Annotated in this window: 105 protein-coding genes and 2 pseudogenes (1 of these 107 only partly in view); 56 read left to right on the top strand and 51 right to left on the bottom strand. The window is 71.4% G+C overall.

Translation table 11 applies throughout. The annotated features are described in order from the left end of the window. Positions 1-123 precede the first annotated feature (123 nt). Positions 124-555, top strand: coding sequence for a nuclear transport factor 2 family protein (locus tag ACZ6PY_RS20165; RefSeq protein WP_466074278.1), 432 nt, complete (start codon positions 124-126; stop codon positions 553-555). A 294-nt stretch (positions 556-849) separates the two neighbouring features. Further along, positions 850-1,788, top strand: coding sequence for an inositol-3-phosphate synthase (locus ACZ6PY_RS20160; protein WP_466074277.1), 939 nt, complete (start codon positions 850-852; stop codon positions 1,786-1,788). A gap of 19 nt (positions 1,789-1,807) precedes the next feature. Here ACZ6PY_RS20160 and ACZ6PY_RS20155 read toward each other — a convergent pair whose 3' ends face one another. Genes ACZ6PY_RS20155 through ACZ6PY_RS20145 form a run of 3 tightly spaced genes read right to left on the bottom strand, consistent with a single transcriptional unit; the run spans position 1,808 to position 3,992 of the window. Further along, the gene (locus ACZ6PY_RS20155; RefSeq protein WP_466074275.1) at positions 1,808-2,365 is read right to left on the bottom strand and encodes a dihydrofolate reductase family protein; all 558 of its coding nucleotides are present in this window, start codon (positions 2,363-2,365) and stop codon (positions 1,808-1,810) included. Between the two features lie 56 nt (positions 2,366-2,421). Beyond that, complete coding sequence (locus ACZ6PY_RS20150) at positions 2,422-3,360, bottom strand: sigma-70 family RNA polymerase sigma factor (RefSeq protein WP_466074273.1); 939 nt, start codon at positions 3,358-3,360, stop codon at positions 2,422-2,424. 41 nt (positions 3,361-3,401) lie between these two features. After that, the gene (locus ACZ6PY_RS20145; protein WP_466074271.1) at positions 3,402-3,992 is read right to left on the bottom strand and encodes an NADPH-dependent FMN reductase; all 591 of its coding nucleotides are present in this window, start codon (positions 3,990-3,992) and stop codon (positions 3,402-3,404) included. Positions 3,993-4,077: 85 nt separating this feature from the next. Between ACZ6PY_RS20145 and ACZ6PY_RS20140 the strand changes: the two genes are divergently transcribed. Then, on the top strand, positions 4,078-4,572 hold the full coding sequence (locus tag ACZ6PY_RS20140) for a MarR family winged helix-turn-helix transcriptional regulator (protein ID WP_466074269.1): 495 nt from the start codon (positions 4,078-4,080) through the stop codon (positions 4,570-4,572). A gap of 185 nt (positions 4,573-4,757) precedes the next feature. Here the strand turns inward: ACZ6PY_RS20140 and ACZ6PY_RS20135 are convergent, their stop codons facing one another. Together ACZ6PY_RS20135 and ACZ6PY_RS20130 are read right to left on the bottom strand one after the other, a co-directional pair. Then, entirely contained in the window at positions 4,758-5,021 is a 264-nt protein-coding gene (locus ACZ6PY_RS20135) for a hypothetical protein (RefSeq protein ID WP_466074267.1), read from the bottom strand. Between the two features lie 111 nt (positions 5,022-5,132). Further along, positions 5,133-5,444 carry a hypothetical protein gene (locus tag ACZ6PY_RS20130; protein ID WP_466074265.1) on the bottom strand — a complete coding sequence of 104 codons (312 nt, stop codon included), beginning with the start codon at positions 5,442-5,444 and terminating at the stop codon, positions 5,133-5,135. 427 nt (positions 5,445-5,871) lie between these two features. Between ACZ6PY_RS20130 and ACZ6PY_RS20125 the strand changes: the two genes are divergently transcribed. Continuing rightward, entirely contained in the window at positions 5,872-6,180 is a 309-nt protein-coding gene (locus tag ACZ6PY_RS20125) for a TraR/DksA family transcriptional regulator (protein ID WP_262285748.1), read from the top strand. A 99-nt stretch (positions 6,181-6,279) separates the two neighbouring features. Beyond that, entirely contained in the window at positions 6,280-6,810 is a 531-nt protein-coding gene (locus ACZ6PY_RS20120; RefSeq protein ID WP_466074263.1) for a GNAT family N-acetyltransferase, read from the top strand. Positions 6,811-6,837: 27 nt separating this feature from the next. Here ACZ6PY_RS20120 and ACZ6PY_RS20115 read toward each other — a convergent pair whose 3' ends face one another. The 4 genes from ACZ6PY_RS20115 to ACZ6PY_RS20100 all read right to left on the bottom strand — a co-directional run bounded on the left by ACZ6PY_RS20115 (position 6,838) and on the right by ACZ6PY_RS20100 (position 8,983). Next, complete coding sequence (locus tag ACZ6PY_RS20115; protein ID WP_466074261.1) at positions 6,838-7,134, bottom strand: YciI family protein; 297 nt, start codon at positions 7,132-7,134, stop codon at positions 6,838-6,840. A 45-nt stretch (positions 7,135-7,179) separates the two neighbouring features. Next, complete coding sequence (locus ACZ6PY_RS20110; RefSeq protein ID WP_466074259.1) at positions 7,180-7,515, bottom strand: mycothiol transferase; 336 nt, start codon at positions 7,513-7,515, stop codon at positions 7,180-7,182. Between the two features lie 36 nt (positions 7,516-7,551). Beyond that, entirely contained in the window at positions 7,552-7,881 is a 330-nt protein-coding gene (locus ACZ6PY_RS20105) for a DUF4326 domain-containing protein (protein ID WP_466074257.1), read from the bottom strand. 61 nt (positions 7,882-7,942) lie between these two features. Beyond that, positions 7,943-8,983 (bottom strand): LacI family DNA-binding transcriptional regulator, encoded by a 1,041-nt coding sequence (locus tag ACZ6PY_RS20100; protein WP_466074255.1) that lies wholly within the window; start codon positions 8,981-8,983, stop codon positions 7,943-7,945. A 245-nt stretch (positions 8,984-9,228) separates the two neighbouring features. Between ACZ6PY_RS20100 and ACZ6PY_RS20095 the strand changes: the two genes are divergently transcribed. Together ACZ6PY_RS20095 and ACZ6PY_RS20090 are read left to right on the top strand one after the other, a co-directional pair. Continuing rightward, complete coding sequence (locus ACZ6PY_RS20095; protein WP_466074253.1) at positions 9,229-10,179, top strand: LamG-like jellyroll fold domain-containing protein; 951 nt, start codon at positions 9,229-9,231, stop codon at positions 10,177-10,179. A 37-nt stretch (positions 10,180-10,216) separates the two neighbouring features. After that, a complete protein-coding gene (locus ACZ6PY_RS20090) occupies positions 10,217-12,319 on the top strand; it encodes a PQQ-dependent sugar dehydrogenase (protein ID WP_466074251.1) in 2,103 nt (700 codons plus the stop codon). A 114-nt stretch (positions 12,320-12,433) separates the two neighbouring features. On the opposite strand, the gene ACZ6PY_RS20085 is transcribed toward ACZ6PY_RS20090, so the two are convergent. The 3 genes from ACZ6PY_RS20085 to ACZ6PY_RS20075 all read right to left on the bottom strand — a co-directional run bounded on the left by ACZ6PY_RS20085 (position 12,434) and on the right by ACZ6PY_RS20075 (position 14,626). Beyond that, positions 12,434-13,372, bottom strand: a complete 939-nt coding sequence (locus ACZ6PY_RS20085) for a cyclase family protein (RefSeq protein ID WP_466074249.1) — start codon at positions 13,370-13,372, stop codon at positions 12,434-12,436. A gap of 612 nt (positions 13,373-13,984) precedes the next feature. Continuing rightward, positions 13,985-14,188: a cold-shock protein gene (locus ACZ6PY_RS20080; protein ID WP_212836447.1), complete on the bottom strand. Its 204-nt coding sequence runs from the start codon at positions 14,186-14,188 to the stop codon at positions 13,985-13,987. Positions 14,189-14,401: 213 nt separating this feature from the next. Next, positions 14,402-14,626 (bottom strand): hypothetical protein, encoded by a 225-nt coding sequence (locus ACZ6PY_RS20075; protein WP_466074247.1) that lies wholly within the window; start codon positions 14,624-14,626, stop codon positions 14,402-14,404. A gap of 301 nt (positions 14,627-14,927) precedes the next feature. Between ACZ6PY_RS20075 and ACZ6PY_RS20070 the strand changes: the two genes are divergently transcribed. The 4 genes from ACZ6PY_RS20070 to ACZ6PY_RS20055 all read left to right on the top strand — a co-directional run bounded on the left by ACZ6PY_RS20070 (position 14,928) and on the right by ACZ6PY_RS20055 (position 17,920). Next, a complete protein-coding gene (locus ACZ6PY_RS20070) occupies positions 14,928-15,422 on the top strand; it encodes a hypothetical protein (RefSeq protein WP_466074245.1) in 495 nt (164 codons plus the stop codon). 18 nt (positions 15,423-15,440) lie between these two features. Beyond that, positions 15,441-15,992 carry a YciI family protein gene (locus ACZ6PY_RS20065; RefSeq protein WP_466074244.1) on the top strand — a complete coding sequence of 184 codons (552 nt, stop codon included), beginning with the start codon at positions 15,441-15,443 and terminating at the stop codon, positions 15,990-15,992. A gap of 165 nt (positions 15,993-16,157) precedes the next feature. Beyond that, the gene (locus ACZ6PY_RS20060; RefSeq protein ID WP_466074242.1) at positions 16,158-17,117 is read left to right on the top strand and encodes a WD40 repeat domain-containing protein; all 960 of its coding nucleotides are present in this window, start codon (positions 16,158-16,160) and stop codon (positions 17,115-17,117) included. 14 nt (positions 17,118-17,131) lie between these two features. Beyond that, positions 17,132-17,920 (top strand): hypothetical protein, encoded by a 789-nt coding sequence (locus tag ACZ6PY_RS20055; RefSeq protein WP_466074241.1) that lies wholly within the window; start codon positions 17,132-17,134, stop codon positions 17,918-17,920. Positions 17,921-17,978: 58 nt separating this feature from the next. Here ACZ6PY_RS20055 and ACZ6PY_RS20050 read toward each other — a convergent pair whose 3' ends face one another. From ACZ6PY_RS20050 to ACZ6PY_RS20020, 7 genes are read right to left on the bottom strand one after another with little or no spacing between them, the layout of a single operon-like run. Further along, complete coding sequence (locus ACZ6PY_RS20050; protein WP_466074240.1) at positions 17,979-19,073, bottom strand: glycerate kinase; 1,095 nt, start codon at positions 19,071-19,073, stop codon at positions 17,979-17,981. After that, positions 19,073-19,915 carry a sugar phosphate isomerase/epimerase family protein gene (locus ACZ6PY_RS20045; RefSeq protein WP_466074238.1) on the bottom strand — a complete coding sequence of 281 codons (843 nt, stop codon included), beginning with the start codon at positions 19,913-19,915 and terminating at the stop codon, positions 19,073-19,075. The genes ACZ6PY_RS20050 and ACZ6PY_RS20045 overlap by 1 nt, the downstream gene beginning before the upstream one ends. Beyond that, the gene (locus tag ACZ6PY_RS20040) at positions 19,912-21,075 is read right to left on the bottom strand and encodes a dihydrodipicolinate synthase family protein (RefSeq protein ID WP_466074237.1); all 1,164 of its coding nucleotides are present in this window, start codon (positions 21,073-21,075) and stop codon (positions 19,912-19,914) included. The genes ACZ6PY_RS20045 and ACZ6PY_RS20040 overlap by 4 nt, the downstream gene beginning before the upstream one ends. Beyond that, positions 21,072-22,223, bottom strand: coding sequence for a Gfo/Idh/MocA family protein (locus ACZ6PY_RS20035; RefSeq protein WP_466074235.1), 1,152 nt, complete (start codon positions 22,221-22,223; stop codon positions 21,072-21,074). Before ACZ6PY_RS20035 ends, ACZ6PY_RS20040 begins: the two co-directional genes overlap by 4 nt. Positions 22,224-22,242: 19 nt before the next feature. Next, on the bottom strand, positions 22,243-23,064 hold the full coding sequence (locus tag ACZ6PY_RS20030; protein ID WP_466074233.1) for an ABC transporter ATP-binding protein: 822 nt from the start codon (positions 23,062-23,064) through the stop codon (positions 22,243-22,245). A gap of 5 nt (positions 23,065-23,069) precedes the next feature. Then, a complete protein-coding gene (locus tag ACZ6PY_RS20025; protein ID WP_466074231.1) occupies positions 23,070-24,086 on the bottom strand; it encodes an ABC transporter substrate-binding protein in 1,017 nt (338 codons plus the stop codon). A 16-nt stretch (positions 24,087-24,102) separates the two neighbouring features. Further along, complete coding sequence (locus ACZ6PY_RS20020; RefSeq protein ID WP_466074229.1) at positions 24,103-24,981, bottom strand: ABC transporter permease; 879 nt, start codon at positions 24,979-24,981, stop codon at positions 24,103-24,105. A 228-nt stretch (positions 24,982-25,209) separates the two neighbouring features. Between ACZ6PY_RS20020 and ACZ6PY_RS20015 the strand changes: the two genes are divergently transcribed. The 3 genes from ACZ6PY_RS20015 (at position 25,210) to ACZ6PY_RS20005 (ending at position 27,984) form a co-directional block, all read left to right on the top strand. Then, a complete protein-coding gene (locus ACZ6PY_RS20015) occupies positions 25,210-26,208 on the top strand; it encodes a LacI family DNA-binding transcriptional regulator (protein WP_466074228.1) in 999 nt (332 codons plus the stop codon). Further along, positions 26,205-27,359, top strand: coding sequence for a mandelate racemase/muconate lactonizing enzyme family protein (locus ACZ6PY_RS20010; RefSeq protein ID WP_466074226.1), 1,155 nt, complete (start codon positions 26,205-26,207; stop codon positions 27,357-27,359). The genes ACZ6PY_RS20015 and ACZ6PY_RS20010 overlap by 4 nt, the downstream gene beginning before the upstream one ends. 400 nt (positions 27,360-27,759) lie before the next feature. Continuing rightward, complete coding sequence (locus ACZ6PY_RS20005; RefSeq protein ID WP_466074224.1) at positions 27,760-27,984, top strand: hypothetical protein; 225 nt, start codon at positions 27,760-27,762, stop codon at positions 27,982-27,984. A gap of 111 nt (positions 27,985-28,095) precedes the next feature. On the opposite strand, the gene ACZ6PY_RS20000 is transcribed toward ACZ6PY_RS20005, so the two are convergent. The 3 genes from ACZ6PY_RS20000 to ACZ6PY_RS19990 are packed head-to-tail and all read right to left on the bottom strand — an operon-like array spanning position 28,096 to position 29,465. Next, positions 28,096-28,668, bottom strand: a complete 573-nt coding sequence (locus ACZ6PY_RS20000) for a TIGR03086 family metal-binding protein (protein WP_466074222.1) — start codon at positions 28,666-28,668, stop codon at positions 28,096-28,098. Next, entirely contained in the window at positions 28,655-29,137 is a 483-nt protein-coding gene (locus ACZ6PY_RS19995; protein ID WP_466074220.1) for an SRPBCC domain-containing protein, read from the bottom strand. The genes ACZ6PY_RS20000 and ACZ6PY_RS19995 overlap by 14 nt, the downstream gene beginning before the upstream one ends. Next, positions 29,070-29,465 carry an ArsR/SmtB family transcription factor gene (locus tag ACZ6PY_RS19990; protein WP_466074218.1) on the bottom strand — a complete coding sequence of 132 codons (396 nt, stop codon included), beginning with the start codon at positions 29,463-29,465 and terminating at the stop codon, positions 29,070-29,072. Before ACZ6PY_RS19990 ends, ACZ6PY_RS19995 begins: the two co-directional genes overlap by 68 nt. 176 nt (positions 29,466-29,641) lie before the next feature. On the opposite strand from ACZ6PY_RS19990, the gene ggt reads away from it, so the two are divergent. After that, positions 29,642-31,444, top strand: coding sequence for a gamma-glutamyltransferase (ggt, locus tag ACZ6PY_RS19985; protein WP_466074216.1), 1,803 nt, complete (start codon positions 29,642-29,644; stop codon positions 31,442-31,444). A gap of 87 nt (positions 31,445-31,531) precedes the next feature. On the opposite strand, the gene ACZ6PY_RS19980 is transcribed toward ggt, so the two are convergent. Then, a complete protein-coding gene (locus ACZ6PY_RS19980; RefSeq protein WP_466074214.1) occupies positions 31,532-32,071 on the bottom strand; it encodes a GNAT family N-acetyltransferase in 540 nt (179 codons plus the stop codon). A gap of 173 nt (positions 32,072-32,244) precedes the next feature. Here ACZ6PY_RS19980 and ACZ6PY_RS19975 point away from each other — a divergent pair, with 173 nt between their 5' ends. Next, positions 32,245-32,925, top strand: a complete 681-nt coding sequence (locus tag ACZ6PY_RS19975; RefSeq protein ID WP_466074212.1) for an FMN-dependent NADH-azoreductase — start codon at positions 32,245-32,247, stop codon at positions 32,923-32,925. After that, a complete protein-coding gene (locus ACZ6PY_RS19970) occupies positions 32,922-33,242 on the top strand; it encodes a DMT family transporter (protein ID WP_466074211.1) in 321 nt (106 codons plus the stop codon). Before ACZ6PY_RS19975 ends, ACZ6PY_RS19970 begins: the two co-directional genes overlap by 4 nt. A 123-nt stretch (positions 33,243-33,365) precedes the next feature. Here the strand turns inward: ACZ6PY_RS19970 and ACZ6PY_RS19965 are convergent, their stop codons facing one another. After that, complete coding sequence (locus ACZ6PY_RS19965) at positions 33,366-33,977, bottom strand: helix-turn-helix domain-containing protein (RefSeq protein WP_466074209.1); 612 nt, start codon at positions 33,975-33,977, stop codon at positions 33,366-33,368. Between the two features lie 295 nt (positions 33,978-34,272). Between ACZ6PY_RS19965 and ACZ6PY_RS19960 the strand changes: the two genes are divergently transcribed. Beyond that, positions 34,273-35,163, top strand: a complete 891-nt coding sequence (locus ACZ6PY_RS19960) for a hypothetical protein (protein ID WP_466074207.1) — start codon at positions 34,273-34,275, stop codon at positions 35,161-35,163. 36 nt (positions 35,164-35,199) lie between these two features. Here the strand turns inward: ACZ6PY_RS19960 and ACZ6PY_RS19955 are convergent, their stop codons facing one another. Further along, complete coding sequence (locus ACZ6PY_RS19955) at positions 35,200-36,606, bottom strand: aminotransferase-like domain-containing protein (RefSeq protein WP_466074205.1); 1,407 nt, start codon at positions 36,604-36,606, stop codon at positions 35,200-35,202. Between ACZ6PY_RS19955 and ACZ6PY_RS19950 the strand changes: the two genes are divergently transcribed. Then, on the top strand, positions 36,605-37,630 hold the full coding sequence (locus tag ACZ6PY_RS19950; protein WP_466074203.1) for a DMT family transporter: 1,026 nt from the start codon (positions 36,605-36,607) through the stop codon (positions 37,628-37,630). The two genes, ACZ6PY_RS19955 and ACZ6PY_RS19950, sit on opposite strands and share 2 nt — an antisense overlap. Before the next feature lie 221 nt (positions 37,631-37,851). Beyond that, positions 37,852-38,994 (top strand): zinc metalloprotease, encoded by a 1,143-nt coding sequence (locus ACZ6PY_RS19945; protein WP_466074201.1) that lies wholly within the window; start codon positions 37,852-37,854, stop codon positions 38,992-38,994. Between the two features lie 44 nt (positions 38,995-39,038). Here the strand turns inward: ACZ6PY_RS19945 and ACZ6PY_RS19940 are convergent, their stop codons facing one another. Beyond that, positions 39,039-41,018 carry an acyl-CoA dehydrogenase family protein gene (locus ACZ6PY_RS19940; protein WP_466074199.1) on the bottom strand — a complete coding sequence of 660 codons (1,980 nt, stop codon included), beginning with the start codon at positions 41,016-41,018 and terminating at the stop codon, positions 39,039-39,041. Between the two features lie 303 nt (positions 41,019-41,321). Here ACZ6PY_RS19940 and ACZ6PY_RS19935 point away from each other — a divergent pair, with 303 nt between their 5' ends. Continuing rightward, entirely contained in the window at positions 41,322-43,349 is a 2,028-nt protein-coding gene (locus ACZ6PY_RS19935; protein ID WP_466074197.1) for a hypothetical protein, read from the top strand. 14 nt (positions 43,350-43,363) lie between these two features. Here the strand turns inward: ACZ6PY_RS19935 and ACZ6PY_RS19930 are convergent, their stop codons facing one another. Both ACZ6PY_RS19930 and ACZ6PY_RS19925 read right to left on the bottom strand, forming a co-directional pair. Then, entirely contained in the window at positions 43,364-44,140 is a 777-nt protein-coding gene (locus tag ACZ6PY_RS19930; RefSeq protein ID WP_466074196.1) for an SDR family oxidoreductase, read from the bottom strand. A 289-nt stretch (positions 44,141-44,429) separates the two neighbouring features. Continuing rightward, the gene (locus ACZ6PY_RS19925; RefSeq protein ID WP_466074194.1) at positions 44,430-45,044 is read right to left on the bottom strand and encodes a GNAT family N-acetyltransferase; all 615 of its coding nucleotides are present in this window, start codon (positions 45,042-45,044) and stop codon (positions 44,430-44,432) included. Positions 45,045-45,183: 139 nt separating this feature from the next. Here ACZ6PY_RS19925 and ACZ6PY_RS19920 point away from each other — a divergent pair, with 139 nt between their 5' ends. Together ACZ6PY_RS19920 and ACZ6PY_RS19915 are read left to right on the top strand one after the other, a co-directional pair. Then, on the top strand, positions 45,184-46,272 hold the full coding sequence (locus ACZ6PY_RS19920; protein WP_466074686.1) for a CapA family protein: 1,089 nt from the start codon (positions 45,184-45,186) through the stop codon (positions 46,270-46,272). A 426-nt stretch (positions 46,273-46,698) separates the two neighbouring features. After that, positions 46,699-48,078 carry an FAD-dependent oxidoreductase gene (locus ACZ6PY_RS19915; protein WP_466074192.1) on the top strand — a complete coding sequence of 460 codons (1,380 nt, stop codon included), beginning with the start codon at positions 46,699-46,701 and terminating at the stop codon, positions 48,076-48,078. A gap of 73 nt (positions 48,079-48,151) precedes the next feature. Here ACZ6PY_RS19915 and ACZ6PY_RS19910 read toward each other — a convergent pair whose 3' ends face one another. Next, complete coding sequence (locus ACZ6PY_RS19910) at positions 48,152-49,093, bottom strand: DMT family transporter (RefSeq protein WP_466074190.1); 942 nt, start codon at positions 49,091-49,093, stop codon at positions 48,152-48,154. Positions 49,094-49,184: 91 nt separating this feature from the next. Between ACZ6PY_RS19910 and ACZ6PY_RS19905 the strand changes: the two genes are divergently transcribed. After that, positions 49,185-50,078: a LysR family transcriptional regulator gene (locus ACZ6PY_RS19905; protein WP_466074188.1), complete on the top strand. Its 894-nt coding sequence runs from the start codon at positions 49,185-49,187 to the stop codon at positions 50,076-50,078. Between the two features lie 148 nt (positions 50,079-50,226). Here the strand turns inward: ACZ6PY_RS19905 and ACZ6PY_RS19900 are convergent, their stop codons facing one another. Next, positions 50,227-50,841, bottom strand: a complete 615-nt coding sequence (locus tag ACZ6PY_RS19900) for a dihydrofolate reductase family protein (RefSeq protein WP_466074186.1) — start codon at positions 50,839-50,841, stop codon at positions 50,227-50,229. 225 nt (positions 50,842-51,066) lie between these two features. On the opposite strand from ACZ6PY_RS19900, the gene ACZ6PY_RS19895 reads away from it, so the two are divergent. Genes ACZ6PY_RS19895 through ACZ6PY_RS19875 form a run of 5 tightly spaced genes read left to right on the top strand, consistent with a single transcriptional unit; the run spans position 51,067 to position 56,063 of the window. Next, the gene (locus ACZ6PY_RS19895; RefSeq protein ID WP_466074184.1) at positions 51,067-51,954 is read left to right on the top strand and encodes an ABC transporter substrate-binding protein; all 888 of its coding nucleotides are present in this window, start codon (positions 51,067-51,069) and stop codon (positions 51,952-51,954) included. Next, a complete protein-coding gene (locus ACZ6PY_RS19890) occupies positions 51,951-52,901 on the top strand; it encodes an amino acid ABC transporter permease (protein ID WP_466074182.1) in 951 nt (316 codons plus the stop codon). The genes ACZ6PY_RS19895 and ACZ6PY_RS19890 overlap by 4 nt, the downstream gene beginning before the upstream one ends. 8 nt (positions 52,902-52,909) lie before the next feature. Beyond that, positions 52,910-53,662: an amino acid ABC transporter ATP-binding protein gene (locus ACZ6PY_RS19885; protein WP_466074685.1), complete on the top strand. Its 753-nt coding sequence runs from the start codon at positions 52,910-52,912 to the stop codon at positions 53,660-53,662. Beyond that, positions 53,662-55,284, top strand: coding sequence for an N-acyl-D-amino-acid deacylase family protein (locus ACZ6PY_RS19880; protein ID WP_466074180.1), 1,623 nt, complete (start codon positions 53,662-53,664; stop codon positions 55,282-55,284). The genes ACZ6PY_RS19885 and ACZ6PY_RS19880 overlap by 1 nt, the downstream gene beginning before the upstream one ends. Further along, positions 55,281-56,063, top strand: coding sequence for a serine hydrolase (locus tag ACZ6PY_RS19875; RefSeq protein ID WP_466074178.1), 783 nt, complete (start codon positions 55,281-55,283; stop codon positions 56,061-56,063). The genes ACZ6PY_RS19880 and ACZ6PY_RS19875 overlap by 4 nt, the downstream gene beginning before the upstream one ends. Here the strand turns inward: ACZ6PY_RS19875 and ACZ6PY_RS19870 are convergent. Together ACZ6PY_RS19870 and ACZ6PY_RS19865 are read right to left on the bottom strand one after the other, a co-directional pair. Next, positions 55,946-56,959 carry a LysR family transcriptional regulator gene (locus ACZ6PY_RS19870; RefSeq protein WP_466074176.1) on the bottom strand — a complete coding sequence of 338 codons (1,014 nt, stop codon included), beginning with the start codon at positions 56,957-56,959 and terminating at the stop codon, positions 55,946-55,948. The genes ACZ6PY_RS19875 and ACZ6PY_RS19870 overlap by 118 nt on opposite strands. A gap of 21 nt (positions 56,960-56,980) precedes the next feature. Next, entirely contained in the window at positions 56,981-57,685 is a 705-nt protein-coding gene (locus ACZ6PY_RS19865; protein ID WP_466074174.1) for a TetR/AcrR family transcriptional regulator, read from the bottom strand. 150 nt (positions 57,686-57,835) lie between these two features. Between ACZ6PY_RS19865 and ACZ6PY_RS19860 the strand changes: the two genes are divergently transcribed. Then, positions 57,836-58,522 (top strand): DUF2306 domain-containing protein, encoded by a 687-nt coding sequence (locus tag ACZ6PY_RS19860; protein WP_466074172.1) that lies wholly within the window; start codon positions 57,836-57,838, stop codon positions 58,520-58,522. A 49-nt stretch (positions 58,523-58,571) separates the two neighbouring features. On the opposite strand, the gene ACZ6PY_RS19855 is transcribed toward ACZ6PY_RS19860, so the two are convergent. After that, complete coding sequence (locus tag ACZ6PY_RS19855) at positions 58,572-59,069, bottom strand: GNAT family N-acetyltransferase (protein ID WP_466074170.1); 498 nt, start codon at positions 59,067-59,069, stop codon at positions 58,572-58,574. Positions 59,070-59,162: 93 nt separating this feature from the next. Then, positions 59,163-60,998: an AMP-dependent synthetase/ligase gene (locus ACZ6PY_RS19850; protein ID WP_466074168.1), complete on the bottom strand. Its 1,836-nt coding sequence runs from the start codon at positions 60,996-60,998 to the stop codon at positions 59,163-59,165. Positions 60,999-61,551: 553 nt separating this feature from the next. Here ACZ6PY_RS19850 and ACZ6PY_RS19845 point away from each other — a divergent pair. Continuing rightward, positions 61,552-61,653: pseudogene (locus ACZ6PY_RS19845) on the top strand (YcxB family protein); the annotation flags it as partial. A gap of 202 nt (positions 61,654-61,855) precedes the next feature. Next, positions 61,856-62,935 (top strand): endonuclease/exonuclease/phosphatase family protein, encoded by a 1,080-nt coding sequence (locus tag ACZ6PY_RS19840; protein ID WP_466074166.1) that lies wholly within the window; start codon positions 61,856-61,858, stop codon positions 62,933-62,935. A 125-nt stretch (positions 62,936-63,060) separates the two neighbouring features. On the opposite strand, the gene ACZ6PY_RS19835 is transcribed toward ACZ6PY_RS19840, so the two are convergent. From ACZ6PY_RS19835 to ACZ6PY_RS19825, 3 genes are all read right to left on the bottom strand, one after another. Then, positions 63,061-63,969, bottom strand: coding sequence for a hypothetical protein (locus ACZ6PY_RS19835; protein ID WP_466074164.1), 909 nt, complete (start codon positions 63,967-63,969; stop codon positions 63,061-63,063). Positions 63,970-64,084: 115 nt separating this feature from the next. Further along, entirely contained in the window at positions 64,085-65,770 is a 1,686-nt protein-coding gene (locus ACZ6PY_RS19830; RefSeq protein ID WP_466074684.1) for an ABC transporter ATP-binding protein, read from the bottom strand. Between the two features lie 41 nt (positions 65,771-65,811). Beyond that, entirely contained in the window at positions 65,812-67,635 is a 1,824-nt protein-coding gene (locus ACZ6PY_RS19825; RefSeq protein ID WP_466074162.1) for an ABC transporter ATP-binding protein, read from the bottom strand. A 249-nt stretch (positions 67,636-67,884) separates the two neighbouring features. Between ACZ6PY_RS19825 and ACZ6PY_RS19820 the strand changes: the two genes are divergently transcribed. Beyond that, positions 67,885-68,295, top strand: coding sequence for a hypothetical protein (locus ACZ6PY_RS19820; protein WP_466074160.1), 411 nt, complete (start codon positions 67,885-67,887; stop codon positions 68,293-68,295). Positions 68,296-68,683: 388 nt separating this feature from the next. Here the strand turns inward: ACZ6PY_RS19820 and ACZ6PY_RS19815 are convergent, their stop codons facing one another. From ACZ6PY_RS19815 to sigJ, 3 genes are all read right to left on the bottom strand, one after another. Then, positions 68,684-68,827: a hypothetical protein gene (locus ACZ6PY_RS19815; protein ID WP_466074158.1), complete on the bottom strand. Its 144-nt coding sequence runs from the start codon at positions 68,825-68,827 to the stop codon at positions 68,684-68,686. A gap of 81 nt (positions 68,828-68,908) precedes the next feature. Continuing rightward, positions 68,909-69,934, bottom strand: coding sequence for an NAD-dependent epimerase/dehydratase family protein (locus tag ACZ6PY_RS19810; RefSeq protein ID WP_466074156.1), 1,026 nt, complete (start codon positions 69,932-69,934; stop codon positions 68,909-68,911). Beyond that, positions 69,931-70,872 carry an RNA polymerase sigma factor SigJ gene (gene sigJ / locus ACZ6PY_RS19805; protein WP_466074155.1) on the bottom strand — a complete coding sequence of 314 codons (942 nt, stop codon included), beginning with the start codon at positions 70,870-70,872 and terminating at the stop codon, positions 69,931-69,933. Before sigJ ends, ACZ6PY_RS19810 begins: the two co-directional genes overlap by 4 nt. Positions 70,873-70,949: 77 nt before the next feature. Here sigJ and ACZ6PY_RS19800 point away from each other — a divergent pair, with 77 nt between their 5' ends. Both ACZ6PY_RS19800 and ACZ6PY_RS19795 read left to right on the top strand, forming a co-directional pair. Continuing rightward, the gene (locus tag ACZ6PY_RS19800) at positions 70,950-71,555 is read left to right on the top strand and encodes a YdeI/OmpD-associated family protein (protein ID WP_466074153.1); all 606 of its coding nucleotides are present in this window, start codon (positions 70,950-70,952) and stop codon (positions 71,553-71,555) included. Positions 71,556-71,665: 110 nt separating this feature from the next. Then, positions 71,666-72,049, top strand: coding sequence for a VOC family protein (locus ACZ6PY_RS19795; RefSeq protein ID WP_466074151.1), 384 nt, complete (start codon positions 71,666-71,668; stop codon positions 72,047-72,049). A 37-nt stretch (positions 72,050-72,086) separates the two neighbouring features. Here ACZ6PY_RS19795 and ACZ6PY_RS19790 read toward each other — a convergent pair whose 3' ends face one another. Further along, the gene (locus ACZ6PY_RS19790) at positions 72,087-72,506 is read right to left on the bottom strand and encodes a hypothetical protein (protein ID WP_466074149.1); all 420 of its coding nucleotides are present in this window, start codon (positions 72,504-72,506) and stop codon (positions 72,087-72,089) included. Positions 72,507-73,007: 501 nt separating this feature from the next. Here ACZ6PY_RS19790 and ACZ6PY_RS19785 point away from each other — a divergent pair. The 6 genes from ACZ6PY_RS19785 (at position 73,008) to ACZ6PY_RS19760 (ending at position 78,750) form a co-directional block, all read left to right on the top strand. Then, entirely contained in the window at positions 73,008-73,682 is a 675-nt protein-coding gene (locus ACZ6PY_RS19785) for an NBR1-Ig-like domain-containing protein (RefSeq protein ID WP_466074147.1), read from the top strand. Between the two features lie 264 nt (positions 73,683-73,946). Beyond that, positions 73,947-74,810, top strand: coding sequence for a peptidoglycan-binding domain-containing protein (locus tag ACZ6PY_RS19780; RefSeq protein ID WP_466074145.1), 864 nt, complete (start codon positions 73,947-73,949; stop codon positions 74,808-74,810). 52 nt (positions 74,811-74,862) lie between these two features. Further along, positions 74,863-75,642, top strand: a complete 780-nt coding sequence (locus ACZ6PY_RS19775) for a peptidase inhibitor family I36 protein (protein ID WP_466074143.1) — start codon at positions 74,863-74,865, stop codon at positions 75,640-75,642. Between the two features lie 104 nt (positions 75,643-75,746). Continuing rightward, complete coding sequence (locus ACZ6PY_RS19770) at positions 75,747-76,646, top strand: peptidase inhibitor family I36 protein (protein ID WP_466074141.1); 900 nt, start codon at positions 75,747-75,749, stop codon at positions 76,644-76,646. A 408-nt stretch (positions 76,647-77,054) separates the two neighbouring features. Continuing rightward, positions 77,055-78,182, top strand: coding sequence for a phospholipase D-like domain-containing protein (locus tag ACZ6PY_RS19765; protein ID WP_466074139.1), 1,128 nt, complete (start codon positions 77,055-77,057; stop codon positions 78,180-78,182). 184 nt (positions 78,183-78,366) lie between these two features. Beyond that, positions 78,367-78,750 carry a hypothetical protein gene (locus tag ACZ6PY_RS19760; protein ID WP_466074137.1) on the top strand — a complete coding sequence of 128 codons (384 nt, stop codon included), beginning with the start codon at positions 78,367-78,369 and terminating at the stop codon, positions 78,748-78,750. Positions 78,751-79,288: 538 nt separating this feature from the next. On the opposite strand, the gene ACZ6PY_RS19755 is transcribed toward ACZ6PY_RS19760, so the two are convergent. Beyond that, positions 79,289-79,624 carry a VOC family protein gene (locus ACZ6PY_RS19755; RefSeq protein ID WP_466074135.1) on the bottom strand — a complete coding sequence of 112 codons (336 nt, stop codon included), beginning with the start codon at positions 79,622-79,624 and terminating at the stop codon, positions 79,289-79,291. Continuing rightward, a complete protein-coding gene (locus ACZ6PY_RS19750) occupies positions 79,621-80,205 on the bottom strand; it encodes a TetR/AcrR family transcriptional regulator (RefSeq protein ID WP_466074133.1) in 585 nt (194 codons plus the stop codon). Before ACZ6PY_RS19750 ends, ACZ6PY_RS19755 begins: the two co-directional genes overlap by 4 nt. 98 nt (positions 80,206-80,303) lie before the next feature. Here ACZ6PY_RS19750 and ACZ6PY_RS19745 point away from each other — a divergent pair, with 98 nt between their 5' ends. From ACZ6PY_RS19745 to ACZ6PY_RS19730, 4 genes are all read left to right on the top strand, one after another. Continuing rightward, positions 80,304-81,845, top strand: a complete 1,542-nt coding sequence (locus ACZ6PY_RS19745; protein ID WP_466074131.1) for an FAD-dependent monooxygenase — start codon at positions 80,304-80,306, stop codon at positions 81,843-81,845. 33 nt (positions 81,846-81,878) lie between these two features. Further along, a complete protein-coding gene (locus ACZ6PY_RS19740) occupies positions 81,879-82,532 on the top strand; it encodes a CatB-related O-acetyltransferase (protein ID WP_466074129.1) in 654 nt (217 codons plus the stop codon). Positions 82,533-82,885: 353 nt separating this feature from the next. After that, entirely contained in the window at positions 82,886-84,424 is a 1,539-nt protein-coding gene (locus ACZ6PY_RS19735) for an FGGY-family carbohydrate kinase (protein ID WP_466074127.1), read from the top strand. Next, positions 84,421-86,055, top strand: a complete 1,635-nt coding sequence (locus tag ACZ6PY_RS19730; RefSeq protein WP_466074125.1) for a fucose isomerase — start codon at positions 84,421-84,423, stop codon at positions 86,053-86,055. Before ACZ6PY_RS19735 ends, ACZ6PY_RS19730 begins: the two co-directional genes overlap by 4 nt. 69 nt (positions 86,056-86,124) lie before the next feature. On the opposite strand, the gene ACZ6PY_RS19725 is transcribed toward ACZ6PY_RS19730, so the two are convergent. From ACZ6PY_RS19725 to ACZ6PY_RS19715, 3 genes are all read right to left on the bottom strand, one after another. Next, a complete protein-coding gene (locus ACZ6PY_RS19725) occupies positions 86,125-87,123 on the bottom strand; it encodes a LacI family DNA-binding transcriptional regulator (RefSeq protein ID WP_262285820.1) in 999 nt (332 codons plus the stop codon). 164 nt (positions 87,124-87,287) lie between these two features. Continuing rightward, a complete protein-coding gene (locus ACZ6PY_RS19720; RefSeq protein WP_466074122.1) occupies positions 87,288-90,971 on the bottom strand; it encodes a GH116 family glycosyl hydrolase in 3,684 nt (1,227 codons plus the stop codon). Positions 90,972-90,986: 15 nt separating this feature from the next. Next, positions 90,987-92,069, bottom strand: coding sequence for a GTP-binding protein (locus ACZ6PY_RS19715; RefSeq protein ID WP_466074120.1), 1,083 nt, complete (start codon positions 92,067-92,069; stop codon positions 90,987-90,989). Positions 92,070-92,328: 259 nt separating this feature from the next. Between ACZ6PY_RS19715 and ACZ6PY_RS19710 the strand changes: the two genes are divergently transcribed. The 6 genes from ACZ6PY_RS19710 to ACZ6PY_RS19685 all read left to right on the top strand — a co-directional run bounded on the left by ACZ6PY_RS19710 (position 92,329) and on the right by ACZ6PY_RS19685 (position 101,909). Then, a complete protein-coding gene (locus ACZ6PY_RS19710; protein ID WP_466074119.1) occupies positions 92,329-95,580 on the top strand; it encodes a DUF2961 domain-containing protein in 3,252 nt (1,083 codons plus the stop codon). 85 nt (positions 95,581-95,665) lie between these two features. Beyond that, complete coding sequence (locus ACZ6PY_RS19705) at positions 95,666-97,204, top strand: sugar ABC transporter ATP-binding protein (protein WP_466074117.1); 1,539 nt, start codon at positions 95,666-95,668, stop codon at positions 97,202-97,204. After that, positions 97,201-98,265 (top strand): ABC transporter permease, encoded by a 1,065-nt coding sequence (locus tag ACZ6PY_RS19700; RefSeq protein WP_466074115.1) that lies wholly within the window; start codon positions 97,201-97,203, stop codon positions 98,263-98,265. The genes ACZ6PY_RS19705 and ACZ6PY_RS19700 overlap by 4 nt, the downstream gene beginning before the upstream one ends. A gap of 23 nt (positions 98,266-98,288) precedes the next feature. Continuing rightward, complete coding sequence (locus ACZ6PY_RS19695) at positions 98,289-99,293, top strand: substrate-binding domain-containing protein (RefSeq protein ID WP_466074113.1); 1,005 nt, start codon at positions 98,289-98,291, stop codon at positions 99,291-99,293. Positions 99,294-99,394: 101 nt separating this feature from the next. After that, on the top strand, positions 99,395-101,086 hold the full coding sequence (locus ACZ6PY_RS19690) for a family 43 glycosylhydrolase (RefSeq protein ID WP_466074111.1): 1,692 nt from the start codon (positions 99,395-99,397) through the stop codon (positions 101,084-101,086). A 298-nt stretch (positions 101,087-101,384) separates the two neighbouring features. Continuing rightward, a complete protein-coding gene (locus ACZ6PY_RS19685; RefSeq protein WP_466074109.1) occupies positions 101,385-101,909 on the top strand; it encodes a GNAT family N-acetyltransferase in 525 nt (174 codons plus the stop codon). Positions 101,910-102,380: 471 nt separating this feature from the next. On the opposite strand, the gene ACZ6PY_RS19680 is transcribed toward ACZ6PY_RS19685, so the two are convergent. From ACZ6PY_RS19680 to ACZ6PY_RS19670, 3 genes are all read right to left on the bottom strand, one after another. Next, complete coding sequence (locus tag ACZ6PY_RS19680; protein WP_466074107.1) at positions 102,381-102,983, bottom strand: HAD family hydrolase; 603 nt, start codon at positions 102,981-102,983, stop codon at positions 102,381-102,383. A gap of 273 nt (positions 102,984-103,256) precedes the next feature. Further along, positions 103,257-103,913 (bottom strand): lysophospholipid acyltransferase family protein, encoded by a 657-nt coding sequence (locus ACZ6PY_RS19675; protein WP_466074105.1) that lies wholly within the window; start codon positions 103,911-103,913, stop codon positions 103,257-103,259. Continuing rightward, the gene (locus ACZ6PY_RS19670) at positions 103,910-104,488 is read right to left on the bottom strand and encodes a TetR/AcrR family transcriptional regulator (protein WP_466074103.1); all 579 of its coding nucleotides are present in this window, start codon (positions 104,486-104,488) and stop codon (positions 103,910-103,912) included. Before ACZ6PY_RS19670 ends, ACZ6PY_RS19675 begins: the two co-directional genes overlap by 4 nt. Positions 104,489-104,636: 148 nt before the next feature. Here ACZ6PY_RS19670 and ACZ6PY_RS19665 point away from each other — a divergent pair, with 148 nt between their 5' ends. The 3 genes from ACZ6PY_RS19665 to ACZ6PY_RS19655 all read left to right on the top strand — a co-directional run bounded on the left by ACZ6PY_RS19665 (position 104,637) and on the right by ACZ6PY_RS19655 (position 107,524). Beyond that, complete coding sequence (locus ACZ6PY_RS19665; RefSeq protein ID WP_466074101.1) at positions 104,637-105,572, top strand: beta-ketoacyl-ACP synthase III; 936 nt, start codon at positions 104,637-104,639, stop codon at positions 105,570-105,572. 32 nt (positions 105,573-105,604) lie between these two features. After that, positions 105,605-105,991, top strand: coding sequence for a MaoC/PaaZ C-terminal domain-containing protein (locus ACZ6PY_RS19660; RefSeq protein ID WP_466074099.1), 387 nt, complete (start codon positions 105,605-105,607; stop codon positions 105,989-105,991). A 345-nt stretch (positions 105,992-106,336) separates the two neighbouring features. Next, positions 106,337-107,524, top strand: a complete 1,188-nt coding sequence (locus ACZ6PY_RS19655) for a low temperature requirement protein A (RefSeq protein WP_466074097.1) — start codon at positions 106,337-106,339, stop codon at positions 107,522-107,524. 3 nt (positions 107,525-107,527) lie between these two features. On the opposite strand, the gene ACZ6PY_RS19650 is transcribed toward ACZ6PY_RS19655, so the two are convergent. Beyond that, complete coding sequence (locus ACZ6PY_RS19650) at positions 107,528-108,712, bottom strand: low temperature requirement protein A (protein WP_466074095.1); 1,185 nt, start codon at positions 108,710-108,712, stop codon at positions 107,528-107,530. Positions 108,713-109,220: 508 nt separating this feature from the next. Beyond that, positions 109,221-109,613, bottom strand: coding sequence for a hypothetical protein (locus ACZ6PY_RS19645; protein WP_466074093.1), 393 nt, complete (start codon positions 109,611-109,613; stop codon positions 109,221-109,223). Between the two features lie 96 nt (positions 109,614-109,709). Between ACZ6PY_RS19645 and ACZ6PY_RS19640 the strand changes: the two are divergent. Together ACZ6PY_RS19640 and ACZ6PY_RS19635 are read left to right on the top strand one after the other, a co-directional pair. Continuing rightward, positions 109,710-110,093, top strand: a pseudogene (locus ACZ6PY_RS19640) (IS701 family transposase); the annotation flags it as partial. 766 nt (positions 110,094-110,859) lie between these two features. After that, positions 110,860-111,063: the start of a TMEM175 family protein gene (locus ACZ6PY_RS19635; RefSeq protein ID WP_466074091.1), read on the top strand. The gene runs 429 nt beyond the window's last position; only the first 204 of its 633 coding nucleotides appear in the window; it begins with the start codon at positions 110,860-110,862; its stop codon lies off the right edge, out of view.

Genomic DNA, 111,063 nt, shown 5'->3' with positions numbered 1-111,063 from the left:
CGTCTGCCCGCAGCGGCCGATCGGTCGCTGGCGTCACGGGTCCCTGCGCTCGACAAGCGGAGCGGCGAGTCCGTATCGTGTAAGCGGAGTCACGAGTCCGATTATAAGTCTGGAGCGCGCCACATGCCCGACCCAGCCAGCCCGCGAGACGTCGTCGACCGGCTTCTCGCCGGGATCAACCAGGCCCGGTGGAACGACCTGCCCACCCTGTATGCGGAAGACGCCACAGTTGACCAACCCTTCGCGGCACCGCGGCGTCTCCGCCTCAATGGTCGCGCCGAAATCGGGGCGCACTTCGGCGCAGCGGCGCGGGCGCCGTTCGAACTGAAGGTGCTCAACGTCGTCGTACACGAGGCCAAGGATCCTGAGCTGATTCTCGCGGAGTTCGACTACCACCTACGGAACGTGGCGACCGGACGCGAAGAGACCGTGGCCAACGTCCAGGTCCTGCGGGTACGTGATGGTCTCATCGTTGCCTCGCGCGACTATCACGACCACCTTCGGCTTGCCGCGGCAGCCGGACAGGCACAGCACCTCGCCGCCGCGCTCGACTGACGACATGTCAGCCGGGTCCGCCTGAACGGCATGTGGTTCCACTACGCACCGGCAGCGCCGAATCCGACAACGCTGATCATCACGCTTCCAGGGTGTACTCGGTGATCATCGTGCGGCAATCCGGTGAAGGGGCAGTCCAACGAGGAGCGCCAGTAGAGTCGCGTTCTCTCGGTGCACGGCCCCTTCCGGCAGCAGTCAGTCGAGCTGCTCGGCCAGCGCGACGATGATGCCCTCGGGCCCCGGAGATAGCAGAGCCGGATCATGACGAGAGGGCCGTCCGGGTAGCCTCCTGCCATGATCGAAAGTGCGAAGGTCGCGGTCGTCGGCGTGGGCAACAACACCTCGGCGCTGGTGCAGGGCCTCAACTTCTACCGCCGCACCGGCAGCCTGGTGGGCATCCGCCGCGCCGAGCTGGCCGGGTTGGGCGTCGAGGATGTGGAGGTCGTCGCGGCGTTCGCGATCTCCGAGGGGAAGGTGGGCCGCGACCTGCACGAGGCGATCTTCCTGCCGCCCAACAACTTCCGGCTCGACGCGGACCTGCCGCCGTCGGGCGTGACGGTGCAGCGCGGTCTCGTGGACGCGACGGAGGTCGGGCGGGTGGCGCAGGCGTTGAAGGGCGCCGAGGTGCTGCTCTACTCCGCGCCGAGCGGCCGGCCGGAGACCGCCCGCGCCTACGCCGAGGCGGCGCTGCTGGCCGGGGTGGCGTTCGTCAACACCACGTCGGACGCGGTGGCCCGGGAGCCGTCCCTGCTCGAACGGTTCGATGCGGCCGGCCTGCCGCTGCTCGGCGACGACCTGGCCAGCCAGTTCGGCAGCTCCGTGGTGCATCGCGCGCTGTTGCGCCTGCTCGAGGAGCGCGGCCTCACCCTGGTCAGCTCGTACCAGGTCAACCTGGGCGGCACGGAGGATTTCCGCAACCTGGTCGAGAACCCCAACACCAAGCAGCGGTCCAAGGCCAACGCGGTGGGATCGGACAAGGCCGCGATGGCTCCCCTCGGCTACCTCCCGCACCTGGGTTCGCAGAAGATCGCCCACCTCAACGTCGAGGCGCAGGGCTGGGGCGGCGCGGCGGTGAGCCTGGACGTACGGATGAAGGTGCACGACCCGAGCGGCGCGGCCGGCGTCAACATCGACCTGGTCCGGGTGGCCGCCGCCGCTCGGCGCGCGGGGCGCGGCGGCTACCTGCCCGAGGTGGCGACACTGCTGAAGTCTCCGCCGGGGACGGCGATCTGAGACGGGTGGGGGAGGGACGTCACCGGACGGCGCGGCGGTAGCGGGAGAGGACCGCCGCGCCGACCCGCTCGACCGAGACGGTTTCCAGGTCGGCCGGCGGGCCGTCGGCGGGGAAGAGCCGCTCGCCGGCACCCAGGACGGCAGGGAAGGTGAGCAGCCGGTACTCGTCGACCAGATCCTCGGTCCGCAGCGCCCGCACCACGCTGAGGCTGCCGGTGACGATGACGTCCCGCTGCTCCCGCTTCACGACGTCGATGAGGTCGCCGTCGACGAGGCGGGAGTTCGCCCATGCCGAGGTGTCGGCCAGCGAACGGGAGGCCACCAGCTTGGGCACCGCGTTCATGCGAGCCGAGAACGGGTCGTCGCGTCCCGGCCAGAGTCGGGAGAACAACTGCCAGGTGGTGCGGCCGAGCAGCAGGACCCCGTCGTCCAGCGTGCGGCCGAGGCGGAACTTGTCTCCGGCGACGCTCTCGGGGCCGTACCGGAATGCCCAGCCGCCGGTCGGCGTGGCCGCGGACCCGTCGGGGTCGGACACGATCCCGTCCAGGGTGATGAACTCGATGACGATGACGCTCACGGCGGAAGTCCCTTCGGTCGACTCTCACCGGTACGTACCGGCGGCGCCGGCCGGACTCATCGCGGCGGACGAGACTCGTCGGGAGAAATCTGCGTGGGCAGGTCGAACGCCGTAAGGACGGCCGGGTCGGCGAACACGACGTTGCGCGCGACGAGACCTCCGGCGACGGTGAGGACCTGCAGCGTGTGCAACTGGTGCCCGCCGCCGGGTTGCGGCGCGTACGCGGCGAGCGCGGGTTGCCCGTTGGCGGTGAGTCGCGTCATCACCCAGCCCGTCCCGCGCATCCGGAAGACCCGGTCCATGAACCGGCCGTAGTCGCGGCTGCCCTCGTACCACAACGGCACCGGCGGCATCTCCAGGACGGCGTCGTCGGTCAGCAGCCGCACGATCGCCGGTACGTCCGCCGCCTCGAACGCGCGGACGTACCGGTCGACCACCGCCCGCACCCGAGGGTCGTCCGGCTCGGTGACCTCGTCCACGTCGCCGACCTCGGCGAGGGTGGCGCGGGCGCGCTGCAGCGCGCTGTTGATCGCCGGGACCGTGCTCCCCAGCTGCGTGGCGACCTCGGCGGCGCTGAACTGCAGCACCTCGCGCAGCAGCAGCACGGCCCGCTGGCGGGCCGACAGGGTCTGCATGGCCGCCACCAGCGCGAGCCGCAGCCCCGCCCGGACGTCGGCGTCGACCCGCGCGTCGGGAAACGGCTGCAGCCAGGGGATGTCCCGCGCCGGCGTGAGCGGCGCGCCGGGGTCGCGGCTCGGCGCGCCCAGGCCCGACGGCAACGGCCGCCGGGCTCGTCCGTCCAGCGCGGTCAGGCACACGTTGGTGGCGATGCGGTACAGCCAGGTCCGTACGGACGCGCGGGTGTCGTCGTACCGGTCGCGGGCCTTCCACGCCCGCAGCATCGTCTCCTGCACCAGATCCTCGGCCTCGTGGAACGAGCCCACCATCCGGTAGCAGTAGGCGATCAACTCACCCCGGTAGGTCTCGAACTCCACCCGCCCATCCTGGCAGGGCCGGTGTCACGCCCCGAGAACGGTCATCCGGCGGCGTGCTGCCGGGCCCGGTCCCGCAGCGGGGCGAGGGCGGCGGTCCAGTGCACCAGCTCGTCGAGCATGGCCTCGGCACTGGCCTCCATGGTTTCGTTCGGTCGCAGTGCGCCGTCGTCGTCGATGAACTGGGCGACGAATGGGATGTGCACGGCCTCGGGGATCGGGGTCATCTTCAACGTGGTCAGCACCTGCTTGATCATCTGTGCGGCGCGGGTGCCGGCGCTGACGCCGCCGTAGCTGACCAGGCCGACCGGCTTGTACGCCCACTCGTGCGCGAGGTAGTCGATCGCGTTCTTGAGCGGGGCCGTGTAGCCGAAGTTGTACTCGGGCATGACGATCAGGAACGCGTCGGCCCGGTCGATCGTGGCGCTCCAGTCGCGGGTGTGCTGGTGGACGTAGCGGCGCAGGCGCGGGTGGTTCGGCTCGTCCATGAACGGCAGGTTCCACTCGGCGAGGTCGACGAGTTCCACCTGGTCGAAGCCGCCGTGCTTGACGGCCACGGTGTTGATCCACTCGGCGACCGGCAGGCCGAGACGGCCCGGCCGGGTGCTGGCAATGATGATCTGCAGGGTAGACATGCCGCGCTTCCTCGAAGTTGATGACGTATCAGCAACCTAACCGCACGATGCTGATGTGTCAGCAATTCGCCGTAGACTGTGACGCATGACCCAACCGCGGTGGCTCAACCCCGAGGAACAACGCCTGTGGCTGGCCTTCCTGCGCATGCGGCGCGCGCTGGACGTGGCGATCGACGGTCAGCTCGCCGAGGCCGGCCTGTCGCCCGCCGACTACGACGTCCTGGCCCCGCTGTCCGAGAGCGGCGAAGCACTGCGCGTACGGGACCTCGCCGCCCGCATCGGCTGGGACCGCAGCCGCATCGCCCACCAGCTCCGGCGGATGGAACAGCGCGGGCTGGTCGCGCGGTCCGACAGCACCACCGACCGGCGGGGCACGCTGGTCCACCTCACCGACCTCGGCCGCACGGCGATCACCACCGCCGCGCCGGGGCACGTCGAGACGGTCCGCCGAGTGCTGTTCGACCAGCTCGACCGGGACGACCTGACCCACCTCACCGACATCGCCGAGCGGGTGGCCGACGCGGCCGGACTCACCGGCATCTCCCGCACCGGCGGCCCGGCTCGTCATCCGGAAGGCTGACGCGCTTATCGGCGTGGTTTGGCTGGCACGATTGCTGTACTTCGTTGCTGGGATCAGACGAGACGTCGGATGCGGACCGTCGCCCGCTCGTCTCTGAGATGGCGCTTCGGGCTACCAGCGTTGCCCGCTGGTTGACGACATCTGAGGGTGCCTTCTGCCGCCTGTGTGCCCGCACTGCCGGCGGCTCAGTCGCCGTCGTCGCCTCTGCCCCCTGCCCGCCTCTCGCGCCACAACTCGTGTCCCCGCATCAGCCATCCAACCCAGAACACCGTGAACAAGATCAGGAAGCACGCGAACAGCACGATGGCGAGCACTGCCGCGATCGGCTGGAAACGCCCTCCGTCACCGTTCCATCCGCTCGCCGCAAACGCTCCGAGGCCGGCACATATGATCATGGCGAGGACAAGGCCCGGCCGGTCAACCGGGTGGGGTTCACGGGGCAGGCGCATCTCGGCTCCTTGATCAGCGAGACGTCCATCCACGTTCGCCTCGGATGGCCAGCATCGTTGCAGCAGCGAGCCAGAGATCAAAGACCCAGAATCCCGCGTGCGACCCTGAACCTACGGACCAGGAGTCAGCGGCCGCCCGTTCTTGGCCAGCTCCCACCGGTCGCCGTAACCACCTGCTCCCCGGGTGATCCGGTCCCCGTTCGCCCCCAGGTATGCGGCGGTCAGCGCCGCCGCGGCGATCCCGCCCCCGGTCAGGTCCACGGCGGCCAGCCGCTCCGGGTCGACGTCGCCCGGCACACCGGCCGGGAACGCCCGCCGCCACAGGGCCTCCCGGGCCGCCGCGCCGTCCGGCGCGACGAGACGTACCCGCAGCACGTCCAGCTCGGCGACCAGCGCCAGCCGGTTCGCCTCGTTCCACGGCACGGCGGGCGGTCCGCCCGGGCGGTCGCGGCGGTGGCGGTCACGGCACGGTCAGGGCGGGCGCGCCGTAAACCTCTCCGAGCAGCTCGGGCAGGCTGTCCACCCCGTCGACCTGCACCCGGACCAGCCAGTCGCCGGTGGGCAAAGTCGTTGGCGAACCGTCCGGGCTCGCCTATGGTGGGCGGATGTACCCGGTCGGGCTGTCCGCGACCGCCGTCACCACGGCGGCGTTCGCTGCTGCCCGCCGCCGGCGTCCCGAGGCCGTGCCCGCCCGTCCGGCGGGCAGCCGTTCCGTCGCGCCCATCCACGGCCTCCCGAGCCCGATCCCCACCGACCGTGGCCCACCCGGATCTCCTTCATCCGCGTACGGCCACCCAGGGCGAAGCCATCCGGCTTCGGCCTTTTTTCTTTTTCCTGGAAGGGGATCCAGATGGGCACCGACCTGCACGACGACCGGCTCACCCGGCTGCGGGCCACGCTGACCGACGACTTCGCGGCGCAGACGGCCCGGTTGACCGAACTCACCGCGGACACCGGCGACCCCGGCGAGGCGCACACCCGCGCCGCGTTGATCGCGGCCACCCGGCAGAGCCTGGGGCAGATCGGCGACGCGCTGCGCCGGATGGCCGACGGCGGCTACGGCCGGTGCGAGCGGTGCGCCACGCCGATCCCGGTGGAGCGCCTGGAGGTGGTGCCGCACGCCCGCTTCTGCGTGCCCTGCCAGCAGAAGCAGCGCTGACCGGACGGGCGCCGGGCCGTCACCGCACGGCCCGGCGCCCGTGCCGCGCCGGGCTGCGTACGCTGGCCCGGTGACCCGTCGTGACCGTGGAGACCGCCGATGACCAGCCCCCGCGCCGCCCGTCCCGCCCGTCCCGCCGACGTGGCCGCCCTCGTCGACCTGGTCGAGTCGGCCTACCGCGGGGAGCGGAGCCGGGCCGGCTGGACCACGGAGGCCGACCTGCTCGCGGGGCAGCGGACCGACCCGGGCATGGTGGCCGAGGCGGTGTCGAGTCCGGCCGGCACGGTCCTGGTGGTGGAGGAGGGCACGGAGATCGTGGCCTGCTGCCACCTGGAGCGCCGCGACGACCACGTCTACTTCGGCATGTTCGCGGTGGCCCCGGGGCGGCAGGGCGGCGGGCTGGGCCGGGACCTGCTGGCCGAGGCCGAGCGGCACGCGCGGGAGCGGTGGCACAGCGGCGAGATGCGGATGACCGTGATCACGCAGCGGGAGGACCTGATCGCCTGGTACGAGCGGCGCGGCTACGTCCGCACCGGCGAGCTGAGCCCGTTCCCGTACGGCGACGAGCGGTTCGGCGTGCCGCTGCGACCGGATCTCGCGTTTGAGACCCTGCGCAAGAAGCTCGGCTGAGCCACGCGGCGCGGCACAGGACGCCTGTTAGGCGCGCCGTCCGTCGAGCCGGATCGTCCACGGCTGCACGCTGTCAACCTGTAGATGCGTCTCGCTCCACGGATCGCGGGCGAGGGCAGCGCGGACGAGGTCTTCAGACCCGGCGTCGACGACGAGCACCACCCTGTGCTCGTCTGCCAGCGGCCCGCCCAGCACGATGAAGCCCGCATTCAGCAACTCGTCCATGAACGCCGAGTGCGCGGGCCAGTCGGACTGCTCTTCCATGGGCCGTGACGGGTCCCACCGCGGGCCGGATCGCCGAAGCAGGACGAGGAACATGGCCACGCCACGGACAGTACTGCACGGGGCAGCTCGCAGGGCCGCGCGGAATCAGCCGCCCCCGCTCGGGACCCTCAGCCGTCCTTCGCTCCGTCGATCGCCGCGGAACAGCGTCCGGAACCAGGTGCGCTCCACCTTGGCCCCGTGCCAGAGCAGACCGAGGAGCGAAGGGTTCGTGAAGGCCAATGGCGCCCGCGCCAGTTGTTCGGCATCGAGGCCGGCGCACTTGCGCAGCAGCGTGGCGCGATGCCAGTCGAGAAGATTCCGAAGGTGGTCGGCCTCCGCGACTGCGCCGTTGAGCTCGACGACGCCAGCCAGCGCGAAGCCGACCAGCACGATGCCCCCCGCTGACCACACCGTCAGCTTCCGCTGGTCGCGGACGAGCACCGCCGCGGCTGCGGTCGGGAACGGGAGTCTCCCGGGTCAGGCCCGGGGCGCCGACTCGGGCGGCGCGTCGGCGAGTTCGGCGATCACCTCGGCGTGACAGCGCTCCGGCACGCACCAGCAGCCCAACCGCCGCCCGCGCAGGTCGGGCAGCAGGGCGAGCAGGTCGGGCCGGCCGAGCAGGTACGCCCGGTACTTCTCGATCACCTCGTCCCGCGTGCCGTCCGGGCCGGGCCGGTACGGGCTGGACAGCGGCGACTGCGCCAGCCGCCAGCCGCCGCGGGACATGGCCCGCCCGACGTAGACCACGTCGGCGTACGCCGGGTCGTCGCGATGGCCCTTCAGGTTGACGACAGTGGTTGCCCGCATGGCACCGCTCCTCCGCACGCTCGCGCCCGTGGCGTCAGTGTCGCAGCACCGGCCGGTCCGGTCAGCCGTTGGTAGCCGGTGCCGGGCCGGTGGAGTCGCGGACGATGAGCGTGTGCCCGGTGGACCGTCGTCGGGGCCGGGTCGACCTAGGCTTCAGCGCGAGCGTCAGCGCCATCCGCCCCATCTCGGTCATCGGCAGCCGGACCGTGGTGAGGTTGGGCGCCAGGTCGGCCGCGACGGACACGTCGTCGAATCCGACCACCGACACGCGTTCGGGCACCGGGATGCGCCGCGACCGCAGCACGGACAGCACGCCGATGGCCATCGCGTCGTTGAGCGCGATGATCGCCGTGGTGTCCGGGTGGTAGTGCAGGATCCGCTCGGTGGCCACCCGGCCGCCGTCGCGGGTGAAGTCGGAGTGGACGACGGCGAGGTCGTCGGGGGAGTGCCCGTGGGCGGCGAGCGCCGCGGTCACCCCGGCGAGCCGGTCGGCCACGGTGGTCAGGCCCGGAGTGCCGGCGGCCACGGCGATCCGCCGGTGGCCGAGGCCCAGCAGGTGGGCGCCGATGTCGCGGCCGCCGGCCTCGTTGTCCGGCACCACCGCGTCGACGCCCAGGGCGTGCCGCCCGATGACGGCGACCCGCCCGCCGGCGCGCTGGAAGCCGGCGAGTTCGGCACGCGCCTCGGCCTCCACGCGCGGGTCGTCGTAGCCGGAGCCGGCGATGAGGATGATCCCGACCTGTTGGGCGATGAGGTGCCGCAACTGGCGCAGCTCGTTCTCCGGGTCGCGTCCGGAGTGGGCGATCTGGACCAGCAGGCCCTCCTCGGCGGCGACCTGCAGGACGCCGCTGGCGATCTCGGAGAAGTACGGGTCGTCGATCTGGTGGACGATCAGGCCGACGGTGGTGCTGGCGCCACCGGCGAGGGTGCGGGCGTAGGGATTGGCGACGTACCCGAGTTCCAGGGAGACCTGGCGGACGTGCCGGGCCACCTCCTCGCTGACGCCCTCCCGGCCGGCGAGGGCACGGGAGGCGGTCGCCAGCGAGACGCCGGCGCGCTCCGCCACGTCGACGAGACGCAACCGTGGTCCGGGTCGGGGCATGGACAACTCCTGGCAGACATTGATCCGCACCGCGCTCTTGCGTGTGGCGTAGGGCACAGCATAGGGTACGAAAGCGCTTACGTAAGCGCTTTCGTAAGCGCGGCACCGCTGGGCCGTCCGGCCGGCCTCGCGGCGGACCGTCCAGTCCCGACAGACCCCGACTCCAATCCGGGCGCCGATCCACGCCCGGTGCGTAAGCGCTTTCGTCACCGCCACCACCGCACCGACGAAGGGAGCACCTCCCCATGAGAAGACCTCGACGCGCCGCCGTCGCCGCCACCGCCCTGCTGGCGCTGGCCCTGACCGCGGCGGCGAGCCCGGCCCAGGCCGACCGGCCCGGACCGCACGACGTCCACCCCGCCCTCTGGTCGCACCTGGTCGCCTTCTACGACTTCGACCACCCGGTGGTCGGCGACACCGCGCTCGAGCGGGACCTCGGCCGGTCCGGCACCGAGATCGAGCTGGTCAACGGCGGCGCGGCCATGCGGGTGCCCGACCGGGCGTACAAGGGCAGCGGCGACGCGCTGCAGACCCGGCAGGTCAACCCGCAGGCCGCCGGCAACGACGACTGGAAGGCGGGCACCTGGTCCTCCAGCGGCGTCCGGACGCTGCGCGCGTTCAGCGGCGCCGAGGGCACCACGGTGATGGGCTGGTTCAAGCGGGAGATGGACGGCCCTGCGCTCAACTCGACCACCGCCAACCCGACCGACCGCTTCAACGCCATCGGCCTGGCCGGCGTCCTGACCGGCGACTCCGACGGGCACGGCGTGCGCGCCCTGCTGGAACTCATCGATGTCAACGGCGAACTGCGCCTGGTCGCCCTCGGCCGCCGCGTCGACGGCGGCGCCTCGCAGACCTTCGCCGCGAACGAGGACTGGCGGACCCTGCTGCCGAAGGGGGAGTGGGTGCACCTGGCCGCCACGTACGACTTCACCAGCGGCACCATGGCGCTCTACCGCAACGGTGAGCCGGTCGACGGCTTCTACACCACCGCCGGGGACCCGTGGCAGCTCAACGGGCCCGGCCCGCACGTCACCAGCGCCACCGACCCGCGCGGCATCAAGATCGGCGGAAGCTTCCCGCAGAACAACCTGGAACGCAACCCGTGCGACTGCCGCATGGACGGCCTCATGTTCCTCGACAGCGTGATCCCGGCGGGCGACATCGCCAAGCAGTACCGCTACATGGCCCGCTGACCGTTCCTCGGATCGTCCCACCGAGAAGGAGAACCGCGTGTTCATTCGCGCTGGCAGCACCGGCAGGCTCCGCAGAGCCGCAGTCACCGCCGGGGTCACTGCCGCCACCCTCGTCCTGTCCACCCTGGTCGCCGGTCCCGCCCGGGCCGACGGCGCCGTCTACGACCCGATCCCCGAGTCGCAGATCCAGTCGCACCTGGGGCTGGTGCTCCAGGAGTACGCCAGCTTCCCGCAGTCGACGCCGAACCCGGCACCGGTCGACGCGCGGCTCGTGCGCAAGGCCCGCATCAACACGATCAGCGAGCTTCCCGACGGCTCCGGCCGCCGGGCCGTGCCGGACCTCAACGGCAACCTCTACCTCGTGGAGAACGGCACGCCGCACGTCTACCTCGACGTGGCGGCCACCTTCGCGCCGCAGTTCTTCTCCGGCCGCGGCCTCGGCCAGGGCTTCGGGTACGTCGCCTTCCACCCGGAGTTCGGGCGCAACGGTCGCTTCTACACCATCCACACCGAGCAGGCCTCGCTGGCCACCCGGACCCCGGACTACGCCCAGCCGAACACCATCTACCAGGCCGTGATCACGGAGTGGACGGCCGGCGACCCGGCCGCGGACACGTTCGCCGGCACCCACCGGGAAGTGCTGCGCATCGGCTTCGGCGGCCAGATCCACGGCGTCCAGGAGATCAACTTCAACCCGACCGCGAAGCCGGGCGACCCCGACTACGGGATGCTCTACCTCGCCGTCGGCGACGGAGGCCAGGGCTACCGCAACGGCGACCCGCAGAACATGGCGATGCCGCACGGCAAGCTGCTGCGCATCGACCCGCGCGGCGCCAACGCCCCCAACGGCCGGTACGGGATCCCGGCCGACAACCCGTTCGTCGGGCGGGACGGCGCGCTCGGTGAGATCTACGCGGTCGGCTTCCGCGACCCGCACCGGTTCAGCTGGGACCGGGCCACCGGCCGGATGTACCTGGGCCACATCGGCGAGCACGCCATCGAGTCGATCTACGAGGTCCGGGCCGGGGACAACTTCGGCTGGAGCGAGCGCGAGGGCAACTGGGTCTTCGACAAGACCGCGACCAACCCGTGCGACAAGCTCTACCCGCTGCCCGCCGACGACGCGAAGTACGGCTACACCTACCCGGTGGCCGCGTACGACCACGACCCGGCGGCGAACTGGAACTGCACCTCCGACGTCGGCGTCGCCGTGGCCGGCGGGTTCGTCTACCGCGGCAGGTCGGTGCCGGCGCTGAAGGGCAAGTACGTCTTCGGCGACCTGGTCGACGGCCGGGTGCTCTACACCGAGGCGAACGAGATGCGCCGCGGTGCCGGGCTCGCCCCGATCCACCGGCTCGCGCTGTACACCACCGCCGGGGACCTGGTACGCATGCAGGACCTGTCCAGCCCGGGTGCGCCCGGCGACCCGAACCGGGTGGACCTGCGCTTCGGCACCGACGCCGCCGGTGAGCTCTACATCCTGGCCAAGGCCAACGGGAAGATCTGGAAGGTCGTGGACACCAAGACCGTGGCGGAGGGCAAGGTGGGCCGGACCAAGGTCGTGCACACCGGGGGCGCGCAGAACTGGGCGCCGGTGACCCCGTCGAAGTGGCGGTTCGAGGGCGACCAGGTCATCCTCGCCGAGGCCGGTGTGAGCCGCCCCGGCCCGCGCCGCCCGTTCGAGTACGCCATCCTCAACAAGGGCCCGGCCTGGTCCTCGGTCCAGATCGACGCCCGGGTGCGCCTCGACGAGCCCGTGGAGGTCACCAACCGGGACGTGATCATCGTCTTCGGCTGGCAGTCGGACACGCAGTACTACTACGCGCACCTGTCCACCGACAACACGATCTACCCGCACAACGGCATCTTCAAGGTCAACAACGCCGACCGGGAGCGGATCGATCACCAGTGGAACGGGCGCTCGCGGGGCGCCAACCCGGCGATCACCGACGCCGACTGGCACAAGGTGCGGGTCGTGCACCTGCCCGCCACCGGTGAGATCGCCGTCTACGTCGACGGGCACAAGGACCCGCTGATGACCGCGAAGGACACCACCTTCAGCTCCGGTCGCGTCGGCTTCGGCTCGTTCGACAACATCGGCCGCACCCGTCAGTTCACCGTGACGGGCTCCCCGGCCTGATTGGAGCAGCGGAGGGGACGGCGGCTGGTGCCGCCGTCCCCTCCGGCGCATCGGTGGCTCGGCGCCGAGACGGCCGGCGTGATCGCGGTGGCGGGCCGGAGCCGTCCGCCGCGGTCAGAATGTGGCGATCGGGTTGACCGGGCTGCCGGACGTGCCGGCGAAGCGGACCGGCGCGACGGTGAGCTGGAAGTCCCACTGGCCGAGCTCGGCAGCGGTCGTCGCGCACACCTCCAGGTCGCAGTTGTCGAGCAGCCACAGACCCATCGCGACGAGGCTCACGGCGTGGACCGGCATCAACACGTCGTCGTACCCCGACGGCTGAACGTCCTGGGGGGTGTCGGCGCCGATCAGCGCGACCTCCCGTTCATGCAGCCACGGCAGGCAGGACGCGTGCCAGCCGGCCTGCGTGAAACCGATGGCCTCACCGGTCTCGTGCCGGAAGCGGCCGTAGCCGGTGCGCAGCAGCACCGCGTCGCCGGGCCGCACCCGCACACCCTGGCGACGTTCGGCCTCCTCGATATCGTCGGGAAGCACACCCTGCCCGGGTTCCAACCACGGCACGTCGCGGACCCTGGCGACGTCCAGCAGGACGCCGCGCGTGACGATCCCGTTCGCCGCCGCCGTGACGGCGGCCCAGGCCGATCCCGTCGCGGTGTCGACCGACGAGTGCGGCCGCCCGTTGTACATCGTGCCGTCCCAGAAGATGTGGCACGGCGAGTCGATGTGGGTGATGGTGTTGCCGTGGAAGGTGATGCCGAGCCGCTCGGCCGAGAAGCCCCAGCGCCGGTCGGCGTGGAACGCGGGCACCGGCATGTTCTCGGCGCCCGGCATGTCGGCGGCGCACGGGCACGTCGTCGTCGACCGCTCCATGTCCTGCGGTGCGGCAACCTCCCACGCGCACGACACGCTCCTGCCGTGGCGCACCGCCCGCGCCGCCGCCAGCCGGACGTTGTCGGTGATGTGGTTCAGAGTCCCGAGCTCGTCGTCGTCGCCCCACCGTCCCCAGTTCGACAGCGTGCGGAAGTACCCGAGCACCTCGTCCTGTGTGGGCATCGGCCGTCCTGCCGCCATCCCGAGCATCGACTCCTCCGGTCACGCGGTTCGAGGCGCCGCGGGTAGGGCGTACCGCCCTCTCCTGGCCTGCCAAGGCCCGCTGAACTGGCAAGACACTACATCAGCGGGCCAGCAGTCGGCCGGTCAGAAGGTCGCGTTGCGGTAGGAGCTCGCACCGCCTGGAGGGCCTACTTACGTCGCCCGGTGTGGCGTCGTACTGGCTGCGACGGTGAACGGGTGGCGCAATCGATGCATCGCCACCTCGTCGCAGTCGGATGTCCGAGGCGCGGGCTTGTCTTCCACCGCGGTGGAAGGTGACAGGAACGGTGCCGTGGAACCGTAGGCCGGAGCGGGGGCCGGGCCGCGGGAACGCGGAACGCCGGCCACCGGGTGCCGGTCGCGGCTGAACCCGCCGGGGACCGTCGCCGGGGCGTCTGGTGTGCGCGGTAACGTGGTGATCACGGTCATGCTATGCCTTCCTCGAACGGCACGTCGCAGAGAAGGCACGGGCCGCAGGCCACGGGACATCGCCAAACGAACCTGAATGACGGTGGATGGATGCCGAACGGCGGCCTGCTGAACCAGTCAGGCCGCCGTTCGGCAGAGCGTGGATCAGAGCGGGCGGATGTCCGACGCCTGCGGGCCCTTCGGGCCCTGGGTGATGTCGAACTCCACCCGCTGGTTCTCCTCAAGACTGCGGAAGCCGCTCGCGGAGATCGCCGAGAAATGGGCGAAGACGTCGGCGCCGCCGCCGTCCTGGCTGATGAAGCCGAAGCCCTTGTCGCCGTTGAACCACTTCACGGTACCTGTAGCCATGTCTGCTCCTTCGCAGGCTGTTGAAGACCGCATTGTGCGGACTCGCGCTGCCGCGTTGATCAGCCGCGCCGGAAACGACACGAAACGAAAAAAGCGCCTGGATGGGGTTTTGGTTAACCCATCAGGCGCCGAAACGTCTACGGAAATCAAAACTGCAACCGGGCAACCGTAACACAGAATCGGTCGATCCACGCCACTTGTGCGCGCGGCGCGTCACAGCACGGCACCGCGAGGGGCAACTTCGATCGCCGCGACGCCTCGGCCGTAGAGCACGACGAGCCGATCACCGTGTCTGGTCCGCAGCACTCCCGACTCCTGCGCCAGCGTCGAGATCACGTGTTCCACGAGTTCGTCCTCGTCGGAGACGCCCGGTTCGTCGTACGTGAGGTCCATGCGATCGCCGCCGATGAGCCGGACGCGTAGCACCGTAGTTGCCATGCCGTAGAAGCTAGTCGAGTGGAGATGCCAGGTGCAGTGGCGTGCTGTCACGAGTTCCCCGGTCGACTCGCGCGGCCCGACGCACCGCGCGAGAGACAGTCGCGCTCGTCGCTGGTGAGCTGGCAGCGGCACCGTCGCGTGTGGTGCGCGTAGAGTGGGCCGTGGATCAGTTCGTCAACATTCGTTGGCGGGCCAGCGCCTACCGGGCGTGCTGCCCAGGTCTCGGCAGTGTCCCCAGGACGACGTCGAGGTGTGAGGGCCGAGCGTTGGCAGATCATCCGATCGCCGCGGACACGTCAGTGTGCTGACGGACGACGTGTCCGTCGAACACGACGACCAGCGACGCCACGACGCACACGACCAGAACCAGAGGCGCGGCTGGCGTCCGGTGGCCCGGCACGACGGGGCCGTTGCGGCCCGGCTGCGGCAGGTGAGCGCCAATCCGGCTGGCCTGACCGAGCAGCACCGACACCCCCAGGAGAAGGACATGACTTTCGTGTTAGCCCCGCCCACGGTCTCTCCGTCACCACTGCGTGAGCCCACCAAGACCCTTCGCGAAAAAGGGGCGGACAGCTTTCACGCCGCGCTCGCCGCGGTCCTGACCGCCGGGCTGGAGAAGGCTCTTGACGAGGGCGACCACCCGAGAGCGATCAGCTTCATCAACCGCGGCTTCGCCGAAGGAAGTCCCCAGCTGGGCTGCGACCTCCTCTGCCGGGCAATTGCGGTCGTCGGCACAGCCCGGACGTGGACCGTGCAGCTCGCGCCCCTGCGTCACCAGCTCCCGGGATTGACGTAGACGGACAAAGATGTGTGCATGGCGTTCCTCTGCTACCACCGCGACCGACCCGACTCGATGGCGCTGCGCAGAGAGTTGTTGGAGGACCACTGGTCATACATGGACCGGTACGCGGCGCAGATGATCGCCCGCGGCCCGACCTTCGCCGCCGATGGCACGACCCCCACCGGCAGCCTGCACATCCTCGACCTGCCCGACCCCGCCGCCGCCCGGGCCTTCGCGTTCGAGGAGCCCAACTACCAGGCCGGTGTCTACCGGGACGTGCTGCTGCGCCGGTGGCGCAATCTGCTCGGGCGCACCATGTGGGACTTCCCCGGAGGCCGGACCGGCGGCAACCGCTACCTGGTGCTCGGTCTCGGCGCAGGGGAGGCGGCCGATCTCAGCCTTCCGCACGACCTGCGCGACCTGATCGCGTACGGCCCGCTGCTCTCCGACGACGGGGTCCGGTGGCTGGGCACGGCCGCGTTGGTCGTGGCGTCGGATCGGGACGAGGCGCACGCCGTTCTGACCTCGGACCGGTACGCCGAGATCGAGGTGCAAGACTGGGCGTTCGGCGGGCGGCCGGCCTGAGCTGAACCGAGCGACCGCCACCCCTGCGGCCGGCTCGCGCTCGCTGATCGGATCGAGGCACCAGGCGGCATTCTTGGACAGCGATCGAGCTGCGCCGCCGCTGACCTTGACGAGGTTTCATAGAGTACTGCGAGGATGTGCGGCGGTGTCAGGGGGAGGGCGTCGGTGCGACTGGTTGCGGGCGTCGCGATGCTGGCCTGTCTGGCGGCATGCCAATCGAATCCCCAGCAGACGACCTCCGACGGGTCCGACGCGATCGTCACCACCCAGGCGTCACCGACGTCGATCACGATGCCGGCCGAGGCCTTCGACCTGTCGTGGCGCCAGCTTGATCATTATCTCAGCCGGGATGGACGATTCGAGGCCAAGCACCTCAACGAATGGATGGTGGTCACCCGGGACGGCGAAGAGTTCGGCCGCTTCGGCACCGCCGCGGAGCGTATCCTCGGCGCCGACTTCTCGCCGGACGGGCATTACCTCGCCGTGGCGCATCCCGATACGGTGATCATCTATGACCTGACGACGAAGCGGCCGAAGGCTCTGTTCACCCCGCCCGTGGAGAGCATTCGCTTCTCCACCGACAGCGCCTACCTGGTCGGCCGGGAGGACTACCAGAAGGTCCGCAACGGACGCCTCGTGGTGATCGACGTGGCGACGGGCAAATGGATCACCTCACCGGTGCCGCCGAAGATTGAGGTGTCCAACGACCCGGGTTCCTACTGGTACTCGGGATCGCTCGCCGTGTTCGATCACGGGAAGCAGGTTGTGGCGGCGGGCAGCGACGGATTCCTCCATTGGGCGGTGCAGAGCCAGAAGCTCACCTGGGTGCCGTGCGGCTGCGGGGCCGACACGGGCGCGGTGGACCGGGCCGGAAGCCTGGTGGCCCTGGTGATTCCGGACAACAAGCTGTCGCTGTGGGATGTGGCGGGTCGGCGCGAGCAGCGGGTCTGGACGCTGCCTGAGCGTCCGCCGTTGAACGGTGACCATCACGTGCGGTATTTCGGTGTGGAGCCGCACTTCACGGAGGACGGGAAATGGCTGCTTCTCGACGGAGGCGAGGGCGGGCAGGTCTGGTCGATACCCGACGGCGTCCGCGTGAAGATCCTGCCGCGCGGCAAGAACTGAGCCCTCGGCGGCGGATGCTGCAGTCCATCACCAAGGGATGGTGGTTCGTGGTCGGCGGCACCGTCCTGGCGGTCATCGGCGCCGCTGCGGGCATCTACGTCCCCAAGAAGCTCGACCCGCAGGACGAGCGGGCGATCGCGATCAACGTGGAGAGCAACCCCGCGACCGTGCCGGCCTGGGGAAACGACGTGTTCTCGTTCGTCATGCCCACCGATGCACGTCCCGCCACACACCCGCCGATCGACTGCCCCTCGATTGTGGACTGGGCGCATCGCAACGGCGGGGTCGATCAGGGGGCCACCAGGGTGCGGCTGGTGACGCAGGGCCTGTCCGACAAGGGTGTGCTCATCCAGGGGATGCGAGCACGCATCATCAGGCGTTCGACGAATCCTCAGCCGGGCGGCACCTCGCTGACCTGTGGCGGCGGCCAGGGCACCGTCACGCCGCGGCAGGTTGCCATGGATCTGGACGAGGCGGTTCCGTCGGCCGACTACGCCACCAAGGTGGACGGTCGGCTGCCGCTCTTCGGGTTCACCCTCGCAAAGGGAGAGACCGAGGTCTTCGAGCTGAACGCCACCACCAGGGGCACGGTCGAGTGGGTCATCGACCTCGACCTCGTCGTAGGCGGCGAGTCGCAGAACGTCGAGGTCACCAACCACGGCCAGCCCTTCCGGACAACCGGCTTCATCAGTCCGCACGGCTATCGGGTCATGGCCGGGACGGACCACTGGGTGGAATGCGCGGGAACTCCACCGACCTGCGGCACCGCGACGGTGTCGCCGGCTGAATTTCGCTACTCCTGACGGTTCCGTGCAGTCACCGGCGAGCACCGCGACGCGCAGATGCGGCGAGGAGCATGTGCTACCCGCGGGTCAGCCGCCGGGACAGCGCCTCGCCGGCCTCGACCAGCCATGTCGTCGGGCCCTTCAGGGCCGCGTCGAGCGAGCCGGCGAGTTCCACCAGGGACACCGCCGCCGTCACCGACCCCGGAACCGGGCCGGCGACCTGCCCGGCGGCCACCGCGACGGGTACGCCGGCGGACGCGGCCGCATCGAGCAGCGAGCCGACCACCTTGCCGGTCAGCGAGGTCTCGTCGAACCGCCCCTCGCCGGTGAGCACCACGTCCGCGCCGGCGAGCGCGTCGGGCAGCCCGACCAGGTCGGCGATGGTCGTCGCGCCCGGCACGATGGTGGCCCCCCACAGGGCGGCCAGGCCGTACGCGGTGCCGCCCGCAGCGCCTGCCCCCCGCTCGTCGGGGTCGCCGCCGGCCAGTCCGGCGAACCGGCGCAGCGCGGCGTCGAGCAGCGTCACGTCCACCGGCTGCGCGCCCTTCTGCGGCCCGAAGACGGCGGCGGCGCCGGCCGGGCCGGTCAGCGGCGCGGTGACGTCGACCAGCAGCCGCACGCCGCCGGGCGGCGCGGGCACCAGATCGGAGGTGTCGATGCGGGCAAGCTGGGCCAGCGCCGCGCCGCCGAGCGGCAGGTCCGTGCCCCGGTCGTCGTGCAGCCGCAGCCCGAGGGCACGCAGTGCGCCGGTGCCGCCGTCGGTGGACGCGGAGCCGCCGAGGCCGATCACGAGCCGGGTCGCCCCGGCGTCGAGGGCGGCCCGGGCCACGGCGCCGAGCCCGAAGGTGTGCGCGCCGAGCGGGTCCGGGGAGGCCATCAGTGGCAGCCCGCTGGACCGGGCCAGTTCCAGCACGGCGGTCCGGTCCGGCAGCAGCAGCCAGTCGGCGCTGACCGGCCGGCCGTCGGGTCCGGGCACGGTCACGGAGCGCCGCCGCGCGTCGGGCCGGGCGGCGGCGAAGGCGTCGAGCGTGCCTTCGCCGCCGTCGGCCAGGGGGAGCAGCCGTACGTCGTCGCCGGGCCGGTGGGCCAGCCAGCCGCGGGCCAGGGCGCGGGCCGCCTCGTCGGCGGTGGCGGAGCCCTTGAACGAGTCGGGCGCGACGACGACCCGCATCAGTCGGCGAGGACGAGCTGGAGGTAGCGGTCCTTCATGGTGGCGAGGACCTCGTCCGGGTCGGTCGCCCACACCTCGGCGTTGAAGATCTCCACCTCGGTGTCGCCGGTGTAGCCGGCCGCCTCGACGGCCCGCCGGATCGGCGGGAAGTCGATGTGCCCGTCGCCCATCATGCCCCGGCCGAGCAGCACATCGGCCGGGAGCGGAGTGAGGAAGTCGCAGACCTGGAAGCTCGCGATGCGGTCACCGGCGCGGGCGATCTGCCGCCAGACGTCCGGGTCCCACCAGATGTGGAAGGTGTCCACCACCACCCCCACCTGCGCGACCGGGAACGGTTCGGCCAGGTCGATCGCCTGCCCCAGGGTGGACAGCACCGCGCGGTCCGCGCAGTACATGGGGTGCAACGGCTCCAGCGCCAGGCGCACGCCCCGCTCACCCGCGTACGGGGCCAGCTCGGCGAGGGCGTCGGCCACCCGCCGCCGGGCGCCGATCAGGTCGCGGGAGCCGGGTGGCAGGCCGCCGACGACCATGACCAGGCAGTCCGTGCCCAGCCCGGCGGCCTCGTCGATGGCGCGCCGGTTGTCCTCCAGCGCGGCCCGGCCGGCCTCGCCGCCGGCGGTGAGGAACCCGCCCCGGCACAGCGAGGACACCCGCAGGCCCGCGTCGGCGACGAGCTTCGCGGCGGCGGCCACCCCGATCTCGGCCACCGGCTCCCGCCACAGCCCGATCGCCGGGATGCCGGCGCGGACGCAGCCCTCGACGGCCTCCCGCACCGACCAGGACTCGGTGGTGCGCTGGTTCAGCGACAGCTTCGCCAGCCGCGGGTCAACCGGGGCGCTCATGCCGACACCCCGGCAACGGACAGGTACCGGCGCATCCGCGCGACGGCCAGGTCCGGGTCCAGCAGCAGCCCGGCGGCGTCGGCCAGCCGGAACACGTCCACCAGGTGCGGCACGCTGCGCCCGCTCTGCAGGCCGCCCACCATCGTGAAGCCGGGCTGGAAGCCGTTGAGCCAGGACAGGAAGGCGATGCCGGTCTTGTAGTACTGCGTCGGCGGGGCGAAGACCTGCCGGGACAGCGGCACCGTCGGGTCCAGGATCTCCCGGAAGCCCGCCGTGTCACCGGCGTCGAGGCGTTGCAGCGCCGCCGACGCGGCCGGTGCGATGGCCGCGAACGCGCCGAGCAGCGCGTGGCTGGACCGGCGGCCGTCACCGGCGATCAGCTCCGGATAGTGGTAGTCGTCGCCGGTGTAGACCTTCACCGTGGGCGGCAGCAGCTCGCGCAGCCGCACCTCGCGGGCGGCGTCGAGCAGCGAGACCTTCACGCCGTCGATCCGGTCGGCGTGCGCCTGCACGAGCGCCACGAACGTCTTGGTCGCCTCGTCGAGGTCGGCCGACCCCCAGTAGCCGGCGAGGGCCGGGTCGAACATGTCGCCGAGCCAGTGCAGCACCACCGGCGTGGACGTCTCCCGCAGCACCTGCTCGTAGACGCGCAGGTAGTCGTCGGGCCCGGTGGCCAGCGCGGCGAGCTGCCGGCTGGCCATCACCACGGGGGTCGCGCCGCACTCCTGCACGAAGGCGACCTGCTCGGCGTACGCGCCGACGACCTCGTCGAGGGTGTCCGGCAGGCCGGTGAGCTGGTCGGTGGCCGCCCCGGCGACGATGCGCCCGCCGCAGGCGGCGGCCTCGGCGGCGCTGCGCCGGATCAGCTCCCGGGTCGCCGCCCAGTCCAGCCCCATGCCGCGCTGGGCGGTGTCCATGGCCTCGGCGACGCCGAGACCCCAGGACCAGAGGTTGCGCCGGACGGCCAGGGTGGCGTCCCAGTCCAGCCGGGCGGGCCGGCCGGGCGCGTTGTCCGCGTGCGGGTCGGCGACCACGTGCGCCGCGGCGTACGCGATCCGGCTGGCCGGCGGGGTGGCCGGCCGCTGCCAGCCGGCCGGCTCGCGCAGGGTCAGCTCCTCGGCGCCCCCGTCGGGGCGGGGGAGGGTGATGCGGACGGTCACAGCCGGATCTCCTCGATCTCGACCCGCCGTCCCTCCCGGGCCGAGAGCAGCCCGGCCTCGGCGAGCTGGACGCCGCGGGCGCCGGCCAGGAAGTCCCACGGGAACGGCTCGCCGTCGACGACGTGCCGCAGGAACGCCTCCCACTGCACCTTGAACCCGTTGTCGAAGTCGTCGTTGTCGGGGACGGTCTGCCACTGGGCCCGGAAGGGCTCGGTGACCGGCAGGTCCGGGTTCCACACCGGCATGGGGGTGGCGCCGCGGTGCTGGATGCGGCACTCGCGCAGCCCGGCCACGGCGCTGCCGTGCGTGCCGTCGACCTGGAACTCGACCAGCTCGTCCCGGTAGACCCGGACCGCCCAGGAGGAGTTGATCTGCGCGGTGATGCCGCCGGCCAGCTCGAAGATGCCGTACGCGGCGTCGTCGGCGGTGGCCCGGTAGGTCTGGCCGGTCTCGTCGACCCGCTCGGGGATGTGCGTGGCGATGTGGGCGGTCACCGCGGTGACCGGGGCGAAGATCTGCTCCAGCACGTAGTGCCAGTGCGGGAACATGTCCACGGTGATGCCACCGCCGTCCTCGGCGCGGTAGTTCCAGCTCGGCCGCTGGGCGTCCTGCCAGTCACCCTCGAACACCCAGTAGCCGAACTCGCCGCGCACGGACAGGATCCGCCCGAAGAAGCCGCTGTCGACCAGCCGCTTGAGCTTGCGCAGGCCGGGGAGGAACAGTTTGTCCTGCACGACGCCGTTCTTGACGCCCCTGGCGGCGGCGAGCCGGGCCAGTTCCAGCGAGCCGGTCAGCCCCTCGGCGAGCGGCTTCTCGGTGTAGATGTGCTTCCCGGCCTCAATGGCCGCCCGGATGGCCTTCTCCCGCTGCGCGGTCACCTGCGCGTCGAAGTAGATCTGGTGGGAGTCGTCGGCGAGCGCGGCGTCCAGGTCGGTCGTGTACGACGTCAGCCCGTGCCGGGCGGCGATCTCGGCGAGCTTGGCCTCGTTGCGGCCGACCAGGGTCAGCTCGGGCCAGATGCGGCTGCCGTCGCGGGCGGGCAGGCCGCCCTGCTCGCGGATGGCGAGCAGGGACCGGACCAGGTGCTGCCGGTACCCCATCCGGCCGGTCACCCCGTTGAGGATGATCCCGATAGACGTGCGCTCCACGTGTGTGTCCTTCCAGTGGTTATTCGGCGGTCGTCGTCGCACCCAGGAGGTCCCGGATGCGTCCCGTGGCGCGGGCGAACTCCGGCGCCGACATGGTCTGGCCGTAGTCCCGCTCGACGGGGAGGTCGACATCGATGACCTCGGCGACGGTGCCGGGTCGAGGGGTCATGACGATCACCCGGTTGGCCAGGTAGACCGCCTCGGCGATGGAGTGGGTGACCAGCAGGACGGTGGTCCCGGTCTCCCGCCAGATCCGCCGCAGTTCGACGTTCATCTGCTCCCGGGTGAGGGCGTCGAGCGCCCCGAACGGCTCGTCCATGAGCAGCACCGGGGGGCGGTGCAGCAGCGCGCGGCACAGGGCCACGCGCTGCTGCATGCCACCGGAGAGCTCGTTCGGGTACGCGTCCTCGAAGCCGGTCAGCCCGGTCATCGCGATCAGCTCGTCGACGCGCTGGCGGGCCTGCGCCTTGGGCATGCCGCGCATCTCGGCCTGAAGCAGGACGTTGCGCCGGGCCGTGCGCCACTCCAGCAGCGCGGCGCGCTGGAAGACGTACCCGATGTCGCGCCGCGGCCCCCGCACGTCCTCGCCGTGCAGGCGGACCCGGCCCGACGACGGCCGCAGCAGGCCGGACACCAGCTTGAGCAGCGTGGACTTGCCGCAGCCGGAGGCGCCGACGATGGCGACGAACTCGCCCGGCGCGATCCGCAGCGAGACGTCGCGCAGCGCCGTGACGTCCTTCTTCTTGGTGTGGAACCGGACGGCGACCTCGTCGATCTCGACCGTGGCGCCGGTCGCCGTGGCGTCCGCGGAGCGCTGCGTGGTGGTGTTGCCGACCGTCATCGGTCTCATCCCTTCGGAGCGAAGCTCGCGTCCCAGTAGGCCGACGGGGACTCCGCCTTGGTGATCACGCCGGCGTCGGCGAAGACGGTGATGGTCTTCTGCCAGTCGGCCTCGTCGTTGACGCCGGGGGCCTGGCCCTTGGTGGCGTCGGTGTGCAGCAGCTGCAGCGTGGCGTTGAACTGGTCGGTCAGCACCTTCTCCGACGGCAGCTGCTGGGAGGCGCCGGCCATGGCCGCGACCGCGCCGGCCGCGTCCTTCTCGGCGGCGGACCACGCCTCGCTGCTGGCCGCGACCATCCGCTTGACCAGGTCCTGCTTGTTCTTGATGGTGTCGGCCGAGGCGATCAGGCCGTTGCTGTAGAAGCTCAGGCCGTGTTCGGCGAACTTCAGGTAGGAGACCTGCTTGCCGGCCTTCTCCTGCATGGTCGGGCCCTGGTCGGTGGCGAAGCCGAGCAGCGCGTCGGTCTTGCCCGACATGACGGCGGCCATCTTGCCGGCCGGGTCGGTGTTCTGCAGGGTCACGTCGCCGGCGGCGAGACCGTTGGCCTTGAGGAACGCCGGGAAGGTCTTGCTCAGCGCGTCGCCGGCCGTGGAGGCGATGGTCTTGCCCTTGAGGTCGGCGGGGGAGGCGATGTTCTTGTCGCTGAAGAACTGCACCGACGACGGGGTGGTCTGCAGGAAGACGCCGACGCTCTTGACGTCCATCCCCTGGCCGACGGCCGACAGCAGCGCCGGGGTGTCGGCCCAGCCGAAGTCGGTCTGCCCGGCGGCGGTGGCCTGCACGGTCTTCTGCGAGCCCTGCCCGGCCTGGATGGTCAGGTCGATGCCGTGCTTGGCGTAGATGCCCTGCTTCTTGCCCAGGTAGAAGGGCGCGTGCTCACCGTACGGGTACCAGTTGAGGGTCAGGGTGACCTTGTCGAGGCCCTGCGCGTTCTTCTCCTGCTTGTCCGAGGACGAGCCGCAGGCGGTGGTGGCCAGAAGGAGTGCCGGCAGGAGCGCGGCGGCGAAAGTACGCAACTTCATCCGAGGGTTCTCCTGTTCACAGGGTGGTGGTGGCGGCGTCGGTGCGGCGGCTGGCGTGCCAGGGCAGCACGAGGTACTCCAGCAGTTCCACGACGACGAAGAGGATCACGCCGAGCAGGGACATGATGATCAGCCCGGCGAAGAGGGTCGGGGTGTCGAGGTTGCCGTTGGCCTGCAGAATCACGTAGCCGAGGCCCTCGTTGGCGCCGACGAACTCACCGACGACGGCGCCCGTGACGGCCATGGTGGCGGCGACCTTCAGGCCGGAGAACAGGTGCGGCAGGGCGGCCGGGAACCGGATCTTCCGGAACGTCTGGACCTGGCCGGCGCCCATGGTCGCCGACAGTTGCAGCATCTCCGGGTCGATTGACTTCATGCCGGTGACCGTGGAGATGACGATCGGGAAGAAGGCCATGAGGACCGCGACGACGACCTTGGGCGAGAGCCCGAAGCCGAGCCACACGATGAACAGCGGCGCGATCGCGATCTTCGGGATGACCTGGGCGAACAGCAGCAGCGGGTAGAGGCTCTTCTCGACGGTGGGGGAGTAGACCATGACCACGGCGGAGAGCACGCCGACCACGATGGCGATGGCGAAGCCCAGCACCGTCTCGTACGTGGTGATCCAGGTGTGGTGCGCGAAGTAGCCCGGCTGGGCGAGGACGACGTCCAGCGTCGTGCCGGGTGAGGGAACCAGATATGGCTTCACCAGGTCCGCGGCGGTGACCACCCACCAGACGAGGAGGATGGCCACGAGGACCGCGGCCGGGCGCCAGGTGTTCCGGGCGAACCGGAGCAGGCCGGCGCCGGCCCCGCCCGGTCGGCGGGCGGCCGACGTGGTGGCGCCGGCGGGAGCGGTGCGCTCCCGTTGCTCGATGGTGCTCTGCGCGGCCATGACCCTCCGTTCTCCCTGGCTGGCCGGCGGTTTCCGGGTACTCAGCCGCTGGGTAGGCGCGTGCCGTCGGCAGGGCCGGACGACCCCGGTGAGGGCGGGGAAGCGGCCCTGAATGCGCTTTCAGTAAGCGCTTTCAGGGTGCTACGGTAACCACGCCGAAATAATCCGGTCAAGAACTTCCGCAGGGGGAACTCGATGCAGCCACGGGCGCACGTGACCTTGGAAGACGTGGCCAGAGCCGCCGACGTCTCGCTGGCCACGGCCTCCCGGGCGCTCAACGGCATGCGGGTCACCCCGCAACTGCGCGACCGCGTCCTGGCCGCCGCGGAGAAGCTGGCCTACACCCCCAACGCGCACGCCCGCGCCCTCGCCGGCGCCTCCCACCGCACCGTCGGCGTCATCTGCCACGACGTCACCGACCCCTACTTCGCCGCCATCGCCGGCGGCGTCATGCGGGTCGCCGGGGACAACGACCTGCTCGTCATGCTGGCCAGCACCTTCCGCGACCCGGAGCGCGAGATCGCGTACGTGTCGATGCTGCGCGCCGAGCGCGCCCCGGCCATCCTGCTGATCGGCTCCGGCTTCGAGGACGCCCGCTGGGAGCGGGCCCTGGAGGCCGAGCTGAAGCCCTACCTGGACGGTGGCGGCCGGGTCGCCGTGGTCAGCCGGCACCGCAGCCTCAAGGTCGACAGCGTGCTGCCGGAGAACCGGGCCGGCGCCGCCGCCATGGCCCGCGCCCTGCTCGACCTCGGCCACCGCCGCTTCGCCGTGCTCTCCGGGCCGCGGGCGCTCACCACCGTCGCCGACCGGCTCGGCGGCTTCCGTGACGAGCTGGCCAAGGCCGGCGTGGCGCTCGACCCGGCCGACATCGTCGAGGGCCCCTTCACCCGCGACGGCGGGTACGGCGCGATGACCGAGCTGCTGGCCCGGGGCTCGGCGGCCACCTGCGTGTTCGCCCTGACCGACGTGATGGCGATCGGCGCCTGCGCGGCGCTGCGGGACCAGGGCCTGTCCGTCCCGAACGACATCTCCGTCGCCGGGTTCGACGACATCCCGATCGTCCGTGACCTCACCCCGGCGCTGACGACTGTGGCGCTGCCGCTGCAACGCCTCGGGGAGAAGGCCATGGAGCTGGCGCTGACCGAGAACAACGGGCGACGACGGCGGCTCCTGCGGATGGGCGGCGAGGTGGTCCTGCGCGGCAGCACGGCGAAGGTGGGCTCGTGACCCCGCTCGCCGGCCTCACCATCGACGCGGTCCGGACGTACGCCGTCGCGCTGCCCACCATCCGCTCGTTCGGCGTCTCCGGCGGCTCGGTCGCCGTCGCCGGCACGCCCAGCATCCGCGTGCTCGTCAAGGTCACCGCCGGTGGCGTCACCGGCTGGGGCGAGGCGACCCCGATCCCGGCCTGGACCTACGAGACCGCCGAATCCATCGTCACCACCATCGACCGCTACCTCGCCCCGGCCATCCTCGGCCGCCCCGCCTGGGACCTCGACGGCGTCACCACCGCCTTCGACCGCGCGATCAACCGCGGCTTCACCATCGGCTCACCCCTGGCCAAGAGCGCGGTCGACATCGCCCTGCACGACCTGCTCGGCCGCGCTCTCGGCGTACCGGTCGGGGTGCTGTGGGGGCAGCGCCGCCGGGAGACCATCGACCTCGGCTGGATCGTCTCCGGGCAGACCGCCGGGGAGGTCGCCGACGCCGTCGCGGAGGGCGCCGACCTCGGCTACCGGGCGTTCAAGGTGAAGGTCGGCCTGCACAGCGAGGCCGAGGACGCCGCCGTGGTGCGGGCGGTCCGGGAGGCCGCGCCCGACGCGGCGCTCTGGGTGGACGCCAACCAGGGCTACACCGTCGACGGGGCGCTGCGGATGGCCCGCCGGCTGGCCGAGTACGACGTCACCACCTTCGAGCAGCCGCTGCCCGCCAACGACGTGGCCGGGCAGCGCCGGCTGCGGGAGTCCTCACCGATTCCCGTCGCCCTCGACGAGAGCCTGCGCCACCCCAGCGACCTGGCGACCTTCGTGAAGCTCGACGCGGTCGACGTGGCCATCGCCAAGGTGCAGCGCAGCGGCGGGCTGACGCTGTCGCGGCGGCTCTGCGCGTTCGCCGAGGACGCCGGGGTGCGGCTCATGGGCTCCGGGCTCACCGACTCCGACCTGGGGCTGGCCGCCTCGCTGCACCTGTTCGCCGCGTACGGCATCGACACGCCCGTCGACCTCAACGGGCGGCAGTTCCTCACCTCGTCGTACGCCACAGGAGCGACGGTCGAGGTGAAGGACGGGATCGCGCGGGTGCCGACCGGGCCTGGGCTCGGTGTCGAGGTGGACGAGTCGGTGGTGCGGGACCTCGCCGTGGACGTGCTCGCCGGCTAGCGGCGCCGGGTCGACCGGCGATTGGCCGGCGCCGTTTCCGGATACAGCCCGCGATGCGACGGCCCACGCCGCAGACCCCTCCGATGGAGACGCCATGACAGTCGATCTCCCCGCTCAGGCGGTCACCGCCGGAGTCGTACCCGAGGGCTGTGCTGCAGAAGCGCGTCAAGGCCGGCCCCGACCTGGCCGTTCTGCGCCGACTGCGGCCGGTTGCGCACCCGCCGCCTGCTCATCGGCGTCGGCCTGGTGGTGCTCGCGGTCGTCGGCGCGGTGGCGCTGTCCGCCCTGACAGCGCAGAACGACTCGACCGCCGGCGCGATCGTGCTGCTCTTCGTGCTGCTGCTCATCGCGGGGCTCGGCGTGGCCAGCCGCCGCCAACGGCCCGATCGCCTCCGGATACGTGTCCAACGACGGCAACACCCTGCACGTTCGCCGCGCGCACGACCGCTTCGTCGAGCAGGTCGCGGCCCTGCAGCCGGGCCCCGGGCCGCAGACCCACCAGGCCCACCCGCCCTACCCGCAGGCCGGACCGCCGCAGTATCCGCCGTACCCTGCCGCCGCGCCGCAGTACAGCCCCGCGACGCAGACCTGGCCCGGCCAGGCGCGCGGCGAGCAGCCACAGTAGCGATCGGGTCGCGGCCGGCCGAGTAGGACGTCACCGCGTTCGAGAGCCGCGACGACAAGGACCGGGCAGTTCACGATGGACGTGTGGGCGTCTGGCCAGGCGGGGTTCGGCTTATGGCTCCGACCAGAACGGGTCGCGGCCGATGAAACCCAGCAGTGCGGTCTGGGCATCCGCGTGCTCGGGCACCGCCACTCGCGGGCCGTACTGGCCGGAGGAGCGGATGACCTCCTCCATCTGCTCCATCCCACCGAGGAGTTCGGCGCAGAACTCCGGGTCCAGCGTGTCGTCCTGGCCGGTGGCCCGGGAGAGATCCCAGGTGTGCATGAACACGTCGGTGGTGTAAAACCGGTCGATCGCGGCCGCCAGCGGCAGGCTGCCGAGGTGGGGATTGGTGAGGTGGCGGTGCGCCGTCTCCGGGTCGTCGAGCACCGCCTGCACGGCGTCGCCGTGGATCTGCCAGGCGGCGACCGGGTCCTCGTCGACGGACGGCCCCTTGGGCAGTTCGATGCCGGCGCCGGAGGCGAGAAAGCCGGGGAACCATTCGGTCAGGTGACGCACGACATCGCGGGCGGTCCAGCCGGCGACCGGGGCTGGCGCGTCCCACGATCGGGTGCCGCGGACCCGGTCGGTGAACAGCCCAGCAACCTGGCGGTGCCGCTCGGCCGGGCGGTCAGACAGCGCCATCGGTGATCATCCTTTCGAGCTTCGCGTAGCCCTCGTTGACGCCGACCTCCATGCCGCTGCGCAGCCACGCGTCGCGGCCTTCGAAGCTGTCCACCAGGGACTGGGTCCGCAGCCGCGCACGGCCGTCACCCAGGTCCTCGAACCACAACGTCTCCAGCGCGACTCCGTCTGGCTCGCCCTCGAACGTGAAGGTCTGCACGATGCGGTCCGGCCGTACGTCGTGGAAGCAGCCACGGAACCGGTACTCCGTGCCGCCGTGCGTCGAGGCGTACCGCCAGCTGCCGCCGGTGGACGCGTCCCAGTGGTCGATCCGGGTGGCCGTGGCATCGGGGCCCACCCACCGGGCGAACAACACGGGATCGGTGTGGGCGCGGAACAGCTGCTCGGGTCGCGCCGCGAAGTCACGACTCGTCCGGATGACCGGCAGCCTGGGGTCGGCCTCGATCGCTGTCTCCGTGATCCGGTCCATGCTCGTCTCCTTCCATCTCCGCCAGGACGGCGTCGAGGCGGCGATAGCGCTGCTCGACGCGGCTCCGGTGGCGCTCGATCCAGGTGTCCATGAGGTCGAAGGCCTGGGCCTCCAGGCGCACCGGCCGGGGCTGCGGCCCGCTCGGCCGGCTGACCAGCCCGGCGTTCTCGAGCACCCGCAGGTGCTTGTAGACGGCCTGCAGCGTCATCCGGTACGGCTCGGCCAGCTGGCTCACGGTCGCGTCGCCCTTCGCCAGTCGGGCCACCAGGTCGCGCCGGGTCGGATCCGCGAGGGCGGCGAAGGCCCGGGACAGCGCATCCGTGGTCATCCGTCCCGTCCTTTCAACCCGATGGTTTAAAGCACTGTAGGCGGCTGGCGGAACACCGGTCAACCCGGTGGTGGACAGTGCCGTGCAGGGGGCCGGCACACGCTCGGTCCTCGGGTTGCCCGCCCTCGATCGGTGGAGTAGGCAGGAGGTTCACTCATGTCGATCTGGGAGGCCAGATGAGACCTCGGGCCCTCGTCACCGCGACCGTCGCTCTGGCCACGCTCGTGGCCGCGAACACCGTTCCCGCCCAGGCGAAGCCGGCCGCGCCGCCGAAGGAGCCGGTGGCCGTCGGCTACGGGGGAGCGGTCTCCACCGTGGATGCCACCGCCACGGCCGTCGGCCTGCAGGTGCTGCGGCGCGGCGGCAACGCGGTCGACGCGGCGGTCGCCGCCGCCGCGACGCTCGGCGTCACCGAACCCTTCTCGGCCGGCATCGGCGGCGGGGGCTTCTTCGTCTACTACGATGCGAAGAGCCGGCGGGTGCACACCATCGACGGCCGCGAGGCCGGACCGGCCTCGATGGGCGAGACCACCTTCATCGACCCGGCCACCGGAGCGCCCTACTGGTTCGACGAGGCCCGGATCAGCGGGCTTTCGGTCGGCGTCCCGGGCACCCTGCTCACCTGGCAGGACGCGCTGGACCGCTGGGGCACCCGTTCGCTCGCGCAGCTCCTCACGCCCGCCGCGCGGGTCGCCGAGGACGGCTTCCCCGTCGACGAGACCTTCGCTGGTCAGATCGCCGGGAACCAGGCGGCGTTCGGCCAGTTCAGCTCGACCAGCACGCTGTACCTGCCCGGCGGGCAGCCGCCGGCGGTCGGCAGCACCTTCCGCAACCCGGACCTCGCCGAGACGTACCGGCTGATCGCCAAGCGGGGCACCGACGTCCTCTACCGCGGCGAGGTCGGTCGCGATGTGGTCGCGACCGTGCAGCACCCGCCGGTGGCCGCGCAGCCGGTCGGCTCGTGGCCGTACCCGATCCGGCCCGCCGGCATGACCGCCGCCGACCTCGCCGCATACCGCACCCGCTTCCCCGCGCCGACCCGGTCGGACTACCGCGGCCTCGAGGTGTACGGCATGCCCACGCCGTCCAGCGGCGGCACCGCCGTGGGGGAGGCGCTCAACATCCTCGAGCAGTTCGACCTGGGGTCCATGACCGCGACCCAGGCGATGCACCAATACCTGGAGGCCAGCGCGCTGTCGTTCGCCGACCGCAACCGGTACGTCGGTGACCGCACGCAGCGAAACGTGCTCCGCGAGCTGCTCAGCGACGCGTACGCCAAGGAGCGGGCCTGCCTCATCGACCCGTCGGCGGCGCTGCCCAAGCCGGTCGCGCCCGGCGTCCCCGACGGCGCCTACGGCGGCTGCTCGGCGGCGGCGGTCGCCGACGTCCGCGACGACCGCACCGGCACCACCAACCTGACCGTGGCCGACCGGTGGGGCAACGTGGTCGAGTACACGCTGACCATCGAGGCGACCGGCGGCAACGGCATGGTCGTGCCCGGACGGGGATTCCTGCTCAACAACGAGCTGACCGATTTCAACTTCGCGCCGACCCAGGGCGCCGCGCCCGACCCGAACCTGCCGGGGCCGGGCAAGCGCCCGCGCAGCTCCATGTCACCCACGATCGTGCTGGCCGACGGCCGGCCGTTCCTGGCCGTCGGCTCGCCCGGCGGCGCGACGATCATCACCACCGTCCTGCAGATGCTGGTGAACCGGATCGACCGGGGCATGACACTGCCGCAGGCCCTCGCCGCGCCGCGGGCCTCGCAGCGCAACAGCGCCAGCACCCAGGCGGAGCCGGACTTCGTCACCCGGTACGCCAGCGGCCTCCCGCCGGGCCACGCATTCTCGCCAACCGCGGAGATCGGCGCGGCGACCGGCATCGAGTTCCTGGCGGACGGCCGGCTGGTCGCCGCAGCCGAGCCCGGACGCCGGGGTGGCGGCGCGGCGGCCGTCGTCGGCCGCTGGGCGCGCGACTGACGACGGGGACCGCGGCGACGGCTCCGGCCCGGCTTGAGCCGTCGCCGTGCTCCTCGGCGTGTCCCGGTGCTGCTATCGAACCCGAGGTCAGGCAGACGGCGGGACCGGGGACCGCTGGCCGAGCCACTGCTCGGCGTCCCAGGCCTGGAACCGCTCCACCTCGGTGAATCCCAGCTTCGCCGCGAGGCGCATAGACCCGACGTTGGCGGTCTGGGTGGTGAGCACCACCGGCTCGCCGGGAAGCACACCGTCGAACCAGTCCAGTGCCGCCGCGCACGCCTCGGCGGCGTACCCGGATCCCCACGCCCGCGGCAGGAACAGGTAACCGAGGTCGGCCTTCCCCGCGGCAGCCGGGCGCCGGTGCTCCGTTGCTCTCCGGAGCAGGATCTGGCCGATCATCGTCCCGTCGAGATCGACGACGAAACTCCCGGGCCGGCGCTCGGGCACCGCGGGCAGCTCCCGCTCGAGCTCGTCCCGCGGGCGCGGGCCGCCGAGATAGGTGTGCACCTCCGGCGACGCCAGCAGCTCGATGAACGCCGCACGGTCACGGGCCTCGGACGCACGGAGCACGAGCCGCTCGGTCCGGACCGGCTCGGGCGGCCAGGCGACGGGTCCGAGCTCGGTCATGCCGGCCAGCCAATCAGCAGACTCGGCAGCGATCAAGACTCCCGGACCGATCACCCGGGTTGTGGAGGGGTCACGGCGCGACAATAAGTGGACGCTGCGTCCAGTTGGTTGCTAGCGTGGGCACCCGCAAGCGGACACGGTGTCCGCATGCCGGGAAGAAGGGGAAAGCTGTCATGGCCAACCTGCTGCACCTGGACACCAGCGCGCGCCGTGCCTCACACTCCCGCGCGCTGGGCAGGTTGTTCGCCGACGGGTGGCGGGCGGCGAGTCCGGAGAGCACTTACTCCTACCGGGATCTCGCCGCGAATCCGGTCCCGGTGATCGGGGAGGCGTGGACCGAGCTCTGCGACTACGCCCTCGAGCACGGGATCACCGATCCGGACCGCCTCGTCGAGGGGGTGCGTACCCCGGCGCAGCGGGAGGCCTGGGCGGTCGTCGAGCCGTTGCTGACCGAGCTGGTCGCGGCCGATGTGCTGCTCATCGGCGTCCCGATGTACAACTTCTCGATCCCGGCGAGCCTGAAGTTGTGGATCGATCAGGTGACGTTCCCGCGCGCTTCGTTGGACCTCAAGGTGGTCGTCGTCTCGGCCCGCGGCGGCTCGTACGCACCCGGCACACCCCGTGAGCCGGTCGACCACCAGGAGCGTTACCTGCGTGACTTCTTCCGAGGTCACTTCCAGGTGGACGACGTCACCGTCATCAACGCCGAGTTCGTGAACTCGACCGTCGACCCGACGCTGGAGAGGTGGCGCGAGTCCTACGCTGCTTCGTACGCCGAAGCCAAGCGGGCGGCGTTCGACCTGGGTCGCCTTCTGGCCGCCGCTGACTCTGTCACGGCGGGGGGCGCCGGATGAGTTGGCTGATTCTGGTGCTGGCCGGCCTCGTTGAGATCGTCTGGTCACAGAGCATCAAGCCCACCCAGAACTTCACCAGGCCGCTGCCGACCCTGATCTGTTTCGTCCTCGGAGCCGCGGCCGTCTACCTGCTGTCGCGGGCGATGCAGGACCTGCCGGTCGGCACCGCATACGCCGTCTTCACCGGCATCGGCGCGATCGGGGCGATCTCGCTGGGCATCGTCCTGCACAAGGACCCGGTCAGCATCGGCCGGTTCGCCGCACTGGCACTGATCATCGGCGGCATCGTGCTCGCCCGTGTCACCAACCCGGAGTGAGAGCCGGGGATCACCTCGATCTCCACGTGCACGACCGCCCGGCACGGACGGCTTTCCCCGAGCCTGACGGGGACTGGCCGTGCGGGATGGGTCGGCAGCGACCCTGGGACCCGTCCCGCAGGCTCATCCGCCGCCGAAAACGCTGACGGCGAGGGCGCGCAGCGCGGTGGCGATCTGCTCCGGGGTAAGCCGACGCTGCTCGCGCTGGTACTGGTAGACGTCCGGAGCGAGCGGTGCGAGCAGCGCGTCGACGAGCGCGTCGACCTGCGGCACGGCGGCCTGGGTCAGCAGCACGCGCACGTGTGCCCGCCAGAAGCCGTACGCCCCGGTGGCGAAGCGCGCCGGCCCGAACTCGGCACCGAGCACGAGCGGCAGGTGTTGCTCGAGCAACTCCACCATCGCGGCGTAGAACGCAGCCAGCCGCTCGGCGGGTGGAGCGCCGGGACCGAGCGGCGGGGGGCCGGACATCATTCGCTGCTGAAGGCCGCGCTCGTGCTCGTCGAGCAGGGCCTGGGCGATCGAGGCGGTGTCCGGATAGCGCCGATAGAGAGTCGCGCGTCCTACGCCGGCCGCGCGGGCGATGTCCTCCATCGTCACGCTTCGAGGGTCGCCGTCGATGAACAGTTTCCGGGCGGCGGCAAGCACCCGCGCCCGGTTCCTGGCCGCGTCGGCCCGCTCACCGTCAGCGCGAGCGCCGATCGGATCGCCGGTCGACAGGTCGGTGCGGCGGTTCACCAGTCCAGGCTAGCAAGTGGACGCGGCGTCCGAATGGCCGGCCCGCCGGCCTGCGTCGAGGGGGACCGGCTACCCCGAATAGCTGACCGTTGACTTTCTGAACATCGCTGGCCCCACCACCGCAAACCTCGAAGACGACTGAGCGCTGTCGGGCGGAAGGAGCCGAGCGCGGGCTCGAACCATCGAGGCTGAGCGGTATGGGAAGCGCGGCTTCCCTGCCACAACGATGGACATAGACAGGTGGGCATAAACTGATACGCTGCTCCCGCCTTACCCTTGGAGGAGAGACACCGAAGTGAAGAAGCTGTCAAGCGTCGCGTCCGTGCTCGCACTCTCAATCGGAATCGCTATTGCCCCGGCAGCGTCTGCCTACGCTGCTACGGACAGGACCGGGGCGGAACGGCTGAACATTCCGAACAGCAGTGCGTGCAAGGCGGGTCGCACGGTCATGCAAGGCATGGTGGCAGGGCCGGGCGGCCAGCTCTACATCGTCTTCACCAAGGCAGCCGGCGCGGAGCCTGTCCTGTCCAGGTGGTTGCGCGACGGCTCAGCCTGGGACGGAACCAGCTGGGTCTGCGCCGGGTCACCGACCTCCGTGCCCACACTCGGCCATGGCAACGACCTCGCCTACAACCCGAACTATCTGGGTCAGGGCCCGGCCTTGATCGCCACCCAAGGGAGCCAGTCCGCCTTCCTGAGCGACAAGGTGACAGTCGTGCGCCTGAACGCCGACGGGTCTTTTGGCGCAACCGGTGAAGTGCGTCTACCGATAGGCAACATCAGCGGCCTCTGCTACAGCGCGACGGCCGCCGGCGGAGCCGGCAAATATGCTGCCCGACGGTTGGGTAGCCTCTGGACCCATCCCGGCGCCGGTGCGCTGACGAGCGGATGGACGCTGGCGACGAGCAGTCTGACGAGTCACGACAATCGTTCCGACCAGGGCATCGACTGTTCTGAGAACTATATCTGGAACACCAAGTCCATCAACACGTCGACGCCCGCTACCGGGTGGAACTGGGTGTACCAGTACAACTGGTCGGGAGGCGATGTGGAGAGCGACATCGGAATTCCGGGGAACAACTTGACCGACGAGATCGAAGATGTCACCCATGTGGGGAGCGAATTCTTCGTCGGCATCAACCGAAACGACGGGCTGGCCGACTCCGTGAAGGTGTTCATCGAGTAAATTCGAGCAATTGTCATTGCTCGCGCGGTAGGCAGGCTACGAACGTGTCGTTTCCTTTTTCAGGGCGCGAGCGAGGCGGCGGACGGCCTCGTCCATGAGTTCGGGTGGGGCTGCGGCGTAGGTCAGCCGCAGGTGCGGCGCCGAGGGCTCGGCCGCGTACCAGGGGCGGCCGGGGAAGACGATGACGCCTTCGGTCGCAGCCGCGGCGGCCAGTGCGACGTCATCGGTGCTGTCCGGCAGTCGGGCCCACAGGTGTAGGCCGCCGCGTGGAATCGCCGGTGGGGCGAGTTCCGGCAGGTACCGGCGCAGTGCGGTCAGCAGCGCCTCGCGCCGTGTCCGCAGCGCGGTACGCAGGGCGCGGCGGTGCCGCGTCCAGGCGGGAGCGGTGACGAATTCCAGTGTGGCCTGCTGCAGCGGGCCGGCGACGAAGAAGTCGTCGAGCAACCTGGCTGAGCGCAGTCTGGCGCCGGCTGGGCCCCGGGCACCGATCGCGGCGACACGTAGGCCGGGAGCGGCGGACTTGGTCAGGGAGCGCAGGTAGATCACGTGCCCGTCAGTGTCATCGGCGGCCAGCGGTGGCGGGGCCTCTCCATCGATGGCGAGGTCGCGGGCGTAGTCGTCCTCGATCAGGAACGCTCCGGCGTCGCGTATGGCATCGGCGACCTCAGCTCGGCGGTGAGCTGTCAGTGTGGCACCGGTCGGGTTGGCATAGAGCGGTTGGCAGTAGAACAGTCGCGCGCCGGTGCGAGCGAACGCGGCGGCGAGCTGGTCGGGCAGTACGCCGTCGGCATCGGCGGGCACCGGCACTACCCGCAGCCCAGCCGCCCGGGCCGCGGCCAGCGCCCCCAGATAGGTCGGGGACTCGACGAGCAGGGTGTCGCCGGGTGCGGTGAGAGCGCGTAACGCCGATGACAGCGCCGCCTGCCCGCCTGGGCAGATCACCATGTCGTCGGCGCGCAGCCGGGCCCCGGCCGCGCGGGCGAACCAGGACCGCAGGTCCTCACGTCCCTCTGCCGGCCCGCGCTGCCACGCCGCAGGCTGCCGGGCGGCGCGCGCGAGCGCGGCGCCGAGCGCCGCGGCCGGCTGCAGATCTGCGTCCAGGTAGCCGCCAGACAGGGGAATCGCTCCCGACGGCGGTAGCGCGAGTAACGCCTGCATCTCATCCTCGCCCGGTCTGCGGGCGCCGAGCGCCACCGTCTGCCACGACAAGTCGGGTGGGCGACGCTCGTCGGGTGGGGCGGCCACGAAGGTGCCCTTCCCCGGTCGCGTCTCGATCAGCCCTCGTGCCACCAGCTGTCGGACCGCTTCGGCGACGGTGACCGGCGAGGCGTGGTGCCGGGCGGTCATCTCGCGCACCGAGGGCAGCCGTGTTCCCGGGTCCGCGGCGGCCACGAGCCCGCGCAGATCTTGGATAACACGGGCCACTGCGTTACCGTCATCCATGAGAGCGAAGAGTAGCGCTACTGGCCCCACCCCGGTAACGGCGGATCGGGTCATCGGCCTCACCCTCGGCGCGCTCGGCGTGCTCGCCTTCAGCATGTCGCTGCCCGCCACCCGCGTCGCCGTGCAGGAACTCGACCCGTGGTTCGTTGCCTTCGGCCGGGCCGTCGGTGCGGCACTACTGGCCTGGGCGTACCTCAGTTTCACCGGCGCACCGCGGCCCACCCGGAGCCAGTGGCGGCGGCTGCCGATCGTCGCCCTTGGCGTCGTCGTCGGCTTCCCGCTTTTCACCTCGCTGGCACTGACCACCCAGACGTCCGCACACGGCGCGGTCGTCATCACCGTGCTGCCCGCCATGACCGCCGTGTTCGCGGTACTGCGGGCCGGCGAGCGCCCACCGCTGCTGTTCTGGCTCGCCAGCATTGGCGGGCTGCTGGCGGTGCTCGCCTTTCTGATCACCAGCGGGACGGTCCACGGCACACTGTCGGCCGCCGACCTGTTCCTGCTCGCGGCTGTCGTCCTGTGTGGGCTGGGATACGCCGAGGGCGGGGCGCTCGCCCGGGATCTGGGCGGCGCCCGGACAATCTGCTGGGCGCTGCTGCTCTCAATGCCTGTCACCCTGCCCATCACGCTGGTCGCCGCCTCGGCTCACCCGCCGCGCGCCGACACCGCCGCTTGGTTGGCGTTCGCGTACCTGACCGGGGTTTCCATGTTCCTGGGCTTTTTCGCCTGGTACGCAGGTCTGGCCCGAGGCGGCATCGCCCAGGTCGGCCAGGTCCAGCTCGCACAGCCGGTATTCACCCTGCTCTGGTCCGCGTTACTGCTCGCAGAGACCGTCACCCCTGCCTCGATCGGGGCGGCGCTGGTCGTGCTGGCCTGCGTCGTCCTGATCCAGCGCACCCGCAGCGCGCCCGCAAGAGATCAGGACGGCGGCGCCCACGCGGTGCACCGCCCCCTTCCACCCCCCGATGCACGGGAGGCGCTTCCGGTACAAGGCATCCCCGCTCGCAGGCGACCACACCCGTGAACTTTCGACGTTACGAACCCGGCCACACTCAGCTCGACCGAGTCCGGCTGGTGGGCGCCGCCGGCGGCAGGAGGGGATGGTGAAGCTGGGCGGGCATCGCGAAGGCCGATCAGCGTCGCGCTCTGCGACGTGCTTGAGTGCTTAGGCCTTTGCGTGTCCGGCCGTACCATCTCCCGGTGATCTCCTCCCGCCGACGGCTGGTCGTGGCGTCCATCCTCCTGGTGTCGGAGGCGGTGGCGTTCGCGCTGTTCGTCACCGAGTCCGTGACGGGTGCGATCGCCGCCGTCGGCTTCACCTGTGTGTCGTTGTGGGTGCACGTCGTCCTGCATGAGGGCGGGCACCTCGTCGTGGCGAAGCTGCTGCGCCTGCCGGTCGTCGCGGTCCGCATCGCACCCTTCACCGGCTGGCGGAGCGAGGTGTGGGTCCGGCCGGCGCCGACGGCGACGGCGTTGCCGCTGCGGATGGTGTCGTTCTACCTCGCCGGCCCGGTGGCGAACCTGTGCACCGCGGCGGTGCTCGGTACCGCCGCGTTGACGAGCACGGGGTTCGCCCGCGTCGTACTGCTCGGCGCGGCGCTCGTCGGGGGGCTGCTCGGGGTGGTCAATGTCATCCCCGGGACGTCGCCGCGCAGTGACGGCCGCAACCTGCTGCGCTGGCTCGTGGCGCCGGCGGCCGCCCGCGCCGCGCTACGGGCGGGCTACTACCAGGAGGAGGTGAACAGGACGGTACGGGCGATCGCCGAAGGGGAGGTCGGAGAGCATCGTCTCGTAGCTCCTGCTCGCGACGGCAACGACCCGCGACTGGCGCTCGCTGCCTTCCAGCAACGCTGGAGCATGGGGCACGCGCACTCGGCGGCGGATTTCGTCGCCGACGCCGAGAGGCTCGCGGCGCTGGCTCGCGCCGACAGCACCGACCCCGCGGCCGCCGCCGTGATCGGGGAGGTGCTCACCGTCCGGTTCGGACTGTGGAACCTGTACGACGCGGTGCTGAACGGCTCGCCGGTGGCACACCGGGAGGTCGTGGAGATCGCGGAACTGGCCCAGCTCGCCTTCCACGTGCAGCCGCACCGCCTGTCCGCCCGTGTCGCCGTGAGCCTGGCTCACCTGCTCAACGGGCGGCCGGAGCAGGCGCGGTCGCTGCTTCTCGACATCCGGCCGGGCGTCGACCCGCCGGACCTCCGCACCGTCGCGGCACTCCTGTCTGCCATCGCCGAGTGCTACCTCGACAACCATGCTGCCGCCGACGCCCTTTTCGGGGCGGCCGGCGGCGACTACCCGCAACTGACCCAGGTGGCTGCCGCGATCCGCGCGGCCGACCCGGTGCCGCGCCTGTTCGCCTCGGCGCCCAGCCGCAGTGTTGCCTGAGCAGCCGCCGGACCGGGGTGAAGGTCAGCACCCGCGGGCCGGCGCTACGCTGCGACGGACTGCGGATCACCGGCGGCGTCGTGGGCGGCCATCGCCTCCTGACGGTCAGGTTCCTCGCGCAGGATGGCGCAGTGCAGCCACGCGTCCGGGATGCCGAAGCCGTCCACCAGCGTCCGCATGTGCGGGCGCAGCTCCTTGAGCAGGCCGTTCACGACCCCGGTCACGGCCTTCGAGCGGGCCGGCGTGAGTCGGCCGTGCTCCAGCAGCCAGCCCTTGTTGGCCTCGATGACGGTCAGCGCGTACAGGTCGCAGATGCGGGAGAGCAGCGCCCGGACCGGCGGGTCGGCGGTGTCCTCGATGCCGGCGACGAACGCCTCCAGCGTGATCCGGTCGATGTGCGCGGCCGCGACGGCGAGAACGTGGTCCTGGACGTCGTTGAAGATGTCGAAGGGGCGATCCTTCTTCGTGGCCGCGCCGTTGCGGAGGCGGCGGACCGCGCCGTCGAGCAGGTGCCTCTCGCGGTCCTCGAAGACCTTGAGCTGCCAGCCGCGGTCGGTGACGGCGACCTCCTCGTCGCGGCCGGGCACCGCGCTGATTAGCCGCTCGATGAGCGACCGGGCGGCGGTGCGCTCGAGCACCATCTCGCGGACGTGTTCGGCGACGAAGGAGGCGCGCCCCCAGCCGTCCAGGGAGCCGAACTCGTCGCGGTAGCCGGTGAGCAGGCCCTTGGCCACCAGTTGCAGCAGCACCGTGTTGTCGCCCTCGAAGGTGGTGAAGACGTCGGTGTCGGCCTTCAGGCTCGGTAGCCGGTTCTCGGCCAGGTAGCCGGCGCCGCCGCACGCCTCGCGGCACATCTGGATGGTGCGGGTGGCGTGCCAGGTCTGCGCGGCCTTGAGACCGGCGGCCCGGGACTCCAGTTCCCGCTGCCGGTGCTCGTCGACCGGGCCGTCGCCGCCCTGCACCTCGTGCAGCGCGGTGACCAGCTCGGTCTGGGCGAAGTGCAACGCGTACGTGGTGGCCAGGGCGGGCAGCAGCTTGCGCTGATGGGCCAGGTAGTCGTTGAGCAGCACCTCCCGATCCGCGTCGGGCGTGCCGAACTGCCGGCGGATGTCGCCGTAGCGCACGGCGATGGTCAGCGCCGACCTGGTGGCGGCCGACGCGGCGCCGCCCACGCTCACCCGGCCGCGCACCAGGGTGCCGAGCATGGTGAAGAAGCGGCGGGAGTCGTTCTCGATCGGGCTGGAGTACGTCCCGTCCGGCGCGACCTGACCGTACCGGTCCAGCAGCATGTCCCGCGGCACCGTCACGTGGTCGAAGCTGAGCCGCCCGTTGTCCACGCCGAGCAGGCCGGCCTTGGCGCCCGCGTCGCCGATGGTCACGCCGGGCATGGGGTTGCCCTGCGCGTCGCGGATCGGGACGAGCCACGCGTGGACGCCGTGCCGCCGCCCGTTGGTGACCAGCTGTGCGAAGACGACCGCCATCCGCCCGTCACGTGCCGCGTTGCCGATGTAGTCCTTGCGGGCGGCCTCGTGCGGGGTGTGCAGGTCGAAGGTCTGCGTGTGCGGGTCGTACGTGCAGGTGGTGCGCAGTTGCTGGACGTCGGAGCCGTGACCGGTCTCGGTCATCGCGAAGCAACCGAAGATGTTGCCGGAGATGATGTCCCGCAGGTACGCGTCGTGGTGCCGTTTCGTGCCGAGGGCGCTGACCGCGCCGCCGAACAGGCCCCACTGCACGCCCGCCTTGACCATGAGCGACAGGTCGACCTGCGCCAGCATCTCGGTGGCGACGATCGAGCCTCCCACGTCGGACCCGCCGCCGTACTCGGTCGGGAAGGCCGACGCGATCCCCAGCTCGGTGGGGAGTTCCCTGAGCAGCCGGGTGATCCGCGCCCGGGCCTCGTCGCCGGTCTCACCGTAGACCGGGAGGAAGCGCGCGTCGAGGTGCTCCCGGTGCGCGTTGCGGACGCCGGCCCACGGCCCGTCGAGCACCTCGCGCAGGCGAGCGAGGTCGATGTGATCGGACATGGGCACCCCTCCGCTGGCGGACATATGGGTACAGTCTGTACTCGATCAAGAGTACCGGCTGGTTGGCGTCACCCGCCGGGCAAGGCCGCGGTGAGACCGGCCACCATGGCGGCTCTCGCCGGCCACCCGATTCATCTCACGCGGTCGCACGGTAGCCGGCGACGATCCCGCCGTACCACGGCGAGGACATGGGCAACGGCCGGCCCGGTCACCGGGCCTTGCCGAGATCCATTCACGAGCGTAGGAAGAACACCACCCGTTGACCGCCGCGTCGACGCACCGCCAGTGCCGAAGGAGAAGCGCGTGGCCACACCCCGACGGCTCCGTCTCGCCGTGTCCGTGCTGGTGACCGCGGGCACCGTGCTGCTCGGCACGGGCGCCGTCGCGGCGCCCGCGACCCCCGCGCCGGCCCGGGACCGGACGTGCGACCCGATCGACCCGACGGCCTGCCTGCTGCCGTTCCCGAACGACTACTTCACCGTGCCGGACCGGACCAGCCCCACCGGCAAGCGGGTGCGGCTCGCGACCTCGGCGATGCCCGCCACCGTGCAGGGGACGCCGATCGACCCGGCGGAGTGGAACCGGCAGGACGGGTTCAGCCCCGGCACGCCGATCCTGGTACGCGTGCCCGGCCTCGACGCCGCGGCGACCGGTATCGCGCCGGTCACCGACATCGGCCGTTCGCTGGCGCCCGACGCGCCGATCGTGCTGCTCAACGCCCGAACCGGCGAGCGCACCCCGTACTGGGCCGAGCTGGACGCGCACGCCACCGGCCAGCCCGACCGGCAACTGCTGATCATCCGGCCGGCGGTGGCGCTGACCGAGGGCACCCGGTACGTCGTGGGCCTGCGCGGCATGCGCGACGGCACCGGGGCGACCATCCCGGCGCCGAAGGCGTTCCGGGCCTACGTGACAGGTGCCGGCCTCGGCCACCGGGACGACCGCGCCCCGCAGATGAAACGGATCCTCGCCGACCTGAGCCGGACCGGCGTCAACCGGCACAGCCTCTACCTGGCCTGGGACTTCACGGTGGCCAGCCGGCACGGGCTGACCGGGCGGATGCTGGCGATCCGCGACACCGCGTTCGCCACCCTCGGCCGGTCCGTGCCGTCGTTCACCGTCACCACGGTGACCGACTACGCACCGGAGCAGGATCCGCTGATCGCCCGGCAGGTGACCGGCACCGTCGACGTACCGTCCTATCTGACCGGCGACGGCGGGCCCGGCTCGCGACTGCACTACGGACCGGCCGGCGGCGACGGCACGCCACCCACACCGAACGCCCTGCCGACACCGTCCGGAACGACGGTGGCGGCGGACTTCGTCTGCAACATCCCGCGCAGCGCCTCCGCCGCGACACCGGCGCACCTCTCGCTCTACGGCCACGGCCTTCTCGGCAAGCCGACCGAGATCAACGCCGGCAACGTCAAGACGATGTCGAACACGTACAACTTCACCTTCTGCGCGACCAGCTGGATCGGCATGGCCGCCGCCGACGTCCCCTACGTGGCCGGCGCCTTCGGCGACCTCAGTGCCTTCCCCGCCGTGGTGGACCGGCTGCAGCAGAGCTTCCTGAACTTCCTCTTCCTCGGTCGCGCGATGATCCACGCGGGCGGGTTCGCCGCCCACCCGGCGTTCCGGGACGCCGCGCGGCCGTTGATCGACGCCACCGGCGGGCTGCACTACGACGGCAACAGCCAGGGCGGCATCAACGGCGGCGCGCTCACCGCCATCGCCCAGGACTGGACCCGCTCGGTGCTCGGCGTGCCGGCGATGAACTACTCCACCCTGCTGCAACGCAGCGTGGACTTCGCGCCGTTCCAGACGATCATGGACGGCTCCTACCCGGACAAGGTCGACCAGCAACTGATCCTCGCGCTGCTCCAGATGCTGTGGGACCGCTCCGAGGCCAACGGGTACGCCCAGCACATGACCGACCGCCCGTTGCCCGGCACCCCGGCGCACCAGGTGCTGATGCACGTCGCCTTCGGCGACCACCAGGTCTCGCCCGCAGCGGCCGAGGTGCAGGCGCGCACCATCGGCGCCCGCCTGCACACCCCCGCGCTCGCCGACGGCTGGTCGGCGGACGTGCGACCGTACTGGGGCATCGCGCCGATCCGCAGGTACCCGTACACCGGATCGGCGATCGTGATCTGGAACAGCGGCACGGCGTACGCGCCACCGCCGACGAACCTCGCCCCGGCCGGGCCGGAGTACGGCGACGATCCCCACGAGTTCCCGCGCGCCCAGGCCGGAGCCCAGCGACAGAAGACGGTGTTCCTGCTCACCGGCAAGGTCGTCGACGTCTGCGCGGGCACACCCTGCCCGTAGGAGGGGCGCCTTCGCTACTCGGCCTGCCGGCCATCCGTGCGCCGGTCGGCGACGAGTCCGGCGAGCCAGTCGTCGAAGGTCGTGGGCGCGATGCGGGCGTCCGGTCCGGGCAGCAGCACGTTGCCCGCCATGTCGGCGCCGAGGATCGCCTCCCACGTGGGGACGAGGGTCATCTCACGCCCGGTCGCCTGGTGGGTCCGGCGCGCCATGTCCACGAGATCGTGCCGATCGGGGCCCGCCACGTCCCGGTAGCGCCCGTGCGGCGGCCCGGCGGCCACCTCGGCGAGAACGTCGGCGACGTCGGCCGGTGCGATCGGCTGGACGAGCAGGGGAGCGAGGTAGGCGGTGCCGTCACGTTCGGTCCACGTGGCCACCGTCGCGCCGAAGTCGAAGAACTGGGTGACGGGGACGATGGTCCAGGGCACGTCCCCGGCGGAGACCAGGCGCTCCTGCTCCCGCTTGCCGGAGTAGTGCGCGGTGCCGGCGATCCGGTGCACCTCGACGATGGAGAGCAGGACGTGGTGCCGGACTCCCGCGCCCTGCTCGGCGCGCAGCAGGTTCCGGGTGGCGGCGCCGAAGTACGCCACGGTGGCCTCGCGGTCGGCCGCCGGCGCGCTCATCGCGTCGATGACGACGTCGACCCCGGTCAGCGCCTCGTCCAGCCCGCCGCCGGCGACCAGGTCGACACCGTGCGACCGGCTCATCGGAACGGGATCATGGCCGTGACGGCGCAGGGCCGCCACGGTCAGGGACCCGATGTTGCCGGACGCGCCGGCGACGGCCACCCGCATGTCTGGCTCCTGTCTGAGGACCGGTGCGCGGCGCACCGGACGTGACCGTGAGCCACCCGCCGCAGCGCTCACGCCAGCCGGGCCCGGACGACGATCGGGCCGAACGGCGAGCGCCTCGACGGATGGCTTGACCTGCGCGCGGAGCGGCACGCCGTGCCGATGTCGCACGCTGAGCTTCAGGCTAGGCGAGGGCGACGTGCCGCGGGACGGGATCGAGTCGCGTCCCCGCGCTGCCGGGGCCCGAGGTGGGGTACACCCTGGTGCCCGGTGGAGGTCATCTTCAGGCGCCTCAGCAGCGGTCAGGATCCGCCGCCCACATCGCGCGGGTCACCTCGTACTCGACCTCGCCCAGATCCGCTCCCGGCAGCGGGTCGTCCAGGTCCGGGAAGTACGTACGCACATACCGCATGCCGACGGCTTCCATGACGCGCCGCGACCCGGTATTCACGGCCATGGTCTGCGCGATCACGCGGTTCTGCCCGACGGTGTCGAAGGCGTGCCGCAGCAGAGCGCGGGACGCCTCGCTGGCCAGGCCCTTCCGCCAGTGCCGACGGAGGAGGCGGTAACCCAGCTCGGCGACGGTGGGGTCGTCAGGTTGGTCGGGGCCGTGCGTCGGCGGGAGCATCATGAGCCCGATGAACTCGCCGTCCTCAGCTTCCGGCGGCGTCGAGTCACGCTCGCCGCCATCGGTCCCGAACGCCATCCAGTAGCCCAGGCCGTCCACCCTGCCTGCCAGGGTCATCCGCTGCGCATGGGAGGCGATCACCTCGTCCCTGGACCGCGCCCTGCCGACGAGGTGGCGGAGCACCTCCGGATCAGAGTCGAGCTGGACCTCCCACTCGAGGTGCCGGTCGGCGAGAGGTACCAGCAGCAGACGGTCGGTGCGGAGGCTCGGCTGGGGCACCCGGCAACCATCACACGGGAATGCCGATTCGGCCATCCGATGCGCACCGCCGGTCAGCCGCACTCAGCTGCCGCTGATTGCCGGGTTCCTCGACGCGGGGCACCGGGCGCGGTCCGGAGCGCGTAGCCTCGCCCGCGTGATGCGCAGGACGGCGCGTGCCTCGCTGGCGGCGGTGACGGCGGTCGCGGTCGGCGTTGCGCTGGCCGGATGCGCCGCCGGATCGACCGGCCCGGCGCCGGCCTGGCACGGCGCCACGGCCGGTCCGGCGCCGTCCGGCACCGCGACGCCGGGGGCGAGCGCACCGGTCGAGGTGCGGCTGGCCTTCGCCGGCGATGTGCACTTCACCGGCCGTACCCTGGGCCTGCTCGACGATCCGCGGACTGCCTTCGGGGCGATCGCGCCGACGCTGCGCGACGCCGACGTGACCCTGGTCAACCTGGAGACGGCGGTGACCGGCCGCGGCACCCCGCAGCCGAAGAAATACCACTTCCGGGCTCCGGAGACCGCCTTCGCGGCGCTGCGCGCGGCCGGGATCGACGCGGTGTCGATCGCCAACAACCACATCCTCGACTACGGTCGGCAGGGGCTCGCCGACACCCTCGACGCCGCCGCGGACGCCCGGTATCCGGTGTTCGGGGCGGGCCGCGACGCCGACTCGGCGTACGCGCCGTGGATCACCACCGTACGGAGGCTGCGGATCGCGGTCCTCGGCATGTCGCAGGTGCACGACCTGGCCGGGTCGTGGCGGGCGACCGACGGCCGATCGGGGGTGGCGATGGCGTTCGACACCGCCCGGGCCACCGCCGCGGTGCGGTCGGCGCGGGAGCGGGCCGACCTGGTCGTCGTCTTCATGCACTGGGGGGTCGAGGGCAGTTCGTGCCCCAGCGGGGAGATGAAGACGTTCGCCGGGAGGCTGTCCGAGGCCGGCGCCGACATCGTGGTTGGTACCCACGCGCACACGCTGCTGGCCGACGGCTGGCTCGGTGCGACCTACGTGCACTACGGGCTGGGCAACTTCGTCTGGTACGCCGATTCGCACAGCACGGACTCCGGTGTGCTGCACCTGGTCGTCCGCGGGCGGACGGTGGTCGAGAGTCGATTCGTCCCGGCGACGGTCTCCGGTAGCGGCCAGCCGATCCTGGCCACCGGGGTAAGGAAGCAGCGCATCCTCGACAAGCTCGCCACCGCCCAGCGGTGCACCGGCTTGGCCGCCAAGCGCCCCGGCTAGCTGTAGCGCCACGGACGGCTTGCCTCGTCGCACGAGTTGTTGCAGCCCGCGGCCTCGTCCTGCGTCAACCGCCAGGCCGGTACCGGCTCGGCCAATCCACCCTCCTCAACTCTCAACGGCCTACATCACCGCCGTCGAGAGCGAGTCCTCACCACCTCATCCGGACGCACGCCGCCCGGCGTGTGACCGACCGGGCGGACGTTCGTGGACAACGCACTATCCGACTGAGATATCCGTCACCGGCGTGCCGGTGGAGCCCGAAGACAAGGCCTGACCAGCGGTTCCACCACACCGTCGGGTGATCGGCGGACGGGTCGGGCCGGTGACCGGAACTTCACTGTCAGCTAGCCGTCCGCCGATTGGCTTCCCTCACGGACACCGCATGCCGCTCACTGAGGACACCCATTGAACGAAACGGAGTGTGCCGTGTCCACCACCAACCAGACCGGGCGGGCGGTCGTCCTCGGCGGGAGCATGGGCGGCCTGCTGGCCGCCCGGGTGCTGAGCGAGTCGTACGCGACGGTGACCGTCTTCGACCGGGACGACCTGCCGGCGGAGGCCGTCGACCGCAAGGGTGTGCCGCAGAGCGAGCACTCGCACGGCCTGCTCGCCCGGGGTCGCCAGATCCTCGAGGAGTTGTTCCCCGGCCTGACCGCCGAGCTGACCGCCCACGGGGCCGTCCCCGTCGACATCCAGCGGGACTGCGTCTGGGTCAACGACGGCCACCGGATCCCCCGGGCCGCCTCGGGGCTGGCGGGGCTCTGCGTGAGCCGGCGCGCCCTGGAGGCGTACGTCCGGGACCGGGTCCGTGCGCTGCCCAACGTGGAGATCCGGGACCGGTGCGAGGCCGTGGGGCTGCTCGCCGACGGCGCCACGGTGACCGGCGCGCGGGTCCTTCCCCGGGGCGGCCGGGAGGAGCGCCATGACGCCGACCTCGTCGTGGACGCGACCGGCCGCGGCAACCGCGGCCCGACCTGGCTCGCCGAGATCGGCTACCAGCCGCCCGCCGAGGAGCGGGTGGACCCCCGCACCGTGTACGTCTCGCGCGACTACCGCCGCGTCCCGGGCGAGACCACCTTCGCCGCCGTGATCAGCAGCCCGTCGCCGGCCGCCCCGTACGGCGGGGTGGCCATCTCCGCGGAGGGTGACCGGTGGATGGTGACGCTGCTCGGTGTCGGCCCGGACCACGCCCCGCCGGTCGACGACGAGGGCTACCTCGCCTTCGCCGGGCGGCTGCCCGCGCCGGAGCTGCACGCGCTGCTGCGCCGGGCCGAGCCGCTCGGCCCGCCGAAGCGGATGCGCCTGCCCGCCAGCGTGCGCCGCCGCTACGAGCGCCTCGCCCGCCTCCCGGAGGGGTTCATCGCGGTCGCGGATGCGGTGTGCAGCTTCAATCCCGCGTACGGGCAGGGCATGACGGTGGCCGCGGCGGAGGCGATCGTGCTGCGTGACTGCCTGCGCCTGGGCCGGCGGGACCTGCCCCGCCGCTTCTTCGCCGCGGCGGCGAAGGTGGTGGACGTGCCCTGGGACATGGCCGTCGGCGCCGACCTGCGCCACCCGACCGTGGTCGGGCCGCGTAGCCGCCGGACGCGCTTCCTCAACGGGTACGTCACCCGGCTGCACGCCGCCGCCGCGCGGCACCCCGTCGTCGGGCGGCGCTTCCTGAGTGTGGCCAACCTGATGACGCCGCCGCCGGGCCTCTTCGCGCCGGGGATCGTCGCCCGGGTGCTCTGGTCCGGACGGCGCAGCACGCCGGCGCCGGTTCAGCGGCCGTCGGTGCCGGAGGTCAAGGAGTTGCTCGTCCGGTAGGCCGGGCCGCGCGGGTGGGCAGCCGGGGCCGGTCGCCCACCCAGCACTACTCCTGTTCGGACTGGATCGCGGGTCAGGCTCTCCGCGCGGTCAGCGCGGCCGGCGTTTCCGCCGACGCCGGTGCCGCCGGCGGCCGCTTGTGCCGGCGGGTCAGGGCGACCCCGACGAGCACGACCGCCATCCCGGCGGCGATCCGGAGGCTGAACCCCTCGTGGAGCACGACGGCCCCCAGCGCCACCGAGACCACCGGGAGCAGGTAGCCGACCGTCGCGGCGTTGGTGGCGCCCTCGGCGGCGATGATCCGGTAGGTGAGGTGGAAGGTGATCCCGGTGGCGACGACGCCCAGCATCAGGACGGCGATCGCGGTCTTCGGGCCGATCCCGATCGGCGTCAGGCCACCGGCCGGGAGGGCCAGCGCGGTCAGGCCGGTTGCCGCGATGAGCTGCGCCGCGGACAGCGAGATGGTGGGGATGCCCTTGCCGACCAGGTTGCGGCCCATGTACGCGAAGCCGGCGGCATAGCTGGCCGCCGCGGCGACGATCGCGAGGGCGCCCCAGCCGACCGGTCCGGTCGTCTGCCACGGGGCGAAGATCAGCACGACCCCGGCGAAGCCGAGCAGGAGCCCGCCCAGCCGGGCCGGCCGGAGTCCGCGCTCGGCGCCGATGACGACGCCGATCAGCAGGGACCACAGCGGGGTCGTCGCGTTCAGCACGCCGGCCACACCGGAGTCGACGGTCTGCTGGCCGACGCTGAACAGGGCGAACGGGAGGGCGTTGCAGAAGAAGGCGGCAACGACGAGGTGAGCCCAGGTCGCCCGATCCCGGGGCAGCCGGCGACCGGAGCCGAGACAGGCGACCAGCAGGGTGGCCGATCCGAGGACGCACCGGCTGACGGTGACCTGGACCGGAGTCAGTGCGTCCAGGGCCAGCTCGATCCAGAGGAAGGTCGATCCCCACAGCAGGGCGAGCACGCCCACCCGCGCCCACGCCCACGTCCTGCCCACGACACCGTTCACGGGGATCTCCTTGATCGACTGCGGTGAACGATGCCGGACCGAACCCGGAAGGACAAGCAAAAGGTTCTGCACGTACGTTAAGTTCTGCTACATGCTTGATGTGCGGCGGATGCAGGTCCTGCGGGCAGTGGTCACCAGCGGGTCGGTGACCGCGGCGGCGGCACACCTCGGTTACACCCCCTCCGCCGTCAGCCAGCAGGTGGCGGCGCTGGAGAAGGAGGCCGGGATCGCGCTGCTCGAACGCGTCGGCCGGGGCGTGCAGCCCACTGCGGCGGGACGGCTGCTCACCAGGCACGCGGCCATCATCAGCCAGCACGTCGCCGAGGCGGAGACCGCGCTGGCCGACCTGCGCGCCGGGCGTACCGGCCGGCTGACGGTCCGCTACTTCGCCTCGGTCGGCCCGACCGTGCTGGCACCCGCCCTGGCCCGCCTCCGGCGCGAGCATCCGGGCGTGGCGATCGACCCCAAGCTGACGGACCCGGATGATCCACTGCCGAAGGTGGAGCAGGGCAACGCCGACCTGGCCATCGTGGTCCGCCGGACCAGTGACGAGCCCCGCCAGGGCATCCGCCTGGTGCGCCTGCTCGACGACGCGTACCAGGCCGTGCTGCCCACCGGGCATCCGCTCGCCGGGCAACGGGTGATCGACCTGGCCGACCTCGCCGGCGAACCCTGGGTCGGCAGCGAACCGCCCGGCCCCTGCCTGGAGCCGATAGTCGAGGCCTGCGCCGCGGCGGGCTTCGCCCCGGACTTCGTGGCGCAGTCGGAGGACTACGCCACGGCTCAGGGATTCGTCGCCGCCGGCCTCGGCGTCAGCCTCATCCCGCGACTCGGACTGGGCACCCGCCATTCCGGCGTCACCGTCCGCCCGGTGCGCCGCCCCGAGCCGGTGCGGACGATCTACGCCGCAGTCCGGGAGATCCCCCACGACCAGCCCGCGCTGCGCGCGCTGATCGACGCCCTTGTGGACGCCGCACAGGCGTGACACCTGGGCATCCACCGATATGCGCGAACCGCCGGCGTCGACGCGATGAGGTGGCCGTGCGGCGGACCGGCCCGGCGGCAGTGCGAGCGGGTGCGGCCGGTGGGCGGTGGGGCGCGAGCCGATCCGCCGCGACTCGTTGCGGAGGCGGCTACTTCCCTTCGGGCACCTGGTCCTTGACGTCGTCGTAGCCGACCTTCCCGGGTGCCGGGGCCAGCGCGTAGATCACGCGGATCACGCCCGTCGGGAAGGCCTCCGTCGCCGTCACCCGGAAGTGGTACGAGGTGTCGCCGTCGTCGAACAGCTTGCGGCCCTTGCGCGCGGCCACGGGATGCACGAGCAGGCGCAGCTCGTCGACCAGCCCGGCGGCGAGCAGTTGCTGCACCACGGAGATCGACCCCGGGATGAGGATGCCCTTGCTGCCGGCGTCGGCCTTGAGCGCCCGGACCGCGTCGAGCAGGTCGCCCTCGATCAGCTCGGAGTTGCGCCAGGAGAACTGCAGCGGCTGCCGGGAGACGACCACCTTGCGCACGTCCCCGAGCTGCTTGGCGAACGGTGCGTCCTCCCCGCCCGCGGCCTCGCGCTCGGGCCAGGCCCCGGCGAAGCTGTCGTAGGTCTCGCGGCCGATGAGCAGCACGTCGGCGGCGTCGTAGTCCTCGCTGACGGCGCGGCCCATGTTCTCGTCGAAATACGGGAAGTGCCAGTCGGGGTCGATCTCGGCCACGCCGTCGGCCGAGATGAACAGCGTGGAGATGACCTTTGCCATCGGGCGGTCCCTTCGAGTCGGGTGGTGTCCACAGGTGGACCGCCGCAGCATCTCAAATTCATCGGTCCGCCAGCGCCCCATCCGTCGACGGATGGCGGTCGCCGCAACTCCGGCCGGCTGATGAGCATCGAATATTTAGGCGCTCACCCTGCAAAGCATTCGGGCTGTTCACGCTGGCCGATCCCGGATAGGGTCCCCGCCATCGTCTCTGGCAGGAGGTTTCCGGTGGTCAGGAAGCGTGCGCTTCGCATTGTCGTCGGTCTCGCCGCACTCTCGCTCGCCGTCGCCGGCTGCGGGCGCTCGACCAGCGGCCAGACGCCGCAGGCCGGTGCCTCCGCCTCGGTCGCCGCCGACGCCAAGGCGGCCGACCTGGTCCCGGCGGCCCTCAAGGAGAAGGGTGTCCTGCGGGTCGCCACCGCCGAGGGCTACCCGCCGATGGAGATGTACAAGGAGGGGACCCAGGATCTGACCGGCGTCGACCCCGAGCTGGCGGCGGCGATCGCCGGGCGCCTCGGCCTGAAGCTGGAGATGACCAACGCCAGCTTCCCCGGCCTGATCCCGGGGCTGCAGGCCGACCGGTGGGACCTGGCGATGTCCTCGATGAGCGACACCGAGGAGCGCCGCAAGGCCGTCGACTTCGTCGACTACTTCCAGGCCGGCGGCGCCATCATGGTGGCGAAGGGCAACCCGGCCGGGGTGAAGGACCTGGCGGACCTGTGCGGCCGCGCCGTGGTGCTCGCCAAGGGCAGCTCCAACCTCGCCATCGGCGACAAGCAGAACACCTCGTGCGCCAAGAAGATGACCATCTCGCAGAGCGAGGACGCCCCGACCGGCCTGCTGCAGATCGACGCCGGGCGCGCGGTGGCCACCATCGTCGACTACCCGGTGGCCAAGATGCTGGCCCAGCAGAGCGGCAAGTACGAGGTGCTGGAGGCCCAGTACGAGGCCGGCCCGTGGGGCATCGCGATCGACAAGAAGGACAGCCAGCTGCGTGACGCCGTCCAGCGGGCCCTGCAGGAGCTGATCGAGGCGGGCGACTACGCCAGGATCCTCGAGAAGTGGGGCGTGCAGGGCAGCGGTGTGCAGACCGCGACGGTCAACGACCAGAAGTGAGCACCCCGGTGGAGGCGACCGTCACGGACCCGGCACCGGCCGGGCCCGCCGGAGTCGAGGCGAACCGGATCAGCCACCCGCTGCGACCGGGGCGCTGGCTGGCCGCCGGGGCGATCGCCCTGATCCTGGCCTGGTTGGCCTGGACCATCGCGATCAACCCGAACCTGCACTGGGACATCGTCGTCAGGTACCAGTTCGACCGGGTCATCCTGGAAGGGCTCTGGGTCACTGTCCAGCTCACGGTCGCGTCCATGGCGATCGGTGTGGTGCTCGGGGTCGTCGTGGCGCTGATGCAGGTCTCCGACAGCCGCGTCCTGCGCGCCGGCGCCATGGCCTACGTGTGGTTCTTCCGCGGCACGCCGCTGCTGGTGCAGCTGATCTTCTGGTTCAACATCGCGCTGATCTTCCCCGAGATCGGGCTGGGCGTGCCGTTCGGCGGCCCGAAGCTGGTGACCTGGGAGACGAACACGCTTGTCACCGGATTCGTCGCGGCGCTGCTCGGGCTCAGCATCAACGAGGGCGCCTACATGAGCGAGATCGTCCGGGCCGGCCTGCGCGCGGTCGACCCCGGCCAGCAGGAGGCCGCGGCGGCGTTGGGCATGTCCCGCCTGAAGATCATGAAGCGGGTGGTGCTGCCCCAGGCGATGCGGATCATCGTCCCGCCGACCGGCAACCAGTTCATCTCCATGCTCAAGACCACCTCACTCGTCTCGGTGATCGCCGGCGCCGACCTGCTCACCGTCGCCCAGCGGCTCTACCTGACCAACTTCGAGGTGATCGCCCTGCTGATCGTCGCGTCCCTGTGGTACCTCGTCCTGACCACCGTCGCCAGCATCGGCCAGTACTACCTGGAGCGCCGGTTCAGCCGCGGCTTCGGCGCCACCATGCCGGGAGCCCTGCGCGGGCGGATCGCCCGCAACCTGCGCTTCACCGGGAGCGCGCGGTGACCCCGCCGATGGTGCGGTGCCGCTCCCTGCGCAAGAGCTTCGGGCGGCTGGAGGTGCTGCGCGGCATCGACCTGACCATCGAACGCGGCCGGGTGGTCTGCGTGGTCGGCCCGTCCGGCTCCGGCAAGTCCACCCTGCTGCGCTGCCTCAACCACCTCGAGGAGCCGCAGGCGGGCCGGGTCTACGTCGACGGTGAGCTGATCGGATACTCCGAGCGCGGCGGCCGGCTGCGGCCACTGCCGGACGCGCGGCTGCGTCGCCAGCGCGAGTCGATCGGCATGGTCTTCCAGCGCTTCCACCTGTTCCCGCACCGCACCGCGCTGGAGAACGTGATGGAGGGCCTGGTCGCGGTGAAAAGCGTCCCGGCCGCCGACGCGCGACGGCGCGCCGCCGACCTGCTCGACCGGGTCGGCCTCGCCGACCGCGCCCACCACTACCCGGCACAGCTCTCCGGCGGCCAGCAGCAGCGGGTGGCCATCGCCCGCTCGCTGGCCATGTCGCCGAAGCTGATGCTGTTCGACGAGCCGACCTCGGCGCTGGACCCGGAACTGGTCGGCGAGGTGCTGGAGGTGATGAAGGACCTCGCGGCGAGCGGCATGACCATGATCGTGGTGACCCACGAGATGGGCTTCGCCCGGGAGGTCGGCGACGACCTCGTCTTCATGGACGAGGGCCTGATCGTCGAGCAGGGCCCACCCCGGGAGGTGCTCGCCGCGCCGCGGCACGACCGTACCCGCGCCTTCCTGTCCAAGGTGCTCTGATGGCCCGGCTGGACCTGCTGGTCACCGGCGGGGACGTGCTCGACGGCACCGGCTCGCCGTCCCGCGCCGCCGACGTGGGCGTCCGCGACGGTCGGCTCGTGCTGCTGCCCCCGGGCAGCCGCACCCCGGCCGCCGAGGTCATCGACGCGGCCGGGCTGGTCGTCACCCCCGGCTTCGTCGACGTGCACACCCACTCCGACCTGCTGGCGGGGGAGGACGAGCAGCGGGAGGTGCTGCGCCGGGCGCCGTTGCTGCAAGGCGTCACCACGGAGATCTGCGGCAACTGCGGCATCAGCTCCTTCCCGGTCCCGCCCCGGCGCGGCGAACCGGTGCGGGAGCTGATCGCCGCGACGTTCGGACCACCCGCGTCGGCGTACGGGTCGTTCGCCGAGTTCGCCGACGCGCAGGGCGTGGCCCGGCGCAACCACCTCGCCGCCCTCGTCGGCCACGGCACGCTGCGCGCCGCGGTCGTCGGCTTCGCCCAGCGGCGGGCCGCACCTGACGAGATCGGGCGGATGTGCCAGCTGCTCGACGAGGCGCTCGCCGCGGGCGCGGCCGGCCTGTCGACCGGCCTCATCTACTCCCCGGGCGTCAACGCCGGCACCGACGAGGTCATCGCGCTGGCCCGGGTCGCGGCCGCACACGGCAAGCCGTACGTGACCCACCTGCGTGACGAGATGTCCCAGGTCGAATCCGCACTCGAGGAGGCGATCGAGATCGCCACCGCGGCCGGGTCGGCGCTGCAGGTCTCCCACCACAAGACCGCGGGCCGGCGCGCCTGGGGCGCCACCGTTCGCACCCTCGCCCGACTCGACCAGGCGCGCGCCGACGGGCTGGACGTCACCTGCGACGTCTACCCGTACACCGCGGGCAGCACGGCCCTGCACGCGATGCTGCCGCCGTGGCTGATCGCCGAGGGCGTACCGGCGATGCTCGCCGCCGCCGCCGAGCCGGCGGTCCGCGACCGGATCCGTCACGACCTGGTCGCCGGCGTGCCGGGCTGGGAGAACACCGTCGGCAACGGCGGCTGGGACCTGATCCGCGTCGCGTCCGCCCCGAACAACCCCGACGCCCAGGGCCACACCGTCGCCGACCTGGCCGCCGCGCGCGGCGTCGACCCGGTCGACTACGCCTGCGACCTGCTCGCCGCCGAGCACGGCGACGTCACCATCCTCAGCCACTCCATGCACGAGGACGACGTACGCCGGGTGCTGGCCAGCCCGCTGACCATGCTGTGCTCCGACGGCGTACCGAAGGGGGGCCGTCCCCACCCGCGGTGGGCGGGCAGCTTCACCCGGGTGCTCGGCCACTACGTTCGCGAGGTGGGACTGCTGGAGCTGGCCGAGGCGGTGCACAAGATGACCGCGATGCCCGCCCGCCGCTTCGGCCTGCGGGACCGCGGGCTGCTCGCCGACGGGTACGCCGCGGACCTGGTGGTGTTCGACCCGCTACGGGTCGCCGACGGCGCCACGTACGACGAGCCCCTGGCACCGCCACACGGGGTGCGGTGCGTGCTGGTGGGCGGCCGGGTCGTCGTGGACGGCGGTGCGGTCACCGCCGCGCGGCCGGGCCGGGTGCTTGCCGTACCGGATCGGCAGCGCGCCCTGCCCGGGCGGCGATGAGCCCGGCGGTGCGGGTCGGGGCGATGGTGCGGCGGCTGGACGACGGGCGCACCCTCTCGACCGACCCCGACCTGGTCCTGCCGCTGGCCAGCGTCGGCAAGGTGCTGCTCCTCGGCGAGGTGGCCCGGCGGCTCGCCGACCGGACGCTCAGCGAGGACCAGCCGGTCGAGTTGCTCGACGCGGACCGGGAGGTCGGCGGCACCGGCCTGCTCGGCCGGCTGTCGCCGCGGTGGTGGACGGTCGCCGACCTGGCCACGGCGGTCGGCGCGGTCAGCGACAACGCCGCCACCAACGCCCTGCTGCGGCTGGTGACCCTGGACGCCGTGCGGGACCTGGCCCGCCGCGCCGGGCTGCGGGACACCACCGTGCACGACCGGATCCGCGCCGAGCGCGGCCCCGGCGTACCGGAGACCTTCGCCACCGGCACCGCCCGCGAACTCTGCGCCTTCCTCGCCGAGGTGGCCAACGGGACCTGGCAGAGCCCGCAGGCATGCCGGCTGCTGCGCGGCTGGCTCGCCGGCAACACCGACCGCACGATGGTCGCCGACGCGATCGGCCACGACCCGTGGTCGAGCGACGGCGTCCGGGTGCAGAACAAGACCGGCACCGACACCGGGGTACGCGCCGACACCGGCATCGTGTCCGGCCGGCACACCGTCGTCTACGCCGTGGTGGCCGTGTTCCCGCCCGGGGCGGAGCGGGCCGCCGTTGCCGAGCTGCGCCGCTGGGGTACGGCGGTCGACCGGCTCGCCGGGGCCCACCGCTGCGACAGCTCCTGACTGAGCGTCGACGCCGCGCCGCTCAGCCGCTCGACGAACCTGCCGACCACCGGGTTGGGGTTGCCGGGACGCAGCGCCACACCGATCTCCCGGTACAGCTTGGCGTGTGCGAGCTGCCGCACCGCCACCCCGCCGGGGTTGCGCAGCCCGAGCGAGGGCACCAGCGCCACCCCGACACCGGCGCGGACCAGGCCCAGCACCACCTCGTAGTGATCACTGCGGCAGCGGATCCGCGGCGCGAAGCCCTCCGCCCGCGCGGCCAGCTCCAGCACCGACGCCTCGCCCTGCACGCCGAGGGTGGTGATCCACGGTTCGGTGGCGAGGTCGGCGAGCCGGAGTCGCCGCCGGCCGGCGTGCGGATGATCCGCGGGAAGCACCACCAGCTGGGGGTCCACCATCAGCGGCTCGACAGTCGTGTACGGCGATGCCTGCGCCGGGCTCAGCGGGTGGTCGAAGACCACCACCAGGTCCAGCTCACCCTGGTGCAGGCGGGGCAGCAGCTCGTGCGGCTGCCCGAGGATCAGTGCCAGCTCGACCTGCGGATGGTCCCGGGTGAAGCTCGACAGGGCACGCGGCAGCAGTTCCGTGCCGGCGGTGGCGAAGAACCCGATCCGCAGCAGCCCCTGGCGGCCCTCCCCGTGCGCGGCCAGCTCGTCGCGGGCCGCCGACATCAGATCGGCGATCTGCTGCGCGTAGTCCGCCAGGCGCTGGCCCGCGACGGTGAGCCGCAGGCTGCGCGGCCCCCGGTCCACCAGCGCGACCCCGGCCTCCTGCTCCAACGCGGCGAGCTGGTGGGAGACCGCGGACGGGCTCAGCGCAAGCCGCTCCGCGGCCGCGACGATGGTGCCGTGGCGGGCGATCTCCAGGACGACCTGAAGGCGTGCGGTGTTGAACATCGGCGGGGTTGCCTCCCTGGGTCAGGACCCCGTGCCGCGGGACGTCCATCCCCGCCGGTGGAGGTTGTCGAATCCGTCGAGCAGGAGGTCGAGCGCGAACTGGAACTCGTACTCGTCGTCGCAGCCCTGGCCGACGACCGACCCCTCGTCGTGGGCGGCGGCCACGGCGATCTCCGCGATGTAGGGATACCTGCTGGCCAGCTCGCGGAAGCCGGCCGCCTGCTTCTCCGGGTCCTCGGGCAGCGGTGAGGCGGGGAAGAGTTCCTGGGTGAACCCCCACACCCGGCTGCCGAGAGCGTGCATCACGTGGTGGGTGAGGTCGACCGAGAAGCCGCCGGCCCGGAACATGCCGACGATCGAGTTCAGGTAGTCCAGGACGACCGGGGTGGGCTTCGGGCGGGACTCGATGACGCGCGACGACCACGGGTGGCGCTCCAGGGCACGTCTCGCCGACAGGATGCGCTGCCGGATCGCCGCCTTCCAGTCGGCGCCGTCGGCGGGCGGGTCGATCTCGCCGACGACGACGTCGACCATGCCGTCGAGGAGTTCCTCCTTGTTGGCCACGTGCTTGTAGAGCGCCATCGGTACGACGCCCAGCTCCTGGGCGAGGTTGCGCATGCTCACGGCGTCGACGCCGGCGTGGTCGGCGAGCGCGACGGCGGCGTGCAGCACCCGGTCCCGGCTGAGGGGGGCGCGGCGTGCGCCGTCCACCTGTTGCTGAACCATCCGTCGCCCTTCCGTGAAGCGTCGCCAAACCGTAGCGCCTCTTGACGGTGTACGGCGTACACCTTACTCTGACGCCAGGTGTACGCCGTACACCTCCGGGCGGTGGCGAGATGGCCGGCTGGGCTGATGACCAGGACGAATGGATGTGCCATGACCCCCTCAGCCAAGCGAGAGTGGCTGGTACCCGCCGGCCTCATCGCGCTCAGCGCGGTTCCCGTGATCGCCGGCGCCGCCCGGGCCGCCGAACTCAGCGGCGGTGCGACCGTCACCTCGGACAATGCCCGGTTCTTCGCCTCACCGGCGCCGGTGCTGGTGCACATCATCGGCGCCAGCCTGTACTGCTTCCTCGGCGCGTTCCAGTTCGCCCCCGGCTTCCGCCGCCGCCGGCCCGGCTGGCACCGCCTCGCCGGCCGGCTGCTCGTCCCCTGCGGGATCGCCGCCGCCCTGTCGGGCCTGTGGATGACGCTGTTCTATCCCCGCCCGCCGATCGACCACGTGCTGGTGACCCCGATCCGGCTCGTCTTCGGCACGGCGATGCTCTGCTGCATCGTCCTCGGCCTCGCCGCCATCCGGCGTCGGGACATCCCCCGCCACCGGGCCTGGATGGCCCGCGGCTACGCCATCGGTCTCGGCGCCGGCACCCAGGTCCTGACCCACCTGCCCTGGATGCTGCTGGCCGGCCAGCCGAGCGGGATCGGGCGGGTGCTGATGATGCTCGCCGGCTGGGTGATCAACCTGGCCGTCGTCGAATGGGCGCTGCACAGGCGGCCGGCCAAGCCGACGCGGAGGATCCAGGTCCACGTCAACGCTCCCGCCGGCGTTGTTGCCGGCCCGTGACAGGGGGCGCGAGGTGTTCTGACGCGATCCGCGCGCGGTCTGGGAGGTCTTACGAGGCGCGCGGCAGCGCCAGCCAGTCCTGCCAGGTGATGTCGCGGCCCAGGTAACGGGGCTGCCGGAAGGGCCAGTCGGCGGCGATCCACCGCGGCACCAGCGCGTCGAGCGCGCGCTCCTCCTCACTGCCGACGAGGTCGTCCACCACCCACCAGGAGACCTCGCCGTCGGAGCCGGTGCGCTCGGGCGGGTCGATGTAGACGCAGCCGAGGATCGCCGTCTCCTCCTCGTCCAGCAGCGCGTAGTTGAACGACTGGTGCGCGGCGATCTCCTTCTCGTGCCGCAGCAGGTCGACGCGGTCCTCTTCGTAGGTCATCGTCGCCGCGGGCCAACCCCACGCCGGACCGAAGATCTCCCACAGGCGCTCCCGGGAGCCCATCACGGCGGGGTAGTCGAGCGCGGTGTCCGCCTCCCGGATCGGCCGCAGGTGAAGCGTGGTGTTGGGCACGGGCACGTGGACGGGGTGGACGAAGTCGTCCGGCAGCCAACTCATAAGGGCCGAGGCTACAACCGGTGGGCGCGGGATGATCCACGAGGTGCGGGCGGCCGATCGCTGGGCTTCGACGAGGCCTCCTGTGCAGAACGGTCAGTGGCCGGCGTAGAGGGCTTCGATCTCGGCGGCGCAGTGCTCCTGCACCACCTCCCGCTTGATCTTCAAGGTGGGGGTGAGCTCACCGTTGGCCTCGCTGAAGTCGTCGGGCAGGATGCGGAAGGTCTTGATCGCCTCCGCCTGGGAGACCGGGCTGTTCGCCCGGTCGATCGCCGCCTGGATCTCGCCGCGCAGGGCGGGGTCGTCGCGCATCTCCGCCACCGACGCGCGCGGGTGACCGTGCGCGGCCCGCCACCGCAGCCACGCCTGCGGGTCGATGGTGACCAGAGCCGCCGCGTACGGCCTCGCGTCGCCCACGAGCATGCAGTTGCTGACCAGCGGGTCCGCACGTACCCGATCCTCCATCGGTGCGGGCACGATGTGCTTGCCGGCCGCGGTCACGAGGATCTCCTTGGTGCGTCCCGTGATCCGCAGATAACCGTCGTCGTCGAGGCTGCCCAGGTCGCCGGTGCGGAACCAGCCGTCGGCGGTGAACGCCGCGCGGGTGGCGGACGGGTTGTTCCAGTACCCCTGGAACACGACCTGGCCGCGGACCAGGACCTCCCCGTCGTCGGCGACCGCCAACTCCACGCCCGGCAGCGGCCGGCCGACCGTGCCGATCCGCATCGCGGACGGCCGGTTCGCTGCCACCGCCGGCGAGGTCTCGGTCAACCCGTACCCCTCCAGCGGCGTCAGACCGGCCCCGCGGAAGAAGTGCCCGAGCCGCTCACCGAGGGGAGCGCCGCCGACGATCGCGACGCGACACCGTCCTCCGAGCGCCGCCCGCAGCTTCCGATAGACCAGCAGGTCGCAGATCCGCCGCGCCAGCCGGAGGGCCGGACCAGGGCCGGACGGGCGGTCCAGGGCCCGGCTGTACCGCACGGCGACCCGGTCCGCGACGGCGAAGAGGCGACCCTGGTGGCTCTCGACGGCCTTCTGTCGCGCCCGGTTGTACATCCTCTCGAACACCCGGGGCACCGCGAGGACGAACGTGGGCCGGTACCGACGTAGCTGATCCATCACGCCGCTCATGCTGGCGCTGTGCACCATGGTGGCCCGGGTCTGCACCATGCCCACCTGGATCATCCGGGCGAACGCGTGCGCCAACGGCAGGAAGAGCACCGTCGACGCCCGCTCGTGGAACAACTCCGGCAGCACCGCGACCGCGTTGCCGACGTCGAGGCGAATGTTGGAGTGCGTCAGCACGCAGCCCTTCGGCCGGCCCGTCGTCCCGCTGGTGTACACGATCGTCGCCACGTCCCCGCCCGACACCGCGCCGCGGCGGGCCTCCACCTGCTCGTCGTCGACGGTCCGGCCCGAAGCCGCCGCCTGTACCAGGTCGCCGGCGTCGATCTGCCACACCTGCCGAAGCCCGGGCAGCCTGTCCCGCACGCCGGTCAGCATCGCGGCCTGCTCGGGTGTCTCCACCACGCACGCCACGGCGCCGGAGTCGGCCAGGATCCAGGCCAGCTGATCGGCACTCGAGGTGTCGTACACCGGAACCGTCACCGCGCCGATCGTCCACACCGCGTAGTCGACGAGGGTCCACTCGTAGCGGGTGCGGCTCATCAACGCCACCCGTTCGCCCGGCGCCACCCCGGCGGCGATGAGCCCTCGCGCCAACGCCAGCACGTCGTCGCGGAACTGCCGGCAGGTCACCGCACCCGCGTCGCCGACGCCGGGCTGCCGCGCCGGCCACGACCGGACGTCCGGGTCCGGGCGCAGAAACTGCACCTTGTCCGGTTTCCGCCGCGCGTTCTCCCACACCACGTCGGCCAGCCCCACCGACTCGCCGCCGGTCACCTTCGGCTCCACCGCGACGCTGCCCCGCATGCCCCGTACGCCTCCTGGCTGTAGACCGATGCGTCCCTGCACGTCCAATCGGCTGCGCATCACCTTCCTGTGGAGCTGGTCGGGATCATGCGGGCCCGGCTCATGCGGGAAGTTCAGCCCTTTGTTCCGCACCCGCCTCGTCGCCGGTGCTCCGCCGCGCGATTGCCCGAGGCGTACTTGGCCAAACGCTCAGCTCCGCCATGGGGCCCGTTCATGGCTGGTGCCGGCGAGTAACCGCGCCGGGCGGCCATCGGGGCCCGGAGTGAGTGGACCACGGCTGATGTCGAGCGTTGTCTGGCACGACGCGACTGCGGCGGGCAGCTGGGCGCCTGGGCTGATCCACACCCCGACCCGCGTGCTCGCGGTGCCCGCACCCCGGCTGAGCAGCGCATTGTGGCTGGCTGCGGTGCTGTTCATCGCGGAACGTGCCGGTAAGGCGATCCGGGGCCCGGCGCGCGATGTCATGATCTTCCACGCCGCCTCGGCAGTGGGCGGTGGCAAGGGCTTCGCCGTGCACGAGGCGCTCGACCAGGCGGGGGCGGTTGCCGGATGCCGGATGCCGGCGACCGTGATCCCACGTCGCTTGATGTCCGCCGATCACGCCGAGACGTTGCGAGCCCTTATGGCCGAACCTGGGCTGCTTCAGCGTCGGTGACCTTATGTGCCGCGAAACGTTGGTCACGGACGGCAGCCGGGTCGCGGGTACCTGTATCCGGGCGTGCCGATCTACAGCAACGAGGCCTGGCACTACCAACTGCGCCCGGAAGCGATCGACGACGACTGCTGCCCGAGAATGTATGCCAACCCCTTCCAGGACCCGCGGATGCAGCAGTGGCCGGCGGTGAGCGAGGACGACGATGACGCAGGTGAACACGGCGGAGAGCGGGCAGGGCGGCGCCGGCCGTCGGGACACCGGCGCTGGGACCTGGCTCCCGCGCATCCGCCGGGCGGTACGCGCCGCCTCCCGGCCGGCCCCCTGGAAGCGCGGCCGGGTGCTCGCGGCGCTGGCGCTGCTGCTCGGGCTGCTCATGCTGCTGCACGCGCAGATCCCGAACCGGATCGGGAACCTCGGCAGCCTGGTGGAGACCTTCCTGCCGTGGTTCGGTCTGTTCATCCCCGTACTGCTGATCGGGGCGCTGTGGCGCCGTTCCGCCTCCGCGGTGGCCGCGCTGCTGCTGCCGGTGATGGTGTGGCTGAACCTCTTCGGCGGGCTGCTCAGCGACAAGTCCCACCCGGGCAGCCACCTCACCGTGGCCAGCCATAACGTCGGCGCCGGCAATCCCGACCCGGCCGGCACCGCCCGCGACCTGGCCGCCTCCGGGGCCGACGTGCTGGCCCTGGTGGAGCTGACCCCGGAGGACCGGGGCACGTACGAGAAGGAGCTGGCGAAGGCGTACCCCTACCACACGGTGCAGGGCACGGTCGGGCTGTGGAGCGAGCTGCCGCTGTCGGACACCCAGCCGGTCGACATCCAGATGGACGCCGGGCCGCTGGCGGACACCAAACCGGTCGACATCAAGATGGCCTACAACCGGGCGCTGCGCACCACGGTGACCACGAACCAGGGTCCGCTGGCGGTGTATGTGGCCCACCTGGGGTCTGCACGGGTGAATCCCAGGGCGGGCTTTTGGACGGCCCACCGGGACAGAAACGCACAGGCGCTCGGCGAGGCGATCGCCGCCGAGCAGAATGAGCGAGTGTTGCTGCTCGGCGACCTGAACGGCACCATGGACGACCGCGCGTTCGCCAGCATCACCTCGCAGCTGCGCTCGGCCCAGACCGCGGCCGGGGATGGCTTCGGCTTCAGCTGGCCGGCGAAGTTCCCGCTGGTGCGCATCGACCAGATCCTGGTCAGAGGGGTGGAGCCGGAGAGCTCGTGGGTGCTGCCGGCCACCGGCAGCGACCACCTGCCGGTGGCGGCCCGAATCAGCTGGTGAACCAAGGCCGGCGCTCCGCCTGCTGCCGATGGCGCACATTCCACCCGCATCCCCGCCCAAGCCGTACGGGATGGTCGTTCTGGGTTGGGATTTGGCGGGCGGAGCGAGACGGAGATGCCGCGGCCTCAGCGTGCGGCACCGCCCGGTCGACCTGGGTCGGTCCCGGAGGGCCGGTGACCGACGCGTGGAGCCCGTATCACTGGGGAGTTGCCAGACGCCGGGCGGAAACCCCGCGCCGCGCCGGCCACCGTATCGTCGGGATCGCGCTCGAGGGCCCGCCGGATGTGCGGCGGGATGACCTCGGATTTTGCCATCGCCAGTCGGACCTGCACCGAACGGTCGTCAACCAGGCGTTCCAGGTCGGCCTCGTCCAGCTGGACCGTGCGGACCAGCGCGGCACGGACGTCGACCACGGGGTCCTGGGCAAGCGCGCTGCGCTGCTCGGCGGTCGTCCGCGGGTTGCGGGCGACCCCCTTGCGTACGCGTGCGGTGCGATCGGCCATCAGAGCGGTGATCACGTCGGGGTCGCGGGTGTGGGTGGCGAGTCGTTCCCGTACCTCGGGGGAGACGTCGTCGATCAGGCTGGCGGCCAGATCGGGCTCCAACTCTCGCATCTCCGCGAGGAGGCCACGGAGCTCCTTGTCGGGTGCCTCTGACATCACCCGGCGAACCGACTCGTCGCAAGCCGGGTTGCCGGCGACCGCCCAGCGAACCCACCGGTCGGCGTCCTTGACGAGACGCAAGAGGTTGGCGACCGAGGTCGAAGGATTTCTTGCCACGGCCTCCCGGACCTGACGATCATGGTCCCGAGTCAGCGGTCGCAGTGCCTGCGCGGGTGCGTCGGCCCGGGCCGCGACCGCCTTACGGACCACAGCCGACGGGTCGGACGCCAAGTCGATGAGGCTCATCTGTGGCGTTGCGGGGTCCTGCGCGATGGCGAGCCGCGCGTCGACGCTCCCCCCGATCGCACGGTGGGCGGTGGTACCTGACCCGCTGGGGCGATCAGGCCCGCCGACGTCCTGCTGCTTCCCCATGGGCGCAATCATGTCACGGACTGACTGGGGCAGCGCGAGCCTGACCAGCGCGTTGACGATGGTCGAAGCGTTACCTCGCAGCGGCGCCCTTCGGTACGTCAGCTGCACGGACCTCTCAGCTGTGCCAGGAGCGCCAGAGGGAGGCGTAGGCGCCGTCGGCGCGGATGAGTTCGTCGTGGCTGCCGAGTTCGGTGATCCGGCCGTTCTCCATCACGGCGACCCGGTCGGCGTCGTGCGCAGTGTTGAGCCGGTGCGCGATCGCGATGACGGTCCGGCCGGTGAGCACGGCCGCCAGCGCGCGCTCGGTACGCCGGGCGGTGGTCGGATCGAGCGCGGCTGTCGCCTCGTCGAGGATCAGCGTGTGCGGGTCGGCGAGCACCAGCCGGGCCAGCGCGAGCTGCTGCGCATCGGCCGCCCCGAGTTGCCTGGCCCCGTCGCCGAGTTCCGTGTCGAGGCCGTCGGGCAGCTCGGCGTGCCAGTCGGCGCCGACGGCGACCAGCGCGGCTCGCATCTGTTCGTCGGACGCATCCGGTGCGGCGAAGGCGAGGTTGTCGCGCACAGAGCCGATGAAGACGTGGTGTTCCTGGGTGACCAGGGCGATCCGGCGGCGGCGCTCGGCGGGATCCAGGTCGGTGACCGGGCAGCCGCCGATGCTGACCACGCCGTGTCGCGGCGCGTCGATCCCGGCCAGCAGCCGGGCCAGGGTGGACTTCCCGGCGCCCGACGGGCCGACGATAGCCAGCCGCTCGCCGGGCCGTACCTCCAGGTCGATGCCGTGCAGGACGTCGTGGCCGTCGGTGTACGAGAATCGGGCGCCGCGCACGACGAGCCGCTCCCCGGGTGGCGCGGAGGCCTTGCCGGGCGGCTCCGGTGGTACCTGGCCGACGCCGAGCACGCGGGCGAATGACGCGAAGCCGCGCTGCGCCTGTTCGGTCCACTGCAGGATCCGGTCCAAGGGCTCGATCGCCTGCTGGAGATATAGCGCGGCGGCGACCACTTCTCCGAGTGAAACCATCCCCTTGGACAGGAGGAAGCCGCCGACCAGCAGCACTGCGGCGATCGGCAACGGATAGCTGGCCTCCACCACCGTGTAGAACACGGTCCGTAGCGCGAGCGTCGCCCGTCGGGTGGCCCACACCCGGGCGATGCGCTCGGTGCCATGGACGATCCGATCGTCGGTGAGGCGCAGCGCCTCCACGGTGCGCGCGCCCTCGGCTGTGGTGGTCAGCGTCTCGGTCAGCTCCGCGGTGGCGGCGCCCTCGGCGAGGTAGGCGGAGCTGGCCCGCCTCAGGTACCAGCGGCTCGCCGCCCAGATCGGCGGCAGCCCGGCCAGCGCGACCAGGCCGAGAATCGGGTGCAGCAGGAAGATCGCCCCGAACAGCAGCGTCAGCTGCGCCGACGCGATGACGATGGTGGGCACGACGTCGCGGACGGTGGTCCCGACGGTTGACACGTCGACGGAGCTGCGGGTGGCGAGGTCTCCGGAGCCGGCCCGCTCCACGACGGAGACGGGCAGGCCCAGCGTCGTGCGGATGAACTCCTCGCGCAGCCGGGCAACCGCCCGCTCCCCGAACCGGTGACCGGCGTACTGGGCGTACCGGGAGAGCAGCGCCTGCACCAGAACGCATCCGCCGATCGCCGCCGCCAAGCGGTCCACGGTGGCGACGCCCGCGCCGGCGGCAACCTGGTCGACGATTGTGCCGAGCAGCCACGGCGTGGCGAGTCCGGCGATCGCGGCGGCACCGTGCAACACCAGCACGACGAGGACCGCGCGCCGGTCCCGGCCGACGAGGTCCAGCATCTCCCGTCGGACGGCGGCCCGGTCCGCCACCGGCAGCCGGCTCACCGCAACGCCCCCTTGGGCCCGGTGACGTCTTCGACGTTGAGGGCGTCGCCGCCCCGGGCCACCAACTGCCGGTAGCCGCGGTCCTGTTCGAGCAGTTCAGCGTGCGTGCCGGTGGCGACGATCCGGCCTTCGCTCAGATGCGCGACCGTGTCGGCGTGCCCGAGCAGCAACGGTGACGTAGCGAGCACGATGGTGGTCCGGCCGGCCCGTGCGACGCGCAGCCGCTCGGCGATCCGCGCCTCCGTGTGCGCGTCCACCGCCGACGTCGGGTCGATGAGGATCAGCACCTCAGGTTCGGCGAGCAGCGCCCGGGCCAGCCGTACCCGTTGGCGCTGGCCGCCGGAGAGCGTGCGGGCCCGGGTGTCGATCGGGGTGCCGAGCCCGTCCGGCAGCGCGTCGGCGACGTCCTCTGCCGACGCGATACGCAGGGCCGCCGTGATCCGGTGGTCAGCGCCTCCCTTCTGGGCGAGGGTGTCGCCGTTCCCTGCTCGGGTGCGGACGTCGCCGTTCCCCGCCGGGCCGTCGGCGCTCGACTCTCGGCCACGCAGGATGTCCCGTAGGGTCCCGGCGAAGAGGTAGGAATCGTGGTCGGCGACCAGGATCCGGGCGCGTACCTGGTCGAGTGCGATCCCGGTCAGCGGCACGCCGCCCCAGGTCACGTCGCTGACTACGTAGCGTCCGAGCCGGTCGGCCAGGGCGATGGCCTCAGCCGGGTCGTCGGCGGCGACGCCGATCAGCCGACCGTCGCGCACGGTCAGTCCGCAAGCGGGGTCGTACATGTCTGCGGGCCGTACCGGCGCGGACCTGGCGAGCGGCCGACGGGCACCGGGTACGTTTCCCGGCCCGCCCACGTCCTGCGGGGTCGGGCCGCCGACGTGGTCCGGGGTCAGGTTGAGCAGGGCGATGATGCGGCGGGCGGCGACGCGGCCCCGTATCACCCCGTAGCTTCCCTCGAGCAGGAACCAGACCGGCACGATGAGCGTCGCCACGTATCCGTAGACGGCGACCATTTGCCCGACCGTGATGTCGCCAGCGACCGCCATGCGGGCCGCGAGCCACACCACGGCCGCGAGGAACAGCCCCGGTATGGCGACCGTCAACGCGTCGATCCAGCTGTAGACGGCACCGACCCGATAGCCCTCGGCGAGCAGGTCCTGGGAGCGGGCGGCGTACCGGCGGGCGAACAGGCCGCGGCCGCCGACCCCGGCCAGCACCCGCAGCCCGGCCACGATGTCGCCGGCCCGGGTGGTGAGGGCGCCCTGCTGGTGTCGGTAGACGGACTCCGCCCGTTCGAGGCGGCGCAGCATCGGTCCGATGATCAGCGCGATCGCCGGCACGCCCAGCAGCACACACAGCGCCAGCAACGGGGAGACCGACCACAGCACGACGGCGATGACCGCGTACGCGATGACGGCGCCAACGCCCGGGCCGGTCATGGTCAGCACCTGCGACGTGTAGCCGATGTCGGAGCCGCCGACCGTGGCGACCTCCCCCGCGGCGAGCCGGCGCGGCAGCACAGCGCCGATACGAGCCAACTGGCGCAGCAGGGCCGCCGCGGAGCGGGCTGTAGCGTCCTCCCGGACGAAGGTCATCGTGCGGTGCCGCATGATGCCCAGGTACGACAGCCCCACCCCGGCGACGACGATTGCCGCGACCCATAGCAGCAGGGCTCGGGTGTCGTGCGCGCGCAGTCCGTCGTCGACGGCGCGGGAGACGAGGTACGGCCGGACCGACAGCCCGATCATCCACGCCGTGCCGACCGCGGTGCCGCGCAGCACCCGCCAGGGTTGGCAGCGAACGAGCCACCAGACGTAGCGCATCGGCCCCCTCGTGTCCGGCACACCGGGCTCGGGATGCGGAATCTGTGGGGCCACCCGCCAAAACTACCGAGCGGGCTGGTGACGTACCCACCCGATATCCCCGGGTTCGGTCGTGCATCATCCCGCGCGGGCCGCACTGCTGCTGAGCCTGCGGTTGGCCAGGAACCTAGGCCCACACGCGAGCGGCGCAGCCCGGCGACGTGACAGTCTCGTCAATGCGGATACGCGCGACAGGGAAGGTGGGACGGTATGACCGCTGACGAGATCGGCCGGCGCGACCCCGAGCCGCGGCAGGACCTGGTGCAGCGCTCGGCACCGTTCCTGCCCGTTGGCAGCGAGATCCGGCAGGTGTTCATCTGCCAGAGCGCACCGAACTTCTGGTTCTTCGTCATCACTTATCTCACCGGCCTGACGATGTTCTGGAACAAGTACCGGTGCTTGGCGGTCACCCGGGACGCCATCTACGTGTTGGACAGCAGCAAGCTGTCCGGCGGCGCCAGACCACAGCGGCTGGCGGGCACGATGCCACGTCATACCCGACTTGGTCCGGTCTCCGGCCGGTGGGGGCAGGTGAACCTACTCGGCGAGCGTCATTGGGTTCACAAACGCTTCCACGACCAGATCGCTGCCGCAGACGAGGAGACCGGCTTCGCCCCCTAGGTCACGACCCTAGATGGCGACCTGATGTCTTGGTCAGACGCGGCCGACGCCTGACCCGGTCGCGCTGCCGACCGACCGGCCGTACTACATCAATGGCCTGGCCAAGGACGGCGCAACCGAGTCGAAGCATACGCACATCAGCAACATGTCAAACACAACCTTCGAGGCTCAGCGGTGGCTGCTGGCCGTCGACAGACCGAGCCACACCGTCACGGCCATCTCAGAACGGACCTCCTGCTGGAGTACTAGCCGCTTCCGATCTCCGATGGTGCGCCGCCGGCCGGCAACCGCAATGATCGCGCTCGCCGTGCTTGCGCGGCTCAGCGAAAGGCGCCGACGGCGCTCGGCAATCCTCTGAACCGCCGTTCCGGGTGGTCGAGCTCGCCGGTCAGCAGCGCACCTCGGCCTCCTTCTGCGCCAGGTCGGAGATCCCGCCGAGGGCCCGGTTGAACACCGTCGGCGTGTTGGCGCCCGAGGACCAGACGTCCGGGCCGCTCAAGCACTGCAGGTCGCGCAGCATGCTTCTGGTCACGATCGAGGTGCAGACCTGGTACGAGTCGTGGTTCGCCCGGTGCTGCTGCCAACCGAGGCCGGAAGAACGACGCTCAGCACGTCACGGCACCACCTGGAAGCCCTGGCGCCAGGTGGGGTGGGTCGGGCGCCAGCCCAGTTCGCGCTTGGCCTTGGCGTTGGACGCGCCGCGCAGCTCGGTCATGAGCACGACGCCGGCCTCGCCGGCGGCCAGCCGTCCGATGAACCGCGGTACGCGCATCGGCTTCTTGGCGCCCAGCATCGCGGCCAGTTCCGGCAGCCAGTCGGCGACCGGGGCGGGGTCGTCGTCGACGATGTTGTAGATACCGCGGCGGCCCTTCTCCACCGCGGCGACCGTGGCCTCGGCGGCGTCGGCGATGTGGACGAACGACCACACCGCGCCGCCGTCGCCGACGACCGGGAACTTGCGCTTGCGGATCATCTCGAGCTGCGCGGAGCCTGGCGCCATGGAGGTGCCGGGCCCGTAGAACGCGCCGTAGCGCAGCACGATCCCTTCGGTCCAGGCGGCGCCCAGCACGGCCTGCTCCAGATGTTCGACCGCCGCGATCATCGGGGCCATCTGGCTGACCGGTGCGCGATCCAGGGGGTCCTGTTCGGTCTTGACCGGCCCGCCCGTCCGCGTGTAGGTGAACGCGCCGTTGCTCTGGGCGACGACCCGTCGTACGCCGGTGGCGCGTGCGGCCGCGAGGAGGTTGTCGGTGCCCTCGATCCGCAGCCGGTTGGTGGCCGCGAAGCTGCGGTCGAAGTGGCGGGTGTCGATGTGCCCGATGGCGGTCAGTTGGTGGACGATCACCTCCGGGGCCGCCTGGCGCACGGCCGCCTCGACCTGGGCGCGGTCCAGCGCATCGGCGATGACCGGCACCGCGCCCAGCTGTGCCGCCCTGCCCTTGTTGGATTCGCTGCGGATCATGGCGAACACCTCGTGTCCGGCAGCGACCAGACGCGGCACCAGCTCCGTGCCCATCGCCCCGGTCGCTCCTGCCACCAGCACCCTCATCGTCGGCTCCCTTGCTGTCCGGTTCGGATCTGTCACTTGAACCGGATGGCCCGCCGATTCCTGACAGGAGCCGACGGTGATGCGGGTCACATCATGATCAGGGGCTCCCCATGGTCGGCCGCCGCCCATCGCTCGGTCGCGCGGGCGAGCTTGTCGGGATTCGCCTGGGTACGGCAGGCAGTGATGCCGTCGGCGGTGACCTCCAGGCACATGACGGCGACGACCCGGCCGTCCGCGACCGCGACCACGGCGGGTTCGCCATTGGCGGCCCAGGCGTAGACCTCGGGCGTGCCGCCGACGATGGCGCGCTTGGCCTCGGCGGGCTTGAACAGGCCCCACAGGAACCTCGCGACCGCGACGGCCCCCTCGAACGCCCTGGTGCGTGCCGGAACCTTCCCCCCGCCGTCGCCGATGGAGATGGCGTCCCTGGTGAGCAGGCGTACGAGCTCGTCGGTCCGGCCGCTGGTGGCGGCCGCGAGGAACTCCGCGGCGATCCGCTGGGCGGCGGACTGGTCGATGTCGGTGCGGGCCTTGCCGTGCGCGACATGCTTCCTGGCGCGGTGAAAGATCTGCTGGCTGGCGGTCTCGGTGATGTCGAGGATCTCGGCGATCTCGCGGTGCGGGTAGTCGAAGGCCTCCCGCAGCACGTACACGGCCCGCTCGTTGGGGGACAGGCGCTCCATGAGGGTGAGGACCGCGTAGGAGACCGATTCGCGCTGTTCCGCGGTGTCGGCCGGGCCGAGCATCGGGTCCCCCGCGAGCAGCGGCTCGGGGAGCCACCGACCCACGTAGGTCTCGCGACGGGCCCGCGCGGAGGTGAGCTGATTCAGGCACAGGTTGGTGAGCACCTTCGTCAGCCAAGCCTCGGGGACCTCGACGCGGTCGACGTCGGCGGCCTGCCAGCGCAGGAACGTCTCCTGCACGACGTCCTCCGCCTCGTCCGCGGAGCCGAGGAGACGGTAGGCGATGGCCTCCAGACGGCGCCTCGACAGCTCGAACCGGTCGACGTCATCCACCGTCAGGGGCATGACCTGATCATATTCCCGCCACGCCTCCAGCTGATCACGCCCCACTCGGGGGAACGGCAGAGCGATAGCCTGCTGGCATGGGGAGCGCCGAACTGGATGAGTTGATCGTCGCGGACGCCGACGCGCTGCGGGTGTGGTTGTCGGCCAACCACGCCACGTCGCCCGGTGTCTGGCTCGCGCTGACCAAGAAGGGCGGCACGGTCACGACGCTGACCTGGCAGCAGGCGGTCGACGAGGCCCTGTGCTTCGGTTGGATCGACGGGCAGGCCCGTAAACGGGATGAGGAGACCTCCTGGATCCGGTTCATCCCTCGCACGCCCCGCAGTTCCTGGTCGCAGCGCAATGTCGCGCACGTGGCCCGGCTGGAGGCGGAGGGACGGATGCAGCCTTCAGGTCGCGCCGCGGTGGAAGCCGCGAAGGCGGACGGGCGCTGGGAGGCCGCCTACGCCCCGCCGTCGGAGGCGGAGGTGCCGGCCGACCTGCTCGCCGCCATCGCCGCCAACCCCGCCGCCCAGGCCATGTTCGACGTACTCACCAAGACCAACCGGTTCGCGCTCATATACCGCGTCAACGCGGTCAAACGGGCGCAGACCCGCGAGCGGAAGATCGCCGAATTCGTGGCCATGCTCGCCCGTCACGAGACGATTCACCCGCAGAAGGCCAAGCCCTCGACGTCGCCGTGATCGACAACGTCATGAATGGCAACTGACCTGCCGCGAGGCGCGCCGACGCCGGTAACCGACGTCCGGGCGTACCGATGACAGCGGGCCCTGGCCCCGCGTACCTTGGCGCGATGGCGACCTACTGGACCCTGGGGTGCGACGCCGACGATCCCCAACGGATCGCTGCCTTCTGGGCGCTTGCCCTCGGGTATGTCAAGGAGCCCGGTTTCGACGAGCCCGACAACGCGTCCATCGTCGATCCGCACGGCAGGGGACCCGCCATTGGCTTCCTGAAGGTGCCCGAGGGCAAGTCCGCCAAGAACCGGATGCACATCGACGTCCGGGTGGCCGGGCCCGGCCCCTGGGACATGGCCGAGCGTGCACGACTGATCCAGCAGAAGGTGCCCGAGCTGGTGGCCGCCGGCGCGACAGTGCTGCGCGAGGAATGGTACGGCGACACCCTGGGACACGTCGTCATGCGGGATCCCGAGGGCAACGAGTTCTGCGTCGCGTGAGGCTCGGAGGTCCGGCTGCCGGAGCCCTGTTCACCGGTCAGCAGCGCACTTCGGTCTCCTTCTGCGCCACGTCGGAGATCCCGCCGAGGGCCCGGGTGCACACCGTCAGCGTGTTGGCGCCCGAGGACCAGACGTCCGGGCCGCTCGAGCACTGCAGGTCGCGCAGCGTGCTTCCGGTCACGATCGAGGTGCAGACCTGGTACGCGCCGTGGCTGGCCCGGTACTGCTGCCACACGTACGTGTATGCGTAGTTCTTGCCGCATCCCTTGTACTGCTTGACCGACGCGGCGGTCTGTCCGCCGACGGTGACGTACGCCGTCGCGCCGATCTGCACCGAGCTCGCGCAGTGCGGGTTGGTCTCGGCGGCCTGGGCGGGTCCGGCAACCGCCAGCGCGGCGGGCACCGCCAGCCCGGCAGCGGCGAGGATGCGGACCCCACGTCGGGAAAGGCTCTTCATCGATGACCTCCTTCAGCGCACCGGGATCTTCTCGCCCGGTGTCGTCGTCCACGACATTGATGACCGACGACGCCGTTCGGTAGCCTCTTACACGCTCTGACAACGTCTGACGCCGGCGTCTGACATGGGGGACACATGGACAACCAGCGTGCTGCGGGTGAGTTAGGTCCGGACCGCGTGGCCGCCGAGAAATTCGCCGAACAGCTGCGGACACTGCGAACCGGCGTGGGCAATCCGTCGTTCCGGAAGATGGCCGGGCGGTCGGGCCGGATCTCGCACACAACGTTGCACGAGGCTGCCGCGGGGACCAGGTTTCCCTCCTGGGAGACCACGCGCGAGTTCGTCCGGGCCTGCGAGGCCGACGAGGCGCAGTGGCGGTGCCGCTGGGAGGATGCCCAGCGCCCGGGAACAGCCCACGCCGGTCCGGACGGAACCCGGACGCCTGTCGACGCCGACTCCCGGACCGGGGCCGGCAGGTCCGACGCTGTGCCGACTCGCGTCGTGACCGCCGAGACATCGCGGGCCGTGACCCCCTCGGCGAACGGTGGGCCCGTCGTGGCCGGCGTCGCCACGTCCGCCGACCTCGTGCCGGCGGGCCCACGCGCGCTGCGGGTCGCCGAGCACCTGCCGGCGGTGCCGGACGAGGTCGCGGGTGCGCGACGGCACCCCCTGCCGTGGCTCGCCGCCGCGGCGACCGTGGTGGTGGTGGCGTTGGTCGCCGCCCTGGGCATCGCGGTCCGCGGCCGGTCGTCCCCCGGCGGCTCGGGCGCCGTGGCCGCGTCGCGGTCCCCGTCGCCGCCGGCGTTCTCCGACGCGTTGATTCCCGGGGACTCGAGCAAGTTCGTCGCCGACGTCACCATCCCCGACGGTACGCAGGTGAAGGTGAACGCCCGATTCGAGAAGGTGTGGGCGCTCAAGAACGTGGGATCGGTCGACTGGCACCACCGCTTCCTCGCGCGGACTAACCCCACCGCCGGCGATGACGACTGCCAGACGCCGGATCGGGTGGCGATCGGCGACACGCCGTCCGGCGAGCAGGTGATGATCAGTGTGGTGGTCACCGCGCCGAACCGCCCGGGGAAGTGCTGGGTCAGCTGGAAAATGGTCGACGAGCACGGGCAGGAGTTCTTTCCCACCCGCCGGCCGGTGTACTTCATGGTCACCGTCACCGCCTGAGCGCGCCCGGCGGCGGCCGCCGCCGAGCCCGCCGAGCCGCCGCCCCGGTCGATCTCCCGGGTCCCGGGTCGCCCCGACCGGTGTCAGCGTGCGCCCGCTCGATGTCAGCCCCGGGCGTCGCCCAAGCTGACAACACCGCATTCATCGAGGTCGGCGACTGCCTGACGGATCTGACAGGACACCGGGGGTACCGAACAGCACGTCTCCTCTCGCAGGGTGATGTCCGTTCCGAACGAGACTCGCCAGCTACGAGGAGGACCCACCTTGCGCCGTCCCTGGTTATCCGTCGGGCTCGCCGCGCTCTGTGTGGCCGTCGGCGTCCCGGCCCATGCGTGGGCCGCGACATCCGGCGCCACAGCGCAGCGGACCGTCACCACGGCCGCGCGGCCCGCCGTGGACATGGAGGCCACCGTCCTGGCCGCCCAGATCGACCCCCGCCGCGCCGACAACACACTGACCCCGGGCGCGAAGAGTTCGGTGCTCGCCGTGGAGCAGGCGCTCCAGGCTTCGAACCTGCTGGACGCGCAGTGGGTCGACGGCTACTTCGGCACCCAGACCGTCGCAGCGTACGCGGCCTACCAGCGCTCGCTCGGCTACACGGGCCTCGCCGCGAACGGGCTGCCCGGCACGACGTCGCTGACGAAGCTCGGGCTGAACCGGTACACCGTCGTCAGGACGATCGGCCCGGGCGCGAAGGTCCAGCGTGACGGGTACGTCGTCGACGCCCGCACCCAGGCGATGCTGGCCGAGGCGCAGCGTCTGCTCGGCTTCACCCTGGTGCTCGAGCAGGGCTCGTACAACCCCGGCGGCGACCCGACCTCGGCCGGTACGCACGACGGCGGGGGTGTGGTGGACATCGCGGTCACCGGCATGACCGCGGCCAGGCGCACCGCCGTCGCCCGGGCGCTGCGCCAGGTCGGCTTCGCCGCCTGGGTCCGTGACCCCAGCCAGGGTGACTGGCCGTGGCACATCCACGCCACGGCGATCAACGACACGGACCTGTCCAGCCAGGCCCAGCACCAGGTCGGCGACTACTACCTCGGCATGAACGGCCTGGCCAACCGCGGCCCGGACGACGGCCCCCAGGTCCCGATCGTGACCTGGGAGCAGTACCAGCGCGGGCAGTGACACCTGCCCGACCCGACCCACGACCACCGCTCACTGTCAACGAGAGGACACCATGAACATCCGCAAGAACCTCGCCGTCGCCGGCGCCGCACTCGCCATGACCACCTCCATCCTGACCGTCGCCTCGCCGGCCCAGGCGGCGTCCCGCGACGGCGTCTGCGACAGCGGCGAATTCTGCTACTACTACAACAGCAACTACGCCGGCTCCATCTCGGACTTCACCGGGTCGATCGAGGACTACGGCACGACCCAGCCGTCCTGCTACGAGTTCAAGGGCGCGGGTGCCGGCCAGGGCCTGTGCGTGAAGAACAACGCCGCGTCGGTGTGGAACCGCACCAGCAAAACCGTGGTGGTCTACTACAACAGCAACTTCGCCGGTGCGAGCCAGTCGTTCGCCGCCGGGGCGAAGGCCAACCTCAACGCGACGTTGAAGAACAACAACGCCTCGCACATCATCGGCGGCACCAGCGGCACCTACCCGGCCGACCCGCGCGCCGCCGAGGCCGTCGCGTTCGCGAAGGCGCGGCTCGGGCACACCGACTGGAACAACGAGTGCGAGCTGTTCGTCGAGCGGGCGTTCGGCACCAGCGGCCGGTTCGCCACGGCCCGCACGCACTACCAGTGGCAGAAGGACAACGGGCGCATCCACACCGGCTCGGTGCCGCCCGCCGGAACGGCGGTGTTCTTCACGTCCACCACGTCGGCCGGGCACGTCATGCTCTCCATCGGCGGCAACAGCGCCATCAGCACCGGGCCGACCGTCTACCAGACCAACACGTTCCGGGACCGGTCCGACTACCTGGGCTGGGCCTACGTCCCGAGCGGCTGGTGACCCGCATGCGCTCACAGGTCCACCTGAGCGCCCAGCCAGCTTCCCGCACACGCGTCACTGCTGATCGGCGGCCACGGATGACCATCCTGAGAAGATTTCCGGCCATGCTGGCCGTCCTGGTGGCGGTGCTCGTCGGCGTCGCGGTGGCGCCGGGCGCGGCGTCCGCCGCCGCCCGCGACGGGGGCTGCGACAGCGGCGAGTTCTGCTACTACTACAACAGCAACCAGGCCGGCTCCATCTCGGACTTCACCGGCTCGCTGGACGACTACGGCACGACCCAGCCGACCTGCTACGACTTCAAGGGCGCGGGCGCCGGCCAGGGCGTGTGCGTGAAGAACAACGCCGCGTCGGTGTGGAACCGGACCGGCAAGACCGTGCGGGTCTACTTCAACAGCAACTTCGCCGGTGCGAGCCAGGACTTCGCCGCCGGGGCGAAGGGCAACCTCAACGCCACGCTGAAGAACAACAACGCCTCGCACGAACTGCTGAGCGGGCCGACGGGCTGCAGCACGGACGGCACCAACAGCACGCTGCCGAGCACCATCCTGGTCTACCGGGTCAGTCTCGGCCGGGTCGACCGGGTCGACTTCAAGACGTACGTCAAGAACGTCCTCCCGAACGAGTGGGTGCCGAGCTGGCCGAGCGCCTCGCTGCAGTCCGGTGCCATGGCCGTCAAGAGCTACGGCTGGTACTGGGCGCTGCACTCGACCCGCAAGACACCCGGCGGTCAGTGCTACGACGTCCGCGACGACACCGGCGACCAGGTCTACCGGCCGTCGTCGGCGCAGGCGTCGACGTCCGCCGCGGTGGACAGCACCTGGTCCACCCGGATGACCCGCAGCGGCAACATCCTGCAGGCCCACTACTGCGCGACCACGACCGCGTGCGGTGGCTGGGTGACGGGGGACTGGCTGTCGCAGTACGGCTCGCGTGATCTCGCGAACTCGGGCAAGAGCTACCAGGCGATTCTGCGCTACTACTACAGCGACGTGGTCATCTCCTGACGTCACGTGCGAACCGTGCCGCCCGCCGCAGATCCGCGGCGGGCGGCACGCTCGTGGTCGAGGCAGGTCTCGCCGCCACCCGCCGGCCGGTGCGATGCGCTACGGCGACCTCGCGGTTCGCTGGTTCGTCGCCGGCCTCGACCCGGACAGCATCCGCCTCGCCCTCCTCCTACCGCTATCGGCAGGACTCCGGAGCGGACAGCAGGGAGTAGTAGTACGGCAAGGGCGCCTGCGGAGAATGATGCCAACAGGCATTGACTTATGGAAGGTTTCCTCCAACGATGCCTATCCATGAGTATCAGTCGGTGGGGTGCCTCGGTCCGTCGCACGCTGGTGTGTTCTCTGCTCGCCGGGTCGCTCGCGGTGTCCACGGGCGGGGGGCCGGCGGCCGCGGCGGCACAGGCGGATGTGTCAGCGGCTTCGGCCACCCTGGCCGGCTACCCGGTGTGGGCGCACTTCAGCAACCCGACCGCTGGACGCGACTACACCATCCTCACCGAGCTGCAACGGCTGATCGACGCCACGCCGGCCGGGGCCACGATCAGGGCGGCCATCCACTCCCTCAGCGTCGACTCGGTCGCCGACGCGCTGGTGCGGGCCCAGACCCGCGGCGTCACCGTGCTGGTGGTCCTCGACGGCAAGAACGCGACCTCGACCGACCCGGCCATCACCACCGTCAAGCAACTGGCCAACCACCAGTTCTGCCTGAACAGCAGCGGCGGTCACGGCTGCATCAGCACCAGCGCCGCGGGGGACATGCACACCAAGCTGGTCACCTTCTCCAGCACCACCGACCCGAACGGCGTCGCCCGCGGCAACGTCGTCTGGTTCGGGTCGAGCAACCTCACCTACGCCACCGGGCCCGACGCGTTCAACAACGCCATCACCGTCTACGGCGACGCGGCGCTCACCGCCGGCCTGAACGCGAACTTCACCGACCTGTGGAACCGGCGGCACTACAGCGGCAATGACTACTACGACTCCGCGTCCGGTCGGGGCTACTACCAGGCGAGCGCGGCCGACGCCTACGCCTCACCCGAAGGGGCGGGGCAGACCGACACCATCGCCACCCGGCTCAACGACCTGACCCCGGACGCCAACTGCCGGCTGCGAGTGGGCATGGCGTCGGTGACCACCGGACGCCCGCAGATCGTCAGCCTGGTCGGCCGGTTCCGCGCCGCCGGGTGCAAGGTCTGGATGGTGATCGGTACGAACGCCGACGGCGGCATCGCGATGAGCCAGTCGGTCTACAACGAGCTGCTCGACGCCGGCGTGTCCATCCGACGCAAGGACAAGGTGCACGACAAGTTCTTCGCGGCCTACGGCCGGTACGGCAACGCCTACCAGTACCGCGTCTACACCGGCTCACAGAACTGGACCCAGGACGCGCTGAACGAGAACGACGAGATCTTCGTCAAGATGGCCCCCGAGACCGGCACCACGCACCCGCTCTACGACGCCTACTACACCCACTTCAACGACGCGTACAACACCGGAGTGACCTGCGCGAAGAGCAGCTTCCCGTGCCGATCCTGACCCCCGGGTTGCGGCAACACGTCGCCGGCCGGGTCTGGCTCCTCCGCCGGGGGGACGAATGGCCTCTTGCGCCCGACCGTCCCCTGGGTTCGGCGCCTGATGGCAGCCGGACGCCGCGGCTTCAGGCCGGACCACCTCACGAGCGCACCGGCTCCGGCCGGTCCACGGCGGCGACCGTCAGGAGGTGACCGGCGTCGTCGTACCCGTGGGGCTCGCCGGTGGCGACGCCGGGTCGCTGGACGCGGAGCCGCTGGGCGCCGGGCTGCTCGGCCCCGGAGTGCCGCTCGACGGCTTCGGACCAGGGGTAGACGGGGACGGGGTGGGAGTGCCGGACGGGCTGGGGGTGCCGGACGGGCTGGGGGTGCCGGACGGGCTGGGGGTGCCCGACGGGCTGGGCGGGGCGGTGGTCGGGGGCAGCGAGGGGGCACCGGTCGATCCGGGCGTCGGCTTCGTGGTCGGTGGTCTGGTGGCCGGACTTGTGGCCGTCGGTTTCGGTGCGCCGGTCGCCGGGGGTGGAGTCGCCGGGGCGGCGGTCGGCTGCCGCACCGACTCGGTCCGGGCGACCTGATCAGTCGGCGCCGGGATGTCGGTGGGAGACGGGCCGGAGACGACGGCGGCACTGGGCGTCGCCGGGGGATCCGGCGTGGGGGTGGCCGGTGCCGGCCGGAGGCCCGGCGCGCCGGCGGCCGGCGCCGGCGCTGTGCTGCCGGGGTCGGCCTCGGCGTCTCCGATCAGCGCGAAGCCGAGACCCGCTCCGCCGACCAGCAGGGCGGCGAGGGCTCCGGTCGCGACGGGTAGCGCGGCGGAACGGGGTGGGCGGGGACGCCGGTGGGCGGGCAACGAACGCTCCTGACCTGCTGGGATGGGGCTGGCGCGACAACGCCGACCCATGACCCTGCCGCCCGCCGTATGCGACCGCCAACGGCCACACGGCGGAGGTGACCGGGATCACCACCAGGCAGGCAGGTGGCGGCCGAAGCAACCACCAGACCGACATGTCGGACGAGTGCACTGATGCGGCGGAGGCCATCGCGCTGCTGCGGCTCCGGGGGTCCTCACCTGTTTCAAGATCCCAGCCCCGTCACCAACGTCCGTGGACAGGACGCCTAGTTCTGCGGGGCCAGAGTGCGTAGAACATCGAACTCATTGCCCTCGGGGTCGGCCATGACCACCCAGTTGCGGTCCGAACCCTGGCCCGCATCCGTCGTGGTGGCGCCGAGGCTGAGCAACCTGGTCACCTCGTCCCTGGTGCTGCCGTCGATGGGGCTGACGTCGAGGTGAAGCCGGTTCTTGGAGGTCTTGCCCTCGGGCGCCTGGATGAACTGCAGGGTGGGCGGCATCTGGCGGGCCCGCACATCCTCGACGGTCGGCAGCCAGGAACCGATCTCGACCCTGCCTTTTCTCCGGTCGATCACCTTGAAGTCCAGGACCGCGGCCCTCACAGGCTTGATGAGGATTTCCCCATGCCGGTGAACAGGGCGCGGAGGACCCGGTCGACGTACTCGTGAGTCAGGGGTTCCTGGGTAATCAGGAATTGGAAGTACAGCGGCCCGGAGAGGATCGCCATGGCCAGGCTCAGGTCGAAGTCGGGCGACAGTTGGCCTTGGTCACGTGCCGCTTCCAGTCGGGCGACGGTCATGGCGGCTTGCGGAGTGATGAAGCGCTCGTTGAGCGCGGCGGCGAGCTGGGGGTCATGCTGGGCCTCGCCGACCAGGGCTTGGTAGAGCGGGCCGAAGGGCGGGTTGCCCATGAGGTCGACGGCCGCATGGATCTGCGTGCGCAGGTCGGCGAAGATGTCGCCCGTCTGGGGGTAGTCCAGGCTGGATCTGTGCAGCGAGAGCAGCGAGTCGAGGAGTAGGGCTCCCTTGGATGGCCACCTGCGGTAGATGGTGTGCTTGCCCGCGCCGGCTCGGGCCGCGACCGCTTCGATGCTGAGCTTGGCGTAGCCGATCTCCTGGCCCAGTTCCAGCGTGGTCCGCATGATGACCTCGGTCCGGGCGGCGCCGCGACTGGGGCTTGTCATCTCACCACCATACCGGCACGGCACGTGCCGTGCTTGACGGCATCCCGGTCGGTACGCTTTCCTTTCGGCACGGCACGTGCCGTTCTGGAGGGAAGTTCATGGATGTTGATGTGATCATCGTGGGTGCCGGCCCGACCGGCCTGATGCTGGCCTGTGAACTGCGCCTGGCCGGGGTGCGGCCGCTGGTGCTGGAGCGGCAGCAGCGACGCCGGGACACCCCGAAGGCCGGTGGCCTCGGCGGACAGATTCTGGAGCTGCTGCGCCACCGTGGCCTGCTGGAGCGATGCGAGGCCGCCTGCAGCGGCCCCGTCCCGGCACCCCGGTTCCCGTACGGCGGCGTCCACCTCGACCTGACCGGGCTCGTCGACCCCCCGCTGCGTGCTCTACCGCTCCCGCAACAGCGCCTCGAAGAAGTGCTCGACGAGCGTGCCGGCGAGCTCGGTGTCGAGATCCGCAGAGGGCACCAGGTGACCGGGGTGGAGCAGGACGAGGCCACCGTGACCGCGGAGGTGGTCGGCCCGGACGGACCGTACCGGGTGACCGCCGGCTACCTGGCGGGCTGCGACGGCGCCCGCAGCCGAGTCCGGGCGGGGGCGGGCATCGCTTTCCCGGGCACCGCCTATCCGGAGGTCAACCGGCTGGCCCAGTTCACCTTTTCCGACACGGTGACCGTGCTCGCCAACGGTGATCTCGACGTCCCCGGCTTCGGCACGGTCCGCGCGGGCTTCACCCGCACGGACCGAGGTCTCCTCGGCGTCGGCGCGTCGCCCAATTCGCCCGTCGTCTCCCTCTACACCGCTGAGGACGAGAGCACGGAGTACGACGATGACACTCCGATGTCCACGACCGAGTTCCAGGACAGCTTCCGTCGCGTCCTGGGGGCGGAACTCCCGATGGGCGAAGCGATCCGGCTGTCGCGGTTCACCTTCAAGGCCCGGCACGCCGAGCATTACCGGAAAGGACGCATCCTGCTGGCCGGTGACGCGGCTCATCTGTTCCCCGCGACCGGCGTGGCGATCAATGCCGGCATGCTCGACGCGGTCAACCTGGCCTGGAAGCTGGCCGCCGCGGTCCACGGCTGGGCGCCGGACGGTCTGCTGGACACCTACCACGACGAACGGACCCTGGCTGGCGCCCGCACCATGCTGCACACCCGGGCCCAGGTGGCGATGCGGCGCGGAACCGACCCGGCCGCCGAGGCGCTCCGCGAGGTCTTTCAGGAGCTACTCGCCGACGAGCAGCCACTGCGCCGCATGGGGGCGCTCGTCGCCGGCTCCGACATCCGCTACCCGATGCCCGGTTCCTCCGGCCACCACCCCTTGGTCGGAGCGTTCGTCCCCGACCTCGCCCTGCACGGCGACCGGGCAGTGACCGGCCTTGGCGAACTCCTGCACACCGCTCGGCCCGTTCTCCTGGATCTCGCCGACCGCGAGGATCTGCGCCGGGCGGCTGGAGGCTGGCGGTCCCGCGTCGATGTCCGCACAGCCAGGACCGACGACCGCCCGGCCGACGCCATTCTGATCCGCCCGGACTCGCACGTCGCCTGGGCAGCAGCCGTCGAGGAATCGGCCGCTCACGCCGCGCCGGCGCTGCGCGAAGCGCTCACCCGGTGGTTCGGTGTCCCCGAGAACAACTCCTGATGTCGAAGGCCCTCCGGAAGGAAGCGATCACACATGCCATCCACTCCCGCCGACCCGACCGTGCTGTACCCGATGCCCGACCAACCGCGGGTCGTGCTGCTCAAGGCACTGGTGACCTCACCGCTGATCACCGTCGGGGAGTTCACCTACTATGACGATCCGGAGGACCCGACCGCCTTCGAGACCCGCAACGTCCTGTACCACTACGGGCCCGAGAAGCTCGTCATCGGCAAGTTCTGCGCGCTGGGCGAGGGCGTGCGGTTCATCATGAACGGCGCAAACCACCGGATGGACGGCCCCTCGACCTTCCCCTTCCCGATCATGGGCGGTTCCTGGGCCGACCACTTCGACCTCATCACCGGCCTGCCCGGACGGGGCGACACCACGGTGGGGAACGACGTGTGGTTCGGGTACGGGACCATGGTGATGCCCGGCGTCCGCATCGGTCACGGAGCAATCATCGCCTCCGGCTCCGTCGTCGTTGACGACGTCCCCGACTACGGCGTCGTCGGCGGCAACCCCGCCCGGCTGCTGCGCCGCCGCTACAGCGACGCCGATATCGACCGACTCCTCGCGCTGGCCTGGTGGGACTGGCCGCTGCCGCACCTCACCGAACATCTCCCCACCATCATGTCCGGCACCGTCGACGACCTCGAAGCCGCTGCCTCAGCCCCTTCCCCGCGCTGAGAGTCGAGCCGTCAGCATGCCCCGCTCATACTTCGGCGTCCCGTTCACCGACTGGCTTCGCTAACGCGCGTGCCGCTCGCCCACCTGGACCCCGAGGGGACGTGAGCGGGGAGCCGCGCTCCGGTGCTGTGCCGGGTTCCGGGCCGGCATCCCGAGGGGTCGGCGGGGTGGCCGCGTCAGGGCCCCGAAGCGAGTTAACGATTTCCCGTCCGTGCCGACTTTTTCAGACCGTGCTGCCACCTGCGCTCATCAGGCGATACGCCAGCATGCCGGCTTGCGTGCTCCGACCCGGTAGGGGAGGACGCCGATGGATCGGTCTTGATTCGGAAATCGATTGCTGGAACAGTGGCGCCATGAAGGTTGCGGCCGTCCTGGGCGTCGACATCGGCACATCGAGCAGCAAGGGTGTCCTCGTCGACACCGACGGCCGGGTCCTTCGCTCGGCGACCCGGTCGCACGAGGTGAGCCGCCCACGACCGGGCTGGGTGGAGATGGACGCCGACGTCTGGTGGCAGGAGTTCGTCGCGCTCAGCCGGGAGCTCCTCGCACCGGGCGACGTCGACGTCGTCGCAGTCGGCGTGAGCGGCATGGGGCCGTGCGTGCTGCTGACGGACGCCGCGAGCACCCCGCTGCGTCCGGCCATCCTCTACGGCGTCGACACCCGCTCGACCCAGCAGATCGCCCGCCTCGCCGAGCGTTTCGGCGCGGAGGAGATCCTCCGCCGGTGCGGCTCGGCGCTGTCCAGCCAGGCGGCGGGCGCCAAGGTGGCCTGGGTGGCCGACAACGAACCGGAGGTCTTCGCCCGGGCCCGACGGCTCTTCATGCCCAGCTCGTGGCTCGCGTGGAAACTCACCGACCAGTACGTGCTCGACCAGCACTCCGCGAGCCAGTGCACACCGCTCTACGACACCGAGAGCCAGGACTGGTACGCGCCGTGGGTCACGGAGATCGCACCCGAGCTGGTCCTGCCGCCGCTGCGCTGGCCCGGCGAGGTGGCCGGGACGGTGACGTCGCGCGCGGCGGCGGAGGCCGGCCTGCCGGCGGGCGTCCCGGTGATCACGGGCACCATCGACGCCTGGTCGGAGGCGATCAGCGTGGGCGCCCACGGCGTCGGCGACCTGATGCTGATGTACGGCACCACGATGTTCCTCGTCCACACGGTGACCGCCCGCCTGACGAACCCGTCGCTGTGGGGCACGGTCGGCGCCCTGCCCGGGACGCGGAACCTCGCCGGCGGCCTGGCCACCTCGGGCGCGATCACGGCCTGGCTGCGCGAGCTGTTCGGCTCACCGGACTTTCCCGAGCTGCTCCGGCTGGCCGAGGCCTCCGGTCCGGGCGCGAAGGGGCTGCTCATGCTCCCGTACTTCGCGGGGGAGCGCACCCCGATCCTGGATCCGCAGGCCCGTGGCTTCGTCGCCGGCCTCACCGTCTCGCACACGCGCGGGGACCTGTACCGCGCCGCGCTCGAGGCCACCGCTCTCGGCGTACGCCACAACATCGAGACGATCGAGGCGAGCGGCGGGGACATCCGGCGGGTCGTGGCGGTCGGCGGCGGCACCCAGGGCGGGCTGTGGACCCAGATCGTCTCGGACGTCACCGGGCGTGCCCAGGTCATCCCGTCGCAGACCATCGGCGCGAGCTACGGAGCGGCGTTCCTCGCCGCGCGGACCGGGTGGCCCGTCTCGATCGAGGCGTGGAACCCCGTCAAGGAGATCCGGCAGCCCCGAGCCGAGCTGGCCGCCGACTACGACGAGCTCTACGGGCTGTACCGGGAGCTGTACACGAGTTCCAAGCGGGTCGCGCACGCGCTCGCTGCACGTCAGGACCGTCTGATGGCCGCCGGCCCGCCGGCGGCCAGCGACACCCCACGCACCGAAGGAGTCGCCCCATGACCCGTTACCCGCTGCCCGTGCTGGCCGAGCCGCCCGCCGCGGCGCCCGGCACCGTCTACACGGTGGCCAGTGGCGATCTCCGGCCCCGCGCGAACGTCACGTGCTGGCCCACCCAGCAGCAGCTGGAGGCCGACCTCACGGCCGCGGTCAACGCACTCGGCTGGAAGGTCGAGCGTGGCCACGCGTTCGACCCGGACAAGGGCCACGGTTTCATCGACAGCCAGCGGGCCGGGATCGAGGTCTTCAAGAGCATCCCGGTCGACGCGCCGCTCATCGTGGTCGAGGCGGTCTGGCAGTACAGCCACCACGTCCTCGCCGGCCTGCGCAGCCACCGGGGACCGATCCTCATCGTGGCCAACTGGAGCGGCGAGTTCCCGGGCCTGGTCGGCCTGCTCAACCTCACCGCGAGCCTCACCAAGGCGGGCGTGCGGCACTCCGCGCTGTGGAGCCGGGATTTCACCGACGACTGGGCGGTCAACGGGCTGCGCACCTGGCTGGAGAGCGGCGAGCTGCGCCACGACACCAGTCACGTCCGCGATCTGCCCGCCCTTCCGGACGACGCGGAGGTCGAGCTCGGTCGCGCCCTGGCCGCGCAACTGGCCCGCGAGAAGGCCATCATCGGCGTGTTCGACGAGGGCTGCATGGGCATGTACAACGCGATCTTCGACGACGAGCTGATCAACCCGCTGGGCATCTACAAGGAGCGGCTGTCGCAGAGCGCGCTGGTCGCCGAGATGGCGCGGGTCACCGACGAGGAGGCCCACGCGGTCCGCCGCTGGCTGGACGAGGCCGGGATGACCTTCCACACCGGCACCGACGAGGCGACCGAGCTCACCGACGCCCAGCTGACGAGCCAGTTCAAGATGTACATCGCCGCCCTGCGCATCGCGGACGACTTCGGCCTGGACGCGGTCGGCATCCAGTACCAGCAGGGGCTGAAGGACACCGTCCCGGCCAGCGACCTGGCCGAGGGGCTGCTCAACAACGTCCAGCGGCCACCGGTACGCAGCCGCGACGGCAGCCGCGAACTGTACCCGGGCGCGCCGCTGCCGCACTTCAACGAGGTCGACGAGGGGGTGGCCGTCGACTCGTTGGTCACCAACCGCATCTGGACCGCCATGGGCCTCGACCCGGCCACCACGCTGCACGACATCCGGTGGGGGGAGACCTACGGCGACGACTTCGTCTGGGTGTTCGAGATCTCCGGCTCGGTGCCGGCGTCGCACAACGGCGGGTACGACAAGTCGTACAGCATGCGGCAGCCGCCGATGTTCTTCCCGCTCGGCGGCGGCACCCTGAGCGGGGTCTCCAAGCCGGGCGAGATCGTCTGGTCCCGGGTGTTCATCATGGACGGCGGGCTGCACGTCGACCTCGGCCGCGCGACAGTCGTCGAGCTTCCGGAGGAGGAGACCCGGCGCCGGCTGGAGGCCACGAACCCGCAGTGGCCGATCATGCATGCCGTGCTGCACGGGGTCGGTCGCGACCAGCTGATGGCCCGCCACAAGGCCAACCACGTGAACGTCGCCTACGCGCCGGACGCGGAGACCGCCGACCGGACCCTGCGGGTGAAGGCCGCGATGTTCGCCGAACTCGGCGTCCAGGTGCACCTCTGCGGCGACGTCAACCTCTGAGTACGCGCTCGGCGACCCGGCCGGTCAGGAAGCCCGGCCGGGTCGCCGGGACCTCGTTCCGGCGGACGGTCAGCTCGGGCGGGTGGAGCTGTCGCGCACCTGGAGCCCGGTGCTGAGCGTGACGGTCGACGGCAGCCGGGACGGGTTGGCGATCCGCTCGGTGAGCAGGTTGGCGGCGGCCCGTCCGAGGTCGTACGTCGGCTGGGAGACGGTGCTCAACGACGGCCGGACCAGGTGTGCCCACGGAATGTCGTCGAATCCGACGACCCCCACCTCGTCCGGCACCCGGATACCGCGGTCGACGAGGCACTCCACGGCGCCCACGGTCATCAGGTTGTTCGTGGCGAAGACGCTGTCGGGCGGGTTGTCGCTGTCGAGCAGCGAGGCCATGGCCCGGTAGCCGCCCTCCTCGCGGAAGTCCGCGTACCGCACCAGGGCGTCGGTGACCTCCCGCCCGCGTTCCCGCAGCGCGCGCTGGTAGCCCCGGAGCCGCTGGGCGGCCGTGGAGATCCGGCGGGGGCCGGTGATGCAGGCGACCCGCTGGTAGCCGTTGTCGAGCAGGTGCGTGGTGGCCAGTCCGGCACCGTGCACGTTGTCGACGAGCACCGTGTCGATGGCGACGCCGCGCAGCTGACGGTCGATCGCCACGACCGGGATGCGGGCCTCGAGGAGCCGGTTGATCACCGTCGAGCGGCCCGACGTGGAGATGATGACGCCGGCCATGCGTTCGGCGAGGACCGCCGCGATGTACCGGGACTCCTTCTCCGGGTCCTCGTCGGTGTTGCACAGGACCACCGAGTAGCCGGCGCTCTGCGCGACATCCTCGACCCCACGCACCATCGAGGTGAAGAAGGGGTTGCCGATGTCGGAGATGATGACCGCCCAGAGGCTGGTCTGGCTCAGGCGCAGGTTACGGGCGACCGCGTTGGGGCGGTAGTCGAGGTCCTGCATCGCCTGGTGCACGCGCGCGGCCATGACTGGATCGACGGTGGTGCGGCCGTTCAGCACCCGCGAAACCGTCGCGGGGGAGACCTGAGCCTGCCGTGCCACGTCGTAGATCGTCGCCATTCGCCTCCATCCGGTGGATTCCTACGATGACAAGCCCGAGAACGAGTGCCCGATTCCCGCACCCTCGCCGTGCGGGACTGGGCATCCTACGGGCAGGAAATGACGGAATAGTCACGGGCGTCCGCGCCGGCGCTCGACACGGGCCGTGTCGAGCGCCGGCACGTTCAGCCGTTGAGCATCACCTGGATGGCGTCTCCCCGACCGACCACGACCTCGGCGTCCAAGGTAACGAGAATGCGCCCGTCCCGGCACGACCAGTCACGCACCGGCAGAGTGCGACTGCCCAGGCGCACCGTCACCCGTGCCGGGGAACGCGTCACCGCCAGGGCGATGCTGGACACCCGGAGGCGTCCGTAGCGCACCTCCACCGTGCCGGTGAGGTGCCCGCCGTGGCGCTCCTGCTGGAACAGGCCCCACCCCTCCGCCGCGGTGAACGCGGCGGCGAACCTGTCGGGGCTGATCCGGGGCGCGAACCCGATGTGGCCGCGGGGGCCGTGGTACTCGAATCCGCAGGCCGCGAGGTAGACGCCGTGGCTGGCCATGGCCCGGGCGTAGTGGTCGCCGCACTCGATCTCGTTGTACGGGTTGCGCTTGCCCGCGGCGTACCGGTCGTGCACCGCCCGGGTGAGGGTGAGCCCCTCCTCGACCAGGCCCTCCTGGAGCATCTGTGCCGCGACCTGGTACTCCTGGCCCGTCCACACCTCGTTGAAGTACATGGCGGCCCAGCTCGCCGGGTTCCCGGCCGCGGTGTCGGCGCCGCCGTGCGGCCAGGTGGTCATCAGCATGCCGTACTCGTGGTCCATCGCGAACCAGCGGCCGCCCGGGATGACGCTGTCCTCCCGGTAGTCGGCGTGGTCGGGCGTGAAGTTGTACCGGTAGAGACTCTCCAGGGCGCTGACCGCCTGCTCCGCGGGCACGACACGGGGGAGGCCGAGCTGACCGGCGAGGCTCTGCCCGAAGAGCTGGTCGATGTGGCACCCCCGATTGCTGTTGATCGCATCGGCGTGGGCCGGGTCGACCTCCTGGATGAAGTACTCGCCGTTGAAGAGTTCCGTGGACAGGTACCGGCTGCCGGAATCGGCGAGGACCCGGCACCGGTCGGCGAACTCGGGCTGGCCCACCTCGTCGGCCATCGCCGCCCCCGCCCGCAGCGCCGCGACGTACATGCCGGTGATCCAGGCGATCTTCCCGTACCAGGTGGTGTCGAGCGTGTTCGGCTGCGGGCCGTCGAGCGTGCCGTCCGGGCCCACGTCGTGCTCCATGATCCACTCCAGCGCGCGCCGCAGCCGGGACCAGTTCACCCGCAGGTAGGTGTCGTCCGGCGCGGTGAGGTGTTCCCGGTAGCAGCGCAGGATCGTCCCGCACTGCCCGTCGGTGGCCCAGCCCATGTCGGCCTCGGCGCGGTTGCCGATCTGGCCCGTGTCCGGGTGGAATCCGATGCCGAGGTCCACCCTGCCGCGGGTGTCGCGTTCCAGCTGGGGGAAGAGCCGGGCGATGGACTGGGCGTAGTTCCACACGTGCTCGCAGGTGCCCGGGCAGCAGTACACGCCCTCCCAGCCGTAGAACCGCCCGTCGTCGAACAGGTAGCAGGTGTTGGTGGCGAGCGTCGACGCGGGCGCCAGGGTGCGCTCCAGGAACCAGTGCGGCAGGGTGGCGTCGGCGTACCAGGTCTGCACCCAGGCGCGGGTGTCGGCCTCCAACCGGTCGAGGTCGTGGGCGACGTGCTCCACCACCGCGCGGGCGTCGGCGAACCGGGTCGCGTAGTGCCGGCGCAGGCTGTCCGAGCCGCGCAGGAAGCCCAGCGAGACCCGGTCCGGCACGGGGAAGTGCCAGCCGAGCACGAATCGCACGGTGCGGCTCTGGCCGGGCGCGAGGCGGACCGCCACGCTCACCGACCCGGCCTGCCCGGCCAGCGAACCGTCCACCTCCGTGGGGCCGGCCTCCGCCGCGAACACCTCGTCGAGACTGTCCCACCCGGCGAGCGACGGGCGCGTCACCGCCCGACCGTCGAGCGCGGCGAGGACGAGCGTGCCGTTGTCGGGCACCTGGTCCAGCGGCCGGGTGTCCGTCGGCACGTCGCTGAACACGATGCGGTCGACGTTGACGTGCCCCCACCCGCCGGTGTCCGTGTCCACGATCTCGATCACCGCCGTGCGCCCCTGGTAGGCGGATACGTTCATCGTCGCCACGCTGACCGGCTCCGCGTCGCGGCCGGCCACGCTGGCCACCAGGGCGCCGTCCACCAGGAGATTGACGCACGTGCTGCCGCGGTGGCTCCCGCCGCCCACGGCCACGTTGACGTAGCGGCGCTCGACGGTGAACGGTCGGCTGGTCAGTGTGCCGGTGGCGGCGTCGGCGCGGCCCGTGTCGCCGCCGGAGCCGCGGAAGTCGTGCGAGGTCACGAACCGCTGCCCCGACGCACCGAGATCGCCGAAGCGCTTCATGTAGTCCGGCACCTCGGAGACCAGCACCGGGCCGGCGCCGAAGGCGGTGCCCTCGACGGTCCAGCCGTCGTAGGTGTCGCGCTCCCAGTCCTCGAACACGATCTCCGGGCGGGGCGCCACGTCGGTGCACACGATCCGGTCGACGTTGACGTGCCCCCACCCGCCGGTGTGGGCGTCGACGATCTCGATGACCGCGGACTTCCCCTCGTGTGCGGAGACGTCCAGGTAGACGCTGTGCATCGCCTCGGCGTTGCGGCCGGTCGCCGTGGCGACCACCGCGCCGTCGACGAGCACGTTGACGCAGGTCTGGCCGGGGTGGTTGCCGCCGCCGACGGACAGCCGGATCGACTTGCGCGAGACCGTGAACGGGGCGCTGGTGAGCTTGCCGGTCGGCGCGTCGGCCCGGCCGATGTCGCCGTCGGCCCCGCGGAAGTCGTGCGAGGTGACGAGTCGCTGTCCGGTCGCGTTGAGCGGCCCGCCACCCTTCATGTAGTCCGGTATCTCGGAGACCTGCACCGGGCCGGCGCCGAAGGCGGTGCCCTCGACGGTCCAGCCGTCGTAGGTGTCCCGCTCCCAGTCCTCGAAGACGACGTCGGGGCGGTCGGCCGTCTCGGTCTGCTCGGCGGCCGAGAACCGGACCCCGCGCAGCGACCGGTCGCCGAACGCCGTCGACCGCAGCGTGATCCCGCGCTGTGTCCTGGTGTCCAGGCAGACCGGGTTCTCGACGTAGCCGAGCAGCGTCGCGTCCACCGTTCGGTGCGAGGTGTTGCGCAGGGTGTAGACCAGCACAGTCGCCGGCAGCGTCGAGTCCGCGACCGACAGCGGTACGAACGGCGAAAACCCCTCCAGGGTCACCTCGACCGGAGCGTCGGCGGCCCGGTACCGGACCGTGCCGATGGGGTACTGCCCGGTGAACCGCACCTGGTCGAAGCCGGTGGCGTCGAGCGCGCGGGTCTGGACCCGCCCGCCCGACCGGGTCCGCAGCGCGAAACCGTGCCGGAGGGGCGAGGCGGGCTGCCGAGGGTTCGCGTACCCGACGTCGGTGGTGCCGGCCGCCGGTCGGTTGAAGATGTCCCAGTTCCACAGCCGCCCGTCGCCGCCGAGGTACAGCTGGCCGGTGGCGCCGCCCCCGACCGGCATGCCGAGCCAGCGCAGGTCGGCGCCGGTGTAGCTGGTGGGCTCGCCCCGGCGGTACAACGCCGCGGACCAGTCGGGCGGCAGCGCCTTGTCGACCGGTACGCCGATCAGCCGGTTCTCGGGTACGCCGAGGGCGGCGGCGGCTTCGGCCCGGGAGCCGGCGAGTACGGTGCCGGCGGTGAGCCCGAGGGAGAGGGTGAGGAACTGCCGGCGGTTCGGGCCGCAGGCGTTGCCGGGACAGCACTGGTCGTACGGATGCTCTGCCATGGGTGCTCCTGACGGTCAGGCCGGTGTGGCCGGGAGACGGTGCACGGGGCGGGGGTAGGACGGCGCGAAGGCGTTCGCCGGGCCGGGCCGTGCGGCGGCGCCGGCCGCGAGGTCGGCGTCGTAGGCGGCGGCCCGTACCAGTGATTCGAGGTCCTCCGGCGGGCAGGTGGCGCGGACGTTGAGCAGCACGGTGGCCCGGGCCACCGGCGGTCCGTCGGGCCCGGCGGGCTCGTGCCGCGGCGGGTCACCGGCGGCCACGACGCTCATGCGGATCCGCCCGGCGGGCGACTGGATGGCGAGTTTGGCGTGACCGATGACGTCTCCCCGCCGGGCGCAGGCGGCGGAGAGCGACTCGAGGGCGACGTGTGCCCAGCGTCGCGGGGAGAACCCGTCGCCGGCCGACACCTGCCATACCTGGTTGAGCCAGCTCAGCCGCGCCTCCGCCGCGGCGTACCGGTCGTAGTCGACGTCCAGGTCCACGTCCCGGTCGCGCGGTCGCTCGTCGGTCCACCGCGCGACGAGATCGTCGAGGTGCTCGCCGAGGCTCGCGCTGTAGCCGAGGACGCCCGCGCCGGGGTAGCCGCGCCGGATCCGGTCGAGGAGCGCGCCGAACGCGGCGCGGGGCAGGGCGTCGGACTTGTTGACCGCGATGAGGTCCGCCTCGGCGAGTTGACGGTCGAACAGGTAGCCGAGGTCGCCGTCCAGCACGCCGACGCGCGCCGGATCGACGATCGTGGTGAGGGGGGCCAGCGTCAGGCGGTCGCCGTAGCGGGCCCGCAGGGGGCGGACGACCGTCGCCTGCAGGTCGGTGCAGCTGCCTACGGCCTCGGCCAGGATGGTGTCCGCACGCCCGGTGTCGAGCAGGTCGGTCACCAGGTCGGCGAGGTCCTCGAAGCGACAGCAGAAGCAGCCGTCGGTCACCTCGCCGACGTCGGGCACGGCGTCCCGGGCCAGGTGGGTGTCCACGAGGTCGCTGCCCTGGTCGTTGGTGATGACCGCGACCCGGCCGCCGCGTGCGGTGAGCAGCCGCCCGGCGGCCAGCATGGTCGTGGTCTTGCCCGCGCCGAGGAATCCGGTGAGGACGACGAGTCGGGGCACGGCTGCCCCCTCCCCGCGCGCCGCGGGGTCGCGGTGCGCGTTTGTGAGCGAGAAATCGTTTGCTCGGTTCTGATCGAGGACCATAGGAGCGGCCGGTGGGGCTGTCAACGTCGAAGCGCCGCCGACCTCGCCGGTCAGCACTGGAGGATTGACCGCCGCGCAACGGCTGCCTAACCTGATCGCAACCGCAGCGAGAAATCGATTCCTTGTCTGCCGCATATCACGGCCCGCCCCACCCACCGATGTGGAAAGGCGATTCATGACACCCACCACCCGCGCACCACGTACCTCGCTCCGGCGGCTGCTCGGTGCCGCCGCCGCGGCGACGCTCGTCGCCGGCTCGGCCGTCGTCGGCCTCACCGGACCCGCCTCGGCCTCCACCGGAGCGACCACGAACGGCCCCGTCGGCTGGGACGTCTACCGCCGGCTCGACCGGCTCCCGGAACTCACCGACGGCTCCCGGGCCTACCAGTTCTCCAGCTTCGACCGCAGCGGCGGCAACGACGACGGCTTCTCCGGCCAGTACTCCTGCCTGCGCACCAGCGCCGACGGCTGCGTCATCGCCGAGGCCGCCGGCGCCGGCGAGATCGACTCCATCTGGTTCACCCGCGACGAGGGCAACGTCTCCGCCACGGGCAGGATCACCGTCGTCCTCGACGGGAAGACCGTGCTCGACGCCAAGCTCCAGGACGTCGTGGACGGCAAGCTCGGTGCTCCCTTCGTCTACCCGGTGGTCGCCAACGCGGCGCAGAGCTCCGGGGGCGTCTACATCAAGGCACCGATGACCTACCGCAGCTCGATGCGGGTCACCACCGAGAAGAACCCGATCTTCTACCACGTCTCCTACCGGAAGTTCACCACCTCCGACGGCGTCCGCACCTTCGACCCCACCGACCGGGCCGAGGACGTCATCGCGCAGCTCAAGGCCGCCGGCACCCGCGACCCCAAGCCCGCCCAGCCGGGCGCCGCGACGGCCGAGCGCACCTTCGCCGTCCCCGCGGGCGGTCGGACGACCCTCGCCAGTGGCGTGGGCCCCGGCGCGATCACGGCACTCCAGCTGAAGATCCCGCAGCTCGTCGGCGCGCCCCAGCCGATCGCCGACGACGGCCGCGCCTTCGGCGCCGGCGGCGGCAGCGAGTTCACCGTCGCCGTCGACCCGGCCAACACCGGCGTACGGCTCACCCGCCGGCTCGACCCGCACATCGGGCACCAGCGGGCGCGGATCCTGGTCGACGGGGCACCGGTCGCCGAGTGGCCGGCCAACGACCCGGTGCCGTTCGGCACCTGGCTGGACCAGAGCGTCGACCTGCCGGCGAGCGCCACGGCCGGCAAGTCGAAGCTGACCATCCGCAACGAGTTCATCTCGTCCGACCTCGACGTCAACGAGTTCACGTACTGGGTCGACAGCCTCGTCTCCGGCACCGCGACGCGTACCGACACCGTCGACGTGGGCCCGGCGCACACCGACGTCGAGGCGGCGCACGGCTACCGGATCACCGCGCAGACCTGGCAGGGCAGCAACACCTCGTCCTACCCGGCCGACGACGACCGCAAGGCGGCCGTCGCCGCGTCCGACGCGGTGCTGCGGGACACCCGGCTGCGCATCTCGTTCGACGGAAAGACCACCGTGGACGCGCTACTCGGCGAGTTCTTCGGCACCGGCCTCGGGCTGCACGCCGTCCGGTCCCTGATGTTCGGCGTCGACCCGGCGACCGCGACCCTGTCGGCCTGGTGGCCGATGCCCTACCGGTCGCGCTGGACGATCGAGCTGCGCAACGGATCCGACGTGGCGATCAAGCCGTCGGTGGCCACCGTGACCACCGAGCGCTCCGCCCGCTGGGCCGCGGCCCTGCGGCCGACCGGCGACACCGGCTACTTCCGGGCGACCGCGACCAGCGCCGACACCACGCCGGGAGCGGACCACCTCTTCCTCGACGTCGCCGGACGGGGGAAGTTCGTGGGGGTCACTCACACCATGGAGGGGCACATCCCCGCCGGCAACCAGCGCAACTACCTGGAGGGTGACGAGCGCGTCTACGTGGACGGCGCGCAGAGCCCGAGCATCCACGGCACCGGCACCGAGGACTTCTACGAGAGCGGCTGGTACTTCAACCACGGCACGTTCTCCGCGCCCATGAACGGCAACCCGGCCCACGAGATCGCCGACTACGGCTGCCGGTACGACTGCACCGGCGCGTACCGGCTCATGCTCGCGGAGTCGGTGGCGTTCTCGACCGGACTGCGGTTCGGCATCGAGCACGGCCCGGGCGACCAGGACCCGGCCCGGTACGGCTCCACGGCGTACTGGTACGGCCAGGACACCCTCGGGCAGCGCTGGACGGACACGGTCGACGTGGGCGACACCGCCAGCGAGACGGCCCACCGGTACGCCTCCGGCGGCGACCGGACGGTGCTCACGTCGACCTTCGAAGGTGACGACGGCGCGCCCCGACCGGTGACCGACGACCTCCGCGCCTCCACCGAACCGATCCGGTTCCGGGTGACCCTCGACGAGGACAACGCGGGCGCGGTCCTGCGCCGGGTCGGCGACCAGTCGGCCGGGTACCAGTCGGTGGCGGTCGGCGTCGACGGGCGCGACGCCGGCACCTGGTCGCAGCCGCTGGCCAACGCGTCGCACCGGTGGCTGGAGGACGAGTACCGGCTCCCGGCCGCGCTCACCCGCGGCCGGGACGCGGTGACCGTCACCCTGACGCCCACCGCCGGCGCTCCGGCCTGGTCCGCGGCCCGGTACGCGGTGCTCAGCCTGGTCACGCCGTTCACCGACCACACGCGGCCGGGCGCGGTCAGCGGGCTCACCGCCACCAGCGGCACGACCAACGCCGTGACACTGACCTGGCGGCCGGCCCCGGACGACGTCTACGCCCCCCGGTACGAGGTGTTCGCCTCCCGCCAGGCGGACTTCACGCCGGGACCGGGCAACCGCGTCGGCACCACGACCCGTCCGAGCTTCGAGCACGCGGGTCTGGGGCTGCGCGAGACCTGGTACTACCGGGTGCGGGCGGTGGACGCGGCCGGCAACGCCGGGCCGTACTCGCCGACCGCCTCGGCCAGCACCGGCGACACGCTGCGGATCGAGGGCGAATCGCTCCTGCCCGCGGTCAGCGCCGACGCGCCGGCCGACCCGCAGAGCGACTGCTGCGGCATCCACTGGTCGCAGAGCGCGCAGCTGTGGTTCCACGCCAACGGGCCGAACCAGAGCGTCACCGTCAACTTCACCGTGCCCACCACCGGGACCTACGACCTGCGCCTCGTGCAGACGCTGGCCCGGGACTACGGCACCAACACGGTGGCGATCGACGGGGCCCGGATCGGGCCGGCCTTCGACGCGTACCACTCGCCGGAGGTGGTCGTGAGCGACCCGCTCGACTACGGCCAGCGGGAGCTGACGGCGGGCCGGCACACGCTCACGCTCACCGTGACCGGCAAGGCCGCCGCGGCGGTCGGCTACCTGGCCGGGCTCGACTACGTCGAGGCGCGGCTCCTCTCGTGACCGACCGGAGCCGCCGGGCCCGCACCGGGCCCGGCGGCTCCGGCCCGACCCGCAGCAGACCCGCAGACGACTGACGAGGTGCCGCATGACAGAACGCCCGCTGGTCCGGATGACCGGCATCGGCAAGCGGTTCGGCGGTGTGCACGCCTGCCGCGACATCGACCTCACCGTCCGGGCGGGTGAGGTGCACGCGCTGCTCGGCGAGAACGGCGCCGGCAAGTCGACCCTGATCAACATCCTTTCCGGCGTGATCACCGACTACGACGGCACCATCGAGCTGGAGGGGCGGCCGGTGAGCTTCGCCGGCCCGTCCGACGCCCAGCGGGCCGGCATCGCCACGATCCACCAGGAGCTGGACCTGGTGGCCGGGCTCTCCATCGCGGAGAACATGTTCCTCGGCCGCGAGCCGCGCACCCGGATGGGCACCGTCGACCTCCGGCGGATGCGCCGGCAGGCCACCGACCACCTGCGTACGCTCGGCGCCGACCTCGAACCGCGGCGGCTCGTCGGGTCGTTGCGCGTCGGCGAGCAGCAACTGGTCGAGATCGGCCGCGCCCTGTCGCTGAACGCGCGGGTGCTGATCATGGACGAGCCGACCGCCGCCCTGGCGGACGCCGAGGTCGAACGCCTCTTCGCGACGATCGCGGAGCTGCGCCGGGCCGGCGTCGGCATCGTCTACATCTCGCACCGGATGGCGGAGATCGAGGTCGTCGCGGACCGGGTGACCGTGCTGCGCAACGGCGGCGTCGCGGGCAGCGTCGACCCGAAGGCCGCCTCCCGCGACGACATCATCCAGCTGATGGTCGGCCGGTCGGTCGACGCGCTCTACGGCGAGGGGCGCAACGAGCCCGGGGACGTGCTGCTCGACGTGCGCGGACTCGCCGTGACGCCACGCCGGCCGACACCCGGGCGGACCGAGCCGGCCGGTGTCGACCTCACGGTGCGTTCCGGCGAGATCGTCGGACTCGCCGGGCTGATGGGCGCGGGCCGCACCGAACTGCTCGAGACGCTCTTCGGCGCCGGCGGCTCCGGCCGCCGGGCCGGCCAGGTGACGTTCGACGGCCGCCCGTACCGCCCGCACGGCCCACGGTCAGCCCTGGCGCGTGGGGTGGCGTTCGTCCCCGAGGACCGGCGTGGCGCCGGACTGATGCTCGAGCACTCGGTGAGCGACAACGTCGTGCTCTCCGCGCTGTCGACGCTGACGACGCTCGGCCTCGTCCGCCGGCAGGCGGTGAAGCGGACGGTGGCCGGGCAGCTCAGCGCCCTGGCGGTGAAGGCCGCCTCGCCCGCGGTCGCCACCGCCACGCTCTCCGGCGGCAACCAGCAGAAGGTCGTGTTCGCCAAGCAACTGCTGACGCGACCGCGGCTGCTGCTGCTCGACGAACCGACCAGAGGCGTCGACATCGGGGCCAAGGCCGAGATCTACCGGCTGCTGCACCAACTCGCCGACACCGGCATGGCGATTCTGCTCGCCTCGTCCGAACTGCCGGAGCTGCTCAGCCTCTGTGACCGGGTGGTCGTCCTGCACCGCGGTCACACCGTGGCCGCGTTGCCCCGCGCGGCCGCCACCCAACAAGCGATCCTCGCCGCGGCCAACGGGGACGATGCCAAGGAGGCCCGATGAACTCGCCCACCCCCACCTCCGTCGCCGAGGCGCCGCGCGAGACGCCGCCCCGCCGCGGGCCGATCCGACTGCCGCGGGACCGGCACGCGATCGTCGACAGCTTCTTCCGCTTCCAGAGCCTGTTCGGCCTGGCCGCCGTCTTCATCATCGCGATCGCCGTGTCGCCCGTCCGCAACGGCGAGAGCGTCTTCCTCAGCTCCGGGAACCTCGCCAACATCGTCCGGGCGGTCTCGGAGATCGGCATCATCGCGGTCGGGATGACGTTCGTGATCCTGATCGGCGGCATCGACCTCTCCGTCGGGGCGGTGCTCGGGCTCGCCGCGGTCGGTTCGGCCACCCTCATGGTCGACAGCGGCATGGGCATCCTGCCGACGGTCCTGATCGTGCTGTTGATCGGCACCGCGTTCGGCGCCACGCAGGGTGCGCTCGTCGCCCGGCTCGGCATCCAGTCGTTCATCGTCACCCTCGCCGGCCTGCAGGCGGCCCGGGGCATCGCCCGGATGTGGTCCGGCGGCCTGGGCATCCCCATCGCCTACGGTGACGGGCCGCAGGAGGCCCCGGAGGCGTTCTCGACGCTGAGCGGGTCCATCAACGGCGTCCTCCCGGTGCCGGCGCTGCTGTTCCTCGCCATCGGCGTCGGCGCGCTGCTGGTGCTGCGCACCACGGCCTTCGCCCGGCACGTCTACGCCATCGGCGGCAACGAGAAGGCCGCCCGGCTCTCCGGGGTGCCGGTGCGCCGCGTCCGCATCACCGTGTTCGCGATCTCCGGCCTGCTCGCCGCGCTGGCCGGGATCATCCACGCCGGGCAGCTCAACCAGGGCAGCCCCAACGACGGCGCCGGCTACGAGCTCGACGCGATCGCGGCCGTGGTCATCGGCGGGACGAGCCTCGCCGGTGGCAGTGGATCCATGGGCGGCACCATCGCCGGCGCCCTGCTGCTCGGGATCCTCAACAACATCCTCGCGCTCAACAACATCGACGCGAACGTGCAGCTGGTCGTCAAGGGCCTGGTCATCGTCGCTGCCGCCGCGCTGCAGAAGCTACGCCCCCGCATCGCCTGACCCACCACCCACTGGAGGAAACCATGCGTTACGCCCGAAGAGCGGCCACGATCCTGGCGCTGGCCGCGCTCGTCGCCACCTCGGCGTGCAGCGTCGAGGACGACCCCGGCAGCGGCAGCTCCGACGCCTCGGCGAAGTGCGGCAGCGGCAAGGACTTCCTGATCGGCATGTCCCAGGCCAACAACGCCGAGCCGTACCGGCAGGTCATGAACGACGACGTGAGCAACGCCGCGAAGTCCGTGCCCGGCTTCAAGGTGGTCGTCTCGGACGCGGCCCAGGACAACAGCAAGCAGGTGGCCGACGTGGAGAACTTCCTCTCCCAGGGCATCAACCTGCTGATCATCTCGCCGAACGAGGCGAAGCCGCTGACCGCGGTGGTCAAGAAGGCCCACGACCAGGGAATCCCGGTCATCGTGCTGGACCGCAAGGTCGAGGGTGACGCGTACACGGCCTTCATCGGTGGCGACAACGTCGCGATCGGCAAGGCGGCGGGGGAGTACTACGCGAAGACGCTGCTGCCGCAGGGCGGCAACGTCGTGGAGATCTCCGGCCTGCCCGGCTCCACCCCGGCCGCCGAGCGCGCCCAGGGCTTCCGCGAGGGCATCGCCAGCAACCCGAAGATCAAGATCGTGGCGAGCCAGACCGCCGAGTGGCTGCGCGAGAAGGGGCAGAGCGTCATGGACGCGATGCTCAAGTCGACCCCGGACATCGACGCGGTGTACGCGCACAACGACCCGATGGCGGAGGGTGCCTACCTGGCGGCGAAGGCGGCCGGCAAGGAATCCGCGATCAAGTTCACCGGGATCGACGCGCTGCCCGTCCCCTCGGGCGGCATCAAGGCCGTCGAGCAGGGCCGCCTCCAGGCCACGTTCCAGTACCCGACCGGCGGGCGCGAGGCGGTCGACCTGGCCAAGAAGATCCTCGTCGACTGCGCCAAGGACGTCCCGAAGACGACCACCCTCGGCACCCAGCAGATCACCAAGGAGAACGCCGCGGAGGTCTACACCACGCTCGGCGGCAAGCAGTAGGGCCGGGCGCCGGTCCGCCGCCGGAGGCAGGCGGCGGACCGGCGCGGCCGCGCGCCCGTCCGGCGCACCCCCTCGCCACCCGTCGACCCCTGGAGGAACGCATGCCCCGCCCACCGTCCCGCGTCGGCCGGTTGTCCGCGCTGCTCGCCCTCGGTCTGGGACTGCTCGTGGCCCCGGCGCCGGCCCGGGCCGCCGACAGCACCGCGCCGAGCAACCAGCCCTACGAGAACCGGTCCGTCCAGGTCACCGCCGGTGAGTTCGTGAACGTGTACGACCCCAGCGTCGGCGAGGACGAGCGCTGGTACTACAACGACCACACCATGGTGCGTGACCGCGCGACCGGCCTGTGGCACGTCTTCGCGATCACCCACGCCGAGCCGGCCAACCCGCTGGACGAGAAGTTCTTCGGCCATGCCACGGCGCCGTCACCCCGTGGCCCCTGGACGAAGCAGCCGTTCGCCCTGGCGGCCGACCCGAGCGCGGGGGAGACGCACATCTGGGCGCCGTACGTGCTGTTCCACGCCGGCACCTACTACATGTTCTACGCGGGCGGCACCGCCGACCACGAGGCGTACCGGATGCACCTGGCCACGTCCAAGGACCTGACGACCTGGACGCGGCACCCGGGCAACCCGCTCTTCACCGACGGCTTCGACGGTCGGGACCCGATGGTGACCCGCGTCGGCAACCAGTGGGTCATGTACTACACCGCCAACAGCACGCCGGCCGGTGGCCACCACATCGTCGCCTACCGCACGAGCCGCGACCTCGTGCACTGGAGCGGCCGGCGGACGGCCTTCGAGCACCCGGCCACCGGCACCTTCGGTGGCCCGACCGAGTCGCCGTTCGTGGTGCACCGCGACGGCTCGTGGTATCTCTTCGTCTGCTGCGAGAGCGGCTACCAGGACACCCGCGTGTACCGCAGCGAGGACCCGTTCCACTTCACCGTCGACCAGCTCGCCGGCCGGATCGAGGCCCACGCCGCCGAGGTGGTCAAGGACGACTCCGGCACCGGCCAGTGGTACGTCACGGGCGCCGGCTGGGGTCAGGGCGGGCTCTGGCTGGCGCCGCTGAACTGGCGTACGCCGGTGGTGACGAAGGGGCGGCTGGTCAGTACGCCCTACTACCGGGCCGTCGTGCAGACCGCGCCGGAGTCCCGGCTGGTCTCCTACGAGGCCGACCCGACCGGCCAAGGCGCGTACCGGCCCGTGACGGACTCGTCGTTCCGTTCCACGGCGCCCTACCTCGCGGTCGGCACCTTCGGACCCACCGACACGGCGGGGGCCGCCCGGAACGTGACCGTGTCTCCCGACGGCACGGACGTGCTCCTGGCCGGAATCCCGCTCGGCGACGAACCGGTGACCGTCGACTGGCGCTTCCGGTTCGCACCGACCACGGTGGACATCGACCTCACCTGGCACGTGACCGGCCCGACCAGCGCGCCGGTCTGGGAGGCCGCCTGGAACCTCGACTCGACCCTGCCCCGGCTCGCGGACCCGGCCGGCGCCGATCGCGACGGGGACGCGGCGGGCTTCACCCGGTGGACGCTCGCCACGGACGACGCGACCACGCTGGCGGTCGCGTACCGGGACGGGTCGGCCTGGAGCGAGGACAACCGGTGGTTCAACCGACCGAGCGGCTCGATCGCCTGGCAGCCCCTGTGGCAGCCGGGCGGGCGGTCACTGCCGGTGGGCGACCTCCCGGGCGGCACCTGGCGCATCGGCGTGAGCGGCGCGCCCGCCGACACCGGGTTCGCCGAGGCGCTGGCCGCCTCGCTCAACGGCACGGCGTAGCCTCCGGCCCCGCGGCCGGCCACCGGAACGGGTGGCCGGCCGCGGAGTCGGCGCTGGAGCGGTTGAGCTGCCTAGAAGCGCAGTTTGCAGCAGGGACGGGTAGTGGACATGGCTCGGTTCGTAGCACACTCAGCGATCCGCCTACCCTGGCCAGCTGGGACACGGCAGGCCTACGAGCCCGACAAATCCAGCGCCACTCCTGCCCGACCCCTCGGTCACAGTCGGGACATCTGAGCGCCTGCGGGCGCACTCACGTGGCGATGACAGGCACGTCTTCCCTCTGAGAAAAGCTGAGGATGTGGCTTCCCTGTTGATCCGTTCGGCAAGACAGTCGGAGCTCGATGACGTGGCCCTGCTCGAGGGGCAGGCGGGCGAGCTCTTCCACTCGGTTGGCATGTCGGAGGTGGCCGCCCATGTCCCCGATCAGCAGGCCCTGAGTCGGAGTCAGCAGCAAGGGCTGATCTGGGTTGCCGAGGAAGACGGGAAGATTGCCGGCTACATCGTGGCAAGGGTGCTGGACGGTAATGCCCACATAGAGCAGGTGTCGGTGGCGCCCACTCACGGTCGGCGGGGCATCGGCCGCCGGCTCATATCGCACCTCGAGGCATGGGGCAGGCGCAACGATCGGCCAGCGACGACCCTGACGACATTTCGCGACGTGCCCTGGAACGGCCCTTACTACCGGTCACTTGGCTACCGCGAGCTACCCGGCGCGGAGATTGGACCCGAGCTGGCAGGCGCGATGCAGCACGAAGCGTCGCTGCCCGGAATAGATGCTTCCCGTCGCTGCGCGATGATCAAGTGCAACGGCGTCGCTCCCTGACCTGCGTCGTCAGGTGCCGTTGGTGATTGAGGCCGGCCGGCCGTGCTGTGGGACCAGAGAGCCAAAGGGCTGGGCCGGGGACGATCGCCATCGGGGCTGTTCTCCTTCGACGGCGGGGCCATCGCTGCCGCGCAGCAGAGCTGCTTACCTTCGAGTCACGGGGGCACTGCCCGCGGTTTGATGACGACGAGGACCAGGGTGTGACCCATGCCCCCGCGTGCCTGATCCTCTAGGCCACCCGGTCGGCGGCAAGGGCGCTGCGCGTCGGCGCGACGATGGCCTACGGCCACCCTTGACGCCGACCGGACGACGCAGTCCTTGGTAACTATCGGGGATGGGGGAACTCGCGGCCAACCTCCACCAGCACGCTCTTCACGCACCGAGGGTCACCGGTGGCCGCTGTCGTCCCTGCGGTCAGCTCCCCACAAGCCACACCCCGCACCGCAGCCGGTCGCCCGGCATTGTCGGCGCTTACGGGGCCAGGAGCCTGTCCAGCGCAGCGCCCAACGCAGCGGGGCCGGTGAACCGTATCGCGGTGATGCCCAACTCCTGGGCGCCGGCAACGTTCGCGGCCTTGTCGTCGATGAACACCGCCTCGCTCGGGGCGCTGCCCATCAGGTCAAGTGCCCGGTTGAACACGCCCGGATCGGGCTTGGTAGCTCCAAGCCGGCAAGAAAAGAGCAGGGCATCGAAGCGGGAGGCAACGTGGGGGAGCACATCCGGGAGCGCATCCAGAAGCAGAGGATCGTTGTCCGTGAGCAGGGCCGTTCGCAGCGGGCGCAGGCCGTCCACCAGTTCCAGCACCTGCGGATCCGGCTCGAAGGCACGGCACCAGACCTCGTGGAGCGTCGTGAGATCCCCCCGGTATCCCAGACCCTCCCGAACTGTGCGGTGGATTTCCGCCGACGAGCCGAGGCCGCGATCCCATCGTTCGATGAGCCCGGACGCGTACAGCACGCTCTCGACCTGCGCTGCACTTACCCCACACGCCTCACCGAGAGCGGCCAGTCGCCGCTCTGGACGGAACCGGCAGACCACACCTCCGAGGTCGAAGAAGATCACCTTTGGCGGCATGCGCTGACGATAGCCGCCCCGCCGACATGCAAAAGAGCGGGCGGCGCGACCTTCTTCTAACCCCCGGGCCGGCATGGGCCATCCTGGGCCTGTAAGCGTGGCGCGCAGCGGGCACGAGGCGCGACTGCCAGCGGAGTCCTGATGTACGCACATCGGCCGGTCCGGTCGCTCACCGACCATGGCCAGCGCCAGGACCGCGACAGTGTGCACACCTGATTCTTCGTTCGGGCTCGGTGGCGACTCCGGTGCCTCGTGCGGGAAGGCGTGTTGCGGTCAAGTCCGGGCGTAGTGCTGCACGTACTCCTGAGAGGTGAGGGACTGGATGGTGGCCATCACGGTGTCGGTGAGCCGGCGGATGTCCGCCGGCGCCTCTATGTGCACGGGGATGGCTGGTCCGAAGGTGATGCTGATCGGGTGGCGCCGGGGAAGGCGCGCGCCGGTCGGACGTACGCGGTCGGTGCCGCGGATGCCGACCGGGATGATGGGGACGCCGGCCTGGTGGGCGAGGCGGACCGCGCCGGTGCGGCCACGGTAGAGGCGCCCGTCGGGGGATCGCGTGCCCTCGGGGAAGATGGCTACCAGGCCGCCGGAGCGGAGTACGGGAACGGCGGCGTCGAACGCCGAGAGGACCGCCCGGCCGCCGCCCCGCTCGACCGGGATGGCGCCCATGCCGGCGACAACCTGCCGGGTGAGGTGGCCGAGGGGTCCGGGGGAGCGGAAGTATTCGGCCTTGGCCCAGAAGGCGATGTGCCGGGGCGTCAGGATTCCGAGGAACAACTGGTCGGCGATCGACAGGTGGTTGGCGGCCAGGATCGCGCCCCCGGAGTCGGGGAGGTGACCGAGGCCCGTGACCGTGGGACGCCAGGAGTGGCGGAGGTATCGGCCGATGGTGTGCTGGGCCAGCGCGTACAGCGGTGGGGTGCGGGTCATGCGGCGGGTCCGAGGTGGGCGGTGAGAGTGGCGTCTAGCAAGGCGCTCGGATCGGTGGCGCCGGTCGCGAGGGTGAGGCTGCCCCAGCTCCACAGTTGGGCGATGCCGTGCAGGTTGGCCCAGAGTGCTCCTGCGACGACCTGGGCTGGCGGCTCGGGCTCGGGCCGGGCCTGCGCGACCAGGTCGGTGAGGAGCTGGAACAGTGGCAGGCTGGTGTCGCGCAGTCTCAGATGGCCGCTCTCCAGCAGGTCGTGGCGGAACATCAGCTCGTAATGGCCGCGGCGGGTGGCGGCGAAGTCCAGGTAGACCCGAGCGAGCGCGGCGACCCGGGCGCGTGGGTCGCCAGCCGCCTCGGCCAGGGCGGAGTTCGCCCGGCTGGCGAGGTCGGTGAACCCGTCGCGGGCGATGGCCGACAGCAACTCCAGGTGGGTGGGAAAGTAGCGGCGCGGCGCGCCGTGCGAGACGCCGGCGCGTCGGGCGATCTCTCGCAGCGACAACGCGGACGGGCCCTCGTTGTCGAGCAGTTCGCCGCCGACACGGATGAGGCGTTCGCGGAGGCCCTCGTCAACTTGCATAGACGCTGTCTACCAGGTGCGAGTAGACAACGTCTACTCGCACCGCCTTCCAAGTTGCCCGCCGAACCCACGGCATAGACATCGTCTACGCAGCGATGGTAGACAACGTCTACCCACTGATCTTGGCCTGGGCTAGAGGGAGGCGCTGGTGCGCGGTTCGAAGGTCGTCGGCGCAGGTCACTACCAGCCTGCGAAAGTGCTGTCCAACCATGACCTCGCCACGATGGTGGATACCAGCGACGAGTGGATCCGCAGTCGGGTCGGCATCCGGGAACGGCGGATCGCCGGGCCCGCCGAGCCGCTCGACCTGATGGCGGCCGAGGCGGCGGAGTCGGCCCTGCGAGCTGCCGGCGTGGCCGTCGAGGCGGTCGATTTGGTGGTGGTGGCGACCTGCACGGCGGTCGATCGCAGTCCCAACATCGCCGCCCGGGTCGCGCGTCGGCTCGGCATGCCGTCACCTGCGACGATCGACGTCAACGTCGCCTGTTCCGGGTTCACCCACGCGTTGGCCACGGCTGACGGCGCCGTTCGGCTCGGCTCGGCGACGAACGCGGTGGTGATCGGCGTGGAGCGGCTGAGTGACTTCACCGACTGGACCGACCGGACGACGTGCGTGCTGGTCGGTGACGGAGCTGGCGCGGTGGTGCTGACCGCCGCCGAGCAGCCCGAGATCAGCCCGGTGGTGTGGGGCTCCTACCCAGACATGGGCGAGGCCGTGGTCATCGAGGGCGATCGCAAGTTCACCCAGGCTGGACAGAGCGTCTACCGGTGGGCCACCACCACGCTGCCCGACATCGCCCGCCAGATCTGCGCCGCCGCCGACATGACGCCGGACGATCTCGGCGGCATCGTCCTGCACCAGGCCAATCTGCGCATCATCGAGCCAGTCGCACAGCGCATCGGGGCGACGAAGGCCGTCGTTGCCCGTGACGTCACCGAGTCGGGCAACACCTCGGCGGCGAGCATCCCGATCGCGCTGTCGAAGCTGCTCCAACGCGGAGAGCTCCAGCCCGGTGCACCGGTGCTGCTGCTGGGCTTCGGCGGAGGACTGTCGTACGCCGGGCAGATCGTCCGCTGCCCATGACCATGAATGAACCAGGGGGGAACGGGGAGCGCATGAGGACGTACGAGAGCGTCGCCGCGTTCCTCAAGCACGAGGGCGAGCTGCTCGGCACCACCCAGTGGCAGGTCATCGACCAGGGCAGGATCAACGCGTTCGCGGACGTCACCGGCGACCATCAGTGGATTCACGTCGACGAGCGGCGCGCCCTTGCGGAGAGCCCCTTCGGGAAGACCGTCGCGCACGGCGCGCTCACGCTCTCGCTCTGCTCCGCCTTCCTGTCCGAACTGATCCACGTCAACGGCGTCCGCCTGGTGGTCAACGGTGGTTTGAACCAGGTCCGTTCCGCACGCCGGTGCTGGTCGGTTCGCGCGTCCGCGGCGTGGCCACGCTTACGCAGGCCCGACCCCTGTCCAACGGCGCCCGCGTGGTGGTGCAAGTGAAGGTGGAGATCGAGGGCGAGACCACGCCTGCGTGCATCGCGGACCAGGTGTTGGTGTTCTACGGGTGAGCGTTGCCGGAACTTCCGCCAGCGATCCGGCCTCGGATCAGATCCTGCAGTGATGTTGACGGCGAACAACGATGAGCCGTAGGGCTCGGCGGCCCGGCAATCGACTTCTCCGCGCGACATGTGGCAGGTCTCGCCCGACATGCTCGCCGGCCCACGGGCCTGACCGCCTAACGGCGGCACGTAGGTAGCGGGATGACACCGATGGCGAGCCTGCGGCCCGGCCGGTGCCCGTAGGGTGTGATCAGGCGAGAACGTGCGGAGGTCCGGAGGGACGTCGATGGTGACCGAAGGCGGCGCCAACGCGGCGGCTCCGACCCCACGGGACCCCGGCCGCCCGGCGTTTTTGGAACTCTTCTTCGACCTTGCGTACGTCTTCGCGATGATCTCCCTGGTCGGGACGCTGGCCGCCGACGTGAGCTGGACCGGCGTCGGCGGGACGCTGGTCCTGCTGCTCGCGTTCACCCTGGTCTGGGCGGTGACCACGTGGGCCGCCGACGCCCTGGACCTGACGCGGCCCGCGGTCCAGGTGCAGTTCATCGGGGTGGCGGCCGGCAGCCTGCTGCTGGCGGCCGCGGCACCCGAGGCGTACGACGGGCGCGGCCTGCTCTTCGCGATCACGTACCTGGCGATCCACCTCGGTTCGAGCGTCTACTACCTCCTGCTCCGGCCGGGTGCGAACGAGCCCGTCCGCAGCGCCCGGATCTTGTTCTGGTACACCATCGCCGCCGTCGGCTGGATCGGCGGCGCGCTGGCCACCGGCCCCACCCGCCTCCTGGTCTGGGCGGCGACCGTCGCCATGGAGTACGTCGCCGCCTCGCTCGGCTGGCCGCTGCCGAAGCTCGGGCGGTCGCAGCCGCAGGAGTGGCGGCTGGTCGGCGAGCGGGTGGCCGAGCGGTACCGGCAGTTCGTCATCATCGCGCTCGGCGCGTCCATCTTCATCATCGGGACGACCTTCACCGTGAGCGCCTACACCCTGGACCGGGCGTGGGCGCTCCTGGTGGTGTTCACGACCGTGGTGCTGGCCTGGCGGATCTACATCTACCGGGCCGGCGAGCTGCTGACCGAGGCCATCGCGCGGTCGGCGAACCCGTCACTGCTCACGCAGTCCGCCGCGGTCACTCACCTGATCATGGTGGCGGGCATCGGCGGCATGGCGGTCACGAGTCACCTCGTCTTGACGCGTCCGTTCGGGGAGACGCCGCCGTCGTGGGCCGCGGTCATCCTCGGCGGACCGGCGCTGTTCCTGGTCGGCCGCGCGGCGCTGGACTACACGGTCTTCGGCCGGATGTCCCGGTCCCGGCTGGCCGGGGTGGTCCTGCTTGGCGGCGCGGCGCCGGCCGCGGGCCTGCTGCCGCCGGTCCTGGTCGCGCTGCTCGCCATGAGCATCCTGGCCCTGGTCGCTGCGGCGAACCTGGTGAGCACCCGCCGCCACGCCCGGGCACCGATGCCACCGGCGCTCGGGTGACCCTCACCCGGCCGGCACGGTCACCCGGACCGGCCGCGCGTGCGCGGGCAGCGCCTCCCAGACCAGGATGAGCAGCAGCACCAGATTCGCCACGATCAGGATGGCCAGCGGCGGCAGCAGCGCCATCACGGGCGCGATGACGCACAGCACCACGATCCCCAGCGCCCGGGACCACAGGACCCGTCCGGTGACCACGGCGTCGAACAGGCAACTCCCGAGCAGGAACAGCGCCGGCCCGCCCAGGATGGCGGTGATCCAGGCGGCCGGTGCCGCACCGGAGGGCTGGTCGATGACCAGCGAGACGCTTGTCGACACGACCAGCACCCCGGCCACCATCACCAGGTGGGTGTATGAGGTCGAGGTGCCGGGCCGGACCCGCTCCACCACCGTGACGGCGGGCGGTGCCAGCAGCTGCCGTACCCGCTGGAAGTAGAGCTGGAAGAGCACGACGGCGCTGGCGAAGCCGACGAAGCCCGCGGCCACCCGGCCGGCCTGGAAGCCGCTGCCGGCCAGCCCGATGCCGCCGCTCAGGATCAGCTCGCCGAGGGCGATGATGAAGATTTCTCGATGCCGCTCGGACAGGTGGGTGCCGGTGAAGATCTGACTGGCCAGTTCGGTGCGGCCAAGCTTCGGCGTCGGCCAGCCGATCCGGGCCGACCCCAGGTCGACCGCCACCGCGACCGACCAGAGCAGCAGCCGGGCCGTTCCGTGCACGAACACCCCGGCCACCCACGGCAGCGCCGTGACGCCGAACCAGAAGAACACCCGGATGCTCCGGGCCTGGATCGGACGATTCACCCGGGTACCGGGGATGAGGACGGCGTCGCGGACGAGATGGATGCCGAAGTACGCCGCGACGAACAGCCAGCCGTACTCGGCGAAGGCGTACGGCACCGCGATCGCCATCAACAGGGTGCCGAGCATGACCGCCAGGACGGTGGCCTGGATGACCGGCAGCCGCGGGTTGAACAGGTCCGTGAGCCAGGCGGTCAGAACCCAGACCCACCAGGCGGCCAGCAACAGGACGGCGGTCTCGGCGGCACCCCGGACGGTCAGGTCCCCGGCCAGCCCCGCCGAGAGCCGGGAGAGCATGAAGATGTAGACCAGGTCGAAGAAGAGCTCCAGGAACGTCGGATAGTCAGGCTCGCCGCGCCGGCGGAGGATCCGGGGGAGCGGGCTGGGCCTCACGCGTCTGCCTCCTTCGGCACGCCCCTCGGGGAGCGGAGGCACGTTTCTTTCGCCAACCTACAAAAGCTGGGGTCGCCGGAGAGCGGAAACTGAGGAGCAGGCAGAAGCTATACACCGGCCATCGGCCCGACACCCACGACCTTCGGCGGTGCAGTTCAATGGATGACCGCCATGAGATGGCGGCGTGAGCGATCAGGCCAGCCAGGTCCGCCCGGTAGGTCCCACGCATGCCCTCGGGCAGGCCTGGTCCCGTGGCCGCGGCCTGGTGGCAAAGGGCATCACCCCGCTGCGGGGCCGCCTATCGGGCTGGGCTGATCGGCCGAAAGCTCGGCGGGCGCCTGACCGCGAACTGACGCGGTGCTGCACTAGCTGATCGGCCAAGGCCGCCACGACCGCCTTCGCCGCTCGCCACCGCCACATTCGCAATCGGCATTAGTACTCCAACGTCACTTGGCTCCGGCGGTTGGCCTACTCCAGCGTGTATGGGCCGACGGTGGACGAGATGGCCTCATTCGGCGATCGTTGCCGCTGCTGTGGGGGCCCAGCGGGTCAACCACTGCACGATGGCCGTCGGATTCTGCAGTTCCAGGTCACCGTCGGTGTCCAGCCTGAGCCAGCCGGGACGAAGGAGACCGATCATGGTCAACCGCTCATGATCATGTCCGAGCAGTTCGAGCCATAGATCGGGCCACTGCATCCAGTGCATGACCTCGGTGTCTGGTCGCAGTACCAGCGCTACTCGCAGTTGCATCAGCGCCTCTGGGTCACGCTGGTCAGCGAGGACCGGACGACGGTTGCGCCGCTTGCGAGTTGGCTCACCCGGCCCGGTCGAGTCGAAGACGCGGACGCGAGTCGTCCTGTCCAGGGTCTCGGCCACTTCAGCAAGAAGATCGCTGATCACGCTCGTCATTCTTGTGGCAGAGTGACGCGACAGCCAGCAGTAGCCAACGAACCTTCGGATGCCCCGCGTTGGGCGTGGCGTGGATATGAGGACGGCCACCTGTGCTGGTCACCTCGGCCAGTGCCCCTGCACACCCTCGTTCGCGTGGCCGGCTCCCGCTGGAGCATCGAGGAACTGTTCCAGACCGGCAAAGGCCAGATCGGCCTGGACCACTACCAAGTCCGCGGCTGGACCGGCTGGCACCGACTCATCACCCTGGCCATGCTCGCCCTGGCCGTCCTGACCATCCTCGCCGTGCAGCAGCCCGACGCAGACCCGGAAATCATCGCGTTGACCGTCGCCGAGATCCGCCGACTCCTCAACGCCCTCGTCCTCACCCTGCCGCTACCACCAGCGCACACCCTGCACTGGTCTACCTGGCGACGAACATCCCAAGCCCGAGCCCGCCGGATCCACTACCAGCGCAGGCAGGCGAAGTGACGTTGGAGTATTAGTGCAGGGGTCGGGTCGATGCGTGTGCCATTCAGCTAGAGAGGTGGACGGCAGCTTGGGCTGTGCCCATCCGTGAGGCGTGTCCGTGATGGAGTGTCCGGCACCGGGCGGTCGTTGACGACCCGGAGCCCACCCGGTCCAGGTACGGTGATTGCCAGTCGATCGGGATGGCACCGACAGCGCGGAGCCCAGGTGGGGGATCGCTTCATGTCGATCCCGACCTGCGACCAAACCCGTCACTCGAGGTCAAACCCTGTTTCGAGGCGCTGAATGCCGGGGTAACTCGAACCCCAAACAGACTGCACCCGGCTTGTGCACGAACAGCGACTCGTCTGGTGAGCGCTCGTGGCCGGGAAAGTGGGGCAGGTCCTATCGCCTCGCCCCCGCACCGGCCAATTGACCCGAATCGTCCTACGAGGCGGCCGCTCGGCCTGACACCTGCGGTTACCTCGGGCCCTGCAGACGGCCGACCATCTGCAGGGCCTCCGGTTCCTAGCTCAATTCCCACCGCAGCACCTTGCCCGTCTCGGTCTCGCCGGCGCCGGCCATCACCGTCAGTGCGTCTGGCGGACGAGCCGCGGCCGCGTAGCCATCGGCGGCACCAGCAACGCCGGGCGCCGGGCTGGCCACGAGACGGAACGCGATGAGGCCCTTGCTGCTGCCCCGGCCGCTTACCTGGGCCGTTCGTGGGTAGGCACGCCTGGTGAGCGGGCCTGAGACGGACCTTGGCACCCGGTCGGACACCAGCCGTGCCGTGGCGTTCAGCGACGCCATCTTCGCGATCATCATCACGCTGCTGGTCCTGGACCTCCGGGTGCCGGACGTCCCGCCCGGCCGCCTCCTGTCCGGACTACTCCACCAGTGGCCGTCGTATGTCGCGTATCTCGCGTCCTACTCGTACGTGGCCGTCGTCTGGCTCAACCACAAGGCGGCGTTCAACCGCATCCAGCAGGCCGAT

The organism is Micromonospora sp. NPDC048907, from assembly GCF_055586885.1.
Note: the sequence above shows the minus strand (reverse complement) of the source record. Positions and strands in the feature narration are given on the sequence as shown.

What these genes read in the sequence shown, in the direction of transcription:
- ACZ6PY_RS20165 (WP_466074278.1), top strand. Translation starts at nt 124, where the DNA reads ATGCCCGACCCAGCCAGCCCGCGAGACGTCGTCGACCGGCTTCTCGCC.
- ACZ6PY_RS20160 (WP_466074277.1), top strand. Translation starts at nt 850, where the DNA reads ATGATCGAAAGTGCGAAGGTCGCGGTCGTCGGCGTGGGCAACAACACC.
- ACZ6PY_RS20145 (WP_466074271.1), bottom strand. Translation starts at nt 3,992, where the DNA reads ATGTCTACCCTGCAGATCATCATTGCCAGCACCCGGCCGGGCCGTCTC.
- ACZ6PY_RS20140 (WP_466074269.1), top strand. Translation starts at nt 4,078, where the DNA reads ATGACCCAACCGCGGTGGCTCAACCCCGAGGAACAACGCCTGTGGCTG.
- ACZ6PY_RS20135 (WP_466074267.1), bottom strand. Translation starts at nt 5,021, where the DNA reads ATGCGCCTGCCCCGTGAACCCCACCCGGTTGACCGGCCGGGCCTTGTC.
- ACZ6PY_RS20125 (WP_262285748.1), top strand. Translation starts at nt 5,872, where the DNA reads ATGGGCACCGACCTGCACGACGACCGGCTCACCCGGCTGCGGGCCACG.
- ACZ6PY_RS20120 (WP_466074263.1), top strand. Translation starts at nt 6,280, where the DNA reads ATGACCAGCCCCCGCGCCGCCCGTCCCGCCCGTCCCGCCGACGTGGCC.
- ACZ6PY_RS20105 (WP_466074257.1), bottom strand. Translation starts at nt 7,881, where the DNA reads ATGCGGGCAACCACTGTCGTCAACCTGAAGGGCCATCGCGACGACCCG.
- ACZ6PY_RS20100 (WP_466074255.1), bottom strand. Translation starts at nt 8,983, where the DNA reads ATGCCCCGACCCGGACCACGGTTGCGTCTCGTCGACGTGGCGGAGCGC.
- ACZ6PY_RS20095 (WP_466074253.1), top strand. Translation starts at nt 9,229, where the DNA reads ATGAGAAGACCTCGACGCGCCGCCGTCGCCGCCACCGCCCTGCTGGCG.
- ACZ6PY_RS20085 (WP_466074249.1), bottom strand. Translation starts at nt 13,372, where the DNA reads ATGCCCACACAGGACGAGGTGCTCGGGTACTTCCGCACGCTGTCGAAC.
- ACZ6PY_RS20080 (WP_212836447.1), bottom strand. Translation starts at nt 14,188, where the DNA reads ATGGCTACAGGTACCGTGAAGTGGTTCAACGGCGACAAGGGCTTCGGC.
- ACZ6PY_RS20075 (WP_466074247.1), bottom strand. Translation starts at nt 14,626, where the DNA reads ATGGCAACTACGGTGCTACGCGTCCGGCTCATCGGCGGCGATCGCATG.
- ACZ6PY_RS20065 (WP_466074244.1), top strand. Translation starts at nt 15,441, where the DNA reads ATGGCGTTCCTCTGCTACCACCGCGACCGACCCGACTCGATGGCGCTG.
- ACZ6PY_RS20055 (WP_466074241.1), top strand. Translation starts at nt 17,132, where the DNA reads ATGCTGCAGTCCATCACCAAGGGATGGTGGTTCGTGGTCGGCGGCACC.
- ACZ6PY_RS20050 (WP_466074240.1), bottom strand. Translation starts at nt 19,073, where the DNA reads ATGCGGGTCGTCGTCGCGCCCGACTCGTTCAAGGGCTCCGCCACCGCC.
- ACZ6PY_RS20045 (WP_466074238.1), bottom strand. Translation starts at nt 19,915, where the DNA reads ATGAGCGCCCCGGTTGACCCGCGGCTGGCGAAGCTGTCGCTGAACCAG.
- ACZ6PY_RS20030 (WP_466074233.1), bottom strand. Translation starts at nt 23,064, where the DNA reads ATGACGGTCGGCAACACCACCACGCAGCGCTCCGCGGACGCCACGGCG.
- ACZ6PY_RS20025 (WP_466074231.1), bottom strand. Translation starts at nt 24,086, where the DNA reads ATGAAGTTGCGTACTTTCGCCGCCGCGCTCCTGCCGGCACTCCTTCTG.
- ACZ6PY_RS20020 (WP_466074229.1), bottom strand. Translation starts at nt 24,981, where the DNA reads ATGGCCGCGCAGAGCACCATCGAGCAACGGGAGCGCACCGCTCCCGCC.
- ACZ6PY_RS20000 (WP_466074222.1), bottom strand. Translation starts at nt 28,668, where the DNA reads ATGGCGCTGTCTGACCGCCCGGCCGAGCGGCACCGCCAGGTTGCTGGG.
- ACZ6PY_RS19995 (WP_466074220.1), bottom strand. Translation starts at nt 29,137, where the DNA reads ATGGACCGGATCACGGAGACAGCGATCGAGGCCGACCCCAGGCTGCCG.
- ACZ6PY_RS19990 (WP_466074218.1), bottom strand. Translation starts at nt 29,465, where the DNA reads ATGACCACGGATGCGCTGTCCCGGGCCTTCGCCGCCCTCGCGGATCCG.
- ggt (WP_466074216.1), top strand. Translation starts at nt 29,642, where the DNA reads ATGAGACCTCGGGCCCTCGTCACCGCGACCGTCGCTCTGGCCACGCTC.
- ACZ6PY_RS19980 (WP_466074214.1), bottom strand. Translation starts at nt 32,071, where the DNA reads ATGACCGAGCTCGGACCCGTCGCCTGGCCGCCCGAGCCGGTCCGGACC.
- ACZ6PY_RS19975 (WP_466074212.1), top strand. Translation starts at nt 32,245, where the DNA reads ATGGCCAACCTGCTGCACCTGGACACCAGCGCGCGCCGTGCCTCACAC.
- ACZ6PY_RS19970 (WP_466074211.1), top strand. Translation starts at nt 32,922, where the DNA reads ATGAGTTGGCTGATTCTGGTGCTGGCCGGCCTCGTTGAGATCGTCTGG.
- ACZ6PY_RS19950 (WP_466074203.1), top strand. Translation starts at nt 36,605, where the DNA reads ATGAGAGCGAAGAGTAGCGCTACTGGCCCCACCCCGGTAACGGCGGAT.
- ACZ6PY_RS19955 (WP_466074205.1), bottom strand. Translation starts at nt 36,606, where the DNA reads ATGGATGACGGTAACGCAGTGGCCCGTGTTATCCAAGATCTGCGCGGG.
- ACZ6PY_RS19940 (WP_466074199.1), bottom strand. Translation starts at nt 41,018, where the DNA reads ATGTCCGATCACATCGACCTCGCTCGCCTGCGCGAGGTGCTCGACGGG.
- ACZ6PY_RS19930 (WP_466074196.1), bottom strand. Translation starts at nt 44,140, where the DNA reads ATGCGGGTGGCCGTCGCCGGCGCGTCCGGCAACATCGGGTCCCTGACC.
- ACZ6PY_RS19920 (WP_466074686.1), top strand. Translation starts at nt 45,184, where the DNA reads ATGCGCAGGACGGCGCGTGCCTCGCTGGCGGCGGTGACGGCGGTCGCG.
- ACZ6PY_RS19905 (WP_466074188.1), top strand. Translation starts at nt 49,185, where the DNA reads ATGCTTGATGTGCGGCGGATGCAGGTCCTGCGGGCAGTGGTCACCAGC.
- ACZ6PY_RS19900 (WP_466074186.1), bottom strand. Translation starts at nt 50,841, where the DNA reads ATGGCAAAGGTCATCTCCACGCTGTTCATCTCGGCCGACGGCGTGGCC.
- ACZ6PY_RS19885 (WP_466074685.1), top strand. Translation starts at nt 52,910, where the DNA reads ATGGTGCGGTGCCGCTCCCTGCGCAAGAGCTTCGGGCGGCTGGAGGTG.
- ACZ6PY_RS19880 (WP_466074180.1), top strand. Translation starts at nt 53,662, where the DNA reads ATGGCCCGGCTGGACCTGCTGGTCACCGGCGGGGACGTGCTCGACGGC.
- ACZ6PY_RS19875 (WP_466074178.1), top strand. Translation starts at nt 55,281, where the DNA reads ATGAGCCCGGCGGTGCGGGTCGGGGCGATGGTGCGGCGGCTGGACGAC.
- ACZ6PY_RS19870 (WP_466074176.1), bottom strand. Translation starts at nt 56,959, where the DNA reads ATGTTCAACACCGCACGCCTTCAGGTCGTCCTGGAGATCGCCCGCCAC.
- ACZ6PY_RS19865 (WP_466074174.1), bottom strand. Translation starts at nt 57,685, where the DNA reads ATGGTTCAGCAACAGGTGGACGGCGCACGCCGCGCCCCCCTCAGCCGG.
- ACZ6PY_RS19860 (WP_466074172.1), top strand. Translation starts at nt 57,836, where the DNA reads ATGACCCCCTCAGCCAAGCGAGAGTGGCTGGTACCCGCCGGCCTCATC.
- ACZ6PY_RS19855 (WP_466074170.1), bottom strand. Translation starts at nt 59,069, where the DNA reads ATGAGTTGGCTGCCGGACGACTTCGTCCACCCCGTCCACGTGCCCGTG.
- ACZ6PY_RS19850 (WP_466074168.1), bottom strand. Translation starts at nt 60,998, where the DNA reads ATGCGGGGCAGCGTCGCGGTGGAGCCGAAGGTGACCGGCGGCGAGTCG.
- ACZ6PY_RS19840 (WP_466074166.1), top strand. Translation starts at nt 61,856, where the DNA reads ATGACGCAGGTGAACACGGCGGAGAGCGGGCAGGGCGGCGCCGGCCGT.
- ACZ6PY_RS19835 (WP_466074164.1), bottom strand. Translation starts at nt 63,969, where the DNA reads ATGGGGAAGCAGCAGGACGTCGGCGGGCCTGATCGCCCCAGCGGGTCA.
- ACZ6PY_RS19830 (WP_466074684.1), bottom strand. Translation starts at nt 65,770, where the DNA reads ATGCTGGACCTCGTCGGCCGGGACCGGCGCGCGGTCCTCGTCGTGCTG.
- ACZ6PY_RS19825 (WP_466074162.1), bottom strand. Translation starts at nt 67,635, where the DNA reads ATGCGCTACGTCTGGTGGCTCGTTCGCTGCCAACCCTGGCGGGTGCTG.
- ACZ6PY_RS19820 (WP_466074160.1), top strand. Translation starts at nt 67,885, where the DNA reads ATGACCGCTGACGAGATCGGCCGGCGCGACCCCGAGCCGCGGCAGGAC.
- sigJ (WP_466074155.1), bottom strand. Translation starts at nt 70,872, where the DNA reads ATGCCCCTGACGGTGGATGACGTCGACCGGTTCGAGCTGTCGAGGCGC.
- ACZ6PY_RS19800 (WP_466074153.1), top strand. Translation starts at nt 70,950, where the DNA reads ATGGGGAGCGCCGAACTGGATGAGTTGATCGTCGCGGACGCCGACGCG.
- ACZ6PY_RS19795 (WP_466074151.1), top strand. Translation starts at nt 71,666, where the DNA reads ATGGCGACCTACTGGACCCTGGGGTGCGACGCCGACGATCCCCAACGG.
- ACZ6PY_RS19790 (WP_466074149.1), bottom strand. Translation starts at nt 72,506, where the DNA reads ATGAAGAGCCTTTCCCGACGTGGGGTCCGCATCCTCGCCGCTGCCGGG.
- ACZ6PY_RS19775 (WP_466074143.1), top strand. Translation starts at nt 74,863, where the DNA reads ATGAACATCCGCAAGAACCTCGCCGTCGCCGGCGCCGCACTCGCCATG.
- ACZ6PY_RS19770 (WP_466074141.1), top strand. Translation starts at nt 75,747, where the DNA reads ATGCTGGCCGTCCTGGTGGCGGTGCTCGTCGGCGTCGCGGTGGCGCCG.
- ACZ6PY_RS19750 (WP_466074133.1), bottom strand. Translation starts at nt 80,205, where the DNA reads ATGACAAGCCCCAGTCGCGGCGCCGCCCGGACCGAGGTCATCATGCGG.
- ACZ6PY_RS19745 (WP_466074131.1), top strand. Translation starts at nt 80,304, where the DNA reads ATGGATGTTGATGTGATCATCGTGGGTGCCGGCCCGACCGGCCTGATG.
- ACZ6PY_RS19740 (WP_466074129.1), top strand. Translation starts at nt 81,879, where the DNA reads ATGCCATCCACTCCCGCCGACCCGACCGTGCTGTACCCGATGCCCGAC.
- ACZ6PY_RS19735 (WP_466074127.1), top strand. Translation starts at nt 82,886, where the DNA reads ATGAAGGTTGCGGCCGTCCTGGGCGTCGACATCGGCACATCGAGCAGC.
- ACZ6PY_RS19730 (WP_466074125.1), top strand. Translation starts at nt 84,421, where the DNA reads ATGACCCGTTACCCGCTGCCCGTGCTGGCCGAGCCGCCCGCCGCGGCG.
- ACZ6PY_RS19725 (WP_262285820.1), bottom strand. Translation starts at nt 87,123, where the DNA reads ATGGCGACGATCTACGACGTGGCACGGCAGGCTCAGGTCTCCCCCGCG.
- ACZ6PY_RS19720 (WP_466074122.1), bottom strand. Translation starts at nt 90,971, where the DNA reads ATGGCAGAGCATCCGTACGACCAGTGCTGTCCCGGCAACGCCTGCGGC.
- ACZ6PY_RS19710 (WP_466074119.1), top strand. Translation starts at nt 92,329, where the DNA reads ATGACACCCACCACCCGCGCACCACGTACCTCGCTCCGGCGGCTGCTC.
- ACZ6PY_RS19705 (WP_466074117.1), top strand. Translation starts at nt 95,666, where the DNA reads ATGACAGAACGCCCGCTGGTCCGGATGACCGGCATCGGCAAGCGGTTC.
- ACZ6PY_RS19700 (WP_466074115.1), top strand. Translation starts at nt 97,201, where the DNA reads ATGAACTCGCCCACCCCCACCTCCGTCGCCGAGGCGCCGCGCGAGACG.
- ACZ6PY_RS19695 (WP_466074113.1), top strand. Translation starts at nt 98,289, where the DNA reads ATGCGTTACGCCCGAAGAGCGGCCACGATCCTGGCGCTGGCCGCGCTC.
- ACZ6PY_RS19690 (WP_466074111.1), top strand. Translation starts at nt 99,395, where the DNA reads ATGCCCCGCCCACCGTCCCGCGTCGGCCGGTTGTCCGCGCTGCTCGCC.
- ACZ6PY_RS19680 (WP_466074107.1), bottom strand. Translation starts at nt 102,983, where the DNA reads ATGCCGCCAAAGGTGATCTTCTTCGACCTCGGAGGTGTGGTCTGCCGG.
- ACZ6PY_RS19675 (WP_466074105.1), bottom strand. Translation starts at nt 103,913, where the DNA reads ATGACCCGCACCCCACCGCTGTACGCGCTGGCCCAGCACACCATCGGC.
- ACZ6PY_RS19670 (WP_466074103.1), bottom strand. Translation starts at nt 104,488, where the DNA reads ATGCAAGTTGACGAGGGCCTCCGCGAACGCCTCATCCGTGTCGGCGGC.
- ACZ6PY_RS19660 (WP_466074099.1), top strand. Translation starts at nt 105,605, where the DNA reads ATGAGGACGTACGAGAGCGTCGCCGCGTTCCTCAAGCACGAGGGCGAG.
- ACZ6PY_RS19655 (WP_466074097.1), top strand. Translation starts at nt 106,337, where the DNA reads ATGGTGACCGAAGGCGGCGCCAACGCGGCGGCTCCGACCCCACGGGAC.